The following is a 115,343-nucleotide window of genomic DNA, read 5'->3' as shown; positions in this document are numbered from 1 at the left end:
GTCGCCAAGCAGCTAGAGGATCCGATCGCGCAGTGGCGCGTCGCCAAGACCGCCGCGGGCGACGCCATCGTGGCGGCCGGTGCCACCATCACCCACCATCACGCCGTCGGCGCCGACCACCGTCCGTGGATGGGCGCCGAGGTCGGTGACCTGGGCGTACAGGTGCTGCGGGCGGTGAAACACGAACTCGACCCCGCAGGCGTGCTGAATCCTGGAAAGCTGGTGCCGTGAAACAGCATTCGGTACAGCGATTATTGCTCGTCACCAACCCGCACTCCGGTGCCGGTCGCGGTGACGGTGTCGCCGAGGCGGTCCTGGCGGTAGCCCTGGCCGGTGGCGTGGAGGTCGCACAGGTGCGGGCGCCGAGCGCGGCGGAATCGGTGGAGCAGGTGGCCGCCGCGATCGCCGACCCGGCCAGGCGGCCCGGCGCGGTCGTCTGCGTGGGCGGTGACGGTCTGATGAACGTGCTGCTCGCCGCCGTCGCCCACACCGGTGTGCCGCTCGGGCTGGTTCCCGCGGGCACGGGCAACGACCTCGCCCGCGAACTCGGCATCCCCACCGGCGACCCGCGCGCCGCCGCCGAGATCGTGCTGCGCGGCCGCACGAAGACCATCGATCTGGGCCGTATCGAATCCGCAGGCGCCACGCCCACCTGGTTCGCCACCATCGTCGGCGCCGGTTTCGACGCGCGAGTCACGTTGCGCGCCAACGCGATGCGCCGCCCGCGCGGAGCGCTGCGCTACACCTTCGCCGCCGCCGCCGAACTCATGCGCGGCTACACGCTGCCGTTCCAGATCGAGATGTCCGGTCTGGCGCCCGGCGCACTCGACAACCCCGACGACGCGCACGCGGTGATCTACACCGACGCCGTGATGACGCCCATCGGCAACACCCGCACCTACGGCGGCGGCATGCTGGTGTGCCCCGACGCCCTGCCCGACGACGGCTACCTCGACATCACGGTGGTCGGTGCGGTCTCGCGACTGGAGATGGCGCGCCTGCTGCCCGCCCTGTCGGCGGGCAAGCGCATCGATCACCCCGCGACCAAGCGATACCGCGCCCGCCGCATCACCGTCACAGCGTCGGGTGGATACGCCACCGCCGACGGTGAACCGGCGGGCACCCTTCCCGTCACGGTCCAGGCGATGCCGGGTGCACTGACAGTGCTGGTGCCCTGACCCGGACGAGTGGCGAGTCGGCACCCGGTGACCGGTGTCGCCATCAGGCACGACGGGTCCGGGCTGTGCCGTCGACGATGCCTGTGGTCGGCACCGTCGACCCGGCGAGCACGATCAGGCGGGCGGCGCGAAGGTGATCCGGGAGATCTCGGTGAGGGTGGGACGGTCGACTACGACGACCGACGACGCGGGTAGCGGCCGGGCGCCGAGGTCGCGCATCAGCCGTTCCCAGCGGCGGCAGTGCGCGCCGAAGGCGACGGTGTTCACCCGCCTGCCACGGGTGATCTGACCACGCCTGGCCTGGGTGGCGGGCACATCGATCAGCACCATGTGCACCTCTCGCCCACCCGAGCGCGCCCACCGCGCGATCAGGCGACGGCTCCAGGCGAACGTCGCGCAGTCGTGGATGGCGACCGGTCCGTCGGCGACCAGCAGCACCGCGCGGATCGCCCGGTAGTGCGCCAGGTGCACCAGCGGACGCCACAGGGGATAGGGGACCCGGCCCAGCCGGTGCCGCAATCGGTTGCGGGCGTGGTTGGAATCGAGCACCAGCGCACCCGCTGCCGTCCGCACCGGCAGCTCCGCGTTCGGTTCGGCGCCGAAAAGGCGATGCAGCGCAGTGGATTTCCCCGCGCCGGGCACCCCGGCGAAAATCAGCACCGCCGTGGCGGGGTAGCGCAATTCGTCGACGTGGTCCGCGCGTAAGTCCAGCAGTGCGACGGGAATGACGGTCCGGGACGGCACGGATCGATCGGCGGGAGGGGAGCTGGCATCGAGCGGAGGCGTCACCCTCTCCAGAATCCGGGAAAACAGACAATTCGGCAATCGGTGAACACCCTGAGTTCGCGTCGACCGGCCTGTCGGACAACAGTTTCCGCGTGTCGATGGAGACACTCACAAACCTCGCCGACCACCGCTTGGAAGAATCTGAGAATTGGCTATGTATTCGAGGGGCGGCCGAAAATCGCCGGTAGAGTCGACCACGAGAGGCGAAGTCTTCGGTGTCCCTCATCCACCGAAGACCTCGCCTCTGTTTTGTTGGAGCGCTGGCGCGCTCGAGGTTCGCGGCGGACCCTCCTCGAGGCCGGGTCGTACGTGGCTGGGACTGCGGGGTGAGGCGGGGGGAAACCCGGTTGTCTGTTCCCCTTAGGATTGGGGCGTGACCAGCGCAGCCCCAGACAACTCGCGTAATCGTGCCGATGCCCTGCCCAAGAGCTGGAATCCCAGCGAGGTAGAGGCCGACCTGTACGAGGGCTGGGTAAACGCCGGGTACTTCACCGCCGACGCCACCTCGGCCAAGCCCGCGTACTCCATCGTGCTGCCGCCACCGAACGTCACCGGCACCCTGCACATGGGGCACGCGCTCGACCACACCCTCATGGACCTGCTCACCCGCCGCAAGCGGATGCAGGGGTACGAGGTGCTGTGGCTGCCGGGCATGGACCACGCGGGCATCGCGACCCAGACCGTGGTGGAGAAGCAGCTCGCCGTCGACGGCAAGAACAAAGAGGACTTCGGTCGCGAGCTGTTCATCGACAAGGTGTGGGACTGGAAGCGCGAGTCCGGCGGCCAGATCCAGGGGCAGATGCGCCGCCTCGGTGACGGTGTCGACTGGAGCCGCGACCGGTTCACCATGGACGACGGGCTCTCGCGCGCCGTGCAGACCATCTTCAAACGGCTCTACGACGCGGGCCTGATCTACCGCGCCGAGCGCCTGGTGAACTGGTCGCCCGTGCTGCAGACCGGCATCTCCGACCTCGAGGTCGACCACAAGGAGGTCGACGGCGAGCTCGTGAGCATGCGCTTCGGCTCCCTGAACGACGACGAACCGCACGTCATCGTGGCCACCACCCGGGTGGAGACGATGCTCGGTGACACCGCCGTCGCCGTCCACCCGGACGACGAGCGCTACCAGGCGCTGATCGGCACCACGCTGTACCACCCGATCACCGGCCGCCAGATCCCGATCGTCGCCGACGACTACGTCGACCCGGAGTTCGGTTCCGGCGCGGTGAAGATCACCCCCGCCCACGACCCCAACGACTTCGAACTCGGCCTGCGCCACGGCCTGCCGATGCCGACGATCATGGACAAGGCGGGCCGGATCGCCGACACCGGAACGGAATTCGACGGCATGGACCGTTTCGAGGCGCGCGTGAAGATCCGCGAACGCCTCGAGGCCGAGGGCCGCATCGTCGGGCGCAAGTACCCCTACAAGCATCAGGTGGGTCACTCGGAGCGCTCCGGCGAGCCGATCGAGCCGCGCCTGTCGATGCAGTGGTGGGTCAAGGTCGACACCCTGGCCAAGGCTGCGGGCGACGCGGTGCGCGACGGTGACGTGAAGATCCATCCGGCCAGTCAGGAACCCCGCTGGTTCGACTGGGTCGACAACATGCACGACTGGTGCATCTCGCGTCAGCTGTGGTGGGGCCACCGCATCCCGATCTGGTACGGGCCCGAGGGCGAGATCGTCTGTCTCGGCCCGGACGAGCAGGCCCCCGAGGGCTGGGTGCAGGACCCCGACGTGCTCGACACCTGGTTCTCCTCGGGTCTGTGGCCGTTCTCCACGATGGGCTGGCCCGACGCGACCCCCGAGCTGGCGAAGTTCTATCCGACCAGCGTGCTCGTCACCGGTTACGACATCCTGTTCTTCTGGGTGGCCCGGATGATGATGTTCGGTATGTACGTCAGCGACGATCCGGTGCTGACGGCAGGCAAGGGCGGGCAGAAGCAGGTCCCGTTCGAAGACGTGTTCCTGCACGGCCTGATCCGCGACCAGCACGGCAAGAAGATGTCGAAGTCGCGCGGTAACGGCATCGACCCGCTGGACTGGATCAACTCCTACGGCGCCGACGCGCTGCGCTTCACCCTGGCCCGCGGCGCCCAGCCCGGCGGCGACCTCTCGGTCGGTGAGTCGCACGCGCTCGCCTCGCGCAGCTTCGTCACCAAGCTGTTCAACGCCACCAAGTTCGCGCTGATGAACGGTGCACGCACCGGCGACCTGCCCGCGCGCGAGACGCTCACCGACGCCGACCGCTGGATCCTCGACCGGCTCGACCAGGTCCGCGCCGATGTCGATTCCGCGTTCGATTCCTACGAATTCGGCAAAGCCTGCGAGGCGCTGTACCACTTCGCCTGGGACGAACTGTGCGACTGGTATCTGGAACTGTCGAAGGTGCAGTTCGCCGAGTCCGATGCGCGCGCCGAGAGCACCTCGGTGATCCTCGGCAACGTGCTCGACGCGGTGCTTCGCCTGCTGCATCCGGTGATCCCGTTCGTCACCGAGACCCTCTGGAAGGCGCTCACCGGCGGTGAATCGGTGGTGGTCGCGCCGTGGCCGCAGGCCAGTGGCGTCGCCGCCGACGAGCGGGCCGCCCAGCGGGTCGCCGACGCGCAGCGGCTCATCACCGAGATCCGCCGCTTCCGTGGCGATCAAGGCCTGGCGGACAAGCAGAAGGTGAAGGCCACGCTGGTCGGCATCGAGGAAGCCGGACTCGCCGGCTTCGCGGCGTCGGTGGCGAACCTGGCCCGTCTCACCGAACCCGGTGACGACTTCGCGACCACCGCCGAGGTGGAGGTCCGCCTGTCCACCGGCACGGTGACCGTCCAGCTCGACACCTCCGGCGCCATCGACCTCGACGCCGAACGGCGCAGGCTGGAAAAGGATCTCGCGGTCGCGCAGAAGGACCTCGACCAGACCACCGCCAAACTGGCCAACGAGGCGTTCCTGGCCAAGGCGCCGCAGCAGGTGGTCGACAAGATCACCGCTCGCCGCGACGTGGCCACCGCGGAGGTCGCCCGGATCAGCGCGCGCCTGGCGGAGCTGAGCGCCAAGTGAGCGACATCGGCCCCGACGACGGCGATCTCGGCCCCGAGGAGGCGGGCTTCGGCGGTGACGACTACCGCCCGGCCCAGCTCGGCACCGGTCCGTCGCCGGTCGAGCTGGCCGAAATGGCGCTCGTGGAAGCCGAACTCGACAAACGCTGGCCTGAAACCAAGATCGAGCCGTCGCTCACGCGCATCAGCACGCTGATGGATCTGCTCGGCAACCCGCAGCACAACTACCCGGCCATCCACATCGCCGGCACCAACGGCAAGACCTCGGTGACCAGGATGATCGACGCGCTGCTCACCGCCCTGCACCGGCGCACCGGCCGGATCACCAGCCCACACCTGCAGCTGGCGACCGAGCGGATCAGCATCGACAACGCGCCGATCAGCCCCGCCCGGTACGTGGAGACCTACCACGAGCTCGCGCCGTACATCGACATGATCGACCAGCGCTCCGCCGAGGCGGGCGGCCCGGCGATGAGCAAGTTCGAGGTGCTCACCGGCATGGCCTACGCCGCGTTCGCCGAGGCACCCGTCGACGTGGCCGTCGTCGAGACCGGCATGGGCGGTACCTGGGACGCCACCAACGTGATCGACGGCCAGGTCGCCGTCATCACCCCGATCGGCCTGGACCACACCGAGTACCTCGGCCCCGACCTCGAGTCGATCGCCAAGGAAAAAGCGGGAATCATCAAGCGCGCCAAGGAAGCCCTGGTTCCGGTCGACACCGTCGCGGTGATCGCCGAACAGGCCCCCGAGGTGATGGACGTGCTGCTGCGCCGGGCAGTGGAGGCCGACGCGGCGGTCGCGCGCGAAGGCGCGGAATTCCGGCTGCTGGAACGGGCCGTCGCGATCGGCGGCCAACTGCTGACCCTGCAGGGTCTCGGCGGCGTCTACGACGAGATCTTTCTGCCGCTGCACGGCGAACACCAGGCCCGCAATGCCGCGCTCGCGCTGGCCGCCGTCGAGGCGTTCTTCGGGGCGGGTGCCGAGCGTCAGCTCGACATCGAAGCCGTGCGCGCCGGATTCGCGGCCGTCACCAGTCCCGGCCGGATGGAACGGATGCGCAACGCGCCGACGATCTTCGTCGACGCCGCCCACAACCCGGCGGGCGCGCAGGCGCTGGCGAACACGCTCACCGGCGAATTCGACTTCCGCAAGCTGGTCGGGGTGGTCGCGGTCCTCGGCGACAAGGACGCGGCGGGCATCCTCGACGCCCTGGAACCGGTGTTCGACGAGATCGTCGTCACCAGCAACGGGTCGCCGCGCGCCATGGATGTGGACACCCTCGCCGACCTGGCCGTCCAGCGTTTCGGCGACGAACGCGTGATCACCGCCGACACCCTGCCCGACGCCCTGGAATCGGCCATCGCCCTGGCCGAACAGGCCGGCGACGACGGCGACGTGATCTCGGGTGCGGGCGTGATCGTCACCGGATCGGTGGTCACCGCCGGCGCCGCCCGCGCGCTGTTCGGGAAGGGGCCGGCGTGAGTGGTCAGCCGGAAAACGACGCGAGCACGCCGAACGGATCGAGCATGAGTGAGGTACCCCCGCCCGCTACCGACCCCTGGAAGGGATTCCGGGGGGTGATGGCCGGGACGCTGATCCTCGAGGCGATCGTGGTGTTGCTGGCACTGCCGGTTGTCGGTTCGGTGGGCGGCGGGGTGACCTGGTTCTCGGGCACCTATCTGGTGGTCCTGGCGCTGCTGATGATTCTCGGCGCCGGATTGCAGCGCAAGCCGTGGGCCATCCCGTTCAACCTCGGGCTGCAGGTCCTGGTGCTGGCGGGAACGTTCATCCACCTGTCGATCGGGATCATCGGGCTGGTGTTCGCGGCCGTGTGGGCATTCATCCTGCTGCTGCGCGCCGACGTGCAGCGACGCATGGACGCCGGGTTGTTGCCGAGCCAGCGGATGCGGCGAACCCAGTCCTGAACGGGGTCGTTCGGCGTGGACGTCTACCCGACGCTAGGGTTAGCGCGTGACTGAGCAGACGTTGGTACTCATCAAGCCGGACGGTGTCTCCCGTGGCCTCGTCGGCGAGGTCCTGGCGCGCATCGAGCGCAAGGGCCTCACCATCAAGGCGCTGGAGCTGAAGAACGTGTCCGCCGAACTGGCGGGCGAGCACTACGCCGAACACGCCGAGCGGCCGTTCTTCGGTTCGCTGATCGAATTCATCACCTCCGGCCCGGTCGTCGCGGCCGTGCTCGAGGGCCCGCGCGCGATCGCGGCGTTCCGTCAGCTCGCCGGTGGCACCGACCCGGTCGAGAAGGCCGTCCCCGGAACCATCCGCGGCGACTTCGGTCTCGAGACCCAGTACAACCTCGTTCACGGCTCCGACTCGCCCGAGTCCGCCAAGCGTGAGATCGCGCTCTGGTTCCCCGAATCCCCTGCTTGACCGTGCTGTCCTCGCTCGTCGCGTCCGGTTCGGACGCGACGGGCTCGAGTGACGGTTCCGCGCGCGAGTTGCGCCGATGGCGATCACCGCGCGAACCATATGGGATACTGAAGACGGATGTGTTCGATACCGATGTCATCGAAGCCCCACCAGGGCGGTCGGTGACAGCCTGACGCGCAGGTACGCGGCAGCGGCGACGGACATGACCGGATGACACCGCAGTTGGATGCCGATCATCGCTGCCATGGACACCCTGTTGCTGGGGTTGCCGGGCACGCTGGATGAGCGCCTCAGCGCGCGGCGTCACGCCGTACAGCCAGGCGCCGCGTGACCGGTTGGCCCGCCAGATGATCGATTCCAGGCGCGACCGGATACGCGGGGCGAGACCAGATGACCCTCGTACCATCGGGTACGAGGTGCACGGACGATGCCCCCGCGCCGGCCGCGTCACTCCCGTACCGGGGATGGACGCGCCCGGGGGCCCGAGGAGACTTCGTGGCCGAACAAGAGCCGCTGGACACAACACAACAGGATGCCGATCAATTGCCGGAGCGAATTCGAGTTCATGCACTGGCCAAACGACTGGGAGTGACCAGCAAGCGCATCCTGGCCAAGTTGGCCGAGCTGGGCGCCGAGGCGCGCAGCGTGCAATCCAATGTCGACCGGGCGGTCGCCGAGACCGTGCGCGACGCGATCGCCGCCGCCGACGCCGAGACCGGCGAACCGCCGGCACCCGCCCCGACCACCAGGGGTAGGAAGAAAGCCACCGCACCCGTCGCCGAGCAGCCGGCCGACCCGACCACCACCTTGTTCTCCGCACCCGAGGTCGCGCGCCCCGACGAGGTGTTCGCCCCGATGGCCGACGACGCCCACACCGGGCTGTTCACGCACCGGGCGACCGAGGAACCGGCCCCCGAACCGGTGACCTTCGAGGCGCCCTCGGTCGGCATGCCGCTGTTCCTGCCGCCCGACGCGAGCGCCGCCGAAGAGGCGCGCAAGCGCCGTCGCGCCGAACGCGCGCCCAAGAAGGTGGAAGAGCCCGTCGAGGAGCCCGAGGCGCTCGACGAGACCGAGGCCACCGACCAGTCCGGTGATACCGATACCGATACCGATTCCGACAGCGACAACGACGCCGACGGGCAGCCGCGCCGTCGTCGTCGCGGGCGCCGTGGTCGCGGTCGCGGCCGTGGCGAGCAGTCCGCCGACGGCGAGGACAACGACTCCGACGATCACGACACCGAGGACGAGCCCGCCGCCGAGCAGCCCGCCCCGGCCGAGGCCGAGCAGTCCGACGACTCCGACGAAGACGACGACAACCAGCCCGAGGGCGCGAGCCGCCGCCGTCGGCGCCGCCGCCGTCGCAAGGTCGGCGGGGAGTCCGCCGACACCGACGCCGCCGCCGAGGACGACCCGCCGAACACGGTCGTGCACGAGCGCGAGCCGCGCAACAAGAGCCGCAGCCGGGCCGGTGCCTCCGACGAGGTGCAGGGCATCTCCGGTTCCACCCGCCTGGAAGCCAAGCGTCAGCGCCGCCGCGACGGCCGCGACGCGGGCCGCCGCCGTCCGCCGATCCTCACCGAATCGGAGTTTCTCGCCCGTCGCGAGGCCGTCGACCGGGTGATGGTCGTGCGCGAGAAGGCGTTCGATCCGGCCGAGCACGCACCGGGCCACCAGACCACCACGCAGGTGGCGGTGCTCGAGGACAACATCCTCGTCGAGCACTTCGTGACCAGCTCCGGTCAGGCATCGATGGTCGGCAACGTGTACCTGGGCAAGGTGCAGAACGTGCTGCCGAGCATGGAGGCCGCGTTCATCGACATCGGCCGCGGCCGCAACGGTGTGCTCTACGCCGGTGAGGTGAACTGGGAGGCCGCCGGTCTGGGCGGCAAGGAACGCAAGATCGAGCAGGCGCTCAAGCCCGGCGACACCGTGCTGGTCCAGGTCTCCAAGGACCCGGTCGGCCACAAGGGTGCCCGCCTGACGACCCAGATCTCCCTCGCGGGTCGCTTCCTGGTGTACGTGCCGGGTGGCACCTCCACCGGGATCAGCCGCAAGCTGCCCGACACCGAGCGCAAGCGGCTCAAGGAGATCCTGCGCGAGATCGTGCCCGCCGACGCGGGCGTCATCATCCGCACCGCCTCCGAAGGCGTGAGCGAGCCCGAGCTGGCGCGCGACGTGGAACGGCTGCAGGCCACCTGGCGCACCATCGAAGAGGCCTCGAAGAACGCGGCCAAGGACGCGCCCAAGGCTCTCTACGAAGAGCCGGACATGCTGGTGAAGGTCATCCGCGACCTGTTCAACGAGGACTTCGCCAAGCTGGTCATCGAGGGCGAGCGCGCGTGGAGCACCGTCGAGAACTACGTGCGAACCGTCGCCCCCGACCTGCTGCCGCGGGTGAACCGGCACGAGAACAACGGTGTCGACGTGTTCGACGCCTACCGCATCGACGAGCAGCTGGCCAAGGCGCTCGACCGCAAGGTGTGGCTGCCCTCGGGCGGCACCCTGGTGATCGACCGCACCGAGGCGATGACCGTCGTCGACGTCAACACCGGCAAGTTCACCGGTTCCGGCTCCTCGAACCTCGAGGAGACCGTCACCAAGAACAACCTGGAAGCGGCCGAGGAGATCGTGCGCCAGATGCGGCTGCGCGACATCGGCGGCATGATCGTCGTCGACTTCATCGACATGGTGCTCGAGTCCAACCGCGATCTGGTGCTGCGCCGCCTCACCGAGGCGCTCGGCCGCGACCGCACCCGCCACCAGGTGTCGGAAGTCACCTCGCTGGGCCTGGTCCAGATGACGCGCAAGAAGCTGGGGACCGGCCTGGTCGAGGCGTTCTCCACCACCTGTGAGCACTGCCACGGCCGTGGCATCCTCGTGCACTCCTACCCGGTCGATTCCGGGTCGGGCATCGAGGAACCGCGCGGCAAGGAGAGCGGTTCGCGGCGTCGTCGCGGCAAGGACAAGGACCGCGACGCCAAGCCCGCCCAGGCGGCCGCTCCGGCCACCAACGGCACCGCGCCGGTCGCCGAGCACGACGAGGAGGACATCGCCGTCAAGCGGGCCCACCCGGTCGCGCTGGCGATGGCCGCCCACCACGGCGACGAGGACGGCGAGACAGTGCAGGCCGAGGTCGAGACCGAGCAGCCGGCTCCCGAGCCGACCCGCTCGCGCTCCCGGTCCCGGTCGCGGCGGTCCAACCGCGCCGCGCAGACCGAGACCGCGATCGACAGCCCCGCACTGACCGGGGTCGTCCCGGCCGAGGACGAGGTGGTCGAGGAGGTCGTCGTCACGCCCGCCCCGGCCGACGAGGCGCCGACGGTCGAGCCCGTCGAATCGTCTTCGCTCGCCCAGGAACCCGTCGAGGAGCCCGCCGCTCCCGTCGCCGGGGAACCCGCACCGGTGGCCGAGGAACCGGCCGCCCGGGCGCCGCGTAGGCGTCGCGTAGCCCGTTCGACGGCGGCTCCGGCCGCCGACAGCGCGGGCGCGGTGTTCGTCGTCTCGGCGAACGAGCAGCCGCCCGCGGCAGCCGTCGTGGACTTCGACGCCGAACCCGTCGTCGTCCCGCAGCGCAAGCCGCGCAGGCGTGCGGTGGCCCGTCCGGCGGGCGCGCCTGCGCCGGAATCGAACTGAGGTGACGTCCCCCGATTCGGCCCTGACCGGCCGAATTGGGGGACGGCATACCGTTCTGGTAACCTAGGTCGGTCGCTGCCCAGCGATTGGGCATCTGGCCGGACGGCCGGGTGATACCGCAGGCAGGCAGCTAACGTTCTTCCCCCGCACGTGCGGGGATGAGCCCAGGAATACGCGTCGCAGCTGCGGCGTGGACATGTGCAGGACCAACGTGAGTGGAGGAAGCCGACCGATGGCAGCGTACGCAATCGTCAAGACCGGCGGAAAGCAGTACAAGGTCGCGGTCGGTGACCTGGTGAAGGTCGAGAAGATCGAGGGCAAGCCCGGCGACGCCGTGGCCCTGACCCCGGTTCTCGTCGTCGACGGCGCCGATCTGACCACCGATGCCGACAAGCTGGCCAAGATCTCCGTGGCCGCCGAGGTCGTCGATCAGACCAAGGGTCCGAAGATCCGGATTCACAAGTTCAAGAACAAGACCGGCTACCACAAGCGCCAGGGTCACCGTCAGCCGCTGACGGTCATCAAGGTCACCGGCATCAAGTAAGAATTCCCGAGGAGACGAAGCAATGGCACATAAGAAGGGTGCATCCAGCTCCCGGAACGGTCGTGATTCGAACGCCCAGCGCCTCGGCGTGAAGCGCTTCGGCGGCCAGAAGGTCAGCGCGGGCGAGATCCTCGTCCGTCAGCGCGGAACCCACTTCCACCCCGGCGTGAACGTCGGCCGTGGTGGCGACGACACCCTGTTCGCCCTCGCGGCGGGCGCGGTCGAGTTCGGCACCAAGCGTGGCCGCAAGACCGTCAACATCGTTGTCCCGGAGCCGGTCCAGGCCTGACCGCCTGGAGCGTCAGCTCCCCACGGATACCAGAGCGGGTCAGGGTTTCCCTGACCCGCTCTGTCGTGTTCGTAGACTTTCACTACAAAACCGGACACCTTACCGAAAACGACAAGTCAGAAGGAGGAGGATCAACCCATGTCCAAATTCATCGACCGCGTCGTGCTGCATGTTCGTGCCGGTAGAGGTGGACACGGTTGTGCCTCGGTGCACCGTGAGAAGTTCAAGCCGCTCGGCGGTCCCGACGGGGGCAACGGCGGCAACGGTGGCGATGTGATCCTCGAGGTCGACGCCAACGTGCACACCCTGCTCGATTTCCACTTCCATCCCCACGCCAAGGCGGGCAACGGCAAGCCGGGCGAGGGCGGTAACCGCGATGGCAAGCAGGGCACCGACCTGGTATTGCAGGTGCCCGACGGCACCGTGGTCGTGGACAGCGACGGCAAGGTCGTTGTCGACCTCGTCGGTGTCGGCAACCGGTTCATCATCGCCCGTGGTGGTCGTGGTGGGCTCGGTAACGCCTCGCTGGCGTCCAAGGCGCGCAAGGCGCCCGGTTTCGCGCTGCTCGGCGAGGAGGGCGAGGAACTCGATCTCGTTCTCGAGCTGAAGTCGGTCGCCGACGTCGGTCTGGTCGGGTTCCCGTCGGCCGGTAAGTCGTCGCTGGTCTCGGTGCTCTCTGCCGCCAAGCCGAAGATCGCCGACTACCCGTTCACGACGCTCGTGCCGAATCTCGGCGTGGTGCAGTCCGGCGACACCACCTTCACCGTCGCCGACGTGCCCGGCCTGATCCCGGGCGCCAGCCAGGGGCGCGGCCTCGGCCTCGACTTCCTGCGGCACTTGGAACGGTGCGCGGTGCTCGCCCACGTCGTCGACTGCGCGACCCTCGAACCCGGCCGCGACCCCGTCTCCGATGTCGACGCGCTCGAGGCGGAGCTCGCCGCGTACAAGCCCGCGCTCTCCGGTGACGAGAGCCTGGGCGACCTGGCCGACCGCCCGCGCGTGGTCATCCTGAACAAGACCGACGTCCCCGACGGCAAAGAGCTCGCCGAGATGGTGACACCCGAATTCACCGCCCGCGGCTGGCCGGTCTTCGAGATCTCGGCCGTGAGCCGCGCCGGTCTGCGTCCACTGACCTTCGCACTGGCCGACATGGTCCGCCAGTACCGCGAAGACCATCCCAAGGCGGCGCCCAAGCGGCCGATCATCCGCCCGATCGCGACCGACGAGTCCGGTTTCAGTGTGATCGCCGATCCGCAGGAACCCGGCGGTTTCATCGTGCGCGGCACCCGGCCGGAACGCTGGATCCGCCAGACCGATTTCAACAACGACGAGGCCGTGGGCTACCTGGCCGACCGGTTGGCTCGTCTCGGTGTCGAAGCGGAGCTGGTGAAGCAGGGTGCCGAACCCGGCTGCCCGGTGACCATCGGCGAGGTGACCTTCGAGTGGGAGCCGCAGATCTCGGCCGGTGTCGACATGCAGCCGACCGGGCGCGGCACCGACCTGCGGCTCGAGAACAACGACCGCATCGGCGCGGCCGAGCGCAAGCTCGCCTCGCAGGCGCGGCGTGGTCTGCTCGACGAGAACGGTGAACGGAAGAGTTGACGGTGGTGTCGCGCCCGGCGAAATTCGCTGTCGGGCGCGACGAGTCGGTCGGCATACTGCGGTAGGGCTCCTGCGAGCCCGTCGACGACGATTCGTGCAGGGAGTTGGGCGATGCAGGTGGGTTCGGAGCTGAGTCAGGGGCGGGCCGCGATCGTGTCGGCGCGCACCGTGGTGGTGAAGATCGGTTCGTCGGCTCTCACCAGCCTCGAAGGCGGTCTCGACACCGGTCGGCTCGATCTGCTCGCCGATGCCGTCGAAGCGCGGATGCGCGCCGGGTCCGATGTGGTCGTCGTGTCCTCGGGTGCCATCGGCGCCGGGCTCGCACCGCTGGGCCTGTCGAAGCGGCCCAAAGACCTGGCGACCAAACAGGCCGCGGCCAGTGTCGGCCAGCTCGCCCTGGCACACGCCTGGGGAACCTCGTTCGCCCGCTACGGCCGCACCGTCGGCCAGATACTGCTCTCCGCCGATGATTTCGCGCGTCGTGAGCATCATCGCAACGCGCAGCGCACCCTCGATCGGTTGCGTTCCCTCGGTGCGGTCGCGGTGGTCAACGAGAACGACACCGTCGCCACCGAGGAGATCCGTTTCGGTGACAACGACCGCCTCGCCGCCCTCGTCGCCCACCTCGTCGGCGCCGACGCCCTGATCCTGCTCTCCGATGTGGCCGGGCTCTACGACGGCGACCCGCGCAAGGGGCCCGCCAATTTCATTCCCGAGGTGCGCGGCAGTGCCGATCTCGACGGCGTCATCGCGGGCAGCGGTGGTGCGCTCGGCACCGGCGGCATGGCCTCCAAACTGTCGGCCGCCCGCCTCGCCGCCGACGCGGGCATCCCCGTCCTGCTCGCCTCGGCCGCCGAAGCCGCGACCGCCCTCTCCGCAAGCACCGTCGGCACCGCCTTCGCCGCCCGCCCCGTCCGCCTGTCGGGCCGCAAGTTCTGGGTCCGCCACGCCGCCGACACCCGCGGCGCCGTCCTGCTCGACGACGGCGCCGTCGCCGCCGTAGCCGAACGCCGCTCCCTGCTCGCCGCGGGCATCACCGGCCTGCGCGGCCGCTTCTTCGGCGGCGACGTGGTCGACCTCGTCAGCCCCACCGACGAGGTCATCGCCCGAGGCGTCGTCGAATACGACAGCACCGAACTGTCCACCATGCTCGGCCGCTCCACCACCGACCTCCCCGAAACCATGCAGCGCCCGGTCATCCACGCCGACGACCTCGTCAAGGTGTGAGCGTTCCGACTCCATCGGCAGGTAGGCCGCGATGCTCTCGAGCGCAGCTCGATATCAGCCTCGGCCGCTCCTCTTCGCTGAGCTCGGTCTGCTCGTGATCGTCGTCGCCTGGGCATAGCAGCACTGCCCGTGCTGTGGTCCTCGACCGATCGAGTTGATCCTGAAGTCGAGCCGGGATGACATCGGGTCGGTCCACGGCGGCTGTGGGATGGGATCGGCGTGAGCGTTCCCGGCCGAATGCGTCGGCTTCTTATCGCTGCGGCGGGATAACGCCCGGTTGGTCCAGGCCGCCTGGGGGTTGAGGTGGTGGTGTGGGTTGGGGTGGTTCGGCGCCGGGGACGGGGCCGGTGACGCCGGGTTGGCCGCCTGGGTCGGACATGTCGGGGGCGTTCTGGGGTGGTGCGGGGGCGATCGGCGGAGTGTTGGTGTCCGGGGCGGTCGGGTTGGAGTCCTGTTGAGTTGGCGGTGCGGGCGGGTCGCTCGGCGGTGAAGGGTTCGCGCTCGGTGGCGCGGGTGGCTCGCTCGGCGGCGCCGGGCTTTCCACCTGCGGCGGAGCAGGATTCGTCGGCGGCGGTGCCGGTGGCTCGCTGGGCGGGACGGGATTCTCGCTGGGCGGTGCCGGAAGTTCGCTGGTCGGGCTGGGGGCTTCGCTGGGCGGCGCCGGGAGTTCGGTTGTCGGGCTGGGAGCTTCGCTGGGTGGCGCCGGCTCGCTCGTTGGGGCGGGGCCTTCGCTGGGCGGTGCCGGGAGTTCCGTGGTGGGGGAGGGACTTTCGCTCGGTGGGGCTGGTGGCTCGCTGGACGGGGCCGGAATCTCGCTCGACGGTGCCGGGAGTTCGGTGGTGGGGGAGGGGCCTTCGCTCGGCGGGGCCGGTGGCTCGCTCGTCGGCGTAGAGCTTTCGCTGGGCGGTGCCGGAATTTCCGTGGTCGGCGCAGGGCTTTCGCTGGGGGTAGCGGGGTTGGGGCTCGGCGGTGTGCGCTCGCCAGGCGGCGCCGGGTTTTCGGTCGGCGCAGGCGCTTCGGTGGACGGTGCTGGGGGCGCGGGGTTTTCGGTGGTGGGGGCGGAGTTGTTCGGGTTGGCGGGTGCCGGGGTTTCGGGGTTCTGGGGGGTGGCCTCGGCAGGGGGAGCGCCGTTGGTTCGGGGCGGGTTGTCCAGTGGGACAGGGGAATCCGTAGCGGGGACGGGAAGGGCGGGTACGCCGGTTCCGGCCAGGGTGTAGGCGGGCTTGTAGATCATGTTCATGGCCAGGAGCGCTTCCTGGCGCAATGCTTCGGCCGCCATCTGCGCGTCGATGACATCCGCGGCTGCCAGCAACCGGGCGATGGTGCCGATCGGGCCGGAGTCGCCGGGGGCGACCACCGCCAGCTTCACCGCTTCGGCGGCGGCCGCCACCCCACCGAGGCGGGTGCCGACTTCCGCCATCACGGCGGCCAATTCGTCGATGGCGGCGGCGAAGCTGCGGGTGCTCGCGGCGGCGGCTTCGGCGGCCGCGCCTTCCCACCCCGCCTCCTCCATCACCTGATCGGCGTTGGATTTGGCGACAGGGAGGGTGACGAGGGCAGCGGCGGTTTCCAGCCAGGCCATCGAGGCGCTGAGGATCTCCCCGGCGTCGATCTGCTGGGTGCGAGCGTAGATCTGCTCGTGCGGCATGGATTCGAAATGTTCCATCGCACTGATGTAGGTGGGATCAGTACTCATCAGTGCACCCGCGTATCGATGGCACGCAGCGCGGCGGCCGCGGCGGCGTCGGCTTCCTCGTAGAGGCCCGCGCTGAGCAGGAACGCCTCACGCATCCGGTAGGCCGCTTCGATGTAGCGATCGAGCAGATCGGCGGCGTCGCGCGCCTTGTGCGCGAAGCCGGCCTGTAATTGCTGTGCGGAGACGAAACCACCGAATCCGCCTGCCTCGGCAGCGTTTTCGAGGTCGTGGCGTAATTCGGCGAGCCGGTCGGCCTGCTGTGCGTAGAGATCGGCACACCGGCGCGCGGCCTCGGGATCGAATTTCACCGTCCCCGCCGCGGCGGCGCTGCGGAACCGGGAGATCTCGGCTCGGCTGCTCTCGATCGTCATCGCGTCTCCCCTCCAGATCAAGCGTCGGTGTCCAGGCTAGCCGGACCTACGATTGTGCGAACTGTGCGCCGGTGCCACCCGGCGCTGCAGTTGCGCGGCGAGCTGACCGGACGAAGCGGGAACCACGTGCACCGTTTCTCCCACGCGCAGCAGGTAGCGCCCGTCGCCCGCGACGTCGATCCAGCTGTAATGCAGCGGCGGGGAGGGGGTTTCACGGTCGAGTCCGGTTTCGATGCGGATATGCCCCTCGGCGGTGTGCGGTCGGCGCAGCAAACGCTGGATCCGGGGCACCGCGGGATGGGCCGCGATCACGGTCTCCTCGTCGCGCACCGCGTCGGCCGCCGCCTCACGCGCGGGTTCACGTCCGGGCGGTGTGTCGGGCAGGCAGGCGGTGACGCGCGCCCCGATTCCGGCACTGTGCCCGATCGAAACCCGCACCTGCCCACCGTAATCGGGTCGGGTGCCGGGTTCCTGCACCACGAGAACCGCGTGATCGTAGACAGCGCAGGCCAGTAACCGGATCTCGCTGCCCGGCGTGTGCCCGCCGCCGACGAGCACGATCCTGGCGTGTGGTTCGGCGACGATCCGCAGGCACGCGGTGAGGTCGGGATCGGTGCCGGGCGTCAGTCGCTGGTCGAGCGTCGAACGTAATCGGCGCGCTTCGTCCTCGGTGCGCGGCGTTTCGAGCAGCCGCAGCGGAAACGGCACCCGGTCGCGACCGGTCTCCCGCCAGACGTGCGCGAACTCGTCCGCGGTGAAGGTCCATCCCATTGCCGATCCCATCCTTACCGAACCAGGACGAGCTCAGCCTAACCGCAGTGTCCGATTCCGGCGCACCGTTCATCCGCCCGAATGGAAACTCCGGCGCAATGAGTACCCGGATGAGTATTTCGGCGGACGTCTGTCACCGCTGTGACTCCTACCGTCAGGACAGATCCGTTGACTGGAGGAGCTATGACCTACGTGTTCGAGGCGGCCGTCCGACTCGCGGAACTGGGGTGAGGACCATGCGTACTCGCGGCATCACCACGGCACTGGCCGCCGTTCTCGTGCTCGCCTTCGGCGCGGCCTGCGGTGACGACAGTGACGCGAAGACCTACTACGGCGACGAACTCGCCCTCGGCAACGGACAGATCCGCACCTACGTGACCACCGACGACTCGGGCAAGCCGACCGAGGTCGGCCTGCGAATCCAGGAGGCGGCACTGGAGGGGCTGCCCATGCCGGCCGGTGAGCCGGAGGGCCCACCCCCCGCCGGTAGACCGCTGGCGCTGCCGAAGGAAGCGGCGGGCGCGGTGATCGACCACCTCACCTTCGACTGGGTGCCGCACGGCCATCCACCGGCGGGCATGTTCGACAAGCCGCACTTCGACTCCCACTTCTATTTCATCGACCCGGCGGCGGTGACGGCGATCAGCCCACAGGACCCGCAGTTCCTGGCGAAAGCGGCCGTGAACCCGGACGCGAAATACATGCCTGCCGGCTATGTGACGGCGCCCGAGCCGATCGAGATGCAGGCGGTCCCCGCGATGGGCGTGCACTGGCTCGACATGAGCAATCCGGTCGCGCCGGGGCAATTCACGCAAACCCTGATCAACGGCTCCTGGGACGGCCAGTACATCTTCACCGAGCCGATGTTCACCCTGGAATGGTTGCTCACCAAGCCGTCGTTCACCGGCGACATTCCGCAGCCGCAGGCCTACCAGCGCACCGCGCGGTATCCGACCACCTATTCGATCAGCTTCGACGATACGGCCGACGAGTATGTGGTGACCGTCGGTGGGCTCACCGATCGCACCGCTTCCTGACCCTTCTGTAAGCCCCTCACCTGCGAGTAGGCTCGTCTACTCGGAGGTGAGGTGTGATCACCGAGCTGATCGGGCGCGAGTGGGAGCTGGCGGACCTGCTGGCCCGGCTCGACGATGCGGTCCACGCGGTTCCGCAGCAGGTGATCTGTACCGGCGAGGCCGGGGTCGGCAAGACCAGGCTGGTCGCCGAGCTGGCGGCGCGCGCCCGTGAACGCGGGGTGCGCACGCTCTGGGCGCGGGCGCTCGAGCTGCCCGATCCGCCGCCGTTCTGGTTGTGGCGCCAGGCGCTGGGTCCGGGGATCGCCGCGCCCGACGGCGACCGCGTCGCGCTGTTCGAGGCGTTCGCGGCGAGCTTGGACGACGGCGCGGCAACCGGCACGCTGCTGGTGATCGACGACATCCACTGGGCCGACGAGCCCTCGCTGCAGGCCCTGCTCTATGTCGTGCGCGGGCTGCGGGATCGCCGGGTGATGGTGTGCGCCACCGAGCGCACCGGCGCCGAGGACGGCGGCTGGACCGCCATCAAGCCCGAACTCCTGCGTGAACCGGTCACCGCCTCGCTGCCCGTACGTGGCCTCTCGCCTGCGGACTCGGCGCGTTGCCTGCAGCTCGAAGCCGGGCGCGCGCTGCCCGCCGAACTGGCCGACCGTGCGTTCGACATGACCGGCGGAAACCCTTTCTACCTGCGTGAACTAGGCCGGTCGATGCGCGGAAGCACCGACGACGCGCTACACCTGCCGACCAGTCTGCGTGAGGTGGTGCGCGCGCGGATGGCGCCGCGATCGCACCGGGCCGCGGAGCTGCTGCGGGCGGCCTCGATTCTGGGTGAGCGGTTCTCGATCGCGGTCGCCGCGCGGCTGGTCGAGCGCTCGGCGGCGGACTGTCTGGCCGCGGTGGACGAAGCGGTCGATGCGGGCCTGCTGGCGCCCGACGATGATCCGGGCACCGTGCGGTTCGCGCATGCGCTGGTGCGGGCCGCCCTGCTCGACGATCTGTCGCTGCATCAGCGTGTGGTGCTGCATCAGCGCGCGGCCCTGGCCATCGAGGGGTTGTATCCCGATGCGGTGGAGGCGAATTCGGCCGCGTTGGCCTGGCACTGGGCGAACGCGGCGGTGACCGGAGCACACGAACCCGCCGTGCGCTGGGCCCGCCGTGCCGCGCAGGTGGCATTGCGGGAGCTGGCTTTCGAGGACGCTGTGCGGTTCTACGGGCTGGCGGTGACCCATGCCGCCGAGCTGGATTCGCTCGAGCGGGGCAGGTTGCTGCTGGGGCGGGCCGCCGCCCAGGTCCGCGCGGGTCATCTCGCCGCCGCCCGCGCCGACTGCGCCGCCGCCGAGGCGCTGGCCCGCAAGACCGGGGAGCCGGTCCTGCAGGCCGAGGCTGCCCTGGTGCTCGAGCCGATCGGCGAGCGCGGCTGGGACCGCGATATCGCCGACGCGTGCGCCGAAGCGCTCGCCGCCGCCGACCTGCCGGTGTCGCTGCGAGCCCGGCTGCTGGCCCGGTCCACCGAAACCGCGATCTACCTGGGCCGCTCACACGGTGTCGACGCGTCGAGTCGGGTCGCGCTCGCGGTGGCCGAGCGCAGCGACGACCCGGCGGTCCTCGCCGCCGCGCTGCGGGCCCGCCAGCTCGCCTGCAGCGGACCCGACCATCGGGACGAACATCTCGAACTCGCCACCAGAATGATCGCCGCGGGCGAAGACGCACGCGACCCGGCCATGGAGATGTGGGGCCGGTTGTGGCGCATCGATGCGCTGTGGGAGCAGGGTGATCTCGGCGCGATCACCGGGGAGCTGTCGTGCCTGTCCTGGTGCACCGAACACACCGGCGGGCCGATGGCGCGGTGGCACCGGCTGGTCGCGGAAGCCGCGCTGGCGCAGGCGCGCGCCGAGTTCGACGACGCTCTCGACCGGGCCCGGCGGGCACACGAGCTGGCCACCACACTCGGCCATCCCGCCGCGTTCGGCGCCTACCGATCACTACTGGTCGTGGTCGGGCACCACCGCGGCCATCCGCCGGAGGCACTGGCAATGCCGCAGGCACCCGTGCGCGGCGAGGTGCGCAATCTGCTGTTCGCCGCGCTCGGCACCGCGTTCCCGATGGTGGACAGCGGCATGACCGCAGCGGCCGAGTCCCTCTACCGTGGCCTCGGCCGTCCCGGAACCTGGGTGGTCCCAGCGTATTTCGCGCTCGATGTGCTCGCCGTCGGTGGTGCGGTCGCGGCCGGCCTCGGCATCGTCGACGACGTGGCCTACTTCCGTGAGCGGCTGAGCCGCTACCGCAACGGCCACGTCACCGGCGGTGGTGGCAACGCGCACTATCTGGGACCCGTCGAGTTGTGGCTGGGGAAATTCGCTGCCGCACTGGACGACCCGGATACCGCCGAAAAGGATCTGCGCGCGGCGGCGCGAACCGCACGCACGATCGGCGCTCCCGGGTTCGCCGTCGAGGCCGACTGCGAACTGGCCGAACTCCTGCTTGCCCGCGGTGCCATCGCCGAAGCCGTTACCGTGGCCGAGGGTGCGTTGCCGGTGGCCGAATCGGCCGGGATGACACCGTGGATCGAGCGTTTGCGGATGGTCGTGGCGCGCGAAAACGGTGGCACCACATTGACTCCGCGCGAACGCGAGGTCGCCCGCCTGGTGGCACGTGGCCTCACGAACCGGGAGATCGCTACCGCGCTCGTCCTGTCCGAACGCACGGCACAGAACCACGTGCAGCACATTCTCACCAAACTCGGCTTCACCAGCCGCAGCCGCATCGCGTCCTGGGTCGGCAGCGGCCGGATCGATCAGTAACCGCGCTGCGGATCCACGATCGCGCGCAAGGGTTCGCCCGCCACGAACCGGGCCACGTTGGCGCCGACATGATCGGCGAAAGCGGCGAGGCGCAGTTGCGGCGGATTGGAATCGTGTGGGGTGATGATCGCGTTCGGCAGGTCCCACAGCGGATGCCCGTCGTGCAGCGGTTCCGGGTCGGTGACATCGAGTCCGGCACCGCCGATGAGGCCGCGCCGCAGTGCGTCGACCAGCGCGTCGGTGTCGATCAGGCTGCCGCGCGCCACATTCACCACCCACGACGACGGCTTGAGCCTGGCCAGCTCGTCGGCACCGATCAGATGACGGGTCTGCGCGGTCGCCGGGGCCGCGACGACCACGTGGTCGGTGTGCGACCAGACCCGTCCGAGCTGATCGGCGGGCACCGTCTCCACGTCGGCGCCGATTCCGGGGCCGGTGACGCGGTTGCCCGACCGGTTCACCGCGATCACGTGCGCACCGAGCGGGGCGAGCATCGGGATCAGCGCGCGGCCGATACCGCCCGCGCCGACGATCGTCACGGTCTTGCCGCGCAACGACCCCACGTGCGGGAAGAACTCGCGCTGCCGCCACGAGGTCGCGCGCAACTGCTCGGGCAGATATCGCACGCCCGCCAGCAACAGCATCAGCGCGTGCTCGGCGACGCTGTGCGCGAAGGCGCCCGCCGCGGAGGTGAACGTCGGGCCGGGGTGGGCGGCGAACACGCCCGCGTCGAAGAAGTCCTCGATCCCCGCGGCGGGCAACTGCACCCAGCGCACCGACGCGGGCAATTCGGCCGGGAAATCAGCGGGCGTCCCGGTCCAGATCAGGGCGTCGGCGTCGGCGAGCGGACCGACCCGGGCACCCGCGCCGACAACCGCCTTCTCGAGCAGTCGCGGAGCGTTCGGGTCCGGACCGATCGCGACGGTGATCGCGGATTCCTGCACAAAGTCCTCCTGGTTGATGCCGGGGCGGGCAGAGTTCCGATTCTCCCGGACCGCCGGGACCGCGTCGAGTCAGGACCTCACGATTCGTCGAGATCGACGGGTTCGTCCACGCCGTGGCGGTCGGCGAGTTCCAGCAGTGGCGTGATGTCGAAGACGGCGTCGTCCATGTCGGCCTGGATGTCACCGAGTTCGGCGTAGCGGGCGGGGACCGTCCGGATCGTGAAATCACGAGGATGGATGGAGTCGATCTCGTCCCAGCGCACCGGTGTCGACACGGTGGCCTCGGGGACACCACGCACCGAATAGGCGGCGGCGATGGTGTGGTCGCGCGCGTTCTGGTTGTAGTCGACGAACAGGGCGCTCGGGTCGCGATCGCGCCGCCACCACGCGGTCGTCACGTCGTCGGGCGCGCGTCGCTCGACTTCCTGGGCGAAGGCCAGCGCCGCCCGGCGCACCTGCTGGAAGCCGTGGTCCGGCGCGATCCGCACGTAGACGTGCAGGCCGTGACCGCCGGAGGTCTTCGGCCAGCCGACGGCACCGAACTCGTCGAGGACCTCGCGCACCACCCCGGCGACGCGCTGCACCCGCGACCACGGGCAATCGGGCATGGGATCCAGGTCGATGCGCCACTCGTCGGGTGACTCGGTGTCGGTCGAGCGGGAATTCCAGGGATGGAACTCCACGGTGGACATCTGCACCGCCCACGCGACGTCGGCGAGCTTCTCCACACAGAGTTCGTCGGCGTGCCTGCCGTAGCGCGGGAAGTACACCCGCACGGTCGGAATCCAGTCGGGCGCACCGGCGGGCAACCGTTTCTGATGGACCTTGTCACCGGCCAGCCCTTTGGGGAAGCGGTGCAGCATGCACGGCCGGTCGCGTAGCGCGTTGACGATGCCGTCGCCGACGCCGAGGTAGTAGTTCACCAGGTCGAGCTTGGTCACGCCGAGCTCGGGGAAGTACACCCGATCGGGATTGCTGACCCGTACCGTGTACTCACCCACCGGCAGTTCGACCGCCGGAGCCGCAGACTTGGCCACACGCGCAACGATAGACGAGCGGGCCCGCCCCGTGGCCGGGTAGCGGACCCGCGTGGCGCGCGACTACAGCTCGTACACCCCGAAGGCCCGGTGCTGGATGCACATCGGCATCACATGCACCTGCTCGGTCCATTCGAATTTGGCCGCCGCCTCGACGGTTTCGCGTTCGGCGACGCACACGGTGTTGGTGCCGGGCATCGTCAACGGGTTGAGCACGGCCAGCGGGATGCCCGCGTGGATGCCGCTGTAGAGACCGCCGCTGAAGCACAGCGGGGTGATGGCGATGCCGCGCCGTGCGCTTTCGCGGTCGGCGGCGGCCTGGGCGCCCGGCACGCCGGAGCAGTCGAGCGGGTTCTCGTTCGTCGCCTGGGCAGGGGCGGTGAAAAGGGTGAAGCCGGCCGCACAGCCCGTGGCGACGGCCATCAGGGTTCGAGCAAATGTGGTCCTGGTCATAGCCGCATTGAAACACTGCTCACCGGCGGTACACACAATCGGCGACGGCGTGTCGGGCCCGATCAGCGCGCGACGGCCTCGAGTACACAGACCGGCGCCACGGTCTCCACCGTGCGCGTCAGCGTGAAACCGCTGCGGTCGAGCAGGGCGCGGAACTCGGCTTCGGTGCGTTCGTGGCCGCCCTCGGTGTTGACCAGCATCTCCAGATCGACGAATTTGCCCGGGTGCGGCCGATGATGCTCGGGCAGCACCAGTTCGATCACCAGCAGCGTCGCGGCCGGGCCCATGGCGGCGCGGACGGTGCGCAGGATGCGTTCGGCGTGCTCGTCGGACCAGTCGTGGACGATGTTCTTGAGCAGATAGGCGTCGGCGCCCGCGGGCACGGCCTCGAAGAACGAGCCCGCTTCCACCGTGCAGCGTCGGCCGAGTCCGGCTGCCGCGAGATCGGTGCTCAGATCCTCGACCACGCCGGGCAGATCGAACACCACCCCGGTGGTCGAGGGATGCCGGCGGAGGATCTCGACGAGCAGGCTGCCGCGACCGCCACCGACGTCGACGACGGTGTCGAACCGGCCGAAGTCGTAGGCGGCGAGCAGCGGTTCGATCGACAGCGTGCCGATGCTGGTCATCGCGCGGTCGAACAGGTCGCCCACCGCACGATTGCGCGCGGCGTATTCGAAGAAGCTCGCGCCCTCCAGCGCCTGGCCGACCGCCTCGCCGGTGCGGACGGCATCACCGAGATGGGTCCAGTGGTTGCGGTGGTAGGGGGAGCCGAAGAACCGGGCCACCTCACGCATGGTCACCGCCGCGTCGCCGCGCAACGCCTCACCGATGCGGGTCAGGGCGTATCTGCCGTCGCGGCGCTGGGCGAAGACCTCGTAGCTCACGAGCAGCCGCAGGAGCCTGCGCAGTCCGTCCTCGTCCACCTCGAGCGCGCTCGCCAGTTGCGCCGAGGTGCGCGGGCCGTCGGCGAGCTGGTCGGCGATGCCGAGCTCGGCGGCGGTGCTGATGGCCTGGGAGAGGAATCCCGCGAACTGCAGTTCCAGCAGCGCGATATGACCGGGGACGAGCCGCCGGTGAAGTCTGGCCAGCGCGTCGCGCACCCGGTCGAACGCGTGGACCACGGGAATCGGGGGCAGCTTCTTCGACGTCATCACGACTCCATCGTCGGCCGTTCGACCTGCGCGTACGTGCTGAGAGTACGGGATCGGATGCGCTGCGCGGGAGTGGATCAGGTCGGCGTGGCCAGTGCGAACGGCAGCACCGCGTCCGCACCGCTCGCTCGGAGGGCATGGGCGGCGACGGTCATGGTCCAGCCGGTGTCGGTGAGGGTGTCGACCAGCAGAATCGGTCCGTCCACCTGCGACAGGTCGGGCACCTCCCAGTAGTCGAACAACCCCGCGACGCGGTGGGCCGAGTTCGCCGCCGAGACCGGGGGCCGGTCGGGGCGCGCGTGCAGGGTGCCCAGGTCGGTGAGTCGCCCGATCTGGGCGAGTCGCTGCGCGAGACTGGTGGTGAGCTGGGGGTAGCGCGGCGATTCAAGGGCCAGGACCGAGGTGGGGCGGGCCGCCCAGTCCCAGTCGCGCAGTACGGCGATGCAGGCGTCGAACACCGCGTCGGGTACCGGGGCGTCGGGCCCGTCGAGCAGGGCCCGCAGGCGCTGGCCCCAGCCCAGATCGGTGAGCCTGCCGAGCACGCGACCGGTCTCGGCGCCGCCGGTGATCTTGCCCGACAACGGGATTCCGAGTTTCGCCATGCCGGTCGGCCACTGCTTGCGCGGGGCGAGGTCGAGGCCGGGGCGGTCGAGCCGGGCCCGGGTCGCGGCGATCGCGGCGTCATCGATGCTGGTGTCGGGACGGGTGCCGGTGCAGTTGTCGCAGCGGCCGCAGTCGAGCTCGGCGGTGGCCAAGCCGTCGAGGCCCGGGTCGTCGAGCTGGCGGCGCAAGAACGTCATCCGGCAGGTCGTGGTCGACTGGTAGTCGATCATCGCCTGCTGTTCGGCGTCGCGGGCGGCGGCGAGACGTTCGTAGCGTTCGGTGTCGTAGGTCCAGTTCTGACCGGTGGACAGCCAGCCGCCGCGCACCCGGCGAACCGCGCCGTCGACGTCGAGCACTTTCAGCACCATCTCGAGCCGCGAACGGTTCAGCTCCACGAGCGGTTCGAGCGCCGCCGTCGACATCGCCCGATCGGTGTCGAGGGCCGCGAGCACCGAGCGCACGATGTGTTCGCGGGGGAAGGCGACGGAAGCGAAGTAACTCCAGATGCGCGCGTCCTCCGGGCCGGGGAGCAGCACCACCTCGGCGCGGTCGGTGCCGCGCCCCGCGCGGCCGACCTGCTGGTAGTAGGCGATGGGCGAGGACGGCGCCCCGACGTGCACCACGAAACCGAGATCGGGCTTGTCGAAGCCCATCCCGAGCGCCGAAGTCGCGATCAAGGCCTTGACCTCGTTGTTCAGCAGCGCAGCCTCGAGCGCTTCGCGTTCGGCCGGGTCCGTTTGGCCGGTGTAGGCGGCGACGGTGTGGCCGTGGGTGGCGAGCACGTCGGCCAGGTCGTTCGCTGCGGCGACGGTGAGGCAGTAGATGATGCCGGAACCGGGCATCCGATCGAGGTGGGCGCCGAGCCATGCCGTGCGTTGCACCGCGTCGTCGAACCGGACCACCGACAAGTGCAGTGACTCGCGATCCAGGGTGCCGCGCAACACGAGGGTGTCGTCACCGATCTGCCCGGCCACATCGGTGACGACCCGGTCGTTGGCGGTCGCCGTGGTGGCCAGCACCGGCACGTCGGTGCCGAGGTCGGCGATGAGGGTGCGGATGCGGCGGTAATCGGGACGGAAGTCGTGACCCCAATCCGACACACAGTGCGCCTCGTCGATCACGACCAGCCCCGCATCGGTCGCGAGTTTCGGCAGCACCTGATCACGGAAGTCGGGATTGTTCAAGCGTTCCGGACTCACCAGCAGCACATCGACCGCACCGTCGGCGACCCGCTGATGGATCTCGTCCCACTCGGTGACATTGCCCGAGTTGATGGTGGCCGCCACCACCCCCGCCCGTTCGGCGGCGGCCACCTGGTTGCGCATGAGGGCGAGCAGCGGCGACACGATCACCGTCGGCCCCCGACCCGCCCAGCGCAGCAGTTTGGCCGCGATGAAATACACCGCGGACTTACCCCAGCCGGTGCGCTGGACGACCAGCGCCCGGCTGCGCCGCACGACGAGCGCCTCGATCGCCGTCCACTGGTCCTCGCGTAGCCGGGCCTGCGGCCCGGCGAGGTCGCGGAGCAGCTCCTCGGCGCGTTCGCGCAGGTCGGGAGCCATCAGGTCGAGCACGTCGTTACCTGCCGCTGTGGTCATGGGCCCTATGCTGCCCCACCCCACCGACAGGTTTGATCGGCGATACAGACCGCCCGCCGAGTCACCCCTTCACGCACAGGACCTGACGCAAGGTCGCGACCACGTCGACCAGATCGGTCTGGGCCGCGATCACCTCGTCGATGTCCTTGTACGCGGCCGGGATCTCGTCGACCACGCCCGCGTCCTTGCGCGACTCCACGCCCTCGGTCTGGGCGATCAGGTCCGCGACGGTGAACTGCCGCTTGGCCGCGTTGCGGCTCATCCGCCGTCCGGCGCCGTGCGAGGCCGACTGGAACGACAGCGGGTTGCCCTTGCCGCGCACCACATAGGAGCGCGTGCCCATCGACCCCGGAATGAGCGCCAGCTCGCCGGCACCCGCCCGCACCGCACCCTTGCGGGTCACCAGCATCGGCACATCGTCGATGATCTCCTCGGCCACGTAGTTGTGATGGCAGCTGATCGGCTCCTCGAACCGCACCGGCCGCTCACCGAATTCGTCCCGCACCGCCCGGCACACCAGCGACAGCATCACCGCGCGATTGCGCGCCGCGTACTCCTGGGCCCAGGTGAGGTCCCGGCGATAGGCGTCCATCTCCGGTGTCCCGGAAAGGAAAACGGCCAGATCCCGATCGGGCAGCGACTGGTTGTGCGACAGCGCCCGCGCGATCGCCATGTGCCGCTCCGCCAGCTCCTTGCCGATATTGCGCGAGCCGGAGTGCAGCAGGATCCACACGGCGTCGTCCTGGTCGAGGCAGATCTCGATGAAGTGATTGCCGCCGCCGAGCGATCCGATCTGCTTGTGCGCCTTGGACTCCAACGACGACACACCCGGGTGCAGCTGCCCGAACGCGCGCCAGAACCGGTCCCAGCTGTTGGCACGCAATGCCGCCTGGCCGTGCGACTTCGCGAACCCGGCATCCAGTTTGGTGACGTTCACGGGGTCCTTGTGCGCCTGGAACCCGACCGGCACCGCCTGCTCGATCCGCGAACGCAACGAACGCAGGTCGTCGGGCAGATCCGCCGCCGTCAGGTCCGTCTTCACGCTCTCCATACCGCACCCGATGTCGACGCCAACGGCGGCGGGCGCCACCGCGTCACGCATGGCGATGACCGAACCGACCGTCGCGCCTTTGCCCAGGTGCACATCCGGCATCACGCGCAGCCCGTGCACCCAGGGCAGTTCCGCGATATTGCGGAGCTGCTTCAGTGCGGCCTGCTCGATCTGGTGCTCGTCTGCCCACATGAGCGTCTGCGCTCGGGTACCGCGCAGCTCGACGGGAAACATGGTCGGTCCTTTCCTTGGTGTAATACCAACGGTAGGGGCCGTGTCGTGGGCAGCGCACCTCATTAAAACGCGGGTGCGGCTCGTGATCCGGCGGCTCTTTGTGGATGCCGGCCTTGCCACGGTGGATCAGCGGGTGGGGTCCTCGGCGAGCGCGGCCGCGATCTGTTCCCGTCCGGGAATGGCCGCGCTGGCGCCGAGGCGGGTGGTCGCCAGCGCGCCGGCGGTGTTTGCCCAGTTCAAGGCGGCGACCGCGCCCTGTGACCACGTCGCGACGAGGGCGCCGGTGAAGGCATCGCCCGCGCCGGTCGTGTCGACCACGTCGACGCTGCGCCCACCTGCCATCAGGTCCGTGCCGCTGCCACGGTAGACCGCACCGTCGGCGCCCAGGGTTCGCACCACGTGCGCAACCGGCCTCAACGTCGACGAGAATTGTTCGTACTCCAGCGAGTTCACGATCGCCAGGTCCACATCGGCCCACAGTCGCGCGGGCAGCGGCTGGACGGGGGAGGGGTTCAGGGCGACGAGGGTGCTTGCGGAGCCGGCGTGGTGTGCGGCCGCTGTGACTGTTTCGAGGGGGATCTCGAGCTGGCACAGCAGGATGTCGGCGGCCGCGATCGCCGCGAGCTCCGCTTCGGTCAGGTCGGTCATCCGGCCGTTCGCGCCGGCCACGACGATGATGCTGTTCTCGCCGTCGCCGTCGACCACGATCGTCGCTACCCCACTGGGGCCGGGGACCGTGCGCAGCAGTGTGGTGTCGATGCCCGCGCCGTCGAGGGTCGCACGCAGGGTGGCGCCGAAGGCGTCGTCGCCGACCGCGCCGAGGAAACGCACGCGCGCACCGGAGCGGGCGGCCGCGATCGCCTGGTTGGCGCCTTTCCCGCCCGGAACCGTGGCGAAGCCGGAGCCGAGCACGGTTTCTCCGGGGGCGGGCCGATGCGTGGTAGTGGTGACCAGGTCGATATTGACGCTGCCCAACACCACGACGGTCGGTGCGGCGGAGTGGTTCATAAACCTCGAATCTAGCGGCGACGGCGTTGTGCGGTGCCCGCTTGCGACTCGGCGTCAGTGGTCGAGTGACGGGGCACCCGCTCGCAAGACCCTGTGGATAACTCGGTCCCGCTGCCGGTCGGAGCCACATTCCGGGTCCCGGGTGGCGTCGTGCGGAGCAGGCGCACTGCGTACGCTGATACCCATGACGGTAGAAGTGACCCCCGAGCTCGACATCCGCGCAGCGGTGCACGACGCCGCCCGCAGGGCTCGCGTCGCGTCCCGTGCGCTCGCTCAGCTCACCACGGCGCAGAAGAACGACGCACTGCACGCCGCGGCCGATGCGCTGCTCGCCGCGGCCGACCGCGTGCTCGCGGCCAACGACGCCGATATCGAGACCGCTCGCGCGGCGGGCACCCAGGAGAACCTGCTCGACCGGCTGCGGCTCACCAAGGCCCGCATCGACGGGATCGCCTCGGGCCTGCGTCAGGTCGCCGGCCTGCCCGATCCGGTCGGTGTGGTCGTGCGCGGCAGCACCCTGCCCAACGGGCTCGAGATCCGGCAGACCAGGGTGCCGCTCGGCGTGGTCGGCATGGTGTACGAGGCGCGGCCCAATGTCACCGTCGACGCCTTCGGCCTGGCACTGAAATCGGGCAACGCGGCGCTGCTGCGCGGCTCGTCCTCGGCGGCGAACTCCAATGCCGCGCTCGTGGAGATCCTGCGCGAAGCGCTCACCGCCCAGGGCATTCCGGCCGACTCGGTGCAGCTGCTGCCCAGCAACGACCGGTCAAGCGTCACCCACCTGATCCAGGCGCGCGGCCTGGTCGACGTGGTCATCCCGCGCGGCGGGGCCGGCCTCATCAACGCCGTCGTCCGCGACGCGCAGGTGCCGACCATCGAGACCGGCACCGGCAACTGCCACGTCTACGTACACAGCGCCGCCGACCTCGACATGGCCGAGGCGATCGTGCTCAATGCCAAGACCCGCCGTCCCAGCGTGTGCAACGCCGCCGAGACGCTCCTCATCGATGCCGCCGTCGCCGAGACCGCGCTGCCGCGGCTGAGCAAGGCACTCGAGGACGCGGGCGTCACCATTCACGGTGACCTGCCCGGTCAGGTGCCCGCCACCGATGCCGACTGGGGCGAGGAGTACCTCACCATGGATATCGCCGTGAAGGTCGTCGACGACCTCGACGCCGCGGTCGAGCACATCAACACCTGGGGCACCGGCCACACCGAGGCCATCGTCACCGCCGACCTGGCCTCCGCGCGTGAGTTCACCGCCCGCGTCGACGCCGCCGCCGTGATGGTCAACGCCTCCACCGCGTTCACCGACGGGGAGCAGTTCGGCTTCGGTGCCGAGATCGGCATCTCCACCCAGAAGCTGCACGCCCGCGGCCCGATGGCCCTGCCCGAACTCACCTCCACCAAGTGGATCGTGTGGGGCGACGGCCAGACTCGGCCGGTGTGACCGTGACCCTGGTACAGGAACCGATCTTCACCTCGGTCGACGACGTCATCGCCCGGCTGGCCACCACCGGCTACCTGGCCGACAAAGCCACGGCCACTTCGGTGTTCCTCGCCGACCGGCTGGGCAAACCGCTGCTCATCGAGGGCCCGGCGGGCGTCGGCAAGACCGAACTCTCGCGCGCGGTGGCCCAGGTCGCCGACGCCGAACTGGTGCGATTGCAGTGCTACGAGGGTGTCGACGAGGCGCGCGCCCTCTACGAGTGGAACCACGCCAAGCAGATCCTGCGGATCCAGGCATCGAGCGAAAACGATTGGGCCGAAACCAAAGCCGACGTCTTCACCGAGGAGTTCCTGCTCTCGCGTCCGCTGCTCACCGCGATCCGGCGCACCGATCCCACGGTGCTGCTGATCGACGAGACCGACAAGGCCGACGTCGAGATCGAGGGTCTGCTGCTCGAGGTCCTCAGCGATTTCGCGGTCACCGTTCCGGAGCTCGGCACGATCACCGCCACCCGTAAGCCGTTCGTGGTGCTCACCTCCAACGCCACCCGCGAACTGTCCGAGGCGCTCAAGCGCCGCTGCCTGTACCTGCACCTGGACTTCCCCGACGAAGACCTCGAACGCCGCATCCTGGCCAGCCGGGTACCCGAGCTGTCGGCGGTGGTGTCCGAGCAGCTGGTGCGCATCGTGCATGTGCTGCGCGGCATGCAGCTCAAGAAGCTGCCGTCGGTGGCCGAGACGATCGACTGGGGCAACACCCTGCTCGCGCTGGGTTCCCAGGATCTCGACGACGCCACCGTGCGGGCCACGCTCGGTGTGGTGCTCAAGCACCGCAGCGACCACCAGCGCGCATTGTCCGAGCTGAAACTGGCCTGAGGTATGACCGCGCCCGCGCCCCACGGCATCAGTGGTCATGTCGCGGGTTTCGTCGCGGCGTTGCGCTCGCGTGGGGTGCCGGTCGGTCCGTCGGAAACCGTCGACGCGGGCCAGGTACTCACCGTGCTCGACCTGCTCGACCGGGAGGCGGTGCGGGAGGGCCTGGCCTGCGCTCTGCTGCGTCGGCCCACCCACCGCGCCACCTTCGACAGCCTCTTCGACCTGTGGTTCCCGGTCGCCGTCGGCCAGCGTAGTGCCGAGGCGCCCGAATTGCCCCGCACTCCCGACGGACGCGTCGACCTGCCCGCCCTGCGCGAACAGCTCGCCGAATTGCTCGCCACCCCCGACAGCGGCAACCAGCTCGAGTTGCTCGCCGCCCAGGTGGTGGAGCAGCTCGGGCGGTACCAATCGGCGCGTGGGCCGTCGTTCTCCGCCTACCAGGCGCTCAAAGACCTTGCGCCGCAGACCTTGCTGGCGCGTGCGCTGGCCGGTCTCGCCCTTCCGCCCGACGCGAGCGAACGCGACGCCGAGATCGCGCAGCGCCTGCTGCGGATGCGCATCGCCGGGTTCCGCGCCACCGTGGAGGAGGAGACGAACCGCCGCGTCGCCGAGCAGATCGGGCGGGAACGGGTCGCCACCTACGGGGTCGCCCGGCAAGCGGAGGACGCCGATTTCCTGCGCGCCTCCGAACGTGAACTCGCCGATTTGCGCCGGGGAACCCATCGGCTGGCGCGGATTCTCGCCTCGCGTCTGGCGGTGCGGCGCAAGCGTTCCCGTCGCGGCGAGATCGACCTGCGCAAGACCCTGCGGGCATCGATGTCAACCGGCGGCGTGCCCATCGACCTGGTGCAGCGCAAACCGCGCCCCGGGCGCCCTGATCTGGTTCTGCTGTGCGACATCTCGGGCTCGGTGGCCGGCTTCAGCGGCTTCACCCTGCTGCTGGTGAGCGCCCTGCGCGAACAGTTCTCCCGGGTGCGGATCTTCGCGTTCGTCGACCGCACCGACGAGGTCACCGACTACTTCGGCCCGCAGACCGGTCTCGACGACGTGCTCACCAGAATCTTCACCGAGTCCACCGTCATCGACTCCGACGGCCACTCCGACTACGGTCAGGCCTTCACCAGTTTCGCCGACAACTTCGGCGATGCCGTCACCAGCCGCACCTCGCTGCTTGTCCTCGGCGACGGCCGGACCAATTACCGCAACCCGCAGGTCGATACGCTGCGCGGTCTGGTCGAAACCGCCAAACACGCGCACTGGCTCAACCCGGAGCCGCACAATCTCTGGGGCACAGGCGATTCGGCCGCACCCGACTACGGTGCGGTGATCGAGATGCACGAATGCCGGTCGGCCCGCCAGCTCACCGACGTCGTGTCGAAACTGCTGCCCGTCTGAGGAGCCGCGAGATGGATGTATTGGCGTACTGCCTGGCCAAACCCGGTGCGTGGGAAGACGAACCATGGGAGGGCGACACCGTGGCCAAGGTGGGCGACAAGGTGTTCGCGTTTCTCGGCGCGGGCACCTCGATCGGTCTCAAATGCGGGCGAGACCGCGCCGAAGCCGACGAACTGGTCACCATCTACCCCGACGATGTCACCGCCTCGGCCTACATCGGCCGCTACGGCTGGAACAGCATTCGCGTCGGCGGCGCCGTTCCCGACGACGAACTACGCGAACTCATCGACGCGTCCTACGACGCGATCGTCGCCAAACTCCCGAAGTCCAAACGGCCGCAGCGCTGAAACGTTGAGCGGACGTTAAGCCACTTGTAGGGGCGAACCACCAAGATCACCGCCATGCTGGCAGGGGCGTCGCGCGACGACGGGCGAACTGAACATCGGGGATCGGACCGCGAGATCGGATTCGTCGCCCGCGTCTGTGTCGTGCGGATGTGGTTCGCCCGGTGAGCGACCGGTTCGCCGCCGAGAACGATGACGCTCGAGCCGAATTCGCCGCCCCAACCGAACCCGCCGCCCAGGCCGCACTCGTCGGGCCTGCCGTCCACGCCGCGCGGATCGGCGGGACGATCGACGAGGGCACCGGCCGCGATGCCGAGCTCCGGGTCGGTGCTCCCGCCGGTCAGATGAATGCCTCCGGTTCGGCTGCCGCCGAGGCGGCCCGCCTTCTCGAGCCCGGTTCGCTGGCCCGCGCCGCGCGAAAGCTCGCGACGATCGCGGCGGCGCGCCTCATCGATGCACCCGACGCGGCGGAGGCGCAGTTGCGGCGTGCCCTGGTCGTCGGCGCGGCGGAGCTCGGGGCACGGGAGCGGGCGGAGCTACGGACACGGCTGGTCACCGCTGTCGCCGCCCAACCCGGTCGCGCTCGCGATGTCGCCCGCGCGGCTGCCGCGGCCGCCGCCGACTGGGCGCCGATCTCACCGGCCGACTCGACACATCTGTGGATCGTCGCGGGCCGCTCGTGGCATCGGGCGCGATCGCATACCGAGGCGGTGCGGGCGTTCGACCAGGCGCTGCTCGGCGGGGCATCAGTCGGCTACCCACCCGGCGAGCTCGCGCGTGTCCGTGCGGTCTTCGCCGAATCGCTCAACCACCTCGGCCGATACCGTGAGGCAGCCTGGCAGTTCACCGAGGCCGCGCGGCTGATCGCCGCCTCGCCCACCGAGCGGCACCGGCACGCCGATCTGCTGTGGTCGGCGGCGGTGGCCAGGGAATGTTGCGGGCAGGAATCGGAGGCGCTCGGCGGCTACCTGCGCGCGGCCGGACTCTGGGGCGAACAGGACAAGATCGTGCCCCGCGCGCGCTGCCTGCGCGCGGCGGCCTGGCTGCAACTACGCGGCCCCGGCGGGACACCGCGAGGCCCGTGGTGGGTGACCCTGGACGTACTGCTCACCGAACTGAACCGCCTCGTCGCCGCCGACCCGGCCGCCCACCACGTCGAGGAGTTGCGTCGCACCCGCAGTCAGTTCGCCCAGATGTGCGCCCAGGCCTCGGGCACGGTCCAGCACCGGCCGGCCGAAGCGGGCCCGCGACCACGGCGAGCCGATCGGCCACTGTTCCCGGAGCCCTCCGATCCGTACGAATGGTGGCGGTCCTATTAAGCTCGGACCTCATGCACGAGACAGCCCGGCCGCGCCGCAAGCTCGGCGTGATGGGTGGCACGTTCGATCCCGTTCACCACGGTCACCTCGTCGCCGCCAGCGAGGTCGCGCACCTGTTCGACCTGGACGAGGTGATCTTCGTCCCGACCGGTCAGCCCTGGCAGAAAGCGGGCAAACAGGTCAGTCCCGCCGAGGACCGCTACCTGATGACTGTGATCGCCACCGCGTCCAATCCGAGGTTCTCGGTGAGCCGGGCCGACATCGAACGCAACAAGGTCACCTACACCGTCGACACCCTGCGCGAGATGCAGAGCGCCCATCCCGACGCCGAGCTGTACTTCATCACCGGTGCGGACGCGCTGGCCAACATCCTGACATGGCAGGATTGGGCCGAACTGTTCGAACTGGCGAAGTTCGTCGGGGTGAGCCGTCCGGGGTACGAGCTGAACACCGACCATCTCGAGGAACATCTGCGGGACCTTCCCGCCGATGCCGTGACGATGATCGAGATCCCCGCGCTGGCCATCTCGTCGAGCGAATGCCGGCGCCGCGCCGCCCAGGGTCGGCCGGTCTGGTACCTCGTCCCCGATGGCGTGGTGCAGTACATATCGAAGCGGCACCTCTATGTGCCCGCAGGAACGGAAGGTAAGGCATGAGCGCCACCGCCGAAGCGGTCGAGATGGCCAGAGTCGCCGCACTCGCGGCCGACGACAAGCTCGCCACCGATGTCGTTGTCCTCGACGTCTCCGAACAGCTGGTGATCACCGACTGCTTCGTGATCGCGTCGGCGCCCAACGAGCGTCAGGTCAATGCGATCGTCGACAACGTCGAGGAGAAGCTGCGCGAGGCCGGGCACAAGCCGGTTCGTCGCGAAGGCACCCGCGAGGGACGCTGGGCGCTGCTCGACTACGTCGACGTGGTCGTGCACATCCAGCACAACGACGAGCGCAACTTCTACGCCCTCGAACGCCTGTGGCGTGACTGCCCGACGGTTCCCGTCGACGGTATCGCCGCACCCAAGGCCCCGGCCGCCGACGACGACGCGCAGGCAGAGGCAGACAGCGAGTGAGCAAGTACGCCCATGTGCGCACGCTGATCCTGCTGCGGCACGGGCAGACCGAATGGAACGCCGCCGACCGGATGCAGGGCCAGATCGACACCGATCTCACCGAGCTCGGTCGTCAGCAGGCCAAAGAGGCTGCCCGAGAACTGGTTTCACGCAACGCCATCGCCATCCACGCCTCCGATCTGCGTCGTGCCAAGGAAACCGCCCAGGCTCTCGGTGACCTCAGCGATCTGCCGGTGATCACCGATACCCGCTTGCGCGAGACAAACCTGGGCGACTGGGAAGGCCTGACCCACCTCGAGGTGGACGCCGACTACCCCGGGGCCCGGGTGCAGTGGCGGCTCGACGCCACCTACCGTCCGCCCGGTGGCGAGAGCAAACTCGAGGTCGGCGCCCGGTCGCTGCCCGTGGTGCGCGAACTGTACAACGAGCGGCAGGATTGGCCCGGTCGGACTATCATCCTGGTTGCGCACGGCGGGCTGATCGCTGCCCTGACGGCCGCGTTGCTGGATCTGCCACCGGAGAACTGGCCTGCCCTCGGTGGGCTGGCCAATACGAGCTGGGTGCAGCTGTCCAGTCACGGCCCGGATGTCGACCGACCCGGCTGGCGCCTCGATGTTTGGAACGCAGCGGCGAAGGTAGCTCCCGATGTCCTCTGAAGAGCCCGTCCGATCGGTACCGGACGAATTGTTCCAGCAGGTGACGGCCAAGCCCGGACGGCAATTGCCGGACGCGCTGTTCGGCCCGCCACCGGCGCGGCCCGCACGCCCCGAGCGTGAGGAGCCGATCCGTTCGGTACCCGACGAACTCTTCAAGCAGGTCACCGCGCGCAGTACGCGGTCGCTGCCCGACGCGCTGTTCGGGCCACCGCCTTCCCCGGTCGCCGAACCCGAGGCCGATTCGTCGTCCGAGGGCGAGTCCGGTTCGAGTGCACAGGGTTCCGGGGAGGAGTCGTCCGACGGCGAGGGTTCCGTAGCGGCGAATGTTGTCGACGATGTCGGGAAGGTCGGCGCCGGTTCGTCCGAGAGCGCCGACGTACTGACAGACGGCTCGGATTCCTCTGCAGCTCAGGCTGATACCGGCACGTCGGTGTCTTCTGCCGGCGACACCGACTCCGTGTCGCACGCGCGGAACGACCACGCGCGGAACGACTCGGACACCAAGGCTGGTCCGGGTGGCCCGCATGCTGCGGATCAGGCCGACTCGACTCTGCGGCCGGCGGGTGAATCGGTTGCTGCCGAGTCGGAATCCAGTCCCGCGCAGACAGAAGCAGCTCAGCCGCAGGCGGACGCTTCGGTTGTCGCTCCGATCGAAACTGCTCCTGCGCGGGACGACGCTTCCGGTATCGCTCACGCGGAATCGGTTTCGGTGCACGCTGATGCGGCCGCTGGAGCGCGGCTCGGAGCTGAGACGGCGGAATCCGGGTCCACGGGCGAAGGGGAGCCCACTGCGCAGTCTTTGCTCGCCCCTTCGCCGGTCCAGCCGGCCGATGGTGTGAGTGTGGCGCCGAGTGTTCTCGCGGAACCTGCTGCCCCGCAGGATCAGTCGATCAGCCCTGTCGATGCCGAGGCGCCCGCGGTTCGGCAGGAGGCCTCGACCGAGGTGGTGGAGCAGGCGTCGCCTCGGCCGGTGCTGTTGGTGATCGCCGATTCGCTCGCCTACTTCGGGCCCAAGGGCGGGTTGCCTGCCGATGACCCGAGGATCTGGCCGAATCTCGTGGCGGCCGAACTGGATTGGGATGTCGAGCTGGTCGCCCGGATCGGGTGGACCTGTCGTGACGCCTACTGGGCACTGATCGGTGATCCCCGGGTGTGGGCCGCCGTGCCGCGCGCGGGGGCTGTCGTATTCGCCGTCGGCGGCATGGACACCCTGCCGTCGCCGCTGCCCACCGCCCTGCGGGAGACGATCCGCTACATCCGTCCGCCCCGGCTGCGTCGCGGGGTGCGGGCCACCTACAACTGGCTGCAGCCGAAGCTGTCGAAACTCGGTCGTCCCGTTGCTCTTCCACCGAGGGTGAGCGTGGACTATCTGGAGCAGTCGCGTGAGGCGCTGACCCAGTTGCGTCCGGAGCTGCCGGTGGTCGCGGTGTTGCCGTCGGTGCATCGTTGCGATGCCTACGGTCGCGTGCACCGTGGTCGGCCGCGCGCGGTGAAGGCGTTGCGGGCGTGGTCGGCGCGTACCTCGGTGCCGCTGGTCGACCTCGGCGAAGCCGTGCGCGACGACATCGAATCGGGATCGGCCAACCCCGACGGTATCCACTGGGGCTGGGCCGGGCATCAGGCGGTCGCCACCGCCATGACCAAGGCGCTGCAGGAGGTCCGGTAGTCCGTGGCCGTTGTGGTGGTCACCGATTCGGCGGCCGGGTTGTCCGCCGACCTCGTCGCCGAGCTCGGTATCGAAGTGGTGCCCCTGCACGTGCTGGTCGGTGACCGGCAGCTGCGCGAGGGCGTCGAGCCGGTCGAGATCGACTACAGCGCCGACTCGGTCACCACGTCGGCGGCCTCGCCGGGTGAGTTGCGCGAGGCCTACGAACGCGCCATGGAGCACAGCGGCGGCGACGGAGTGGTCGCCGTGCATCTGTCGCGGATGTTGTCGGCGACCTGGGAGGCCGGGCGACAGGCGGTGAGCGAGATGGGCGCCGACGGCCGTGTGCGCCTGGTGGATTCGCTCGGCGCGGGCTTGGCCACGGGATTGCCCGTCCTCGGCGCCGCCCGTCGCGCCCGGGCCGGTGACACCCTCGACGCGGTCTACGAGTGTGCGGTCGCCGCCGCCAACCGTGCCCGCACCTTCATTCTGGTGAACCGCACCGAACAGTTGCGTAAGGGCGGCAGGCTCAGCAGCGCGGCTGCCTTCTTCGGTAGCGAACTCGTCACCAAACCGCTGCTGCAGTTGGTCGAGGGCAAACTGGAGCTGCGGGAAAAAGTGCGCACACGGTCGCGCGCCGTGACCAAGCTCGTCGCCGCCGCGACGTCCGCCGCGGGCACCGACGGCGTAGCCCTCGGTATCCAGCACCTCGGTGCCGCCGAGGCCGCCGAGTCCCTGGCCACCCAACTGCGCGAACAGAATCCCACCCTCACCGAACTCCACATCGCGGAATTCGGCCCCACGCTCGGTGTTCACCTCGGTGTGGGCGCCCTCGGCGTCGCGGTGCTGCCCGGCGGATGCGCCTAGGCCGAGAATCTTGGTGATGACAACCGGCGCGCCCGGATCGGTCCTCTGCCTACGGTGGAGAACATGACCGCCTCCACCACGCGACCGACCCCACCCGCCGTCGAAGTGCTGACCGTCGACTGGGAGCATCCGGACGCGGACGTGCTGCGCGCGGAGATGTCGGCAGAGGTGGGCCCGCGCTACGCGTATATCGAATTCGTCGGGCCGCCACCGACAGTCGTCGACCCGCGCACCGTCCACAAGACCTTCGTGGCCTACGCGGGCCGGACACCCGCAGGCCATGCCGCGGTGCGCTGGAACGCCGGGGAGCTGGAGCTCAAGCGGATGTTCGTCCGGCCGGCCTTTCGTGGCACGGGCACTGCGACGGCCTTGCTCGCGGCCGCCGAAGCAGCGGCGCGGGAGGCGGGGCAACCGCGGCTCATTCTGCAGACCGGGCATCTGCAACCCGATGCGGTGCGGTTCTACGAACGCAGCGGATATCACCGGATCCCGCTGTTCGCGCCGTATCACGAGCTGCCGCTGTCGAATTGCTTCGCCAAGAACCTGGCCTGAAAGGGTGCGCTGGCCGGGCTCTACGATGCCAGCGTGACCGCATTCGACGAGTTCGACTTTCCCGATACCTCGAACATGCCGCCGCGCAGGCAACACATCCTCGCGGTGATCCGGGATTCGGTGCTCGCGCACGGTTATCCGCCGAGTGCGCGCGAGATCGCCGACGCGGTGGGGCTGCGATCCACCTCGACGGTCTCCAAACATCTGAGGGCGCTGGAGGAGGACGGTTTTCTGCGTCGCGGCGCGGCGATGACCCGGCCCATCGACGTGCGCCTTTTCCTGCGTGGCGCACCCGGTGCGGGCTCCGATTCGGCCGTCAGCGTGCCGGTTGTCGGTGACATCGCGGCGGGCACACCGATCACCGCCGAACAGCATGCCGACGACGTCTTGACGCTGCCACGTGAGCTGGTCGGACGCGGTGAGGTCTTCGGCCTCCGGGTGCGCGGCGACTCCATGATCGACGCCGCCATCTGCGACGGCGATCTCGTCGTCGTCCGCAGCCAGCGTGAGGCCAACTCCGGCGACATCGTCGCGGCCATGATCGGCGAGGAGGCGACCGTGAAGGTGTACCGCCGCCGCAACGGCCACATCCACCTCGAACCGTGCAACCCCGCCTATTCGACGATCGACGGCGACGACGCCGTCGTCCTCGGCAAAGTGGTCTCGGTGATGCGCCGGCTCTGAGCCCGCCGCTACGCCGGACCGAACCAGTCCAGCGACCTGCCGTGCGGGTCGGCGAAGGCCGACGCGACCTCGTCCAGCGCGACCACCATGCGCGCCGCCTCGGACGCCCGCGGCGGGAGCCGGCCGGACAGCCAGGGCAGCACGCCTGTGCCTTCCTGGGAAATCCAGTGGCAGGGCAGCGATCGCACTGTCGTGCGGAACCGTTCCCTGGCTTCCGGCGGCAGGTAGGTGAGGACGGCGCTGTGGAACACCACCACGGTGCTGTCGGTCGGCGCGGCGCGCACGAGTTCGGTGATCCGATCGTTCAGATCGCCCGTGACGAGGATCGGTGGGTCGGCCGCGACGATCTCGCAGGCCGCGCGCAGTCGCGTCTTCCGGTCCTCCTGGCCGGGCCAGACGAGTGCCTCCAACCATTCGCGGCTGTGCCGGTCGGTGACGTCGAGTGGGTTCAGATCGACGCCTGCGCGATAGACGACCTCCGGCAGGGCGGTCGGCACGGGGACCGGGCCGGTCACGGTGCAGGGCAACACCACCGGTGACTCGCCGTCCGGTGGGTTCAGCACTGTTGTGCCGTATCGGTAGCTGAAACGGTCCGGGTAGAGACACAAACCCGCGGAGGCGCCGACCTCGATGAGTGCGAGTGGGCCCGGTAGCCCGGCCAGCACCGGAAGCAGTGTCGCCGCGCGGCCGACCTCGTTGGTCTGCGTGCGGTGGGACAACGCCGTTGTCGCGATCGCCTCCCACCGTTCGATCAGCTGCGTGCGGAACTCGCTGTAGGGCACCGCGTTCACGCCGTTCACCGTCGCGGCGGCGAGCACGAGGTTGGGTTGCTGCTTCTCGACGGGCAGCCGCGCCAGCAGGGCCAGGACCGCCGGGTCCTCGGCGATGTCGAGGGCACGGCGGTAGTACAGCGGGGAGTTTGTCTGGACTTCCCGCACCGCGAAGTCGCGGAAGCGTTGTGCCAGGTGCATATGTACCTGCGTACTGCGAATCGGCCATGAGCGCACGGTATTCGGCGAGCACCGCCGGTGGTCGGTGGGAAAGCGCCGCTGACCGAGAGTTGTCCACAGGGTGCGAGTTATCCACAGGCCCGTTGAAAGCCCAGGTGGGCGGCGGGTTTCGAGGAGATCCGAGGGCTAGCGTCGCCGCCATGCCACGACACGAAGAGCACGAGCGAGTTCGGCAGCGGTTGGGTGGGCTCGCGGTGCAGGACAAACCACGACCACATACGACGGCTCGGTGGGAGGCGGACGACGAGCCCCTCGGCTACCGGCGGGGCGGCGTCGCCGATCCGCCGCGTACCGGTCACTGGGACGACGACGAGCTGGCTCCCGCGGACGGGGTGCCGGGCGAGGTGGGGACGCCCGGCTGGCTGGACGAGGAAGGCCGGCGCGGCCGGAACCGGTTGGTGCCGGAACGTTTTCGTCAGGCTCGAATTGATCCGGGACGGCGCGGTGCGCTGGCGCTCGGGATCATCGGCCTGGTCGCGGTGGTGCTTACCGGGGTGATGGTGATGCGCGATCGCCCGGTATCGCAGGCGGTGCCACCGGTGCCGGCACTGCGCGCCGAGCACATTACTCCGCGCGCTGAACAGACCGCTGTGGTAGCGGCGGCCAGCGGTGCGGCAACCGATGATCCGGGAGCCGGACCCGGGGGCGGGAGTGGGGAACTCGTCGTCAGCGTGGTGGGTTTGGTGCAGCGTGCCGGACTGCATCGTCTGCCCGGCGGGGCACGCGTCGCCGACGCTATCGAGATGGCGGGCGGTGCCCGCGAGGGTGCCGACCTCGCGGGACTGAACCTCGCCCAGCGGCTCTCCGATGGCGATCAGGTGGTTGTCGGTGCCGCCGGGCCCCAGGCGGATCAACCCGCGCAGGGCAGCGCGATGATCAGTGCCGCCGGTGGGCCACCGGGTTCGAGCTCCGCGGGGGCGATCGCGGGTCCCGGCTCCGGTGCGGCCGGCGGCAATTCGCGAGTCGACCTCAATTCGGCGACGGAGGCCGAACTCGATGCGCTGCCCGGCGTCGGACCGGTCACCGCGAAGGCGATCATCACGTGGCGGACGACCAATGGGCCGTTCACCGATGTGGCGCAACTCGGTGAGGTGAACGGTATCGGTCCGGCCCGACTGGCTCGCCTGCGCGATCTGGTCACGACATGACCCGTGTGCGAGACGCGATCGGCACCGGCCTGCGTGATCAGGTTGTGCAGGCCGCCGGTGCGGCGGGTCGATGAGGATCGGGGCAGACAGGGCGAGAGCGGAGATGTCGAGTCGAGCTGTCGACCGGCCGTTGGCAACCAGTTCCGCGTCGGTCGGCAGGTCGTCGTCCAGATCGCCGGGGTCGAGTCGTCGTCCCTCGGTGACACCGGAGAACACGGCGGCCGACGAGGACCAGGAGGAGCCCCCGGTCCTCGATATGCGGCTGGTGCCCGCCGCACTCGGATGCTGGGCGGCCACGCTCATCGCCCTGACCCTCGGCTGGCGAGCGGGGGTGGTGCTGGCCGTTCTGGCGGTGCTGGGAGCGATCGGCGCGTGGGTCGGCTTGTTGTGGGCGATGGCGCATCGCCGGGAACGGTGGCGGGTCGTCGCTGTGGTGGGGACAGCGACGATGCTGCTCGGCGCCGGATTCGGGGCGGCGGCCGCATGGCGGGAACATCACGTACAGGTGCATCCGTTGCGCGAATCGGTCGGGCGAAACGTGACGGTGGTAGCGGAGATCTCGGACGACGCCAAACAGATTCGGGCAGGCTCGTTCGGCGGTGAACGGCGATGGATCCTCCGGGCAGGACTGCGCGAGTTCGGCAACGGTGCGCACCGCATACACGCCGGTGGCGCGCTGGTGGTTCTCGCCGCCGGGGAGGAGTGGGCGGAACTCGCGCCGGGACAGGTGGTTCGGTTCCGGGGAACGGTGAGCGAACCGTTGCGGGCCGACCTCACCGTTGCCACGTTGCGGGCGAGCACCGAGCCGGAACGCATCGGTGCTCCGCCCTGGTGGCAACGACTCGCGACGGGCGTACGCGCCGACCTGGCCGAGGCGGCCGCGCGCGCCCTCCCGGCCGATGCGGCGGGTCTGCTGCCTGCACTGGTCGTCGGCGACACCGCCGCCCTGTCGACTGAGGTCAGAGATGCCTTCGAAATAGCCGGCTTGCAGCACTTGTGCGTAGTCAGCGGAGCCAATTTCACAATCTTGTTGACCGCTCTGCTCGGCTTGAGCCGTATCCTCACCGCCGGACCAAGAACCAGGGCAGCGACCGCCGCGGGGGCAGTGGTGGTGTTCGTGATCCTCGCCCGGCCGGATCCCAGTGTGTTGCGCGCGGCCGCGATGGGTTCGGTGACGGTCTTGGCCCTGCTGACCGGTCGACGCAAACAGGCACTACCCGCCCTGTGCGGTGCGGTGATCGGATTGCTCGCCGTCGCACCGGAATTGGCGGTGAGCGCGGGATTCGCGCTGTCGGTGCTCGCCACCGCCGGGCTGATCCTGCTCGCACCGAGCTGGGCGGACTGGTTGCGCGAGCGCGGGTGGTGGCGTGTACCCGCCGAGATTCTCGCGGTGTCGGCGGCGGCCTTCGTCGTGACACTGCCGCTGATGGTCGCCCTGTCCGGGCGGGTGAGTCTGGTAGCCGTCGCCGCCAATGCCCTCGTCGCACCCGTGGTCGGAGTGATCACGGTGATCGGAGCGGTCGGTGCCGTAGTCGCGTGCCTGTGGGTGGACGCGGCCGTGTGGGTGCTGTGGTGTGCGCGCCCGCCACTGTGGTGGTTGCTCGGGGTCGCCGAATATGCCGCCGCCCTTCCTGGCGCCGCCGTCACGGTGCAGTCGGGCACTGCGGCGGGCCTGATCGCGGCCGCTCTCATGGTCGTCCTGGTGGCGGCATTGCGCTGGTCGCGGACCCGTCGAATCCTTGCCGTTGTCTGCCTCGGTATCGCGGTCGTCCTGGTCCCCGTCCGGCTCTGGCACCCCGGGTGGCCGCCTGCCGGCTGGGTCCTCGCCATGTGTGATGTGGGCCAGGGAGACGCCCTCGCCCTCGCTGTCGCCCCCGGTGCCGCCGTAGTCGTCGACGTCGGCCCCGACCCCCGCCCCATCCGCCGCTGCCTCGACCGCCTCCGGGTCGCCCGGGTCCCCCTCCTCGTCCTCACCCACCCGCACGCGGACCACATCGACGGCCTCGCGGGTGCCCTCCACGGCCGCACAGTAGACGCCATAGCCACCGCCCCCGGCGAAACCCGCCGACCCACCTGCCCCACGCCAACCCTTGGATCGCAGCCGAGGCCTGCGGAGACGCTGCCGAGAGTTACTTCGAGACTGCCGACAGCCTGCGTCCGGTCTGCGTCGACTGAGACGACCACAACGGAGAGCGTTGGCACTCATGACCATTCAGGCGACGGAGTGCGCAGGGTCGTGGATCTTGCCGAGGGCGCGGGGATTCCGCTGATCGAGCTGCATCAGGGACACGTGTTGCGATTCGGGGCGACAGAACTCGACGTTCTCGCGCCGGGGGAGCGGGCCCCCGGTTCGCTGGAACTAGATGATGCCAATGATCGGTCGCTGGTGGTGCGGGCGCGCACGGCACTCGGGACAGTTCTGCTGACAGGCGACATCGAGGACGAGTCTCAGCGGAAGATGATGCGCGGCAACGACATCAGAGCCGACGTGCTCAAAGTTCCACACCACGGTTCGCGGACGACCACCGCGGAATTCCTGCGCGCGGTCCGGCCGCGCCTGGCATTGATCAGCTCCGGCACCGACAACACCTTCGGTCATCCACATCCGGATGTGATCGGGGTGCTCACCGCCCTGGGCGCGACAATCGCCCGAACCGACCTCGACGGCGATGTCATCGTGCTCGGGAGTGCGACAGAACAACGAATGGTCAAGTCCCGCCGACTACCGCCACCGACACCTCGTTCACGTCGAGCACTGCGATGCCGAGGACGACGTGATCCCATGCGTGAGGCGCTACAGGAAGGCGCCGACACAGCGCTACCGCACCTGTGCGCGGCGGACGAGCCGCGGTTTCGCGGCCCTCGCCGATCCCGTCGGTCCCCCTACGTAGGATCGCCTCGTGAGCGAACTCCCTGCGGTGCATCTGGTTCTCGGTGACGAGGAGCTGCTGGTCGAGCGCGCTGTCGCGCGGGTGATGAGCGAGGTACGGGCGGGGGCGCCCGACCCGGATTCGGTACCGGTGGACAGGATGCGCGCCGGTGACGCCAGCACCGCCGAGCTGGCCGAACTGCTCAGCCCCTCGCTGTTCGCCGAAGACCGCGTGATCGTGCTCGAATCGGCGGCCGAGGCGGGCAAGGACGCGGTGGCGGTGATCACCGACGCGGCCGCCGACCCGCCGCCCGGCGTGGTCCTGATGGTGCTGCACTCCGGAGGCGGCCGCGCCAAGGCACTGGTCCCGGCGCTGCAGAAGCAGGGCGCCGTGGTGCACGAATGCGCCAAGCTCACCAAACCGGCGGAGCGGGTCGAATTCGTGCGCAACGAGTTCCGGGCCGCAGGTGTGAAGGTCGGTGCCGAAGCGGTACAGGTGCTGATCGAATGCGTCGGATTCGAGCTGCGTGAACTGGCCGCGGCCTGTTCGCAGCTGGTGTCCGACACCGGCGGCAAGATCGATGTGAACGCCGTGCGCCGGTACTACTCGGGCCGTGCCGAGGTGACCGGATTCGATGTCGCCGAACTCGCTGTCGCCGGCGACCGGTCCGCCGCCATGGAGGCGCTGCGCTGGGCAACCGACCGGGGCGTGCCGCACGTGTTGCTGGCCGACGCGCTGGCCGACTCGGTCCACACCATCGCCAAGGTGGGATCGGCCGGCCGCGGCGACCCGTTCAAACTGGCTCAGCAGCTCGGTATGCCGCCGTGGAAGGTGAAGAAGGCCCAAGCGCAGGCGCGTGGCTGGAACCCGGCCTCGATCGGCACCGCCCTGCAGGTGGTTGCCGCCCTCAACGCCGACGTCAAGGGCGGCGCCGCCGATGCCACCTTCGCCGTGGAGCACGCGCTCGCGCGCATCCTCGACCTGCGTGCCACCGGCTGAGGGTCAGTCGCCGATGACGGCGAGGGCTTCCTCGTCTTCTTCGAGGTCCTCGTACCGGCCCTCCCACTCCTCGTAGAGCGGGATCTCGTCCTCACGGGTGACGACCCAGCCGACGCTGTAGCCGCCGTCCTCGTCGGGCACCATCACGTTCTCGATCTTGAGACCGAGCCCGAGGATCTCCGCCGCGCGGATCACCTCGGCCAGGTCGTCGCCTCGTACCACCGTCTGATTCGCGTACACCGTCAACATGCGCGGAATGGTAGCCGACGACAAAAGCCGCCGTGGTCATCGAGGCCACGGCGGCTGCGTCTTGCGAACCGGGTACTAGCGACCCGGGCAGATCAGATCTTGTTCAGAGCCAGCGCGAGCGCGGACTTCTTGTTGGCGGCCTGGTTGGCGTGGATGACGCCCTTGGAGGCAGCCTTGTCGAGCTTGCGGCTCGCGAACTGCAGCTGCTCGGCAGCCTTTTCCTTGTCACCGCTGGCGGCGGCTTCGCGGAAGTTGCGGATCGCGGTGCGCAGCGCGGACTTGACCGACTGGTTGCGCTTGCGCGCTTCCTCGTTGGTACGGATCCGCTTCATCTGGGACTTGATGTTGGCCACGCCTGTATCCTCTGGTTTCCTGTCGCTGGGTGGTATGTCTTGAAAGCTCGTCGGGCGCGCGCCCACGATGCAGCAGATGGTGCTGAACTACGGGTAACACCGCGCCGAAGATCGAGGTTACCAGCTCGGCACCGCCCGGCGAAATCGACCCCGCCCGTCCACATCGGTGCGGACGGCGAGTTCACCCGTTTCAGGTGATGCGAGAAATTTACGTGTGGCTCACACGGCGTTGTCACCGGGTAGTGGACAGTTTTCTCCCATGACCTCCACCACAACGCCGGGTACGGCACGATCCGCCTCACCGGCGTTGGTGAGCACGAACGGTCATCCGGCGGTCGCACACACCGGTTTGTTCCACGGCTACGGCCCCGGCCGCTTCGCCGACGCCTTCGACGAGATGTTCGACGCCACCGGCAAGGTCCGCGCGCCCTATCGCGGCATTCATTCCGCGATGGCCGCCAATGACGTCCACGATCTGGCCAAACGCTCCGCCGCCCTGGATCGCGCGTTCATCGACCAGGGCATCACCTTCTCGCTGTCGGGAAAGGAACGCCCCTTCCCCCTCGACCTGGTGCCGCGCGTGATCGCCGCGGCCGAGTGGGCGCATCTGGAGCGGGGCATCACCCAGCGGGTCCGCGCCCTCGAGCTGTTCCTGGCCGACGTGTACGGCGAGCAGAACATCCTGCGCGACGGGGTGATCCCGAAGCGCCTGGTCACCTCCTGTGCGCACTTCCACCGCGAGGCCGCGGGCATCGTGCCGCCCAACGGTGTGCGCATCCATGTGTCGGGCATCGACCTGGTGCGTGACGAACACGGCGATTTCCGGGTGCTCGAGGACAATCTGCGCTCGCCGTCGGGGGTCTCCTATGTGATGGAGAACCGGCGGACCATGGCGCGCGTCTTCCCCGACCTGTTCTCCTCACATCTGGTTCGCGCGGTCGGCGACTATCCGGCGCACCTGCTGCGGGCATTGCGTGCCTCGGCGGCACCCAACGAGGCCGACCCGACGGTGGTCGTCCTCACACCCGGGGTGCACAACGCGGCGTATTTCGAGCATTCGCTGCTGGCCAGGCAGATGGGGGTGGAGCTGGTCGAGGGTCGTGACCTGTTCTGCCGCGACAATGTCGTCTACCTGCGGACCACCGAGGGGGAACGGCAGGTCGACGTGATCTACCGCCGCATCGACGACATCTACCTCGACCCGATGCACTTCCGCCCGGACTCGGTGCTCGGCGTCGCCGGTGTGCTCAACGCCGCCCGCGCGGGCAATGTGGTGATCTCCAGTGCCGTCGGCAACGGCGTGGGCGACGACAAACTCGTCTACACCTACGTCCCGGCGATCATCGAGTACTACCTGCGCGAGAAACCGATCCTGCCCAATGTCGACACCTTCCGCTGCTGGCTCGACGACGAACGCGCGGAGGTGCTCGACCGGCTCGACGAACTGGTGGTCAAACCGGTGGAGGGCTCGGGCGGCTACGGCATCGTGATCGGCCCCGATGCCGACCGCGCCGAACTCGATGCCGTCCGCCGCAAGGTCTGCGCGGATCCGAGGGGCTGGATCGCGCAACCGGTGGTGCAGCTCTCGACGGTGCCGACCAAGATCGGCGACGACCTGGTCCCACGGCACGTCGACCTACGCCCGTTCGCGGTGAACGACGGCGACAGCATCTGGGTGCTGCCCGGCGGCCTCACCCGCGTCGCGCTGCCCGAAGGGTCGCTGGTGGTGAACTCGAGCCAAGGCGGGGGCAGCAAGGACACCTGGGTGCTGGCAGGCCGCTCCGACGACAGCGAGCTGGCCGGCCCGCAGCTGGTGAGTGATCCGCTCCGCGCCGATCCGTTCGAGCAGGGCCGCGACCTCACCACCTCCCAGGCTCATCAGCAACAGCAGCAGCAACAACAGACCCAGCGGCTGATCGGGGGTTGACCACATGCTCGCCCGCAATGCCGAATCCCTGTACTGGATCGGCCGCTACGTCGAGCGCGCCGACGACACCGCCCGCATTCTCGACGTGGCCGTGCACCAACTCCTCGAGGACGCCACCGTCGACGCCGACCGCACGTCGCGGGTACTGCTCGAGGTGCTGGGCATCGAACCGCCCGGCGGTTTGCGCCTGGACGTCTGGTCGGTCACCGATCTGGTCGCGTTCAGCCACGAGCACGGCGTGTCCATCAGCGAGTCCATCGCGAAGGCGCGCGAAAACGCCCGTGGTGCACGGGAAGTCACCTCCAGCGAGATGTGGGAGTGCCTCAACACCACCTACAACGGGCTGGCGGCCGCCGAGCAGGCCGCCCGTGGGCTGGGTCCGCATGAATTCTTCGCCTATGTCAAGGACCGCGCGGCGATGTTCACGGGTCTGACCGACTCGACGCTGAGCCGCGACGACGGGTACCGCTTCCTGCTGCTCGGCCGTTCCATCGAGCGCATCGACATGATGGTCCGCTTGCTGCTGTCCCGGGCCGGTGATCGCACCTCCTCACCCGCCTGGGTGACGGTGCTGCGCTCGGCGGGCGCCCACGACACCTACCTACGCACCCACCGTGGCGCGCTCGACGCGGCACGGGTGGCCGAATTCATCCTGCTCGACCGGCTTTTCCCGCGTTCGGTGTTCCATGCGTTGCTGGTTGCCGAGGCCTGTCTGACCGAGCTGGATCAGCGGCCGGGCAGCCGCGTCGGTGCCCGCCACGAAGCGCAACGCGTCCTCGGCCGGGCGCGCAGCGAACTGGAGTTCCTGCCGCCCGGCGTGCTGCTGGAAAACCTGCAGACCCGGTTGCTCGCCTTGCAGAAGGCGTGTCGCGATGTCGGGGAAGCCGTGTCGCGGCAGTACTTCCACGCCGCACCGTGGGTGGCGTGGACCGATGTGCGGCGCGGCACCGACGCCACCGTGACCGTGGAGGGGGAGCTGTGAGCTGGCGGATGCGGGTGGTGCACACCACCGGATACCTCTACGACGCGCCGGTGACGCGCTCGTTCAACGAGGCAAGACTCACCCCGAGGGCGGACAGCAGGCAGAACGTGATCCTCAACCGGGTCGAAACCGTGCCCGCCACCCGGTCCTACCGCTACACCGACTATTGGGGAACGGCCGTCACCGCGTTCGATCTGCACGCCCCGCACACCGAACTGGAGGTGAGCGGGTCGTCGGTGGTGGAAACCGAACCGTTCACCGAACCGGCGACGGAACTGACCTGGGACGAGTTGCGTGGCGAACGCACCGTCGACCGGTTCGACGAAATGCTCGGTCCCACCGCCTACGTGCCCCGCGACGAGCCCCTCGACGCCGTGGCCAAACAGCTGGCGCACGGTGTGACGCCCGCCGAAGCGGTGATCCGGGCGGCCGAATGGGTGCACCGGGAAATGGACTACAGCGCGGGCACCACCTCGGTGCACACCTCGGCCCCGCAGGCCTTCGCCGAACGGCGCGGCGTGTGCCAGGACTTCGCGCACCTGACACTGGTGTTGTTGCGTGCCATGGGAATTCCCAGCCGCTATGTGTCGGGATATCTGCATCCGAACCCGGCCGCGCCGATCGGGGAGGCGGTGGCGGGGGAGTCGCACGCCTGGGTGGAGGCCTGGACGGGACAGTGGTGGGGTTACGACCCGACCAACAATCTGGCGGTCAACGAGCAGCACGTGTCGGTGGGTGTCGGGCGGGACTACGCGGATGTACCGCCACTGAAAGGGGTGTTCTCCGGCGGCGGCTCGACAGACCTCGCGGTCGTTGTAGAGGTCACTCGCCTGGCGTAATGTCCGAAACGCTCGTGCGGACCCCGCTCGTCGCGGGGATCATTCTCCCGGAGAGGTGGTCGCAGATGTCGCTCACAGCACAAGAACTCAGTGAACCCGAAGTCATCCCCGAGCCCAAGAAATGGGCGGCGGAAGCGCTCGGCACGTTCCTGCTCGTCATGGGCGGTGTCGGCACCGCGGTGATCGCCGGTGATCGGGTGGGTGCGCTCGGTGTGGCGCTGGCCTTCGGTCTCACCCTGCTGTTCCTCGTGTACTCCATCGGGCCGATCTCGGGCTGCCACGTCAACCCCGCGGTCACGCTCGGCCAGCTGTTACTCGGGCGGGTCACGGTGGTCTCGGCGGTCGGCTACTGGGTCGCCCAGCTCATCGGTGGCCTCCTGGCCGGATTGGTGCTGTTCGCGGTGGCCAAGAACCTGCCGAGCTACGACCGCCCGGTCGACGGCCTCGGTGCCAACGGCTGGGGCAAGCACAGTCCGTCTGCGGCCACCGGCCCGCTCGGCGAGGTCGTGGTGCAGAACGGGTACGGCATGGCGGCCATGATCATCATCGAGGTGATGCTCACCGCGGTGCTGGTCTTCGTCGTGCTCGCTTCGACCGACCGCCTCTCGGATGTGCCACTGGCCGGTATGTCGATCGGTTTCACGCTCGCCGTGATCCACCTGATCTCGATCCCGGTCGACAACACCTCGGTCAACCCGGCGCGCAGCCTCGCGGTCGCTCCGTACCAGGACGGCGCGATGGGTCAGGTGTGGGCGTTCTTCGTGTTCCCGCTGATCGGTGGCGTGCTCGGGGCGTTGGTGTACGGCATGATCTTCGGCCGTTCCCGGGATGTACTGAGCTGAGCCGGGCTTTCACGACCCCCGATCCGGTGTGTCCGGATCGGGGGTCGTCGCGTCAGCTCCAGCTGTATTCGGCGACCAGCCGGTGCGCGACCAAGTCGAAGGTCTTACGTTCGACGATCGCGCCTTCGCGCCGGATGCCGTCCTCTGGCACATCGAGCACCCGGTCCAGCCGCACCCAGCTCGCCCGGCCCGCGTGGTCCCAGGGACCCGAGCCGATGCCCACCCAGTTGCGGTCGTGCGCGCGTTCGGGTTTCGACGACAGCATCAGCCCGAGCAGCGTCTTGCGGTCGCGACCGACCACCAGGACCGGGCGGTCCTTGCCGTTGGTCGGGTCCTCCTCGAACGGCACCCAGGTCCACACCACCTCACCCGGATCGGCGCGCCCGTCCAATTGCGGGCAGTAGACGATCTGGCGGGCCCGATGCGCGGTCGGCACGGGGGTGGAGGCGGTCGGGCGCACCGGCACGACGGGGCCGGGCTTGGTGCCGCCCAACGCACCCGCCAGCTTCTCGAGCAGCCGAGGTCCCTGCTTGCGCACGATCTTCGGCCCCTGCTCCTTGGCGATCACGCCGAGCTGCTTGCCGAGAGTGTTCCAACTGCTGGCCATGCTTGGAAATATAACGACTGACCCGGCTCCGGTGCACCGGTGACAGAGCCGCGCGTGTGGTCATGGGACGATGGACCCAGTTCGCCGATACCCCTCGAGGAGTGGAGTGGCTTCCAGCTTTGCCGATACGACGTTCACCGATCCGTCGCGGATCAGGAACTTCTGCATCATCGCCCACATCGACCACGGCAAGTCGACCCTGGCCGATCGGATGTTGCAGCTGACCGGTGTGGTCGAGGAGCGGGCGATGCGCGCCCAGTACCTGGACCGGATGGACATCGAGCGCGAGCGCGGGATCACCATCAAGGCGCAGAACGTCCGGCTGCCGTGGCAGGTCGACGGCACCGACTACGTGCTGCACCTGATCGACACCCCGGGCCACGTCGACTTCACCTACGAGGTGTCGCGCGCGCTGGAGGCCTGTGAGGGTGCGATCCTGCTGGTCGACGCCGCGCAGGGGATCGAGGCACAGACCCTCGCCAATCTCTATCTGGCGATGGACAAGGACCTCACCATCATCCCGGTCCTGAACAAGATCGACCTGCCCGCCGCCGACCCGGACCGCTACGCCGCCGAGATCGCCCACATCGTCGGGTGTGAACCCGACGACGTGCTCCGGGTCTCCGGCAAGACCGGTGTCGGTGTGCCCGCGCTGCTCGACGAGGCGGTCCGGCTGGTCCCGCCGCCGGTCGGCGACGCCGACGCGCCTGCCCGCGCCATGATCTTCGACTCCGTCTACGACACCTACCGCGGCGTGGTCACCTACATCCGTGTGGTCGACGGCAAGCTGACCCCGCGCCAGAAGATCAAGATGATGTCGACCGGCGCGACCCACGAGCTGCTCGAGATCGGCATCGTCTCGCCCGAACCCAAGCCCACCCAGGGCCTGGGCGTCGGTGAGGTGGGATACCTCATCACCGGCGTGAAGGACGTTCGTCAGTCCAAGGTCGGTGACACCATCACCAGCGCCCGCGACGGCGCGACGCAGGCCCTCACCGGGTACCGCGAACCCCAGCCGATGGTCTACTCCGGCCTCTACCCGGTGGACGGTTCGGACTACCCGAACCTGCGCGACGCCCTGGACAAGCTCCAGCTCAACGACGCCGCGCTCACCTACGTGCCGGAAACCTCGGTGGCGCTCGGTTTCGGCTTCCGCTGCGGCTTCCTCGGTCTGCTGCACATGGAGATCACCCGTGAACGCCTGGAGCGCGAGTTCGGCCTCGATCTCATCTCCACCGCGCCCAACGTGATCTACCGCGTGGTCATGGAAGACGGCAAGGAACACATCGTCACCAACCCCTCGTTCTGGCCGGAGGGCAAGGTGCGCCAGGCGTTCGAGCCGGTCACCAAGTGCACCGTGATCGCGCCGAGCGAGTTCATCGGCTCGATCATGGAGCTGTGCCAGTCGCGCCGCGGCGAGCTGCTCGGCATGGACTACCTCTCCGAGACCCGCGTCGAGATGCGGTACACGCTGCCGATGGCCGAGATCATCTTCGACTTCTTCGATTCGCTGAAGTCGCGCACGCGCGGCTACGCCAGCCTCGATTACGAAGAGGCGGGCGAGCAGGAAGCCGCGCTGGTGAAGGTCGACATCCTGTTGCAGGGTGAGGCCGTCGACGCGTTCAGCGCCATCGTGCACAAGGACGCGGCCCAGCCCTACGGCAACAAGATGACGACCAAGCTGCGCGAACTCATCCCGCGTCAGCAGTTCGAGGTGCCCATCCAGGCGGCGATCGGCTCGAAGATCATCGCGCGCGAGAACATCCGCGCCATCCGCAAGGACGTGCTCGCCAAGTGCTACGGCGGTGACATCAGCCGTAAGCGCAAGCTGCTCGAGAAGCAGAAGGAAGGCAAGAAGCGTATGAAGACCATCGGCCGGGTCGACGTGCCGCAGGAGGCCTTCGTGGCCGCGCTGTCCTCGGACGCGGCCTCGGACAAGCCGAAGGGCAAGTAACTCAGCCGGGTTCGGTGGGCACACGCACGGTGAGGCGTGTGCCGCCGAGCGGGCTGCCGCTCAATTCGGCTGTACCGCCGTGTAATTCGGCCTGTTGACGAACCAGCGCCAGTCCGAGTCCCGATCCGGGTGAACCGGGACGTTTGACGAAGCGGTCGAAAGCGTTGGCGCCCAGGTGCTCCGGGATGCCGGTGCCGTTGTCGTCGATGGTGATCGAGCCTTGCTCCGCCCGGACCCGCACCACGCTCGCCTGCCCGTGGTGTACCGCGTTGGCGACGGCGTTCGTCACGATCAGCATGATCCCGCCGGGCAGCCCTGTCATCGGGACCGGATCGCAGGCGGTGAGCGTGATCTCGGTGCCGGGGTGGGCGCGGCGCGCGTTCTGCACCGCGCGGTCGAGGGTTTCGCACAGTTCGAACGGTTCGAACGCGGCGCGGTCGGTGAGTTCGCCGACGGCCAGGCGCTCGAGATCGGTGAGGGTGTGCTCGATCTGGCGTTCGGCCGCGAGCACGTCGGCCAGGACGGTGCCGCGCTGCTCGGCGGGCAGTTCGGTACCGGCGAGCACCTGCAGGTCGGTGCGCATGGCGGTGAGCGGGGTGCGCAGTTCGTGCGCGCAGACGGCGGCGAAATCGCGGGCGCTCGCCAGGGCCTGATTGGTTTGTCCGTGGGCGGTTTCCAGGCGTTCGAGCATGCGGTTGATGGCGTCGGACAGTTCCTCGGCCTCTCTCACCCCGCGCCCCGGCAACGGCGGCAGGCGGTCGAGGGTATCGATCTCGTGTGTGGCCGAGGCGAGCCTGCGCAGCGGCCGGGCCGCGAAACCGGCCAGCACCCAACCCAATCCGGCCGCGACGAGCACTCCGCCCACGCCGATGCCGAGCCCGATCAGCTGGCTGCGGGTGATGGCGGCGTCGATCAGGTCGCGGTCGGGATTCAGCCGCACCACCATGCCCGGCGCGCCCTGCACGAGCGCCAGCCCGACATCCGGCGGCGCGGGGCGAGTGAGCGGTCGACCGTCGGGCGGCGGACCGGCCGAGCCGTCCGGTGCGACCTCGTCCGGTGCGGGTACAGGTGACGTTTCGAAGGGAGTCGCAGGCTCGGGCGGAACCGGTGGTGCGGAAGGGATTCGATGGGCGGGATGGGCGACGATCACCCGCATCGTCGACACCGTCTCGTCGAGCTGACGAGCACCCGCCGCTTTCAACAGTGCCGCGTAGGTGAGCCCGAGGGTCACCGCGACGACCGCGGCGACCACCGCCGACACCACCGCGACCCGGGTACGCAACGACCACGAGCGCGTTCTCACGGCTGCTCCCGCATGACGAACCCGACCCCGCGCACGGTGTGCACCACTCGCTCCACCCCGTCTGCCTCCAATTTCCGGCGTAGATACGACACGAACACATCAACCACATTCGTGTCGGTACTGAAGTCGTAGCCCCACACGGTGGACAGGATCTGTTCTCGACCCAGCACGATGCCCGCATTGCGGGCCAGCATCGCCAGCAGTTCGAACTCGCGTTTGGTCAGGTCGACCGGCCGTCCGGCCGCGTGCACCCGGTGCCCGGCCAGGTCGATCTCCACCGCACCGACCCGGATCGTCTCGCCGTTGGACCCGCCGGTGACCGGCCTGCGCCGCAGCAACGCCCGCAGCCGGGCCACGAGTTCGCCGAGGTCGAATGGTTTGGTGAGGTAGTCGTCGGCACCCTTTTCCAGGGCGGCGATGCGGTCGGTCACCGCGCTGCGGGCGCTGAGCACGCAGATGGGGATGTCGTTGCCCAACGCCCGCAACGCCGTGACCACGCCCACGCCGTCGAGCTCGGGCATGTTCACATCGAGCACCATCGCGTCGAGTGCGGCCGAGCGCACCAGGGTGAGGGCAGCGGCGCCGTCGCTCGCGGTGAGCACCTCGAACCCCGACAGTTCCAGCCCGCGCCGCAGCGACGCGAGCACGCGGACCTCGTCGTCGACGACCAAGATCTGCTGTCCGGTCATCTGCTCACCCTAGTGCGATCGATTGTCACAGCAGGTCAGCGCGGGAAAGCCGGACGCGCGGGGCGTGCGCCGTCGGGCAGCTCGATGACGGTCCGCTCCCCGCCCGGTGCGATCCGCACACACTCGACGCCCTCGGGAAGCTCGCCGGGTGCGCCCGGGCCGATGTGGATCGTGCGGTCGTGACCGGGATGTGCGGGGAAACGCTCGAGGTCGATGCGCGGTTCGTGCGGGGGTTCGGGCGGCACGGGCAGGTCGCCACCGGGAGCGGTACAGATGATCCGGACGTGTTCGCGGTCGGGGGCGCCGGGGTCGGCGAGCGCGGCGCCGCTGAGGGTCGCGGTGAGCAGCGCCACGCCGCCGACGGTCGCGGTGACGACGCCGATGCGGCGGCGCAGGGAGGAAGTGGTCATGATCGGTCTCCTGACTGTGTGGTCGCCGACTCGTCTCGGTCGGCGAAACCGACGCTAGGCAGGCGATCTTCACGCTTCGTTGAGCGATCGTTAGAGTTCTCTTGGGATCTGCGCCCCCCTGGTTCCGACGGCTCGCCGAAAGGCGTTGCTCGCCATAAGGTGGGACCGGTCGTCCTGGTGGAAATGACAGTACAGATCCGGGCAATTAGTGTTGGATGATCTTCACTTCGCCTCGTTCGTGGGTGGGGAGAGTCAGCGATGCGAGTGGTGGAGCAAGAATGACGCGGGAACTGCCTTTCGACGACGATGACGCGCGCGCCGACGGCACCGACACGGCCTACCTGGTGGCCAACGGTGTTGCTCGAGTGGCGCGGGCGGGCGCGTACGTCACCGGTGGCGCGTTGGTCGCCGCCAACGGGACGAGCCCGGAACAGGGCAGCAGCAATGCCGACAGCCGCTACGCCGGCTGGTCGTCGCAGGTGCCGAGCGACCCGGAGCCCGACGCACCGAGCCCGGTCCTCACCTTCCCCGACCTGCCCGCGGAACCGGCGCCGAACCCGTTGCCCTACAGCCCCTTCGGTACGCAGCGCCCCATGGACGGCGATGTCACGCTGACCTCGCAGCCACGCGAAAGCGGTTGGCGCCCCGAGATTCCGGGTTCCGACGGCGACCAGGGCATGCGGATTCCCGGCACCGACGACGACGATTCGTCGAACGGCATCGGCATCCCCTCCTACGGGCCCAAACCGGGCTACGGCGACAGCGGCTTCGGCATCCCGGGCACCGACAAGCCGAGCGCCGGCCAGCCCGGCGCCGGGCAGCCGGGCGCCGGGCAGCCGGGCGCCGGATTCCCCGAACTCGACGGCATTCCCGGCATCGGGATCCCGGGATACGACGGCATCCCCGGTGGTATCCCCGGTTACGACGGCATCCCCGGTGGCGGCATCGGCATCCCCGGTTACGACGGTCTGCCCGGTGCGGGTATCCCCGGATACGATGGTGGCGCCCCCGGCTTCGGCGGTGGGATCCCCGGCTACGACCACGGCCTGCCCGGCTTCGGTGGCCTGCCCGGCTCCGACGGGGCACACCAGGTCGCGAACCCCGGCGGCGCCTTCGACGGAATCGGTGACCTGTTCGACGGCTTCGGTGCGATGGTGACCTCCGACTGGCAGATCGACATGCACGCCGGGCTCGACGGTGTGTGGTTCACCTCCCAGATGAAGGTCGACGTGCAGGTCGGCAATGTCGGCGACGCGCTCGACGACTACAGCCAGTGGCTCGGCGACGGAATTCGCATCCCCGGCGAGACCGCACCGCTCGACGGTGCGGCGAATGGGGTACCCGGCGCCCCGACCGGCCCGGCGCTGCCCGGTTCGGCACTGCCTGGCTCGGACGTACCCGGTGGATCGACGGGTCCGGCGCTGCCCGGCTCCGAGGCCCCTGCGGCGAGCCCTGGTCTCCCAGGATCCGCGACGGGTGCCGACCTGCCCGCAGCGACTGTTCCCGGCTCGACCGGTGCGCCCCTCGCACCCGGACAGAGCGCACCCGGCCAGCCCGCGCCAGGCGCGCCCGGTCAGACCGATTCCGTCACACCCGGCCCCGGCGGATCGGCCGTGCCCGGCGCCACCGCGCCCGGCCCCGGCGGGTCGGCCATGCCCGGCGCCACCGCGCCCGGTCACACCGGACCGGGTCAGACCGGACCGACGCAAGGCGCGGTCGTGCCGGGTCAGTCCGCGCCGGCCCCCGGCCATGCGGCCCCGGGCGGCGTAGCGCCGGTAACCGGTGTGCCCGCGCCCACCGCCATGGCGCCCGTCGCCCCCGCACCGGTGGCCCCGGCGCCGATCGCTCCGGCCCCCGCCGCCATCGCACCCGCGCCGATCGCCGCGGCACCCGCTCCGGCACCCGTCGCCCCGGTCCCGGCTCCGGTTCCGGTCGTCGCCGCGCCGATCGCACCGAGCCCGGTGGTCAGCACACCCCTGCAGACCACCATCCAGCCCGACGCGGCGACCACCCCCATCGCCAATGTGCTCGGTGGTCCGGCGGGCGCGTCCCCGCTCACCGCGCCCGCGGCGGCTGTGCCGGGCCTGCTCGCTCCGGCACCGGTCACCAAACCCGTTGTGGTTCCCGAGCCTTCGACCAGCACGCCGACAACCCTGCCCACCGTCACCCCGCCGTCGACGCCGACGACCGTCGACCTCAGCACGCCCTCGACGGTGAAGCTGCCCGAGGTGCCGACCGTGACCGTCCCGACAACACGTCCCGACGTGACGGTGCCGACGGTCACCGTGCCGACCACCGGAGTCACCGTCCCGGTGACGCCGACCTACCCCGACGACGACCTCACCACCGGCCCCGGTACGGGCGCGACGACGCCGAGCACCCCCAGCGTCGATACGCCCGCCGACCCCACCGGCCCGACCGCGTCGGTGCCGACGGCGACCGTACCCTCACAGCAGCCGACCGCGCCGACCAAGCAACCGACCGTCGACGTCGACCCGCCCGCGGTGGTCACCCCGCCCGCCACGGTGGCGCCGACCGTCGCACCGGTGAAACCGCCGGTCATCGAGACCAAGCCCATCGCCGCCGAGTTCGATCAGCACGACGGCGGCTACTATGGCGCCTCGGCCGGTCTGTTCGAGCCGGGTGTCGGTGCCGCCGACTTGTCGTCGGCGTTTCCCACCGCGCACGCTGGGTACGACTTCGTCTAGTCCCAGAACGAGGACCGGGCCCATGCAACGAGAGTGAGGAACAGGTTGTCTGCCGCGACCGGACTGCAGACCGCGACGGTAAAGCACCCGGACGCGATGGCACCGGTGGTCTCGCTCGTCGACGAATTGCGGGACCTGGTCCGCTCCGGCGGGCGCGACGACCTCGATGCCCGCCTCGGCATGGTGCGGGCACGGCTCACCGATCCCCGGGTGCGCATGGTCGTCGTCGGCGAGCCGGGCGCCGGGATGAGCACCCTGGTCAACAGCATGGTCGGCACCCCGGTCAGCGCCACCGACGGCAAGCCGAGCGTGCCGGTGATCGTCGAATACGGCCGGACACCGACCGCGACGCTGGTGAAGTCGGACCCACGCGGCCGGATCGAGCGCGTGCCGGTGGACCCGCTCGACCCCGGCCCGGCGCTGATCTCGCTCGGCGTCGTGCGCGCCGAATTCGCCGAGCCGAGCCCCCTGCTCGCCGACGGCCTCGTGGTGATGGACGCACCGGGCGCGACCACCCACGACAAAGCGGCCTGGTCGATGATCGCCGCCGCCGACGTGGTCCTCTACGCCACCGACTCGGCCGCCGAACTCACCCCGGCTCAGCTGGACTACCTGCGCCGCGTCGAACGGGTCTGCCCATCGGTGGTGTGTGTGCTCACCAAGATCGACCGCAACCCGCACTGGTCGCTCACCCAGCGCCGCAACCGGGTCCTGCTCGACGAAGCGGGCCTGAACTTCGCTGTCGCCCCCGTGTCGGCGGTGTTGCACCGCCAGGCGGGCGAGACCCGTGACCCGCAGCGCGATATCGAGTCCGGGGTGCCCCAGCTCATCGATCATCTACGCGAATTCGTGGTCGCCCGCGCCGATTCGGTCGCGGTGACCGCGGCGGTGCGCGATATCGCGCTGGTCACCGACCAGCTCACCGTCACCCTGCGCGCCGAGGCCGACACCCTGCGCGATCCGCGCCGCCGCGCCGAGATCACGCAGCGGCTGGCCGCCGCCCGCACCGAGGCCGATCAGCTGCGTCAGCGCACCGCCACCTGGCAGGTCACCCTGGTCGACGGCAGCGCCGAACTGGGCGCCGATATCGAACACGACCTGCGCCACCGGCTGCGCAGCCTGGTCCGGGAGGCCGAGGCCGAGATCTCGCGGATCGACCCCGCTCGCAAGTGGGCCGATTTCGCCACCGAACTCGACGCGCGGATCTGTGAGGCGGTCGAGGAGAACTTCGTGATGGCGCACTACCGTGCCGTCGAGCTGTCCGAGCAGGTGGCCGCGAAGTTCCCACCCGACAACCGCACCCCGCCGCTGCCGGAACTGCGCCTCACCAATCCGGGCGAGGTGCTCGAACCGGTGCAACCGCTGGAACCGTTGGAGAGCGCCAAAGCCGGTGTGGGACAGCAGTTCCTGTCGGCCCTGCGCGGCTCCTACGGCGGCATCCTGATGGTGGGTCTCGCCACCAGCCTGCTCGGTATGTCGCTGGTGAACTGGTACTCGGCGGGCGCGGGCGTGCTGCTCGGTGTTAACGCACTGTGGGACGACCGGCGAAACCGCAAACAGCGCAGACAGGCCGAGGCCAAGGTGGCCGTCGCCCGGCTCGCCGACGACGTGATCTTCCAGGTGGGCAAGGAGTCCCGCAACCGGCTGCGCACGCTGCAGCGGGTGCTGCGCGACCACTACACCGAGATCGCCGCCGAGGTGTCGCGCACCGCCGAGGAGGCACTGCGCGCCGCCGAGGAGACCGGGCTGCGCTACGGCGACCACCGCGAGCTGCGCCTCACCGAGATCGACGCCGGACTGCGCACGGTGGCCGCGCTGCGCGCACGGGCCGAGAAACTCGCCTACTGACTCGACTGGTGTACCGGGGCGTGGGCGGGCTGGAACTGACCGGCCTGACGCGAGTCCTCGGCCCGGATCACATGGGTCACCGCATTGATGAGAGCCAGGTGGGTGAACGCCTGCGGGTAGTTGCCCAGGTGCCTGCCCGTGCGCGGATCGATCTCCTCGGCGTAGAGCCGTAGCGGACTCGCCAGCCCGAGCAGCCGTTCGCACAGGTGGGTGGCGCGTTCGAGCTCGCCGATCTCCACCAGCGCCGACACCAGCCAGAACGAGCAGATCGTGAAAGTGCCCTCCTCGCCGGACAACCCGTCGTCGGTGGTGTCGGTGTCGTAGCGCAGGACAAGCCCGGACACGGTGAGCCGGTCGGCGATGGCGAGCACCGTGGCCCGCACGCGCGGGTCGTCGGCGGGCAGGAACCGGGTGAGCACGATCAGCAGCAGCGAGGCGTCGAGGGTGGTGCCGCCATAGGTCTGGGTGAACACCCCGTCGGCATCGACACCGTTGGCCAGGACGTCCTCGCGGATCTCCTCGGCGATCTCGAACCAGCGCGTCGCGTGGGTGTGCTTGCCGTGCAGCTGTGCCAGCCGGGCGCCACGGTCGAGCGCCACCCAGCACATCACCTTCGACGCGGTGAAGTGCTGCGGTTCGCCGCGTACCTCCCAGATGCCGCGATCGGGTTCACGCCAGTGGTCGATCGCCGCGTTCACCGTGCGTTCGAGCATGGGCCACAACGAATCCGGCACCTGCTGGCGCGATTTCATGTGCAGGTACACCGCGTCGAGCATGGTGCCCCAGATGTCGTGCTGGTCCTGGTCGTAGGCGGCGTTGCCGATCCGGACCGGCTGGGAGTAGTCGTAGCCCGACAGCTCGGGCAACGTTTCCTCGGTGAGGTGGCGTTCGCCGCCGATACCGTAGAGCACCTGCAGAGGGACGGCGTCGCCGTTGTCTCCGGTGGTCACGTCGTTGAGGAAGTTGAAGAAGTCGTCGGCCTCGTGGTCGAGACCGAGGGTGTACAAGCCCCACAGCGCGAAACTGGAGTCCCGCACCCAGGTGTAGCGGTAGTCCCAATTGCGTTCGCCACCAGGGGTTTCCGGTAGCGATGTGGTCGGCGCGGCGAGCAGGGCGCCGGTCGGGGCGTAGGTGAGACCCTTGAGGGTGAGGGCGCTGCGCTGCAGATAGTTGCGCCACGGGTGGTCGGGGAAATCGCCGAGGGTGATCCAGCGCCGCCAGCATTCGGCCGTGGTCCACATCTTGTCGGCCGCCTCGTCGAAGGTGGCGGGCGCGGGCAGTTCCGACCAGGTGAGCGCGACGAATCTGTTGTCGCCCTCGCTCAGCCTGGTCCGCGCCCGCGCCTCGCGGCCCTCCAACCCGAGCCGCAGATCGGTGGTGAGTGTCAGGCTCGGGCAGGAGTCGTCGGCGGCGCACGACGCGGTGGCCTGCTCGTACACCTTGCCGGTGTACTCCCAGCGCGCACCGTCGCGGTGGTAGTCGAACGACGGCTCGCAGCTCATCTCCAGTTCCACCGTGCCGCTCACACACTTCACCGTCCGCAGCAGGATGTGCTCGGCGTCCCAGTCCATGGGGGTACGGCGGAAGCTGCGCGAGCGGGAGGTGGTGTTGTGCCACGGGCCCAAGACCAGCGCGTCGCGCACGATCATCCAGCCGGTCTCGGTCTGCCAGGTCGTCTCCAGGATCATCCCGCCCGGCAGATAACGCCGCGCGGCGGGCACGTGCACGCCGTACGGGCCGATCCGGAAATGGCCGGCCGCCCGATCGAGGACGGCGCCGAACACGCTCGGCGAGTCCGGCCGCGGCACACACATCCACTCCACCGAGCCGCTGCTGGCGATCAGGCAGTTGGTCTCACAGTCGGACAGAAAGGCGTAGTCGTCGATCGGTGGGAAGGCGCCTCGTCGACCACTCGAGAGCACCGGCGTCAGAATCGGCAGGCTGTCTTCGTGAGAAGAGGGCATACCCCATGATCTGTGCGATGTCGGCCCGCGTCCACCGCACCGGATAAACCGCCCGGTCGTGAGGGGTGTTCACGACGACCGACTAGGGTGGTCGTCGTGCAACGGATCGCAGGATGGTGGGACGGCTTCGAACTGTGGGTGGCCGGGCTGCCGTTCATTCCCCAATTCCTCGTCGTCCTGGTCGGCATGGTCCCGATCAGCTTCGCCATCGCCTACGGCCTCGACCGCGCCCTGCGCGCGATCTTCCGGGCGCTCGGCCGCGACGACCGCCCCGAGCTCGCACCCGTCCCGGCGCCCGCTCCGGCACGCCCCACCGTCGGCAGCGGTGCCCGCTGATGCCACGTTCGCGCGTTCAGCTCGCTCTCGTCGCCCTGCTCGTCCTGGTCGTCATCGCCTGGTTCTTCACCAGGTGACCGGCGTGCGCGGCTAGCGCACACCGGTCGGCCGGATCAGTTCTTACGCCAGTCGTCGAAACGTTTGCCCAGGTCGGCGACGGTACGGCCGACTTCCTGGCCGACGGTGTTCACCGCCGATCCCACATCGCGCCCCAGATCGCGCACGGTGCGCACCAGCATGTCCTCGGACTGGTCGAACGACTCGCGGTAGTGGCGGGCCGCCTCCTTCACCTCGTCGCTGATGCGCGCGTTGCGATCCTGCTCGCGTCGCGGATAGGTACCAGAAAGGACCCGGTCGTATTCGCCGGACTGGATCCAGCGGCGCAGTTCGGCGGCGCGCAGCACCGAGAACGGATGCGACTGCAACTCCAGGTTGAGCAGTTTGAGCACGCCGTCGCGCAGGTCGCCCGACCGCAGGTAGTCGTCGGCCTGGTCGAGGAAGGCGCCGTGGTTCATCTCCTTCAGCCAGGCGCCGCCCGCCGTCTTCATGTGCACGCGCACCGAGGCGTCCACGTCCTGGCAGCACAGCAGCCCCGCGCGGTCACCGGACAGTTCGGACTTGCGGCTCCACTCCATCAGCGCCGCGACGATCGCGCGCAGCGCCCAGCCACCCACCGGCATCCAGCCCACCGAGGCCGACAACCGCATCAGATGCATCAGCATCGTGCGGTACACGGCGTGCCCGGACAGTGCGTGCCCGAGTTCGTGCCCGACGACGAACCGCAGCTCCTCGGTGTCCATCAGCTCGAGCAGGCCGGTGGTGAGCACGATGAACGGCTTGTCCATCCCGATGGTGAAGGCGTTCACCGACGGATCCTGCAGCACGAACATCTCCGGCGTGACCTGCGCGTCGAGCACGCCGACACAGTCGGCGCGCAACTGGTGCAGGGTGCGGAACTGGCGATCGTCGACCCGTACCGCGGTGGCCAGGTAGAGCAACCGGTGCTGACGTTCCCGCAGCAGGCTCGACAGCGCGCGCAGCACGGTGTCGAACCCGCTCAGCGACCGCAGGGTCACCAGTGCGGTGCGGTCGGCCGGGTGCTCCCAGGTGCGCGTGCTGATCTCCGGAAAACTGGTCCGGACCCGGTCAGGAGCCATGGTCATGGCTGAAATCCCCCCTCGTTGTTGAACTCTCGTCGATTCGAACCATCATGCACAAATCTGCTACAGTTCGCCTGTGTCATCGAGTGTCGCTCCGCAGATCCGCCATGAACTGGCGTTGATCGCTGTCGGCAACCTCGCTGTCGCCGATATCCTCTGTCGTTGATCGGCCACCGGACACTCCTGCGCGTTTCCTCCCAGTAGACTGGCGCGCGCTTTCCTTTCGCAGGTGTCGTCCGTTACTCCGGGGGCCTGGAGCCCGAGTCGCGCCAACTGCCCGGCACTGTTCGCCCGGTAGGTCTACCGATCGACAAGCATCAACCCGCGCCAACGAAAACCGTTGTCCGGCCGGCTTTTTCCGAAAGGTTCACCCCGATGTCTCGCATCACCCGATTCGGCTCGCGCCGTCGCGTCGCCGCTGTCGCCCTCACCGCTGTGGCTGCCCTCACCCTGTCGGCCTGCGGCGGTGGCGCCAGCGACTCCACCGGCGGCGATTCGGCCGCCGACGGCAGCGCGGGCACCATCAACCTCTACGCCTACGCCGTGCCCAAGCCGGGCTTCGACAAGGTCGTTCCCGAGTTCAACAAGACCGAGGCGGGCAAGGGCGTCCAGGTCCAGGCCTCCTACGGCGCCTCGGGCGACCAGTCGCGCAAGGTCAAGGACGGCGCCGAGGCCGACATCGTGAACTTCTCCGTCGAACCCGACATCACCCGCCTGGTCGACGCGGGCCTGGTCGAGTCGAACTGGAACGCCGACGCGAGCAAGGGCATCCCGTTCGGTTCGGTGGTGACCCTGGTGGTGCGCAAGGGCAACCCCAAGGGCATCAAGGACTGGGACGACCTGGTGAAGCCGGGCGTCGAGGTGGTCACCCCCAACCCGTTCAGCTCCGGTTCGGCGAAGTGGAACCTGCTCGCCCCCTACGCGGCCAAGAGCGACGGTGGCAAGAACCCGCAGGCCGGCCTGGACTACCTGACGCAGCTGATCTCGCCCGAACACGTGAAGGTGCAGCCCAAGTCGGGCCGCGAAGCCACCGAGACCTTCCTGCAGGGCACCGGTGACGTACTGCTGAGCTACGAGAACGAGGCCATCTTCTCCGAGCGCAACGGCGACCCGATCGAGCACGTCAACCCGCCGGTCACCTTCAAGATCGAGAACCCGGTCGCGGTGCTCAAGAACGCCAAGAACCAGGCCAAGGCGCTGGCCTTCCGCGACTTCCTGTTCACCCCGGCCGGTCAGAAGGCCTGGGCCGAGGCCGGCTTCCGTCCGGTCGACCCGAAGGTCGCGGCCGAGTTCGCCGACGACTTCCCGCAGCCGACCAAGCTCTGGACCATTGACGACCTCGGCGGCTGGAAGACGGTCGACAAGGAGCTGTTCGCCCAGGGCACCGGCAAGGTCGCGGTCATCTACGACCAGGCCACCAAGTAGGCCGTGACCCAGCGCACACGCGATACTGGACAACTGTGACTGACAGCAGTGGGCACGCCGGGACCGGGGCCACCCCCGATCCCGGCGGTGCCGCGAAACTCGAAAAACGCCCGGCAGGCCGCCGCTTGTCGTGGCTGCGCGTGACCGGCTCGGTCGGCCCGGTCGGCATCGGTGTCGCCGTGCTGTGGCTCAGCGTCATCGTGCTGCTGCCGCTCGCGGCGCTCACGGTCAGCTCGTTCGAGGACGGCTGGGCCGGATTCTGGGACGCGGTCACCGCGCCCGCCGCGCTCGACTCGCTGAAGGTGACCATCGGCGTCTCGGTGATCGTCGCCGTCATCAACGTGCTGATGGGCACCCTCATCGCCTGGGTGCTGGTGCGCGACGAATTCCCCGGCAAGGGGATCGTCAACGCGCTGATCGATCTGCCGTTCGCGCTGCCCACGATCGTCGCCTCGATCGTGCTGCTCTCGCTCTACGGCCCGAACAGCCCGATCGACATCCATCTCAACGCCTCCCAGCCGGGCCTCGTTGTCGCGCTCGCCTTCGTGACGCTGCCGTTCGTGGTGCGTTCGGTGCAGCCGGTGCTCATCGAGGTCGACAAGGAGGTCGAGCAGGCGGCGCTCTCGCTCGGCGCGAGCAACTGGATCACCTTCCGCCGGATCGTGCTGCCCACCCTCGCGCCCGCGATCATCTCCGGTGGCGGCCTCGCCTTCGCCAGGGCGATCGGCGAGTACGGGTCGGTGGTGCTGATCGGTGGCAACATCCCGCGCGAGACCCAGATGACCTCGCAGTACATCCAGCAGCAGATCGAGGTCGACCGGCCGATCAACGCGGCGGCTGTGTCGGTGGCGCTGCTGGCGATCTCGTTCGTCAGCCTGCTCGTGCTGCGGCTGCTGGCCGAACGGTCCGCGCGCAAGGAAGAGGCGGCCCGATGAGACTGTCCGCGTTCACCCGGCTGTCGTTGCGTACCGTCGCGCTCGGCTACCTGGCCGTGCTGCTGGTGCTGCCGCTGGTCATCATTCTGTGGCGCACGTTCGAGCGGGGGATCGGGGCGTTCCTCGAGTCGATCACCACGCCCGCCGCGCAGTCGGCGTTCCAGCTGTCGATGATCATCGTCGCCATCGTCGTTCCGCTGAACGTGGTGTTCGGTGTGGTCACCGCGCTGGCGCTGGTGCGCAGCAAGTTCCCCGGGCGCAGCCTGGTGCAGGGCATCGTCGACCTGCCGTTCGCGGTGTCGCCGGTGGTCGTCGGTGTGTCGCTGATCCTGCTCTGGGGTGCCGGTGGCTGGTTCGGTGGGCTGGAGACGCTCGGTTTCAAGGTCATCTTCAGCCTGCCGGGCATGGTCATCGCCACCATCTTCGTGACGCTGCCGTTCGTGGTGCGCGAGGTGGAGCCGGTGCTGCACGAGATCGGCGACGATCAAGAACAGGCGGCCGCCACGCTCGGCGCGTCGCGCTGGCAGACGTTCTGGCGCATCACGCTGCCCGCCATCCGCTGGGGCCTGACCTACGGTGTCGTGCTCACCGTCGCCCGCGCGCTCGGCGAATTCGGTGCGGTCATCATGGTCTCCACCGCGCTGCCCGGCGAATCCCAGACGCTCACCCTGCTGGTGCACGGCCGCTACATCAACGACCACAACACCTTCGGCGCCTACAGCGCGGCCACCCTGCTCATGGGAATGGCCCTGGTCGTACTCCTCCTGATGACTCTTCTCGAACGCAAGCGGGGCACCGAATGATCACCGTGACCAACGCGCGCAAGAACTACGGTTCCTTCGCCGCTCTCGACGACGTCAGCATCGACATCCCCTCCGGCGAGCTGACCGCCCTGCTCGGCCCGTCCGGTTCGGGCAAGTCCACCCTGCTGCGCTCGATCGCCGGCCTGGAGAATCTGGATTCCGGCGTCGTGGTCATCGCGGGCAACGACGTCACCCACGTGCCGCCGCAGAAGCGCGACATCGGCTTCGTGTTCCAGCACTACGCCGCGTTCAAGCACATGACCGTGCGCGACAACGTCGCCTTCGGGCTCACCATCCGCAAGCGGCCCAAGAAGGAGATCGACAAGCGCGTCGACGAGCTGCTCGGCATCGTCGGCCTCGACGGTTTCCAGCACCGGTACCCGGCGCAGCTCTCGGGTGGTCAGCGTCAGCGCATGGCACTGGCCCGCGCGCTCGCCGTCGACCCGCAGGTGCTGTTGCTCGACGAGCCGTTCGGCGCGCTCGACGCCAAGGTGCGCACCGATCTGCGTCAGTGGCTGCGCAGGCTGCACGACGAGGTGCACGTGACCACCGTGCTGGTCACCCACGACCAGGAGGAAGCCCTGGACGTGGCCGACCGGATCGCGGTGATGAACAAGGGCCGCATCGAGCAGGTCGGTTCGCCCGAGGAGGTCTACGACCGGCCGGCCAACGAGTTCGTGATGTCGTTCCTCGGCGCGGTCGCCCGGCTCAACGGTCACCTGGTCCGCCCGCACGACATCCGCATCGGCCGCGATCCGAGCATGGCGCTGGCCGAGCACGAGGGCACCGCCGAGTCGGCCGGGGTCACCCGGGCCACCGTGGAACGCATCGTCCGGCTGGGTTTCGAGGTCCGTCTCGAGCTGCGCAACGCCGCGACCGGCGATCAGTTCGCCGCGCAGGTGACGCGCGGTGACGCCGCCGCCCTGCGGCTCAACGAGGGCGAGACCGTCTATGCCCGCGCCACCCGGATTCCGGACCTGCCGCAATCCTGAGATCACCCGGCAAAGGCCCCGCGGCAGTCGTCGCGGGGCCTTTGTTCTTGTGCGGATCACCGCAGGTAGTCGGTACCGCCGGTCCCGCGACACGCCCTCCGCGAAGAATTTTCCCGATCTCACCGCGTGGGCTCACGGACTGTGCATGACACGGTGTCACAGGTAGGAGCGTTTTTACTGGTGAGTAGCTTGTCCGGCCGCCGCGTCGACGCGCGCGCCGGCCGGATTCCAGGGGTTCGCGGAGTTGACGTGACCACTCGTAGGTGTAACTATTGGAAACAGTAAACGTCCCTTGAGGAGAGGCAGTGACGACGATGTCTGCGCCCACCAACCCTGACGTCGATCCTGTAGTCGCGGAGGCTCAGGCGTACGCCGAGAAGTTGCTGATGCTGTCCGAGGCTTCGGTGAATCGCCACTTCGACCCGTTCGAGGACATCGACTGGGACAACCCCGAATTCGATCCGGACTACAAGCCGGAGCGCTGGGTGCTTGTCACCTCCGCCGACCCGATCGGTCGCCACCCCTGGTACCAGGCCCTGCCGCTGGACGAGAAGATCGCCATCGGCAAGGTTCGCCAGGCCAATGTCGCCAAGGTCGGCCTGCAGTTCGAGGCCATCCTGATCATCGGCATGATGCAGCACATCTTCAACCTGAAGAACAACGATCCGGAATTCCGGTACTGCTCGCACGAGATGATCGAAGAGCACAACCACACCCTGATGTTCCAGGAGATGGTGAACCGCGTCGCCGACGTGCCGGGCATGAACCCGCTCGTGCGTCAGCTGCGCCACCTGGCCGCGCCGGCCGGTGCGCTGTTCCCGAACTTCTTCTTCATGGCCGTGCTCGCCGGCGAAGAGCCGATCGACCACATCCAGAAGGACATCCTGCGCTCGGGTGACGACATCCACCCGATCATGCGCGGCGTGATGGCGATCCACGTGGCCGAGGAAGCTCGCCACATCTCCTTCGCCCACGAGTTCCTGAAGAAGAACGTGCCCGCGCAGCCCGCGGTCAACAAGTTCGTGCTGTCGATCGCCATGCCGATCGTCATGTTCGTGCTCGGCCGCGCCATCGCGACCCCGCCGAAGACCTTCTTCAAGCAGTTCGAGATGCCCAAGGCGGTCCGCAAGGAACTGTTCTACGGCTCCAAGGAGGCCAAGCAGGTCTTCGCGGACTACTTCATCGACGTGCGCGCCCTGGCCGAGGAGATCGGTCTGATGAACCCGGTCGCCAAGAAGGTCTGGAAGCTGCTCGGCATCGATGGTCCGTCGAGCCGCTACCGGTCCGAGCCCAAGCGCTCCGCGAAGCACGCTGCCTGAGACGATAAATAGATGCCCTACGTTGTAACCCAGTCGTGCTGTAGCGACGCCTCGTGCGTCTACGCATGCCCGGTGAACTGCATTCATCCAACTCCGGATGAGCCGGACTTCCGTACGGCGGAGATGCTCTACGTCGACCCGGCCGCGTGTGTGGACTGCGGCGCCTGTGCCACCGCGTGCCCGGTCGACGCGATCACCTCCTCGAAGAAACTCACCGAAGAGCAGAAGCCCTTCATCGAGATCAACGCCGACTTCTACCGGGTGCAGCGCTCGCGTCCCACGCTGGCCGCACCGGTGATGCCGCCCGCCATCGACACCGAGCGCTCGCCGCTGCGGGTGGCGATCGTCGGGTCGGGTCCGTCGGCGATGTACGCCGCCGACGAGCTGCTCACCCAGCCCCGGGTGGCGGTGACCATGTTCGACCGGTTGCCGCAGGCCTACGGCCTGGCCCGCCTCGGTGTCGCGCCCGACCACAAGCGCACCCGCAAGGTCGCCGACCTGTTCGACGTGATGTCGAAGCAGGACGACTTCGGCACCTACCTCGATGTCGAGATCGGCACGCACATCAGCCACGCCGAACTGCTCGAGCACTTCCACGCGGTGATCTACGCGGTCGGCGCGTCGGCGGATCGCAAGCTGAACATCCCCGGTGAGGGGCTGCCCGGCAACGTGTCGGCCACCGACTTCGTCGCCTGGTACAACGGTCATCCCGACCACGCCGAGGATCGGTTCGATCTGAACCAGAAGCGCGTCGTGATCGTCGGCAACGGCAACGTCGCACTCGACGTGGCCCGCATCCTGACCGTCGACCCGGCCACCCTCGCCGATACCGACATCGCGCCCTACGCCCTGAAGGCGTTGCGCGAGAGCAAGATCGAAGAGGTGGTCGTGCTCGGCCGCCGCGGTCCGGCCGAGTCGGCGTTCACGGTGCCCGAGTTCGTCGGCCTGCTGGCCGCCGATATCGACATCGCGATCGAGGGCGAGCTGCCCCCGGTGACCCCGGATCTGCCCTACAAGGTGGAGCAGAAGCTGCGTCTGCTGCACAGCGTGGCGCAGCGCCCGTTCGGTGACCGCAAGCGCATCGTGTTCCGGTACCTGTCCTCGCCCGTGGAGATCCTCGGCGCCGAGACGGTGACCGGCGTGCGGGTCGAGCGCAACGAGCTGGTCACCGATGCCGAAGGTCGCACCAGCGCGGTGCCGACCGGCGACACCGAACTCCTGGAAGCGGGCGTCGTGCTCACCTCGGTGGGCTACCGGGGCGTGCCGACCAAGGACCTGCCGTTCGACGACGCGCGCGGCGTGATCCCGAACGAGGCGGGCCGGGTGCTCGACGCTCCCGGTGGCGATGTCGTGCCGGGAACGTATGTGACCGGCTGGATCAAGCGTGGTCCCACCGGGTTCATCGGCACCAACAAGTCCTGTGCACAGGAAACCGTGCAGCAGCTCGCGGACGACTTCAACCGGGGCGCGCTGCGCGACCCGGCGCGTGCTGCGGGCGAGTTCGACAAGCTGGTGCGTTCGCGTCGTCCGCAGGCGGTGGCCGGTGGGGCCGCCGCACCGCGCGCGGCGAGTGGCGGCATCAAGCGCCTGCTCGCTCGCGGCTGATCGACCAGCCGAAGGCCCGTTACACCGACTGCGCGGTGTAGCGGGCCTTCGTCGTTCTCACCGAGCGGTGCTCACTGTGCGGTGAAGCCGCCGTCGACGGTCACCGCGGCGCCCGTGACGAACGATGCCTCGGCACTGAGCAGGAACGCGCACAGCGCCGCGATCTCGGTGGGCTGTGCGATACGCCCGATCGGGTGCAATGCCGCGATCGCCGCCTCTCCCTCGGGAGTGGCGCCCATCGACGCGCGGAACGCCGGGGTGTCGACCGCGCCGGAGACCAGCGCGTTCACCCGCACACCGGCAGCCGCGGTTTCCAGTGCCACCGACTTCGTCAGCCCGACCACGCCGTGCTTGGCCGCCACATAGGGCGCCACCGAGGCCATCCCGACCACGCCGAGGTTGGAGGCGTTGTTCAGGATGGCGCCGCCACCGGAGGCGATGATCGCGGGCACTTGGTGCCGCAAGCCGTAGAACACGCCGGTGAGGTTCAGTTCCAGGTCGGCGCGCCAGGCGTCGTCGCCGATCTCGGCGACGGGCCCGAAGGCGTTCACCGCGCCCGCGTTGTTGAACGCGGCGTCGAGCCTGCCGTACTCGGTGAGCGCGGCCTGGGTGAGCCGCTCGACATCGGCGTCGACGGTGACGTCGGTCGGCACGAACAGCGCCCGCCCGCCCTCGGCCCGGATCTGCTCGGCGACCTGCTCGCCCTGGTCCTTGCCGCGGGCGCCGAGTACGACGGCCGCACCCTCGGCCGCGACCCGCAGCGCCACCGCCTTGCCGACGCCGGAGCTGGCGCCGGTGACGAGGACGACCTGGTCGGCGAAACGAGTGGACATGCGTAGTACCTTCTCTCCCTTGATGTTTCGGAGTCCGTGTGGATCGGTCTCCCGGTCTTCGAGTCAACCGTCGGTGAGCCGTGCGCGCTGGCGGATTTCAGCCGTTGCGTTGACATGTCACGCTTTCCGGGGGTTATACAAATCGAGCTTTTGGTTTTTCCGGCACGTGTATGCGAACCCGCACTAAATCAATTGATTACCGGTCGGTAATTACTGTCGTAGCCGTGATAACAAACCGAAAGAATGTATTTTCGATCAACTTCGGGCGATTACTCCTGGGTAGCTGCTTCTCGGAGTCTGTAAGCGCTCGCGCGGACGTTCAGGGGACTGGACGGTCGACCTTATGGGTCCCTACCTGCGAATATGCGCCCTCTTGCATCCGAGGTGGAGTGTCGGGTATCAATCTCACAGCAATTCGGCCATGTTGCCGTTAATCTAGGCGAGCTGTTTGGAAGACGACCGCGGCCACATGAGTGCGCTCGCGTGCTGGACGTGGTCACGGTGCGTTGACGGGATAGCAAAACAATGACCAGAGGTCTGGGTTTGAGCATCGGCACGGTCAATGCGATTTCGGCGGTTGTCGCCGAGGATCCGGCCAAGCCGACGGTACGCACACGCCGTACCGCCCTCACATTCGACGAAGCGGGCCGCCCCCGCATCGGCGCGATCAACGAATTCGCCTCGGCGATCACGGATTTCGCGGACCTGAGCCGCGAACCGGAGCCGATGGTGATCGCGGGGCGTTTCTACTCCGCCACCAACCTGATCGCCGCGGTTGCCACGGGGCTCATCGAACTGGCCGAGCCGGCCGCCGGGGTGGTGCTCACCTACCCGGCCACCTACACCGAGAAGCAGGTCGCCCTGCTCGGTCAGGCATTACACCTGGCGGGTGCCGGTCAGGTGCTGCTCGCGCCCGAACCGGTGGCCGCCGCCGAATGGCTCGAAGTCGAACACGGTCCGCTCGCACCGGGTTTCGTACTCGTCTACGACCTGGGCGCCAACAGCCTCGACCTGACCGTGCTGCGCGTCGGTCCCGACTGGCCGCACCACCCGATGGTCGGCACACCCGTGCGGTCCACCGACTTCGGCGGAAAGCCGCTGGGCGAGATGGTCGCCCGGTACGCCGTCGAGTCACGCAACGGCCGCGCCACGGCGACACTCACCTCGATGGTGAACACCGACAGCCTGCGCGCCGAACACATCCGCGACACCTTCCCGCTGGTCAGCAAAACCGTTGCCGCCGCAGGCCTACGGCTGGCCGACATCTCACGCATCCTGCTCGTCGGCGGGGCCACGCGGCCGCCGGAGGTGGCGCGCACCCTCGCTGAGCTCGGCGTCCCGCTGGTGACCGTGGCCGATCCCGGTCAGGTCGTCGCGGCGGGCGCGGCCGCCCTGGCCGCCCGCACCTTCGCACCGGCACAGCAGAGCGGCAACTCGGCGCCGCACGTGGCCGTCTTCTCCAGCGCCGCGGTGGTTTCCGCGCTCGCGATGTCGGCGATGACGGTGTTCGGCAGCCCGTTCGATCCCGGCCTGACACCCGTCCTCGAACGGTTCCCCGCCCTCGGCGCCCCCGCCGACGCCCTGCTCTACGACATGAGCGCCGACCTGCTCGCCGCCCAGACCACGGGACTGGTCAACACGATCGACCCGGTCACCGGCAAGGTGCGCGTCGTCAGCGCGGCCGCGCGCACCGCGTACGAGATGATCGTCGGCGCGGCGTCGGAGGCACCCGAACGTGGGGCATCGCAGGTGGATTCCGAGGGTGGCGAACGGTTCCGGGCCGGCGGCGGCGACTGCCGTTCCCCGGTCCTGGCTCGCACGTCCTACGGCGACCCCGCCCACTTCGTCAACCCGCTGCCGTTCGACAAGCCTTCCGCCGAGTCGCCCACCAACCCCGGCCCCATCACCAACCCCGGCCCCGGCCCCATCACCGACCCCGGCCCGATCGCCGGTGTCCCCTCGGCGGGATCGCCCAACTCCGGAATTCCCTCCGCCGGGGCACCGACCATTCCCGGTGACACCTCCCTCCCGGCTCCTGGCGCCGGTGCTCCCGACATCTCGCCTCCCGCCACGGGTGGCATCGATATCGGCGTGTCCGACGGAATCGGCACCGGCGCGGGGCCTTCCGACAACCCGTACAACCCCGGTGGTACCGGCGGCATCCCATCCGGCGGCACGTCCGGCGGTTATCCGGGTGGCGCCGGCGGCACCGATTCGGGTGCGTCGACCGGCGGCACATCGGGCGGCGTCTCCGGCGGGACATCCGGTGGCGCGTCGGGTGGGACTGCCGGCGGAACATCGGGTGGGACCTCCGGCGGTTCGGACGCAGGCGGTTCCACGGGCGGCGCCTCGGGTGGTGACTCCGGCGGCGCCGGCTCCGGCGGCACGTCCGGCGACAGCAGCTCCGGCGGGTCCACCTCTGGCGGAACGTCCGGTGGCTCCACATCCGATGGCTCGACCTCGGGTGGCACGTCGGGCGGCTCGGCTTCGGGTGGCACGTCGGGCGGTTCGACTTCGGGTGGCACGTCGGGCGGTTCGACTTCGGGTGGCACGTCGGGCGGCTCGACTTCGGGTGGCACCTCCGGCGGCAGCGACTCCGGTGGCTCGTCCGGCGGTGACGGCGGTGGTGGCGGCGGCGGTTCGCGCCGCTGAGGTCGAAGACAGTACGTCGGGTGGCGGCAGACAACACGTCGAGCGGCCGCAGATGCTAAGCGGCGATAGGCATTTCGTCGGTTGGGGGCGAGCATTTCGTCGGCCGGCGGCAGATGCCGAGCGGCGGAGCGCATTTTGTCGGGTGGCGGCAGACGCCGAGCGGTGGCGGAGCTTTTCGTTGGGCGGCGGCAGGTGCCGAGCGGCGGAGCGCATTTTGTCGGGTGGCGGCAGACGCCGAGCGGCGGCAGGCATTTCGTCGTGGTGGCGGCAGGCATCGACCGGCGGCGGAGTGTCCTCGGCCTGGGTGGCCACCGGTTGAAAGTCCTTGGGCTGCAGAGTGGTGCGCTCGGAGGCCATTCACACCTGTCGCCGCACATCGACACCTGCAGCCCTATCGGAAATCTGCTGGGCGAGCATCCAGGTGATCCGACGCGGCACGGATCTGCGTCCGGGTTCCGCTAGGTGCTACCGGATCCAACGTTGGTCGCGCACCCCGGCCGCTGAGAGGCCCAGGGGTAGACAGGATTCGGTTGCGCTGGCTGGAGCACGGGTGCGTCAAGGGCAGTGAATTTCAGGGTGATCAGGGTGGCGGCGGGGCAGAATGGGTGGATGGCTGCACTCGGGGGAGCGCCGAAACTGATCGCGCTCGATATCGACGGGACTTTGCTGGAGTCCGGTTGCCCCATCAGCGGGCGGGTGGTCGCGGCAGTGCGGGCGGCGGTGGCCGCGGGGTCGCATGTGGTGGTGACGACCGGGCGGACCGTGCTCACCACCCGGCCGGTGTTGCGCGAACTCGGGCTCATCGAGGGGCACGCGCTGTGTTCCAACGGTGCGGTGCAGATCGACGTGGCACGTGGTGAACCCGTCGCGGTGGAACTGTTCGACCCGGCACCCGCCGTCGGCGCGTTGCGCGCGCTGTTTCCCGAGATGATCTTCGCCGCCGAGCGGGTCGGCGTCGGCATCTGGGCAACGGGCCACAGCCCGGGGGAGTACTCGATCGGCGATTTCCAGCTCGTCGACCACCACGTGCTCAGCAGCGAACCCACACCCCGACTCAACGGATGGTGGCCCGGTGGCGACGTCGCGGAGATGGTGCGCCAGCTCGAAAGCCTCGTGGTGCCCGAGACCTCCTGGGTCCACGGTGAATTCGGGCCGTGGCTCACCGTCTCACGTCGTGGCGTGTCGAAGGGCTGGGCGCTGGAACGCCTCCGGTGCGCACTCGGCGTGGACTCCTCGGCGACTCTCGCCATCGGCGACGGCTTCAACGATCGCGAAATGCTGCGCTGGGCGGCACATTCGGTCGCCATGACGGGCTCACCCGACGACGTGCTAGCCATGGCCGACGAGGTCACCGGTCACGTCACCGAGGACGGTGTCGCCACCGTCCTCGAGCGCTGGTTCTGAGCTCAGGAGCTCAGCGCTGCCTCCCGCGCGGCCGTCATCGCCACGAAATGCGGGTTGTACATGATGCCGAGGACGTTGCCGAAGGGATCGAGGACCGACGCCGTCACGAAACCCGCTCCGTCGCCGTGTTCGGTGATCGGTTCGTATTCGGTGGCGCCGAGTTCGAGCAGCCGGGTGAGGGTGGCGGCGAGATCGTCGACGTGCCAGTACACGATTCCGCCGCCACCGGGTGCATTGCGGGCACCGGCCGGCGCGTAGGCACGGTTGATGATGCCGAGTTCGTCCTGCCCCGGGCCGAGCCGGAACTCGTAGTAGCCGCCCGGAACCTCGTAATACGGTGCGAGGCCGAGGAATTCGGTGTACCAGTCCTTGGCGGCGGTGAGGTCGTCGGCGTAGTAGGTGGTAGTGGCCATTCCGCGCAACATGTCTGCTCCTGGGTCGGTGTGCTGGTGTTTCCCTGAACTCTGCCAGGCAAAGTGCTCACCGAATGAGCACTTTCTCCGGCAGAATCGTGGGTATGCGAGCGGACCGATTGGTAGCGACCCTGTTGTTCATGCAGGCGCGCGGCCGGGTGACGGCGGCCGAGGTGGCCGCCGAACTCGAGGTGTCGGTGGCGACGGCTCGCCGCGACCTCGAGGCGCTCTCGGCGGCGGGCATTCCGGTGTATCCGCAAGCCGGACGGGGAGGTGGGTGGTCGCTGATCGGTGGCGCGCGCACCGATCTGTCCGGACTCACGGCGGGGGAGACCAGGGCGCTGTTCCTGCTCGCGGGCCCGGCGGCCGCGGCGGCTCCCGAGGTGAAGTCCGCCTTGCGCAAACTGGTCAGGGCCTTGCCGCAGACCTTCCGTGCCGACGCCGCGGCAGCCGCCGACGCGGTGGTGGTCGACCCGGCGCGCTGGGGAAGGCCCGACCCGCAACCACCTGCCGTCCTCGACACATTGCAGCGTGCCGTCGTCGATCGACGACGTGTCCGCATCGAATACGCGCGGGCGGGGCAGGCCACGATGCGCACCGTCGACCCGTGGGGCCTGGTCGAGAAGGAAACGATCTGGTACCTGCTCGCGGGGACCGAGCGAGGTCAGCGCACCTTCCGTCTCGACCGGATCGGCGCGGTGACCGTTCTCGACGAGCTCGCCGAGCGACCGGCCGACTTCGACCTGCACGCCGAGTGGTCCCGGGTGGTCGACCGGATGGAGCAACGCCGCTCGGCCGTCGCCGCCCGGGTCGCGGTGTCCGAGCGCCTGGCTCCCATCCTCGCCGATCAGCAGGGCCGCAACTGCACTCTGGTCGGCAGCACCGGCGACGGCCGGGTGCTGGCCGAGATCACCGCCGACACCCCCCAGATGGTCGCCCGCCAGCTCGCGGGCTGGGCGGGCGACATGGAGGTGCTCGGCCCCGCCGAGGTGAAAGCCGAATTGGTGGCTATCGGCGCGGAACTGGTGCGCGCCAACAGTTCACAACCTGGTGAACCCGGTCAATAGCGGTCGCACGGTCACCGCACCGACCGGCCCCGACCGCAATCCCTCGAGCACCGCGTCCGACATCTCCCCGAAGGTCTCGAACGACTCGATGGTGCAGTGCGCCATCACGTCCTGGATGTAGGGGTCCGACATCTGCCAGTGCGCGAGAACCGCTTCCGAGTCCGGATAGAGCTGGAAGCTGTGCGCCAGCCCGGCTTCGGCATCGAGAAAGACCTGCACCATCAGCTGCGGTCCGTGCTCTCGGACGAAGGCCACGGCGCGCCGCACCGCCTCGCCGAACTCCTCGGTGTGCCCCTCGGTGATCCGCATGGTGTTGTGAAACAGGATGCTCATGAGGTCATCGTGAAACCTCGAGCGTGGTTGATGTCAAGGCTGTCGTCCGATGGTGCGCCCGACGCGGCATGTCGCGCGCCGGGCGTTGAAGCAGCTCTCAGTGGTGCTGAGTGGTGAGGGTGAAAGCTGCGGTCCGCACCGTGTCGTCGTGCTTGAAATCGAGGAACAGGCGGTAGGTGCCCGGCCCGGGAACGGCGGTGTGGAAGGAGACTTCGGGCCCGGAAGGCGTGATGCCGTCGCCGGGTTCGCCGTTGGGATGTACGTGGACGTAGGCGAGGTCGCCCGCCCGCAGGATCACCAGGTGACCGAAAGCCGCCAGGTAGGGCTGTAGATCGGTGACCGGGACACCATCCTCGTGCACCGTGAGGGTGAGCAGATCGCCCTCGGCGCGCAATTCGCCGTCGACGGTCACGGTGTACCCGTCGACCTCCGTGCTGCGATTGACCGCCGGAACCTGCTGCGGCGCATAGTGACCGGCGATGGCCAGGTCCGCTCCGAGAGTGATGGTGCGGCCGAGAGCGCGCGGCGCGATATCGGTGAACACCCGGTAGGCGCCCGCCTCCGGCAGTTCCAGCTGGATCGTCCAGGTGCCATCGGCCTCCCGACGCGGATGCACATGCCAGAACCCGGTCAGCTCACGCCGCGCCACGATCAGGTGCAGTTCGCGATCGTGGATGGGGTCGAACTCGGTCACCGCCGACCCGTCGGGCCCGAGAATCCGGAACCGGAAGTCGATGGCGCCCGGCTGAGCCACGGTGGTTTCCAGATCGAGGGTGTACCCGTCCTGGGTGATCTGCAGCCCGCCGGGGAGTCCGGCAGCGTGCGCGCCGTGGTCACCGTGACCGGCATGGTTCCCCTGCGGTGCTGCGACTGCGTCGCCGGTGCCATGACCACCATGGCCGGAATGCGCACCGTGCGCGGCGTGGTCCCCGTGCGCGGCCTGGCTGTCGCGGCCGCCGTGTGCTGCGTGGTCGATGTGATCCGCATGGGTTGCCTGCGCCGTGCGTGCGCTGTGCCCGTGTCCTGCGTGCGATTCCTGCTGCGCCTGAGCGTGGTGTTCGGCATGGCCGTGGGCGCTGTGGGCGGCGTGTTCGCCGTGCGCACCAAGGTATGAGGTGTGTTGTGCCGCAGCGCGTTCGGGAGTGGTGTCGAGAGTATTCGTGTTGTGGGCGGTGTGGGAGTTGATGGTCATTGTCTTGCCTCTCTGATCCCCTAGTGCGTTGACACGAATTTATACCCCCTGGGGGTATGCAGTAAAGGGATCAGAGTGTGATCTGGCGCACTAGCGCAGCTGGCTTCGGAAGCAATTCGGGAGATGCGGGCGAGGCGTCAAGGGCGCGAGCTATGCGCAGGAAAGGCGCCCGGAGGCGGCTGCGGATGCTGTGCGCCGAAGATCGGCGCGGAGAGCGGCGCGACCAGATCCTCGGCGGTGTGCCGGCGGGATTCGTCAGGCGGAGAGTTCGAGATCTGTCGCGATCGCCGCGTCGTAGCGGGACCAGATCACCTCGGTGAGCGCGGGGTGCGGGCCGATGACATCGGCGTGTACGAGGCGCGGCGCGTGGTGGAGCAGGCGGTCGGTGAGCAGCCCCGGTGCGAGGAACCACGGCGCGACGATGACCTGTTCGACTCCGCGCGCATGTAACCGGTCGACCGCGACATTGATGCTGGGTTCGACTGTGGCAAAGCACATTTCGGTGCGAAGACCGGTCGTCACCGCAAGCCGTCGAGCAACGGCGGCAGTCCGGCGATTCGCCGATTCGTCGCGAGATCCGACGGCGGCAACCGCGACCCCCACGGTGGCACGGCCGCTTTCGTGCGGAAGAACTGCCGGTGTCGTCCGGAGGTGCATCGAAACAGGCTCTGGTGCAGGGAAACCCACCGACACCCCGGCGATCCGGTCGGCAAGCGCCGCGATCAATCGCGAATCCGCCCCGAGCACCTCGGTCTGGGTCATGCGCACCAGCGGATGCCTGTTCGCGGACTCCGCCAGGAGGGCGGGCAGATCGACTCGCGCGTGAAAAGCGTTGCCGAGCAACAACGGAACAACGATCACCTCGCGATGCCCGAGCGCGGCGAGCTCGTCGACGACCTGGTCGAGCGAGGGCGCGCTGAGGTCGAGAAAAGCCAACCGGACCGTCAGATCCGGTCGGGATGCGGCGACCGAGGCGACCACCGCCGCCATCGTCGTCGCCGAACGCGGATCACGGCTGCCGTGGGCCACCGCGATCAGTGCGGGCCCGCCTCCGCCGCGCGGCACCGGAACGGCACCGCGCGGCGGGACGAGCGAGCGTGTCATCAGACGGTGGTACCGACCTCGACCGAGGTCAGCACGTCGCCGACCAGGCCGGCCGCGAGGGTGTTGCCACCGGCGGGATCGATCAGCAGGAACGATCCGGTGTGCCGGTTGGTGCGGTAGTCGTCGGCCGGGATCGGCTCGGCCAGCCGCAGCGACACCCGTCCGATGTCGTTGAGCTCCAACGTCTCCGGGCTCGGCTGGGCGGTGAGCGTCTGCTCGTCGAACCGTTCCACCAGCGCGCCGACGATCGCCTGCGTGGTCTTGGCGCCGTGCTTGAGCAGCAGTCGCGCGCCGGGACGCAGCGGCTTGTCGCCGAGCCAGCAGACGGTCGCGTCGAAGGTGTCGATCGCCTCCGGGGCGTCGGCGACCGAGGCGATGATGTCGCCACGCGAGATGTCGACCTCGTCGGCCAGGATCAGCGTCACACTGCGCCCCACCTGGGCGACCGCCAGCTCACCGTCGGGGGTGTCGATCCGCTCGACGGTGGTGCGGATGCCCGAGGGCAGCACCACGATCTCGTCGCCGGGCGACACCGAACCGGCCGCGATCTGACCGGCGTACCCGCGGTAATCGGGGTACTCGGCGGTGCGCGGACGGATCACGTACTGCACCGGGAACCGCAGCCCCAGCGCGTGCGTGCCCGTCGAATCCGCGTCCACCGGAACCGATTCCAGGTGCTCGATCAGCGAGGGACCGTCGTAGTACGGGGTGTTCTCGGAGCGGCTGGCGATATTGTCGCCGTGCAGCGCCGACACCGGGATCTCGAGGACGTCCTCGTCGGCCCAGCCCAGCTTCGAGGTCAGCGAGTTGAACTCCGCGGAGATCTCGGCGAACACCTCGGCCGGATTGTCCACCAGGTCGATCTTGTTCACCGCGAGCACCAGCTTCGGCACCCCGAGCAGTGCCAGCACCGCGGCATGGCGACGGGTCTGCTCGATGACGCCCTTGCGCGCGTCGGTCAACAGGATCACCAGCTGCGCGGTGGACGCGCCCGACACGGTGTTGCGGGTGTACTGCACGTGGCCGGGGGTGTCGGCGAGCACGAACGAGCGCTTGGGCGTGGCGAAGTAGCGGTAGGCCACGTCGATGGTGATGCCCTGCTCACGCTCGGCACGCAGACCGTCGACCAGCAGCGACAGGTCGGGGGTCGACAGACCTTTGTCGACGGAGGCGCGGGTGACGGCGTCGATCTGATCGGCCAGCACGGACTTCGTGTCGTAGAGCAGCCGTCCGACCAAAGTGGACTTGCCGTCGTCGACAGAACCGGCGGTGGCCAGGCGAAGTAGGTCGCTCACTGTTCTGCCCCCGTCCGACCAAGGTGGCTCTGCCCATGGTCGTTGACAGAACCGGCGGTGGCCAGCCTCAATAGGTCGGACATATCAGAAATAACCCTCTCGCTTGCGGTCTTCCATGGCGGCTTCGGAAACGCGGTCGTCGCCACGGGTGGCGCCACGTTCGGTGAGCCGGGACGCGGCGACCTCGGCCAGGATGGCCTCGTTGTCGGCGGCGTCGGAGATGATGGCGCCGGTGGTCGAACCGTCACCGACGGTGCGGTAGCGCACGGAACGGGTCTCGAGGACCTCGTTCTCGTTCGGGCCGCCCCACACGCCGGGGGTCATCCACATGCCGTCGCGCTGGTACACCGGGCGCTCGTGGGCGTAGTAGATCGAGGCCAGGTCGATGTCCTCGCGGGCGATGTAGCGCCAGATGTCGAGCTCGGTCCAGTTGCTCAGCGGGAACACCCGCACGTGCTCACCCGGCGCGTGCTTGCCGTTGTAGAGGTTCCACAGCTCGGGCCGCTGACGCTTCGGATCCCACTGGCCGAAGGCATTGCGCAGCGAGAAGATCCGCTCCTTGGCGCGCGAACGCTCCTCGTCGCGACGGCCACCGCCGAACACCGCGTCGAAGCGGTGTTCGGTGATGGCGTCGAGCAGCGGAACGGTCTGCAGCGGGTTGCGGATGCCGTCGGGGCGCTCGGTGAGGCGACCGTCGGCCAGGTACTCCTCGACCGAGGCCACGTGCAGGCGCAGGCCGTACTTCTCCACCACCTTGTCGCGGAACTCGAGCACCTCGTCGAGGTTGTGCCCGGTGTCGACGTGCAGCAGCGCGAACGGCAGCGGCGCGGGCCAGAAGGCCTTGAGCGCCAGGTGCAGCAGCACCGTGGAGTCCTTGCCGCCGGAGAACAGGATCACCGGCCGCTCGAACTCGCCCGCGACCTCACGGAAAATGTGGATCGCCTCGGATTCCAGCGCCGCGAGGGTGTCGAACTCGGTCAGGCCGAGGTCGCGTTCGGTGGTGTGGGTACTCACAGGCTCACTCCCAGAGGTGGTGACGGTCATGATTGGTGCAATCCGCATTCGGTCTTGGCCAGGCCGGCCCAGCGGCCGCTGCGCGGATCGGATCCCGGCTCGGGCTTGCGCGTGCACGGTGCGCAGCCGATGGACGGGTAACCCTCCTCCACCAGGGGATTGACGAGGATGCCGTTGGCCTCGATGTAGGCCTGCATCTCGTCGTCGGACCACGGCGCGATCGGGTTGATCTTCACCAGGCCGAAGGCTTCGTCGAAGGAGATCAGCGGTGCGTTGGCGCGGGTGGGCGCCTCCACGCGGCGAATGCCGGTGACCCACGCGTTGTAGCCCGCGAGGGACTTCTTCAGCGGCACGACCTTGCGCAACCGGCAGCATTCGGCGGCGTCGCGGGCGAACAGGTCCTTGCCGAGCAGCTCGTCCTGTTCGGCGACGCTGTGCTCGGGGCGCACGTTGATCACGTTCACCCCGTACACGGCCTCGACCGCGTCACGGGTGCCGATGGTCTCGGCGAAGTGGTAGCCGGTGTCGAGGAACAGCACGTCGACGCCGGGGCGGGTCTGCGCGGCCAGGTGCACCAGCACGCCGTCCTGCATGTTGGAGGCGACGATGTAGTTGTTGCCGAAAGTGCGGTCGGTCCAGGCGATCAGGTCGGCGGCCGAGGCGTCGGGGCCCAGTTCGGCCGCGCCCTGCTCGGCGAGCGCGCGCAGTTCGTCTTCGGACAGCTTGGCGGCGAGATTCGTTGTCACAGTTGAGATCTCCTCATCCACTAACGGAGGTCGGCCTCGTCGGCGCGAACCGCCCACACCGCGAAGCGTTCACCGTCTTCGCGGTTCTTGACGAAGTTGCGCACGACTCGCTCGATGTAGTCGCCGAGCTCGACACTGGTCACCTTGTGCTGGCGCAGCTTGCGGCCGAACCCGCTGTCCAGGCCGAGGCTGCCACCCAGGTGAACCTGGAAGCCCTCGACCTGATTCCCGTTGCCGTCGTCGACGAGCTGGCCCTTGAAGCCGATATCGGCGATCTGGGACCGGCCGCAGGAGTTCGGGCAGCCGTTGATGTTGATGGTGATCGGCACGTCGAGCTGCGCGTTGATGTCGGCCAGGCGCTGCTCGAGCTCGGGGGCGAGCACCTGCGAACGCTTGCGGGTCTCGACGAACGACAGCTTGCAGAACTCGATGCCACTGCACGCGAGCAGGTTTCGCCGCCAGACCGACGGACGTGCCTGCAGGCCGAGCGGTTCCAGCTCGTCGATCAGGGCGTCGACCTGGTCGTCGGCGATGTCGAGGACGATCAGCTTCTGGTACGGGGTGAACCGGATGCGGTCCGAGCCGTACTTCTCGGCAGCGTCGGCGACCTTGCTCAGGATGGTGCCCGAGACGCGACCGGCGATGGGGGAGAAGCCGACGGCATTGAGGCCGTTGCGCAGCTTCTGCACGCCCACGTGGTCGATCGGCTTGGCGGGCTGCTCCGGGGCGGGCCCGTCGATCAGCTTGCGCTTCAGGTACTCGTCCTCGAGGACCTGGCGGAACTTCTCGATGCCCCAGTCCTTGATGAGGAACTTCAGGCGCGCCTTGGTGCGCAGGCGACGGTAACCGTAGTCGCGGAACAGCGAAACCACGGCTTCCCAGACGTCGGGAACCTCGTCGAGCGGCACCCACGCGCCGACCCGCTTGGCCAGCATCGGGTTGGTCGACAGGCCGCCACCGACCCACAGATCCAGGCCCGGCCCGTGCTCGGGATGGTTCACGCCGACGAACGCGACATCGTTGATCTCGTGCACCACGTCCTGCTGACCCGAGATCGCGGTCTTGAACTTGCGGGGAAGGTTGGAGTACTCCTTCTTCCCGATGTAGCGCTTGACGATCTCGTCGATCGCGGGCGTGGGGTCGATGATCTCGTCGAGCGACTCACCGGCCAGCGGCGAACCGAGGATCACGCGCGGGCAGTCGCCGCACGCCTCGGTGGTGTGCAGGCCGACCGACTCCAGCCGACGCCAGATCTCCGGGACGTTCTCGACCTCGATCCAGTGGTACTGGACGTTCTCGCGGTCCGACAGGTCGGCGGTGTCGCGACCGAACTCGGTGGAGATCTGGCCGATGGTGCGCAGCTGGGCGGCATTGAGCGCGCCACCGTCGCAGCGCACCCGCATCATGAAGTACTTGGCTTCGAGCAGGTCGATGTTGTCGTCGTCGGTCCAGGTGCCGTCGTAGCCCTCTTCACGCTGGGTGTAGAGACCCCACCAGCGGAAACGGCCACGCAGGTCGGCTTTGTCGATCGAGTCGAAGCCGCCCTTGGCATAGATGTTCTCGATCCTGGCCCGCACATTGAGCGGGTTGTCGTCCTTCTTGGACTGCTCGTTCGGGTTGAGCGGTTCGCGGTAACCGAGGGCCCACTGGCCTTCGGAGCGGCGGCGGACCGGCTTGCCGGTGCGCTCGCGCGGCGCGACCGCGCCTTCGGGGCGCGGGCGGTCGGGCCGGACACGGCGCTCGGTGACCGGGCGCTCGGGACGGGCCTGCGCCGTCGACTGTTCGGTCGAACCGGCGTCGGTGCTCGACGTCATGTGGGGTCGCTCCTGCGGGGGTGGGTGAACATCCGTGCTGAAGGCGCGAGGGGCTGGCTCGCGTCAGGTGGTCAGCGGGCCGATGAAAGTCGAAGGCACCGGGAGATTCCCGGGCGGACGCCGCTGCGCTACCGGTGGAAACCGGGCCGACAACAGGCGCTGCAGACACGCTGGAAGTCGACGTGGCGACGAGCCACGAGTCGTACTCCAGTTGCGTGCATGCGCCTATTGTGCCATGTCAGGGGGGTCGTTCCGACCGCAAGGAGATATTTCCCGCACTTTCGAGGGAAATCCCCTGGACGACCGTACCGTTCTGTGACAGGGGTCATAGTTCCGGCGCGGGAAGTTACCGACGATTCGCCCGATGACATAGCTGTGTCGGGCGCCACAACGGTTGACCTCAACCGCCGTTGAGGGCGCACAGTGTCCGCATGAGCAACGACGTCACCGTGGCGGGCCGGATCCCCGCCGATCTCGACACCGAACTCGCGGCGATTCGCGCCGTCGTCGGGACCATCGCGCACGCGCAGGACAACGAACTGATCGAGGAGTTCGTCTCCGTCTTCCGCGAGGACGCGATCTGGACCACGGGGCACGGCAAGCGGCTGTTCGGCCGTGCTGCCATCGCCGAGTTCACCGCCCAGGTGCTGCCCGGCGCGACCACCCACGGCAAGGCGACCTACGAGATCGAGCACGTGCTGTTCCTGCGACCCGACGTGGCCGCGGTGAAGATCCGGCAGAGCTACTTCACGCTGGACGGCGAGCTGTCGGGGCAGGGCACGCCCATGTACGTGATGACCAAGGAAGACGGGGTCTGGGTGCTCACGGCCAACCAGAACACCCCCGTGGTGGACTGACCGCCCGGCGTCCGGGCGGGGTTCGGGCTTTCCGGCGACAGGCGCACAGCTGGGCCACGGGTCGCTCGCTCGGTCGGTCGAGCGGCCCGCGCGGTGCCGAGTCCGGTCGGGTCCCGCGTGGCGAAGCGCGGGCGCGATGACCGGTGCCGGGGCCGGACGCGGCAGTTCGCCGAGGCCCGGCAGACTGTAGGGGTGACTACCAGCGCAACTCCCGTGGCTCCCGGGGCGACACCGGCCGACGCCGAGCGGCCGGTGCTGCGCGATTTCGGGGGCGGCGCGTTCGGCGTGTACGTGCATGTGCCCTTCTGCGCCACACGCTGCGGATATTGCGACTTCAACACCTACACGGCGGGGGAGCTCGGCACGTCGGCGTCGCCGCAATCGTGGCTCGAGGCATTGCGCGGCGAGCTCGCCACCGCGGCGACCGAGTTCGGTGCGTTGCCGAGCGCGACCCCCGAGGTCTCGACGATCTTCGTCGGCGGGGGAACACCGTCGCTGCTCGGCGGCGACGGGCTCGCCTCGGTGCTCGACGCGGTGCGCGCGAACTTCACCCTCGCCACCGATGCCGAAGTGACGACCGAATCCAACCCGGAATCGACTTCGCCGGAGTTCTTCGATCGCCTCCGCGCGGCGGGATACACCCGGATCTCGCTCGGCATGCAGTCGGCCGCGGCGCACGTCCTGAAGGTGCTCGACCGCACCCATACGCCGGGCCGGGCGGTGGCCGCGGCGAAGGAAGCGCGAGCCGCCGGATTCGAGCACGTGAACCTCGACCTCATCTACGGCACACCCGGCGAGACCGACGCCGATCTGGACGCGAGCCTGGACGCGGTGCTGGCCGCCGGTGTGGATCATGTCTCCGCCTACTCCCTGATCGTGGAAGACGGAACCGCGCTGGCGCGCAAGGTCCGCCGTGGTGAACTGCCCGCACCCGACGACGATGTGCTCGCCGCCCGCTACGAGCGCATCGATGCCCGCCTGGCCGAGGCCGGTCTCGGCTGGTACGAGGTATCCAATTGGGCCGCGAACGATTCCGCGCGCTGCAGGCACAACCTCGGCTACTGGGCCGGTGGTGACTGGCTCGGAGCGGGCCCCGGCGCGCACAGCCACGTGGGTGGTGTGCGCTGGTGGAACGTGAAGCACCCCGCCCGCTACGCCGACCGCGTCGCCCTCGGCGGTCTGCCCGCCGCGGGCTGGGAAGCCCTCACCGACGACGAGCGCTACACCGAACACCTCATGCTCACCGTTCGCCTGCGTACCGGCCTTCCCCTCGCCGACCTCGCCCCCTCCGCCAAGCCCGCCCTCGATCGTGTTCTCGCCGACGGGTTGGCCCAGGTCGTCGACGACCACCTCGTCCTCACCGATCGTGGACGGCTGCTGGCCGACGGCATCGTCCGCGATCTCCTCGGCTGAGCGCCACCAACGTTTCTTTCGCCGAGAATTCGTTCGCTCCTTCGCGGGTGTCGTGGCACGATCCCGCCCGTGTCCACGTCACGAAGTGAGTTGCTGCGCTGGCAGTTCGATCTCGTCTGGTCGTTGTTCGAGTACCACCTCGAGCGGCTGCACGAGGAGGACTTCCTGTGGGAGCCGAGCGCGCTGTGCTGGACGATGCGCGAAGATCCCGCGGGCGGGTGGGTCGCGGACTGGGCGGATATCGAACCGGATCCGATTCCGGTGCCGACGATCGGCTGGCTCACCTGGCACATCGGGTGGTGGTGGAGCGTGGCCATCGATCATCTGCGGCAGCGAGCACCACGTGATCGGACGGATATCGCCTGGCCGGGACCCGGCGACAGCACCATCGAGTGGCTCCGCCGCCTACGGCAGGAGTGGCTAGACACGCTGAGCGAACTCGACGACGCCGACTTCGACCTCCCCTCCGGTTATCCATGGCCTGCCGACGCCGGCCTGACCGTCGCGCATCTGGTCGGCTGGGTCGATGCCGAACTGATGAAAAACGTGGCCGAGATCGGACAGCTGCGGTTGCAACGCGCGGCACGCGATGCCGTTTCGTGACGTCTTTTTCGCGGCGTGGTCGAGCTCACCGCGGCTTCGATGATCCCCCGGTCATCGGGATGATGTGGCCTGATGCACACCCTCCGGCGAGGGTCGGCCACCGGGGTATCCGAACCGATTCTTCGGTGGGTTCGGGGCCGAAGATAACGATTGGGGGCGTAGGCTTCGGGTCGAAACCTAGGGAGCTATATGTCCACCGAACGGCACATCACCCTCGTCCACGAGCAGAGCGAGTTCGCTGAGGCGCGCTCTGCTGAGAAAGCGGAGAACGCTCGTCAGTGCGCGGTCGCCGCGCGGACGGTCGCTTCGCATTCCAACGATGCCGAAGATTGCGTGTCACTGCTGGCCATGCTCGGCCTGGATGCCCTCGCGGGCAAAGAAGTGGGCGCCGCCCACTCACCCGCCCGCGTCGGCGCCGCCCGCCGCATCTGATCGGCTCACGGTCGCCCACCCCGGGCGACCGTGACCCGACCCCTCCACCCGCGGACATCAACACCCCCGCGCCGTGGACTCGTGCCCGCCACCCCGCACCCCACCGATCACCCCATCGGTAATGGTCGGCGCCGGTCGACCGAGCAACTCCTCGGTATTGGCCGAGGTAGTCAAATACTCCGGGACCCCACGAGCGCGCTCCTCCCGCTCTGCGCCAGGCACACCCGGCGCCAGTGCAACGCAGTGGAACCACCGCGCGGCCACCTGCCCCTGCCCCGTGCCGGACGCCCTCGTCTCGACTCCCGCATCGCCCGCCGTCGGCGCATTTCCTGCCGGAGCCTTATCCGCCGCTAGTACGTTGCCCGTTGAGGCGTTGTTCGCCCGGAGTGCGTTGTCTGCCGGGGCTTTGCCTGCGGCGACTGGGTTGCCAGACAGAGCATCGTTTGCGGACAACGCCGAATTTGCGAGCGCGATGCGGTCTGCGAATGTGTTGCGTACCGCCGCACCGGGGCTGTCAGCCTCTGTCTTCGCCTGGCCTGCCCCGCGTTGCCCGCTGTTCGGGTTCGGGCCACCGCCCTCGTGGTGACCGCCGCTTTTCATAGGCCCGCCATCATCCGGCCGAGTTGCTACTGCACTGTCGACCTGTGGCGCGACACCTTCACCGGCGCGCGTACTCGCTCCCGCGCCCGAAATTGTTGCGCGCCCAATCCTCGCCTCGCCGCGAGGTCCCGCACCTGACGCTGCTGGACCTCTCGACGGCCAAGCCGTCTCCGCACCGCGAGTACTCGCCGAACCGCCCTCGCTGGGGGTGCGTCCCCGGTCGGCATCGCCGGATCGTTGTGGCCCATCAGCATTCGGCCCCGGTGAATCACCGACGCGCATCACATCGACTCTCGCCGCGCCGACGTCCACTGCGCCTGCTGTTCCTCCGCCAACAGCTCCGATGCGGGTAGCCGTCGCTGCTCCGCTCGCGTCGGCCAGGTTCGCGTCGAATTGCCTTGTGTCAGTGCCCGGCAGGTCAGTGAGGGAGCTGGGCACCGCGCCGAAAACGGCAGACCGATCCACATCGTGACCCGAAGACGCTGCGAGCCCGCATGATTCGTCGCACGTTCTCAGCGCGTTCGCGTCCATGGCGGTCCCGATGGGTCGGTAATGCTCGGCGGCCGGGACTTCAGCGACCAGCAAGGGTGTGGACAGGTCGTTGCCGAGAGGATCGCCGCTACCAGTAGCCGCGTAGGAATGAATTGGCCGGGGTATCAACGGGATCCGGCTGAGGATCTCGCCGAATGGTCGGACGTAGCGATCACGCATGGCAGCTCTCGCCTCTTCTTCCCGGATGCCGGCCTCCCGCATCCCACCCGGATCGGTGGACCACACCGGCACAGCGGACTCCTCGACGATTTCGGGAATCGCGTACTTGGTCGCGACTACCGCATCGGCCGCCGCTTGGACCAAAGCGGGGATGGAATGGACAGCGGAGAGGAGTTCTCGTGCCTGATCGAGGTATCGCCGGATAGAAGACATCGCAGCCTCCGCTCCGGCACCCGACCAGGCCGCCGGCAGCCCCACGCTGATCGCACGATCGAAGGCATCCAGCCCCTCTTCCCAATACCGCGCCAACCGCTGGAACGCGTCCGCCTGTGCGACAGCATCGGTGACATCGAGGGATGAGAACGCCTCGGTGATCTCTCGATGCCGCCAGTGGTGGACGTTCTCACCACCGCCCGGCATCATCGGGCACCGACCGCGAACGGATCACGCGTTGCCAGTGCGGCTTCCGCGTCGGCCAGACGCAGCGCCCACTCTTCGTCGACCGCCACCAGCCGGTCCCGCGCGAGCCGATGCGCCTCGCGGATATCACCGACGATCCGGCGGTGCGTCTCCATCGCGGCACCCACCGCCTCTGCCGTCTCCCGGAACCGGCCAACCAGCGCGGGCCCCGAGATCAGCCGCCCGTCACCTTCCCCCAGACCCCAGTGCGTCTGCGAGGAGATCTGCCCGGCGAGCAGCGAGACACTCTCGACTACCTCGAGAAACATCACACACGCCCGATCGATCCTGGCGAATTCCTCCGGGCGTACCACGACCGCGGAGTCACCCGCGCCCCACTCGGCACCGAATCGCATCGCAAACCCCTCCCGCCCCGGAAAAGCGCTGGTAAAGCGCCTGATTCACGACCGAACGTACGCTGGGTGCGATAACGCGACAAGCCCTGATCCGCGCCCTGTGGATAACTCCGCCCTGTGGAGAACTCACCGGAGAACGAGACAATTTAGACTGGACTGCAAGACGCCCCGAGCGCCCGCGTGCGAGTCTGTGCCCCAGCACTACAACAACGCGGGCCGACGACGTACCCGGCACGAGCGAGGAGGTGGGGTCGATGGCTTCGAGCACCGAAGATCGGCGATTCGAGGTCCTGCGAGCGATTGTCGCGGACTACGTCGCCACCAAGGAACCGATCGGCTCGAAGTCGCTGGTCGAACGGCACAATCTCGGAGTGTCCAGCGCCACGGTCCGCAACGACATGGCCGTGCTGGAGGCGGAGGGTTACATCACCCAGCCGCACACGAGTTCCGGGCGCGTGCCGACCGACAAGGGCTACCGCGAATTCGTCGACCGGATCGCCGAGGTGAAGCCGCTCTCGGGCGCCGAACGCCGCGCGATCATGGAGTTCCTCGAATCCGGTGTCGACCTCGACGACGTGTTGCGCCGAGGGGTGCGGCTGCTGGCCCAGCTCACCCGCCAGGTCGCGGTGGTGCAGTACCCGACGGTGTCGGCATCGACCGTGCGCCACATCGAGGTCGTCGCGCTCAATCCCGCCCGCCTCTTACTGGTCGTCATCACCGACACCGGCCGCGTCGATCAGCGCATCGTCGACCTGGGCGCGGTGATCTCCGAAGACGACCTCGCCGCCGTGCGCGGCCTGCTCGGCGGCGCGATGGACGGCAAACTGCTCTCGGTCGCCAGTGCGTCGGTGGCCGGACTGCCCGAACGCGCGCCGGCCAAGATCCGCGATGTGCTGGTCCGGGTGTCGACCGTGCTGGTGGAAACCCTGGTCGAGCATCCGGAGGAGCGTTTGGTGCTCGGCGGCACCGCCAACCTCACCCGCAATGTCGCCGACTTCGGTTTCCCCGGCTCGCTGCGCACCGTGCTCGAGGCGCTCGAGGAACAGGTCATCGTGCTGAAGCTGCTGGCCGCCGCCCAGCAGCCGGGTCAGGTGACCGTGCAGATCGGCGAGGAGACCCAGGTCGAGCAGATGCGCGGCACCTCCGTGGTGTCCACCGGATACGGCGCGGCGGGCGCGGTGCTCGGCGGTATGGGCGTGCTCGGCCCGACCCGGATGGACTATCCCGGCACCATGGCGTCGGTGGCGACCGTTGCCCGCTATATCGGCGAGGTCCTGGCCGAAAGGTGACCGCCGGGTCGGCGGCAACCGTGCGGGCACTGTTATGGTCGGTACTTCGACCGGGGTAAAGTTGAGTCGAACAGACTAAAGGATGCGCCCGGCGTTCGGCTGGACCACAGCGACCAAGGACTAGAGAACTCAAGTGGCACGGGATTACTACGGACTGCTCGGCGTCGGCAAGAATGCCACCGACCAGGAGCTCAAGCGCGCGTACCGCAAACTGGCCCGCGAACTGCACCCCGACGTGAACCCGGACGAGGCCGCGCAGGCCAAGTTCAAGGAAGTCTCCACCGCCTACGAGGTGCTGACCGACCCGGAGAAGCGCCGGATCGTCGACCTCGGCGGTGACCCGCTCGAAAACGGCGGCGGCGGTGCGGGATTCAGCGGTGCCGGGTTCGGCGGTCTCGGTGATGTGTTCGAGGCGTTCTTCGGCGGGATGAGCGGCCAGGGCGGCGGTGCGCGCAAGCCGCGCGGCCGCGTGCAGCCCGGTGCCGACTCGCTGATCCGCACCAGGCTGAGCCTGGCCGAGTGCGCGGTGGGCGTCACCAAGCACCTCACCGTCGACACCGCCATCCTCTGCGACCTCTGCCACGGCGCGGGCACCAACGGCAACTCCAAGCCGGTGCGCTGCGAAACCTGTGGCGGCGCGGGCGAAGTGCAGTCGGTGCAGCGCTCGTTCCTCGGCCAGGTACTCACCTCCCGCCCCTGCCCGACCTGTCGCGGCGCGGGCGAGGTCATCCCCGACCCCTGCACCAAGTGTGGTGGCGACGGCCGCGTGCGTGCGCGCCGCGAGATCGCCGCGCCGATCCCGGCCGGTGTCGCCAACGGCATGCGGGTGCGCCTGGCCGCCCAGGGTGAGGTCGGCCCCGGCGGTGGCCATGCGGGCGACCTGTACGTCGAGGTCGTCGAGCAGCCGCACGACACGTTCGTCCGCGACGGCGACGACCTGCACTGCACCGTCCGGGTTCCGATGGTCGACGCGATCCTCGGCACCACCGTGGTCGTAGACACGATCCTCGACGGGCCGACCGAGCTCACCATCGCCCCGGGCACCCAGCCGGGCGAGGTCATCCACCTGCGCGGACACGGCATGCCCCGATTGCGTTCCGGTGCGCGCGGCGACCTGCTGGCCCACCTCGACATCGTGGTGCCGACCAAACTCGACGGCAAGCAGACCGAACTGCTGCGCAAGTTCAAGGGCATGCGTGACAAGGATCGCGCCGAGGTGATGTCGTCGCAGTCCGAGCACAACAGCGGCCTGTTCGCCCGGCTGCGCGCGTCGTTCAGCGGTCGTTGACCGGCGATGGCCGCCACGGTCTTCTACCTCGACGACATCCCGGAGCCGGGCGCTGTCGCGGTGCTCGACGGCCCGGAGGGTCGCCATGCCGCGACGGTGCGCCGGACCCGGGTGGGCGAGCTGATCACCCTGTCCGACGGACACGGTGTGCTCGCCGACTCCGAGGTGATCGCGGCGGCCAAGGACCGCCTCGAACTCGCGGTACGCAACCGCAGGCTGGCCGAACCGGTCATCCCGCAGGTCACCGTGGTGCAGGCACTGCCGAAATCGGATCGTTCCGAGCTGGCCGTCGAGCTGATGACCGAGGCGGGCGCCGACCTGATCGTGCCCTGGCAGGCCGCGCGCTGCGTCGCCAACTGGGAGGCCAAGGCCGCCAAGGCCATCGAGAAGTGGCGGGCGGCGGCGAAATCCGCGGCCAGGCAGTCGCGCCGTGCCTACATTCCCGAGGTCGCCGGCCTGCACCGCACGCGCGACCTGCTCGAACTGGTGCGCGCGGCGAAGGCCGACGGCGCGGTGGTCGCCGCCCTGCACGAGTCGGGCACCGGCAAGTTCACCGAGCTTCCGCTCGCGCGGAGCAAGGAAGTGATTCTCATCGTCGGCCCGGAAGGCGGCCTCGACGACGCCGAGCTGACCGCGCTCGCCGACGCGGGCGCCGACATCGTGCTGCTCGGCCCGACCGTCCTGCGCACATCCACCGCCGCCGCGGTCGCGCTCGGCGCCCTCGGAGCGCTGACGAAGCGCTGGTGAGAGGGCGTGAAATCGCCCCGGAGGGGTACCCCGATCGGGTAGTGATGGGTCCTCTACCACGTCCCGGTTTTTAACCGCTGTGCGGTGTCGGTGGGCGGCGGTAAACTGGTCTCATCGAACACCAGGTCGAGACCGGAAGCAGGCTATAGCCACTTTTGAAGAACACAGGCGAGATCGGCGATCCCACCCTCCCCGTCCCAGGCGTCGGCACCGACGGCAACGGAGCATCCCCGGCGGCGCGAACCGTGCGTTCCAGCATCGAACTCGCCCCCGAATCCGTTTTCCCCTTCCTCGGCTCGGCCGACCAGAACCTCCGTCAGCTCGAGCAGTTGCTTCCGGCCGACATCCATGTGCGCGGTAGCACCGTCACCATCACGGGCAAGGCCGCCGATGTGGCCCTGGCCGAGCGTGTCGTCGAGCAGTTGGTCGCGTTGACCGGCCGCAACCGGGTGATCACCCCTGAGGCGGTCCGGCACACCGTGTCCATGCTCACCGACTCCGGTGTGTCCGAGTCGCCGGCCGAGGTGCTGAGCCTGGACATCCTGTCGCGGCGCGGCAAGACCATCCGGCCCAAGACGCTGAACCAGAAGCGCTACGTCGACGCGATCGACGTGAACACCATCGTGTTCGGCATCGGCCCGGCCGGTACCGGCAAGACGTATCTGGCGATGGCCAAGGCGGTGCAGGCCCTGCAGACCAAGCAGGTCACCCGCATCATCCTGACCAGGCCCGCGGTCGAGGCCGGTGAGCGCCTCGGCTTCCTGCCCGGCACGCTCAACGACAAGATCGACCCGTATCTGCGTCCGCTCTACGACGCCCTGCACGACATGATGGATCCGGAAGCCATCCCGAAGCTGCTGGCCTCCGGTGTCATCGAGGTCGCGCCGCTGGCGTACATGCGTGGCCGCAGCCTCAACGATTCGTTCATCATTCTCGACGAGGCGCAGAACACCACGGCCGAGCAGATGAAGATGTTCCTCACCCGTCTCGGCTTCGGCTCGAAGATGGTGGTCACCGGCGACATCTCGCAGGTCGACCTGCCCAACGGACAGCGTTCGGGTCTGCGGGCGGCCTCGGAGATCCTCACCGATATCGACGACATCCACTTCTCGGAGCTCACCAGCTCCGACGTGGTGCGGCATCGGCTGGTCTCCGACATCGTCGACGCCTACGACCGCTTCGAATCCGAGACCCGCGCGGTTCCGGCCCCGCACTACCCGGGCAACCGGGCCCAGCGCCGGGCGGCGGGCCGGGCGGATCGCCGGTAGTCACCAGCCACACGCTGCGACGATGCCCATCGATACGACGCGGCGTACTCGTTACGTCGCGTCGTAGGGCGGTGCACAGGACTCGGTCCATCGGCCCGTACCCTGAACACGTGAGCATCGAGATCGCCAACGAATCGGGTATGGACATTCCCGAAGAAGACCTGGTCAGCGTCGCGCGTTTCGTGATCGGACGGATGGACGTGCATCCGGCCGCCGAACTGTCGATGGTGCTCGTGGATCTCGACACCATGGCCGACTTGCACGTGCGCTGGATGGACCTGCCCGGCCCGACCGATGTGATGTCGTTCCCGATGGACGAACTCGAGCCGGGCGGCCGCCCCGACAGCCCCGAGCCCGGCCCGTCCATGCTCGGCGACATCGTGCTGTGCCCGGAATTCGCCATGGGCCAGGCGCAGAAGGCCGGTCACTCCCTCGACCACGAGCTGGCCCTGCTCACCGTGCACGGCGTGCTCCACCTGCTCGGCTACGACCACGCCGAGCCGGAGGAGGAGAAGGAGATGTTCGCGCTGCAGGCCCAGCTGCTCGAGGAGTGGTACCAGAGCCTGCGCGAAGAACAGCTGCGCGCCGAACTGGCCGAACGTGACGCCCGCCTGCTCGGTAAGGCAGGGTTCACCGCACCGGGTGACGCACTGGGCCCCGCGTGACCTCGATGGTGCAGATCCTGCTCGCCATCGGGCTGATCGGCCTCGGTGGTGTGTTCGCGGGTGTCGACTCGGCCCTCAATACCGTCTCGCGCGCACGGCTCGACGACATGGTCCGCGAGGAACGGCCCGGCGCCGCGCGCTTGCGCCAGATCGTCGACGACCGTCCCCGCTACGTGAATCTGATGGTGCTGCTGCGCATTCTGTGCGAGATCAGCGCCACCGTACTGCTGGCCGCCGCGACGCTGGAGCTGTGGAGCCCGACGACGGCGCTGCTGGTCACCGCCGCCTCGATGGTCGTCGTCTCGTATGTGGTGATCGGGGTCGGCCCGCGCACCCTCGGCCGCCAGCACGCCTATTCGATCGCGCTGGCCGCGGCCGTCCCGATGCAGATCATCGGTGCGGTGCTGAGCCCGGTGAGCAGGCTGCTCATCCTGCTCGGTAATGCCATCACTCCTGGTAAGGGATTCCGCAACGGCCCGTTCGCGTCGGAGATCGAGCTGCGCGAGGTGGTCGACATGGCCCGCGAGCGTGGCGTGGTCGCCGACGACGAGCGCCGCATGATCCAGTCGGTCTTCGAACTGGGCGACACCGCCGCCCGCGCGGTGATGGTGCCGCGCACCGAGATGGTGTGGATCGAAAACGACAAGACCGCCGCCCAGGCGATGTCGCTCGCGGTGCGTTCCGGGCATTCGCGAATCCCGGTGATCGGCGAGAACGTCGACGACGTGCTCGGTGTGGTCTACCTGAAAGATCTTGTGCCCTATGCCGATCGCGCCCGCAAGGTGACGGTGCGCGAGGTGATGCGACCGGCCGTGTTCATTCCCGATTCCAAACCGCTCGACGCGCTGCTCGACGAGATGCAGCGCCGCCGCAACCACATGGCCCTGCTGGTCGACGAATACGGCGGCATCGCCGGGCTGGTCACGATCGAGGACGTGCTCGAGGAGATCGTCGGTGAGATCGCCGACGAGTACGACACCGACGAGACCCCGCCGGTGGAGGATCTCGGCGAGGGCCGCTACCGCGTGTCGGCCCGCTTGTCGGTGGAGGACCTCGGCGAGCTGTACGGCCTCGACATCGAGGACGAGGACGTGGACACCGTCGGTGGCCTGCTCGCCCATGAACTGGGCCGCGTCCCGCTGCCGGGTTCCAAGGTGACCGTGCACGGCCTGGTGCTACGCGGCGAGGGTGGTGCCGACGCGCGTGGGCGGATGCGGGTGAACACCGTGCTGGTGCGCCGCGCGGCCGACAAAGAGAAGAAGACAGACAAGGCCCGCAACGGCAAGCCCGACGAGGCGCAGGCCGAGACCGACCCGGTGACAGTGCCCGCAGACAATGGAGAGACCGATGAGTGAACTCGACGCAGAGGACAACAAACTGCTGGTGCTGGCACGGGGCGCACTCGGCCGTACCGGTGGCGCGAGCGGCGCGGCGGTGCGTGACACCGACGGCCGCACCTACGCCGCGGGTGAGGTGACCCTCGCCGCCCTTCGCCTGACCGCGTTGCAGGCCGCGGTGGCCGCCGCGATCTCCAGTGGCGCCGAGGGTTTCGAGGCGGCCGTGGTGGTCGGTGCGAGCGGGGAGGACGCGGGTATCGCGGCGATGCACGAGGTGTCGCCCGGTGCGACGGTGATCCACACCGATCGTTCGGGTGCCGTGCTGAGCGAGGTGCGCGGTGGCTGACACCGAATTCCGTTCCGGCTTCGTCTGTTTCGTCGGCCGCCCCAATACCGGCAAGTCGACGCTGACCAATGCCATGGTCGGGTCGAAGATCGCGATCACCTCCTCGCGTCCGCAGACCACCCGGCACACCATTCGCGGCATCGTGCACCGTGAGCACGCCCAGCTCATCCTGGTCGACACCCCCGGTCTGCACCGCCCGCGCACCCTGCTCGGGCAGCGCCTCAACGATCTCGTGCGCGACACCTACTCCGAGGTCGACGTGATCGCGCTGTGCATCCCGGCCGACGAGAAGATCGGTCCCGGCGACCGCTGGATCGTCGAGCAGATCAAGCAGATGGCGCCCAAGACCACCGTGATCGGGGTGGTCACCAAGATCGACAAGGTGGGTCGCGACGAGATCGCCCACCAGCTGATGGCGCTGTCGAAGCTGCTCGGGCCCGAGGCCGAGGTGGTTCCGGTCTCGGCGGTGAAGGGCGAACAGGTCGAGGTGCTCGTCGACGTGATCGCGTCGAAGATGCCCGAGGGACCGGCGTTCTACCCCGACGGCGAGATCACCGACGAGCCCGAGGAAACCCTCATGGCCGAGCTGATCCGCGAGGCTGCCCTCGAGGGTGTGCGCGACGAACTGCCCCACTCGCTGGCCGTGGTGATCGAGGAGATCGAGCCCTACGAGGTCAACGAGGACATGCTCGAGGTGCATGCCCTGCTGTATGTGGAACGGCCGAGCCAGAAGGCGATCGTCATCGGCAAGAACGGTTCTCGCCTCAAGGAGGTGGGTACCAATGCCCGCAAGCAGATCGAGCACATCCTCGGCACACGGATCTACCTGAATCTGCACGTGAAGGTGGCCAAGGACTGGCAGCGCGACCCCAAACAGCTGGGGAAGCTGGGCTTTTGACCGTTTGTGTGTCGGCGGTTCGGGGTATCGTTCGGCGAACACGCCGATTGTGATCGGCGTTGTTCGCTGATCACCCGGGGAGGCTGTGCACGTGCCCGATGCCAACGATGTCGGCAAGCTGCTGGAACTGCTGCGGGCACTGGAGATCCCCGACACCCGCCCCCGGGTGTGGCGCACGTTGGTGCACGGCAGGCGAACGCTGCCGCGCCCGATCGTCGAGATGGTCGGCTTACAAGGCCATACCGCGTTGGTCAACGATCTCTACAGCTGGCTGGGGGAGTCCGGCGGCAGGCGGGCCACCCCGCGCGCCAGGATCGACCTGCACGCTCCCGATCTGCCGCCCACCCGGCTGAGCCCGGATGTCAACGCGTTCAACGCCGGCCCGCACGCCGACGACCAGGAGATCCCGGACCACTGTCTGCCGATCATCCAGCAGCTGGTCGCCGGTTTCGCGACCGACGACACCGCGATGGGCGCCATCAAGTTCCCGCGCTACCGCACGGCCGACTGGCTGACCAGACAGCGCGTCACCTCCGACGAATCCGAGGCGCCCGACGAACTGCGCAGGCGCCTGCCCAAGCTGCTGCGTAGTGGTTCGTCCGCCAACCGCGCCGACGCCACCGAAGGCGCAGCGGGCGGCATGATTTCGAGCGTGGTCTTCGCTGTGCTGGCCCTGTGGCCGGTGCTGCGACTGTGGTTGTGGGTGTCGGGGCGTATTCCCGGCATGTCGAAGGTGACCCGCTGGTTCCTGCATCAACGCTACCTCGCGCCCGAATTGTCCGGCAGTTTCCTGGGTTTCGCTGCCCGGCTCACCGCCTCGCACCGCGTGGACGAGAACGAGGAACAGGTCGCCAAGCTCCTGATCCACGCGTTCCTGGAAGACCTGCGCGACGCGTATCGCCGCCGCATCTGGCGGCCGTCGAGCTGGCGGCGCACCGCCTACCCGGTTGCCCTGCTCGGTGGTCTCACCGAGGGCGGTGACGGTGCGCGCATCCTCACCTGGATCAACGAGATCCGCAACGAGACCGGCCTTTTCGATCCGCTGGTTGTCGTCGCCTTCCGCGACGAAGGGCCGACGCGTGAGGTGGGTGAGCTATCGAACATCAGCGATCTGCGCACCCTGCGCACGCTGGAAAGCCTCGCCGATCAGCCGACCGCGCAGCCGCCCGACCCGCTGCAGACCTGGATCAGGGAGATCGACAGCAGGCGCACACACCGCCAGGCCGACGCCTGGTTCCTGCCGCTGCGCGCGCTGATACCGCCGGATTCCACACCGCGCGTGGGCGATCCGCGTTTCCGCGGGCAGTCGTTGCCGCCCGCCCCGCCGATGGCCTCGCGCAGCTGGTTCGTCGGTTTGTGCGTGCTGATCCCGATCGTGCTGGCGGTGGCCGCCGCGCTGGTGTACTTCCCACCACTGCGCGGCGCCTCGTGCTCGCACTGGCCGTGGACGGGTGGGGTGAGCGTCAGCCTGGTCGACGGCGAATGCGTCGGCTACAGCGACAACGCCGCCCAGACCTTCGCCGACGATCCGGAACTGTCGGCCATGCAGCGCGAGGTGTTCCGCCTGAACGAGGCGGCCGTCGATGCGCGCGAGAGCAATCCGAACCGGCCGCTGATCTCGCTGGTGTATTTCGCGGGGCTCAGCTACGTCGACACCAATGTGCGCTACCCGCACGCGCAGGTCGAGGAACTGGCCGGGCTCGCGGTGCAGCAGCGCCGTGCCTTGCTCGCCTCCGACGAGTCGGAACCGTTGCTGCGGATCATCATCGCCAACGGCGGTTCGGATATGCGCCATGCCCGGTGGGTGGTGGAGAACCGGCTGCGTCCGCTCGTCGCCGACGACCCGAGCGTGCTCGGCGTGGTCGGCATCGACCGCAGCACCGACGAAACCCGCAAGGCCATCACGCGATTGGGTGAGCTGGGCGTGCCCGCGGTGGCGACCACCCTGTCGGCCGACGGGCTGGAGCAGGCGTCGCCGCTGTATTTCCAAGCAGCGCCGAGCAATTCGGTTCAGGCTCGGTTGGTCGCCGACTACATGCAGGGCGCGCGCGCCGCCGACGGCACCCCGCGCTACGACAAAGTCACCATCTACCACCCCGAGGCGCCCGACGACCTGTACGTGACGACCCTGGTCGAGGACCTTCAGCGGGAGCTCACCGAACGCGGTGTGACGCACCGGAGTACGAGCTGGCGCGCACAGCAGGAGCTCTACGGTCTGCCCGCACCGTGCGAGGCGGAGTCCTTCGACCGGCGTGAACTGCTCTTCTTCGCGGGCCGCAACGACGACTTCCCGACCTTCGCCAAGGCCCTCAGTCGCGGTTGTATCAGCGGTGACGGACCGGCGCTGCTCGGCAACGACGCGGTGACGAGGCTGATCACCGATCCGCGTGCGACCATCGCCCTGCCGGCCAACCTGACGGTGCGCTACGTGGCCAAGGCGGCACCGGTGATGCTCGGCGGAGCCGACTGTGTGAAGGGCGTCGGCAAACTCGGTGACCGACCGGTGCCTTTCGAACACGAACAGTTGTGCGCCGAGCTCGCCGGTCTCATCGAGGACCTGCGCGCCTATCCGGACATGGCCGAATACCAGCCGACGTGGGCGGGGGACAGGACCGGGCTCGCCTTCGACGTGAGCGGGCTGTTCCTGCAGGCGGTGCGCGCCAGCCGCGGCGTGCTCGGCGACCAGCCGCCGAATCGGACGGCGATCGCGGTGCAGTTGCGCGAGGCCGACTATCGCGGTGTCACCGGCACATTGGGCTTCTCCACCAAGCGGGTCGCCGACGGGTCGTCGATCGCGGTGCTCGTCACCACCGCGGTGGGCGGGGGCGGACCGCAGCGCTGCCTGATGATGTTCCCCCGCCAACCCGGCCAAGACGGGTGCCCGCCCGGAACCAAGAGCGATCTCGAAAGCTGGCGCGAACCGGGTCGGTAGCCCGTTCGCACCCGGAATTGCTGGACCGCGCAGCCTGATCCGTGCTGTTATAGTCGCTCGGGCATGGTCGGGAACCGTTGATTTCCGGGGGCTGACCTGGTGCGGGCCGACCATTCCGGTCCTCGCGCCTGTTCTCTGCCGGAAGGGTCCCGGCAGTGTGGTGAACGTGGGAGACCGGGCGGGTGAGTATTGCCGAGGGCGCGGAGTTCGCCGGCTACCTGATCGAGCGGAAGTTGGGCTCCGGTGGCATGGGCACCGTGTACCTGGCGCGGCACCCGCGTCTGCCCCGCCACGACGCGATCAAGATCCTCGCCGACGACCACGCCGACGACGCGGAGTACCGGGCGCGGTTCCTGCGCGAAGCCGAATTCGCCGCCGGACTGCAGCATCCGAATCTGGTCGCGGTGCGCGATCGCGGCGAAACCGAGGGCAAGCTCTGGATCGCCACCCAGTACGTCGCGGGTTCCGACGCCGCCGACCTGATCCGGCGCGCCCCCGGCGGGCTCGACCCGGCGCGCGCGGTGCACATCATCGGTGAAACGGCCCGCGGCCTCGACGAGGTGCATCGTGCGGGACTGCTGCACCGCGACGTGAAACCGGCCAACATCCTCGTCGCCGAACAGTCGGGCCTGCCCGACCGGGTGCTGATCACCGACTTCGGCATCGCCCGGCACGCCGAGGACACCGCGACGCTGTCGGCCGGTGGTGGCTTCACCGCGACGCTGTCCTATGTCGCGCCCGAACGGCTGGGCGGTGACCCCGTCGATCGCCGCGCCGATGTCTATGCCCTCGGCTGCTCGCTGTTCCAATTGCTCACCGGTACAGTCCCGTTCCCCCGGCAGACGCCCGCCGCGGTGATGTATGCCCACCTGCACGAACCGCCGCCGCGGCCGTCCGCGTTGCGCCCCGGGCTCCCGGCGGGCTTCGACGCGGTGATCGCGCGGGCCCTGGCCAAAGACCCGGCGCAGCGGTTCGATTCGTGTGGTGCGCTGGCCGCCGCCGCCCGCGAGGCGATGAACGGGTCCGCACCCGCACCGTCGGCACCACAGGTGCGCAGCCCTGCGGCACCCGCCTCCGCCGCTGTCCCGAACTCGGTGCATCCGTCCACCCCGTCTCCGCAGTACGTCGCGGGAGTCGCTGCGGCAGTGCCGGATCCACGAGCGCGCTTCATCCCCGAAGACCCGTTCACGGCGGTGCTGCTACCACGGCGCACCCCGTTCGCCCGGCTCGTCCGCCGCCGTGGTTTCCTCATCGCGGCAGCGGCGGTGCTCGTGGTCTGCGTCGTCACCGCCGCGATGCTCGGGACCGGTGGCGGCACCGAGTCGCCGAGCGCACAGGCCACCACCTCGCCGCCGCCCCTACCTCCGGCGAACGCGTGGGGCGCCTACAGCTTCATCGCCGACCTGTTTCCCGACCTGCTGCCCGCCTTTCAGCTCGGCGTCGGATACCAGGAGTTGACGGCCTGCTACATGATCAACGACAACGGCGACCATGTTCCGACCGACACACTCGCGCCGTTCGCGCGAATGCGCTGTGAAGGCAACCGTGACCCGGCGGTGTCGGTCACCATCGAATGCAAGACCGACCGCTCGCTGATGTCACCGCCGCCGAGCACGGACACGGTGGAGGGCAGCGAACAGTGGCGGCGGGCGTCCGGGACCGGAAATCTGCACTGGGGCAGGAACACCGATGTGGACGGGAATCTCCTCGGCAACCTGTCGATCTACTTCGACGAACCCGCCCGGTCGTTCTGCCGGATCAGGGTCGTCGGCGGCGCCAACGGCGCCGAACTGCGCGAGAGGTGGTGGGCCGATGCGCCGCTGTGATTCCCGCGCGGCCCGCGGCCTGCTGGGTGTTGTCCTGTTGACCGCCGCGGTGACCGGCTGCCGGGTATCCGGGACGGCGGAGCCGGTCCGGGTCGACCTCGCCACCTTGGATTATGGGCACTACCAGCATGTTCCGCTGCAGGCGCCGCCGGGAACCGAATACTCGGGCCGGGTGATCGAGTCGCTGCGGATCGGCGAGGTCATGGTCAATCCGGTCGAAGCCGATTCCCCGCTGTCGGTCCGGCCCTCCAGATGGGATGCCGTTCCGCTGCCGACTCCGGCGAAGGTGTCGGGTGTGCTGTCCGACCAGGCACGTGCCGTGCTCGCCGAGCACGGCATGCTCGCCGGTTTCGTCGTCGGCGGGACCGACACGGCTCGGGTCCGGCAACTGACCGTGCTGGCCCTGCGTATGCCGAGCGCAGCGGCGGCGACCGCGGCGGCGGCGGGACTCGACGCCACCGACGCCGCGGTCAACGCCGACAACATCGCGGTATCGATCCCGAAATACCCTGCGGCCAAAGCGCATTGGCGTCCCACGGTGGCGAGCATGGCGGCCACCGTCGCGCACGGCGCGTTCGTGGTCAGCGTGTACGCCGTGCACACCACCCCCGATGCCGCAGCGCTGACCACTCTGATCGGCGCAGCGTTGGATGCGCAATTGCCCGAACTCGACCGCTTCGTACCGACGCAGCCCGAGCGGTTCGCCGACCTGCCGATCGACGGTGAGGGCATGCTGGCCCGGATGGTGCCGGAGAAGGTGGGTCGCTGGTCGTCGCCCGCGGTGTTGCTGGTCGACGCGGACAACATCGCCGGCGGGAAGGGCATGCTGCACGCCCGGGGCGTGGTGTACGGCCCCAACGCGACCTTTCTGATGAGTTCACGCCAGCATCGGAGCGCCGCGAATGCCCTGGCGTTGATGGGCTTCGACGGACTCAAACGCTACTTCGACGCCACCGAGGCGCGCCAGGCCTACGAGCGCGGCGCCACGGATTGGGCGGCGGACCTGCGACCGCTGCCCGGTCCCGCGGGTATCGAGGACATCCGGTGCGGCGACTCCGGCGCGTCCGATAGCGAGCCGGAGGTTCGCTATGTGTGCGCACTGCTGCACGGCCGCTATATCGCCACGATCTTCGCGCCGACCGAACAGCAGATCCGGCAGAAGGCGGCCGCCCAGTACAGCCTGCTGGAACTGGCCGAATGACCGCGCAGCTGCGCCCGGGTGCGGTCTTCGCCGGGTATGTGATCGAGCGAGTGCTCGGCAGTGGTGGCATGGGCACCGTCTACGCCGCGCGTCATCCGCGACTCCCGCGCTGGGATGCGCTCAAAGTGCTCGGTGACGCGCACAGCGCCTCCGCCGAATTCCGGGCCAGGTTCATCAGGGAGGCCGAACTGGCAGCTCGGATCGACCACCCGAATGTGGTTGCGGTCCACGATCGTGGGATGGACCAGGGTGCGCTGTGGATCGCGATGCAGTACGTGGCGGGCACCGATGCCGCCTCCGTGCTGCGTCATGGTCTGCCCGATGCGCGGTTGGCGCTGCACATCGTCACCGAAGCCGCCGCCGGGCTGGACGCGGCCCACCGCGCCGGACTGTTGCACCGCGACGTCAAGCCCGCCAACTTGATGCTGGAATCGCGCGCGGGGGAGCCGGACCGGGTGCTGGTCGCCGATTTCGGCATCGCCAAATCCGGCACCGACGGCACCGCGCTGACCGAGTCCGGCGTTTTCCTGGCCACCCTCGCCTACGCCGCGCCGGAACTGATCCGGCTCGACGCCGTCGATCATCGCGCCGACCAGTACTCGTTGGGCTGCACGCTTTTCGAGCTGCTCACCGGCCGCAAGCCGTTCCCCCGCGATACGCCCGCCGCCGTCATCAACGCTCACCTGACCGCGCCGCCACCCCGGCCCACCCAGCTGAACCCGCGTCTTCCATCCGCCATCGACGCGGTGATCGCCCGCGCGCTGGCCAAGAATCCCGATGACCGCTACGCAAGCTGTGGCGCCTTGGCCGCGGCCGCGTCTGCGGCATTCGGCACGCCGGTGCCTCCGGAGGCTCACCTCGGGCAGCCCGAGGCGTTGCTGCCGCGGAACTCACCGATCGGACAACTCGGCGCGTCACCGGGGGTCGGCGTGTCCAGTGGTGCGCCAGGAGCTTCGAGCGGCGTGCCGGCGATGCCGGGCGGAGCGCCGGGTACACAGGGCGCTTTGCACGGCGCACGCAGCGTGCAGGGTCGTGCGCCGGAGGCTCCGGGAGGGGTGCACACACAGGCTATATCGCACGGTGCACAGCAGGGGTGGGTCGCCGGTGGCGGCTCGACCGTCGACCGACCGCGCAGGCGGCGGTGGCTGGTTGCCGGAGCAGCCGTCGTGGTCACCGTCGCCGCGCTCGCCGTGGGGATCGTCGCGCTGAACAGGGACGACGCGAGGACCCCAGAGATCGTTGCGACATCGGCAGCCCCGACGACGGCCGCCGAATCACCGTGGAAGGCCCACGAATACATTGTGCGGGCGTTTCCCGAGCTGCTCCCGAAGTCTCCGTTCGCCAGTGGCTACCAGGGCACCCGGTGCGCCGCGATCGACAAGAACTACGACCCCGTACCGCTGGACCAACTCGGTGACATGGGCACCCTCAGCTGCAACGGCGATCGCGCTCCGGTCGAGCGGATGACGGTGGCCTGCAAGGGCAATCGCGCACCGGGCACCGCCGGCAAGTTCGACGACGCCTTCGCCACCAGGGAAGAGTTGTGGGAGCGGCCGTCGGGCCGGGGGCGGATCGTCATCCAGGACATTCCCGGCCGCGTTCCCGGTACCGTCGCCGGTGCGCTGAGCATCCAATTCGACGACACCGCCCGCAACTTCTGCCTGATCGTCGTCCTCGGCGGGACGGACGGCACCGACCTCTACAACCGCTGGTGGGTGAACGCCCCGCTCTGACTCACCACCACGCCGCCGGCCGCTGACGCTCCCAGTGCAGCACCGATTCGAGCTGCGCCGCAACAGAGATGAGCAGCGGCTCGGTGTTCGCCGTGCCCATCAGTTGCGCGCCGATCGGTAGCCCGGTCTCGGTGAAGCCCGCCGGCACGTTCACACTCGGCCAGCCGAGGACGTTCCACGGCCACGTATACGGGCAGGCGCCGGTGATGAGCGCATTGGTCGAGCCCACACCGATGCCGTCGATGTCCTCGGCGCGCGGTGCGGGAGTAGCGGTGGTGGGCGCGAGGACGAGGTCGTAGTCGTCGAAGAAGCCGCCGATCCGCTTGTGCAGCAATGGTTCCAGGCGGCGAGCGGCGAACAGGGCAGGGCCGTCGAGTAGTCGTCCGATGCGCGCGTTGGCGGTGGTCCGTGGGTCGACGACGGCGCCGGGCATCGTGCGGTGCACCCGGCTGATCCCGGCCAGCGAACGCGGCAGGAACGACGCTCCGATCAGCAGACCGTAGTGCAGATCGGCCACGGTCACCGTGTGTCCGAGCCCGCGCAGGGTGCCCGCCATCGCGTGCACGGCGGCCGCGATCTCGGGATCGAGTGCGGTCTTGGTCGCGGTGAACGGAATGTTCAGCGACACAGCGATTCTCAGCTTGCCAGGGTCGCGGCCGACGGCGGCGCGCGCGTCGATCGGGGCGGGGGTGTGCAGGTCGCCGTCGTGCGCACCGGCGGCCACGTCGAGCAGCAGGGCCGCGTCGGCCACCGTGCGCGCCAGCGGTCCGTTGACGGTGAGCCCGTGGAACGCCTCCGGCAGCGGCCAGGTGGAGATCCGGCCGCGCTGCGGTTTGATGCCGACCAGATTGGTCCACGCCGCCGGGATTCGCACCGAACCCGCGCCGTCGGAACCCAATGCGGCAGGGACAATTCCGGCCGCGACCGCCGCCGCCGAACCGCCCGAGGAACCACCCGGCGTACGGGTGCGGTCCCATGGATTACGGGTGTGGCCGAAGGCCGCGCCGCTGGTGAACGGCAGCTGGCCGAGTTCGCAGGTGTTGGCCTTGCCGACGATCACCGCGCCCGCCGCGCGCAACCGGCGCACCGATTCGGCGTCCTCGGTGGCGGGCGGGAACTCACCGCCACAGCCGAAGGCGGTGGGTTCACCGGCCACATCGGTGTCGTCCTTGACCACGACGGGCACCCCGAGCAGCGGCAACCGGACACCGGCGGCCAGCCGCGCGTCGGCCTCGGCCGCCTCGCGCAGGGCGACCGCCCGGCGTATCACCCGGAAGGCGTTGAGCGTCGGCTGCGACGCCTCGATGCGGTCGAGTGCGTCGGTGACGGCGGCGACCGAACTGGTCGTGCCGCCGGTCAGGGCCGAGGCGAGTTCGGCGAGGCCGAGGTCGGCCGGTGGCGGCGCGATGCGGTCGGGCGCGGACATCTGAACTCCGTCTCTGCAGGTAGTCGCCTCGACGCTATCCCTCAACTGGTCACTCGTCCACATACCCTAGGTGGATATTCCGGCCTAGACATACATACGGTATGTATGTAACAGTGGTGAGGCCAAGCTTTCGATCAGGGGAGGACCCCATGGGAATCAGCTCATCACTCGGCCCGGCACACGACCTCACGCTGTCGTCGGGTCGCATCCGCTATCACGACACCGGAACAGGATCACCGGTCGTTTTCGTCCACGGTCTGCTCGTCAACGCCGATCTGTGGCGCGGTGTCGTTCCCGGCCTCGTCGCGGCCGGACACCGCTGCCTCACACCCGACTGGCCGCTCGGCTCGCATTCGATTCCGATGCCCGACGCCGACCTCACGCCCGTCGGCCTGGCCGACCTGATCGCGGAGTTCCTCGACGCGCTCGACCTCACCGACGTCACGATCGTCGCCAACGACACCGGCGGCGCGCTCACCCAGATCCTGATGACCCGCCACCCGGAGCGGATCGGCCGCGTCGTCCTCGCCGCCGTCGACTGCTACGAGGTCTTCCCGCCGCAGCCCTTCACGACCCTGGTCCGCCTGACGAAGATCCCGGGTGCCATCGCCGCGTTGCTCGCCCCGTTGCGCTGGCGGCCCGCGCAGCGACTACCGCTCGCTTTCGGCTGGGTGACCAAACACGCACTGCCCCGACCGATCGCGGAGTCCTACCTCGGTCCCGCCCGGCGTGATGCCGGGATCAGGGCGGACCTGCGCCGTTTCGCCGCGGGCGTGGAAGCACGGCACACCCTGGCCGCCGCCGAACGGTTCGCCGAGGTCGACCTGCCGGTCCTCGTCGTCTGGTCCACCGAGGACAAGCTGTTCCCGATGTCGCTGGCCCGTCGGCTGGTCGCCGACCTGCCGCGGGCGAGCCTGCGTACCGTCGACGATTCCTACACCTTCCTGCCCGAGGACCAGCCGGAGTTGCTCGCCGAACTGATCGTGGAGTTCACTCGGCTGCATGCAGCGCCGTAGTCAGGAGGACCGCTCCCGCACCACCCGCGCCGCGCTCGAGCAGGCAGGCCGTGACCTGTTCGCCGAGCGCGGCTTCGCCGGTACCTCCGCCGAGCAACTGGTGGCGGCCGCCGGCGTCACCCGCGGTGCCCTGCACCACCACTACGGCGACAAGCGGGGGCTGTTCCTCGCGGTGCTCGAACAGATCGAGACCGAGGCGACGGCCGAGATCGCGCGCGCGATCGACGCGGTCGACCCCGGCGACGTCGTCGCGGGCATGACGGCCGGTCTGGCCTGTTTCCTCGATATCTGCGGCCGCCCGGAGATGGTGCGCATCGTCCTGATGGATGCCCCGACGGTCCTGGGCTGGCCCGACTTTCGCGAGTTCGAATCCCGGCACGGGCTCGGCCTGATCACCGCCGAACTCCAGCGCGCCGTCGATTCCGGCATCGTCCCCGCTGTCCCGGTCCCGGTGCTCGCGCAGCTGCTGCTCAGCGCGATCACCGAAGCCTCGCTCATCGTCGCGCACGCCGAGGACCCCGACCGTGCCCGCGCCGAGACCCAGCAGTCGCTGCTGCTGCTCATCACCGGTCTGCTCAGACCGAGCTGACCGCTGGGAGGGGAGTCCGCCGTGTCCGTGGACGCGGTGTCGGGGCGACGTGGAAGACTGGGCGCGTGCGGTTGTATCGGGACGAGGCGGTGGTGGTCCGTCAGCACAAGCTGGGCGAGGCCGATCGCATCGTCACGCTGCTGACCAGGCAACACGGGCTGGTGCGCGCCGTCGCCAAGGGTGTGCGGCGGACCAAGTCGAAGTTCGGTGCCCGGCTCGAGCCGTTCGCCTACATCGACGTGCAGTTGCACCCCGGCCGCACCCTCGACATCGTCACCCAGGTCACCACCGTCGAAGCGTTCGCCGCCGACATCATCGACGACTACGGCCGCTACACCACCGCCTGCGCGATCCTCGAGACCGCCGAGCGTCTCGCCGGTGAGGAACGCGCCCCCGCCCCGAAACTGCACGCGCTCACCGCGAGCGCTTTGCGTGCCATCGCCGCGAAACAGCGCCCCCACGAGCTGATCCTCGACGCATATCTGTTGCGCGCCATGGGTTTCGCCGGTTGGGCACCCGCGCTCGACGAATGCGCCCGCTGCGCGACGCCCGGCCCGCACCGCGCCTTCCACGTCGCCGCCGGTGGCGCGGTGTGCGTGCACTGCCGCCCACCCGGCGCGAGCACGCCCGCCGCGGGCGTGCTCGACCTGCTCGTCGCGCTGCTCAAGGGGGAGTGGGCCTACATCGCGGAGGTTCCCGACAATGTGCGCCGCCAGGCCAGCGGTCTGGTCGCCGCCCATCTGCAGTGGCATCTGGAACGCCAGCTGCGCACCCTGCCGCTGATCGAGCGCAGTCGCGTCGAACCCGGCGCCGCGACGGCCGGCCGCGCGGCTGAGAGTCGGAGCGCGTGCGGGGCTCGGTGAGGGATCGGGCATCGACGGGGGAGCTCGTGTTGTCGTGTGGTCCGGCCGCGATGTCGGAGCCCGTGCGGAGTGCGGCGGAGGATCAGGCAGGATGGAGGCCGTGATCCTCCGTCGTGACCCCGCCGCTGGGAGCAGCTCGACCCGCACTGTCCGTCCGCCGTCGCAGCACCCCTCCGGTGCCCGCCCCCCCGCGATTCCGCCGGAGCTGGTGCCCAACCACGTCGCGTTGGTGATGGACGGCAACGGACGCTGGGCTCAAGAGCGTGGTCTGCCGCGCACCGCGGGCCACGAACGTGGTGAGGCCGTGCTCATGGACGCGGTCGAGGGCTCCATCGAGATCGGTGTGAAGTGGCTGTCGGCCTACGCCTTCTCCACCGAGAACTGGCGCCGCAGCCCCGACGAGGTCCGCTTCCTCATGGGCTTCAACCGCGACGTGATCCGCCGCCGCCGCGACGAGATGCACGAGATGGGTGTGCGGGTCCGCTGGGCCGGGCGCCGACCGCGCCTGTGGCGCAGCGTCATCAAGGAACTCGAGGTGGCCGAGGAGCTCACCAAGGACAACGACGTGATGACGCTGACCATGTGCGTCAACTACGGTGGCCGCGCCGAAATCGCCGACGCCGCACGCGAAATCGCGCGTCGGGTGGCGGCGGGGGAGATCGACCCCGAGAAGGTCGACGAGTCGACCGTCGCCCGCTACCTCGACGAGCCGGACATGCCCGATGTGGACCTGTTCCTTCGTCCCTCGGGTGAGTTCCGCAGCTCCAACTTCCTCATCTGGCAGGCCGCCTACGCCGAATTCGTTTACCAGGACACACTTTTCCCCGACTTCGACCGGCGTAACCTGTGGGCCGCGTGCCTGGAATACGCCAAGCGCGACCGCCGTTTCGGTGGAACCAAATGAGCGACGGAGCCGACATGGACGCCACGGTCACCCCCGAACTGGACCTGCAGGCGCGCACCGGCGCCTGCCTGCAGATGCAGGACATCGACGTGCGCGTGGACGCCGACGGTTCGCTCGGTTTCGAGTACGACGGCGCGCTGTCGTCGATCCGCGCCGTCACCCTGGCGCCGGGACTCACGGTCCTGTCGATGACGTGCGTGCTGGCCTGGGACCGACCGCTGAAACCGCAATTGCACAAGCGGGTCGCCGAACGCAACGCCGAGATCCAGTTCGGTTCGGTCACCCTGATCTCGCGCGGCAAACTGGCCGACATCATCCTGCGCTACACGTTCCCGGCTGAGGGCCTCGACGATCAGGCCCTCACCACCATGCTCCTGCTCACGCTGTCCGGCGCGAGCAAGGCCAGGCAGGGCTTGCTCGCGCCGTAGCCGCTAGCTGCTCGGCTTCCAGGTGATCTTGCCGCCCTGGAAGTCCTGGGCCTTGCCGCCCTGGTAGTCGTATTCGTCGCTGGTCGGGTAGCCGTAGCGGCCGTTCTCGGCGCCCGCGCGGATCCAGTCGGCCTGGATGCTGCCCCATACCGCGTGCGCGCCGGTGGTCGAGGACCAGTAGATGGCGCCGGTGGGGAACATCGTGAACTGGCCGTCGGCCTTGCCCGCCTTGGCCACATCGGTGAGCGGGAAGCCGAGCGGGCTCGACTCCCAGCCCAGCGCCGCCCACTTGTCCTTGATCGGGCCGCTGATCTGGTGCGCGCCGGTGCCGACGGACCAGTAGATCGAGCCGCGCTGGAAGTGGTTGAACCGGCCGTTGCCCGCCGGGGTGGACAGTTCGCGGGTGACGGGGTAGCCGAGCGTCCCCGACTCGTTGCCCAGGGCCGCGTACTTGTCGCGGATCTGCCCCGCGACGGTGTTGGCGTTGGTGTCGGGGTGCCAGTAGATCGCCGCGTTGTTGGCGAAGGTCTGGTACTTGCCGCCCGCCGCCGCGTCGGCCTCCGGGCCGGTGGGGTCGCCCAGTGCGGCGCCGCCCACCTGGTCGTATTCGGTTTCGATCGCACCGCCCACCTCGAATGCGCCGATCATCCTCGCCTGTGCCGTCCCGGCGGCGGCAGCGGCTGCCACGGTGACGGCGGCCAGGACGGTCAGGCCGCGTGTGCGAAGCGTTCGTCGGTGAAGTGCCACAGGAAACTCCCTGGTCGGATCGATATCGGCGATGTCCGGCGCACGGGACCCCCTCCGGTGCCGCCCCCGAACCTACCCCGAACGCGCCGGTCTCAACAGTGAGGTTCGCGACAACAGCTACGGCCGCGGCCCGGGAAGCATCACGTCGACGCCGCGCGCGAAATCCTCCGGCGTCACGTCGTCGAGCAGCAGATGCTGGAGGATGAAACCCGGTAGGAGGCCGATCAGTGTCTTGGCGAGTGCGTCGACATCGGTGTCGGCCGGGACCCAGCCGAGCTCACGCATCCTGGTCGCGTACTCGACCCACAATTCCCGCATCCCCGCGATCGACTCGCGCACCGGGATCGCGGCGGCATCGGGCTGGACCATCGCCAGCGCCCACACCTGCGGTGCGAGCCGCAGCGGTCCGTCCGGGCCGCTGCGCGCGACGATCTCGCCGGTGAGCATGTGAACCACCTCGGCCGGGGTCGGCGGTTCCTCTGCCCTGATCTTGTTGGCCAGCAGCTCGCGCAAGGGCCCGAGGGTGCGTGCGACGAGCGCCCAGATGATCTGGTCCTTGCTCGCGAAATACCGGTACACAGCGCCCGCCGACATGCCCGATTCGGTGAAGACGTCCTGCATGGATGTCTCGTGGAAGCCCTTGCGGGCGAAGCACAGTTGCGCGGCGTCGAGGATCTGCTGCCTGCGGCGTTCCAGGTGTTCTTCGCTGACTCTGGGCATGCCTAAAAGTAAAACGAATACTCGTTCTTGACAAGCGAGCGTGGGCGGTGTCATCGTTGAGGCAACAAAAAGAACGAACATTCGCTTTTAGGGAGAAATGCCATGACGATCACCCGCCGAGCAGTCGGTATCGGGCTCGCGGCCACCCTGCTGCAGGCTCTGATGCTGATCGCGTTCGCCTGGCCTGCGGTCAACCTCGCCCCGCGCGACCTCCCGATCGCCGTCGCCGGCCCACAGGCCGCACAGGTCGGCCAGCAGTTGCAGCAGCGCAGCCCCGACGCGTTCGAGATCACCACCCTCGCCGACGCGGACGCCGCCCGCGCCGCCCTCGCCGACCGTGAGGTCTACGGCGCGATCGTCACCGGTGGCGGCGCACCCCAGGTGCTCGTGGCCTCCGCCGCGTCACCGGCTGTCGCCCAGCAGCTCACCGCGCTCGCCCAGCAGTTCGGCGGCGCCACTTCCGTCCCGGTCGAAGACGTGATCGCCTCGGACCCCGACGACCCACGCGGCGCGGGCTTCGGCGCGATGGTGCTCCCGCTGGTCATGTCCGGCATCGCCGCGGGCGTCCTGCTCACCCTGGCGGTCTCCACCCTCGGCGCCCGCCTGGCAGGCCTGGCCACCTTCGGCATCGTCGGCGGCCTCCTCAGCGCCCTGATCTTCCACACCTGGCTCTCGATCGTCCCCGGCTCCTACCTGGCCCTCGCCGCCATCGCCGCCCTCGCCTCCTTCGCGGTAGCCGCGACCATCGTCGGCCTGGCCGCCACCATCGGCCGTGCGGGCATCGGCATCGGCGCCCTCCTCATGCTCCTCATCGGCAACCCCTTCTCCGCCGCCACCTCCGCACCCGAACTCCTCCCGCAGCCCTGGGGCACCCTCGGCCAGCTCTTCCCACCCGGCGCCGCCGCCACCCTGATGCGCTCGACCGCCTACTTCGACGGTGCGGGAGCCACCTTCCCCCTCACCATCCTCCTCACCTGGGCCATCGCCGGAATCGCCCTCCTGGGCCTGGGCGCCCTCCGCACCCGCCAGCCCCACCCCACCGAAGCCCGCCAACCCGTCCCCGCCTGACCATCACCAAAGATCCCCCACGCGACCAACTTTCGCGTGGGGGATCTTTGCGTCATTCGGAAGCCCACCACACACACTGCGTTCAGCGGACATCGACGTCGAGTGGATTCGCTTCACATTGTGCAGCGAATAGCGGGCGTAATCGCTGCACGCCGAGTCGATCTCCGGGCTCGCAACGAGCGCGCTGCTCGCGAAGCGCTTGAACCTCATGCGACCGACTTACGGAGCGGGCCGCTTGTCGTCAACGGTCGCGTAGCCGACGGAGTCATAGGTCTGGTCACTATCGGCTCTCAGCCGGCAGGGACTGGATCCAGTCGAATAGGACAGGGAAATCATTGTGGCGCAGTCCTATCTGCGGTTCGACGCGGTAGAGCAGCGCCCATCCATGGTGGTGAGCAGATACCCATTCCCGGTCGCCGTCGCCGATTTCGTCGTCGATCCAGATGAACGAGCGACCCGACGCCCAGGCGAGCAATGCGCGTGTCTTCCAATGCAATCCGAACCATTCGTCGACGCGATCGTTGTGCGACTCGGGCCACTCCACAACGGCCAGTGTCGGCAACCCGAGGGCCGGGCTCACCACGCGGTTCGCCTCATGCATCCAGGTTGTTGCCCACACCGGCTCGCACGGCAACGCCGTCAGCAGTGGGCCGAGCGCGGAATCCAGACGTGCCAGGAGCGGATTGGTGCCTGGCTGAGGTTCGCGGCGTGGCGCTGGAACCGAGTCGCGCTCAGGTATTTCACCGAAAGGGAGCAGTGGTCCATCGACATCGAGGAAGAGCAGTGGACGAGGCAGCTCGTTCGGCATCTTCGCAGGCTAGTGGATTGTGCCGCGATCTAGGGTGTTACTCCGTAGGCCACGATCTGATGATTTCATCGCGACATGGTGACCAGTCGAAGATGGTCTGCGTCAATGCCTTTCGGGAATCGAGGGTGTCCCGCTCGGGTGTGAGAGGATGCGGATATGTTCGAAGCATTGGGTAGTTTGATTGCGTTCGCGCTGGTTTTCGGGGGGATCATTCTTGTGATCGTGAAGGTGTCGTCGGGGTCTCGGCGGCCGCCTGTCCGTGGTGGGGTGCCGCCGTATTACCCGGGGCAGGTTCCGCCGATGGGGCAGCAGTTTCCGCAGCAGGGGGCGTACCCGCAGCAGGGGATGTATCAGCCT

104 protein-coding genes (2 of these 104 only partly in view) are annotated in these 115,343 nt (G+C 69.0%); 70 read left to right on the top strand and 34 right to left on the bottom strand.

Annotated features, from left to right (window positions below; all coding sequences use genetic code 11):
• Both ACSVDM_RS06635 and ACSVDM_RS06630 read left to right on the top strand, forming a co-directional pair.
• A protein-coding gene (locus tag ACSVDM_RS06635) for an FAD-binding oxidoreductase (protein WP_439263758.1) crosses the window boundary here: on the top strand, window positions 1-231 show its final stretch. The gene continues 1,347 nt to the left of window position 1, outside the view; only the last 231 of its 1,578 coding nucleotides appear in the window; the start codon falls outside the window, past its left edge; it ends in the stop codon at window positions 229-231.
• Window positions 228-1,178: a diacylglycerol kinase family protein gene (locus ACSVDM_RS06630; protein ID WP_439263611.1), complete on the top strand. Its 951-nt coding sequence runs from the start codon at window positions 228-230 to the stop codon at window positions 1,176-1,178. Before ACSVDM_RS06635 ends, ACSVDM_RS06630 begins: the two co-directional genes overlap by 4 nt.
• A 114-nt stretch (window positions 1,179-1,292) precedes the next feature.
• Here ACSVDM_RS06630 and ACSVDM_RS06625 read toward each other — a convergent pair whose 3' ends face one another.
• Entirely contained in the window at window positions 1,293-1,922 is a 630-nt protein-coding gene (locus ACSVDM_RS06625) for an AAA family ATPase (protein WP_439263609.1), read from the bottom strand.
• A 415-nt stretch (window positions 1,923-2,337) separates the two neighbouring features.
• Here ACSVDM_RS06625 and ACSVDM_RS06620 point away from each other — a divergent pair, with 415 nt between their 5' ends.
• The 9 genes from ACSVDM_RS06620 to proB all read left to right on the top strand — a co-directional run bounded on the left by ACSVDM_RS06620 (window position 2,338) and on the right by proB (window position 14,701).
• Window positions 2,338-5,016 carry a valine--tRNA ligase gene (locus ACSVDM_RS06620; RefSeq protein WP_439263608.1) on the top strand — a complete coding sequence of 893 codons (2,679 nt, stop codon included), beginning with the start codon at window positions 2,338-2,340 and terminating at the stop codon, window positions 5,014-5,016.
• Window positions 5,013-6,500: a bifunctional tetrahydrofolate synthase/dihydrofolate synthase gene (folC, locus tag ACSVDM_RS06615; protein ID WP_439263606.1), complete on the top strand. Its 1,488-nt coding sequence runs from the start codon at window positions 5,013-5,015 to the stop codon at window positions 6,498-6,500. Before ACSVDM_RS06620 ends, folC begins: the two co-directional genes overlap by 4 nt.
• 44 nt (window positions 6,501-6,544) lie before the next feature.
• Entirely contained in the window at window positions 6,545-6,943 is a 399-nt protein-coding gene (locus ACSVDM_RS06610) for a DUF4233 domain-containing protein (RefSeq protein ID WP_067642365.1), read from the top strand.
• Window positions 6,944-6,989: 46 nt separating this feature from the next.
• On the top strand, window positions 6,990-7,406 hold the full coding sequence (gene ndk, locus ACSVDM_RS06605; RefSeq protein WP_439263604.1) for a nucleoside-diphosphate kinase: 417 nt from the start codon (window positions 6,990-6,992) through the stop codon (window positions 7,404-7,406).
• Between the two features lie 495 nt (window positions 7,407-7,901).
• Window positions 7,902-11,039 carry a translation initiation factor IF-2 N-terminal domain-containing protein gene (locus ACSVDM_RS06600; protein ID WP_439263601.1) on the top strand — a complete coding sequence of 1,046 codons (3,138 nt, stop codon included), beginning with the start codon at window positions 7,902-7,904 and terminating at the stop codon, window positions 11,037-11,039.
• A gap of 232 nt (window positions 11,040-11,271) precedes the next feature.
• A complete protein-coding gene (gene rplU, locus ACSVDM_RS06595; protein ID WP_067486230.1) occupies window positions 11,272-11,583 on the top strand; it encodes a 50S ribosomal protein L21 in 312 nt (103 codons plus the stop codon).
• A gap of 22 nt (window positions 11,584-11,605) precedes the next feature.
• Window positions 11,606-11,872 carry a 50S ribosomal protein L27 gene (rpmA, locus tag ACSVDM_RS06590; RefSeq protein ID WP_067486232.1) on the top strand — a complete coding sequence of 89 codons (267 nt, stop codon included), beginning with the start codon at window positions 11,606-11,608 and terminating at the stop codon, window positions 11,870-11,872.
• 138 nt (window positions 11,873-12,010) lie between these two features.
• Entirely contained in the window at window positions 12,011-13,474 is a 1,464-nt protein-coding gene (gene obgE / locus ACSVDM_RS06585; RefSeq protein WP_067642363.1) for a GTPase ObgE, read from the top strand.
• Between the two features lie 111 nt (window positions 13,475-13,585).
• Window positions 13,586-14,701 carry a glutamate 5-kinase gene (gene proB / locus ACSVDM_RS06580; protein ID WP_439263597.1) on the top strand — a complete coding sequence of 372 codons (1,116 nt, stop codon included), beginning with the start codon at window positions 13,586-13,588 and terminating at the stop codon, window positions 14,699-14,701.
• A 250-nt stretch (window positions 14,702-14,951) separates the two neighbouring features.
• Here proB and ACSVDM_RS06575 read toward each other — a convergent pair whose 3' ends face one another.
• From ACSVDM_RS06575 to ACSVDM_RS06565, 3 genes are read right to left on the bottom strand one after another with little or no spacing between them, the layout of a single operon-like run.
• Window positions 14,952-16,397, bottom strand: coding sequence for a hypothetical protein (locus ACSVDM_RS06575; protein ID WP_439263595.1), 1,446 nt, complete (start codon window positions 16,395-16,397; stop codon window positions 14,952-14,954).
• Window positions 16,397-16,768, bottom strand: coding sequence for a hypothetical protein (locus ACSVDM_RS06570; protein ID WP_067642360.1), 372 nt, complete (start codon window positions 16,766-16,768; stop codon window positions 16,397-16,399). The genes ACSVDM_RS06575 and ACSVDM_RS06570 overlap by 1 nt, the downstream gene beginning before the upstream one ends.
• Before the next feature lie 36 nt (window positions 16,769-16,804).
• Complete coding sequence (locus ACSVDM_RS06565) at window positions 16,805-17,539, bottom strand: ESX secretion-associated protein EspG (RefSeq protein WP_067642359.1); 735 nt, start codon at window positions 17,537-17,539, stop codon at window positions 16,805-16,807.
• 236 nt (window positions 17,540-17,775) lie between these two features.
• Between ACSVDM_RS06565 and ACSVDM_RS06560 the strand changes: the two genes are divergently transcribed.
• Together ACSVDM_RS06560 and ACSVDM_RS06555 are read left to right on the top strand one after the other, a co-directional pair.
• On the top strand, window positions 17,776-18,576 hold the full coding sequence (locus tag ACSVDM_RS06560; protein WP_439263591.1) for a DUF5602 domain-containing protein: 801 nt from the start codon (window positions 17,776-17,778) through the stop codon (window positions 18,574-18,576).
• A gap of 53 nt (window positions 18,577-18,629) precedes the next feature.
• Complete coding sequence (locus ACSVDM_RS06555; protein ID WP_439263588.1) at window positions 18,630-21,374, top strand: ATP-binding protein; 2,745 nt, start codon at window positions 18,630-18,632, stop codon at window positions 21,372-21,374.
• Here the strand turns inward: ACSVDM_RS06555 and ACSVDM_RS06550 are convergent.
• The 7 genes from ACSVDM_RS06550 to ACSVDM_RS06520 form a co-directional block, all read right to left on the bottom strand.
• Window positions 21,368-22,318 carry a D-isomer specific 2-hydroxyacid dehydrogenase family protein gene (locus ACSVDM_RS06550; protein WP_439263586.1) on the bottom strand — a complete coding sequence of 317 codons (951 nt, stop codon included), beginning with the start codon at window positions 22,316-22,318 and terminating at the stop codon, window positions 21,368-21,370. The two genes, ACSVDM_RS06555 and ACSVDM_RS06550, sit on opposite strands and share 7 nt — an antisense overlap.
• 77 nt (window positions 22,319-22,395) lie before the next feature.
• Entirely contained in the window at window positions 22,396-23,355 is a 960-nt protein-coding gene (gene ligD / locus ACSVDM_RS06545; protein ID WP_439263584.1) for a non-homologous end-joining DNA ligase, read from the bottom strand.
• Between the two features lie 63 nt (window positions 23,356-23,418).
• On the bottom strand, window positions 23,419-23,808 hold the full coding sequence (locus ACSVDM_RS06540) for a hypothetical protein (protein WP_225281022.1): 390 nt from the start codon (window positions 23,806-23,808) through the stop codon (window positions 23,419-23,421).
• A 62-nt stretch (window positions 23,809-23,870) separates the two neighbouring features.
• Window positions 23,871-24,962 (bottom strand): methyltransferase, encoded by a 1,092-nt coding sequence (locus tag ACSVDM_RS06535; protein WP_439263581.1) that lies wholly within the window; start codon window positions 24,960-24,962, stop codon window positions 23,871-23,873.
• A 77-nt stretch (window positions 24,963-25,039) separates the two neighbouring features.
• Complete coding sequence (locus ACSVDM_RS06530; protein ID WP_439263579.1) at window positions 25,040-27,163, bottom strand: RecQ family ATP-dependent DNA helicase; 2,124 nt, start codon at window positions 27,161-27,163, stop codon at window positions 25,040-25,042.
• A gap of 61 nt (window positions 27,164-27,224) precedes the next feature.
• Window positions 27,225-28,448 carry an RtcB family protein gene (locus ACSVDM_RS06525; RefSeq protein WP_439263577.1) on the bottom strand — a complete coding sequence of 408 codons (1,224 nt, stop codon included), beginning with the start codon at window positions 28,446-28,448 and terminating at the stop codon, window positions 27,225-27,227.
• Between the two features lie 126 nt (window positions 28,449-28,574).
• Window positions 28,575-29,456, bottom strand: a complete 882-nt coding sequence (locus ACSVDM_RS06520; RefSeq protein ID WP_439263575.1) for a ribokinase — start codon at window positions 29,454-29,456, stop codon at window positions 28,575-28,577.
• A gap of 184 nt (window positions 29,457-29,640) precedes the next feature.
• On the opposite strand from ACSVDM_RS06520, the gene ACSVDM_RS06515 reads away from it, so the two are divergent.
• The 12 genes from ACSVDM_RS06515 to lexA all read left to right on the top strand — a co-directional run bounded on the left by ACSVDM_RS06515 (window position 29,641) and on the right by lexA (window position 40,312).
• A complete protein-coding gene (locus ACSVDM_RS06515) occupies window positions 29,641-30,906 on the top strand; it encodes a glutamate-5-semialdehyde dehydrogenase (protein ID WP_439263573.1) in 1,266 nt (421 codons plus the stop codon).
• Window positions 30,903-31,781 (top strand): AAA family ATPase, encoded by an 879-nt coding sequence (locus ACSVDM_RS06510; RefSeq protein ID WP_157105062.1) that lies wholly within the window; start codon window positions 30,903-30,905, stop codon window positions 31,779-31,781. Before ACSVDM_RS06515 ends, ACSVDM_RS06510 begins: the two co-directional genes overlap by 4 nt.
• A 3-nt stretch (window positions 31,782-31,784) precedes the next feature.
• Entirely contained in the window at window positions 31,785-33,176 is a 1,392-nt protein-coding gene (locus tag ACSVDM_RS06505; RefSeq protein ID WP_357149914.1) for a vWA domain-containing protein, read from the top strand.
• An 11-nt stretch (window positions 33,177-33,187) separates the two neighbouring features.
• The gene (locus ACSVDM_RS06500) at window positions 33,188-33,523 is read left to right on the top strand and encodes an MmcQ/YjbR family DNA-binding protein (RefSeq protein WP_067642348.1); all 336 of its coding nucleotides are present in this window, start codon (window positions 33,188-33,190) and stop codon (window positions 33,521-33,523) included.
• Window positions 33,524-33,684: 161 nt separating this feature from the next.
• Window positions 33,685-34,839, top strand: a complete 1,155-nt coding sequence (locus tag ACSVDM_RS06495; RefSeq protein ID WP_439263571.1) for a hypothetical protein — start codon at window positions 33,685-33,687, stop codon at window positions 34,837-34,839.
• 11 nt (window positions 34,840-34,850) lie between these two features.
• A complete protein-coding gene (gene nadD / locus ACSVDM_RS06490; RefSeq protein WP_067486262.1) occupies window positions 34,851-35,495 on the top strand; it encodes a nicotinate-nucleotide adenylyltransferase in 645 nt (214 codons plus the stop codon).
• A complete protein-coding gene (gene rsfS, locus ACSVDM_RS06485; protein ID WP_067486264.1) occupies window positions 35,492-35,908 on the top strand; it encodes a ribosome silencing factor in 417 nt (138 codons plus the stop codon). The genes nadD and rsfS overlap by 4 nt, the downstream gene beginning before the upstream one ends.
• A complete protein-coding gene (locus ACSVDM_RS06480; RefSeq protein WP_067486266.1) occupies window positions 35,905-36,564 on the top strand; it encodes a histidine phosphatase family protein in 660 nt (219 codons plus the stop codon). The genes rsfS and ACSVDM_RS06480 overlap by 4 nt, the downstream gene beginning before the upstream one ends.
• 943 nt (window positions 36,565-37,507) lie before the next feature.
• Entirely contained in the window at window positions 37,508-38,230 is a 723-nt protein-coding gene (gene octT, locus ACSVDM_RS06475) for a diglucosylglycerate octanoyltransferase (protein WP_067487006.1), read from the top strand.
• Window positions 38,231-38,233: 3 nt separating this feature from the next.
• Window positions 38,234-39,076 (top strand): DegV family protein, encoded by an 843-nt coding sequence (locus ACSVDM_RS06470; RefSeq protein ID WP_439263567.1) that lies wholly within the window; start codon window positions 38,234-38,236, stop codon window positions 39,074-39,076.
• 63 nt (window positions 39,077-39,139) lie between these two features.
• Complete coding sequence (locus tag ACSVDM_RS06465; RefSeq protein ID WP_439263565.1) at window positions 39,140-39,628, top strand: GNAT family N-acetyltransferase; 489 nt, start codon at window positions 39,140-39,142, stop codon at window positions 39,626-39,628.
• Window positions 39,629-39,703: 75 nt separating this feature from the next.
• Window positions 39,704-40,312, top strand: coding sequence for a transcriptional repressor LexA (lexA, locus tag ACSVDM_RS06460; RefSeq protein ID WP_439263757.1), 609 nt, complete (start codon window positions 39,704-39,706; stop codon window positions 40,310-40,312).
• 8 nt (window positions 40,313-40,320) lie between these two features.
• On the opposite strand, the gene ACSVDM_RS06455 is transcribed toward lexA, so the two are convergent.
• A complete protein-coding gene (locus ACSVDM_RS06455) occupies window positions 40,321-41,283 on the bottom strand; it encodes a DUF2332 domain-containing protein (protein WP_439263563.1) in 963 nt (320 codons plus the stop codon).
• A 179-nt stretch (window positions 41,284-41,462) separates the two neighbouring features.
• On the opposite strand from ACSVDM_RS06455, the gene ACSVDM_RS06450 reads away from it, so the two are divergent.
• From ACSVDM_RS06450 to holA, 3 genes are all read left to right on the top strand, one after another.
• Entirely contained in the window at window positions 41,463-42,470 is a 1,008-nt protein-coding gene (locus ACSVDM_RS06450; protein WP_439263561.1) for a helix-hairpin-helix domain-containing protein, read from the top strand.
• Window positions 42,471-42,669: 199 nt separating this feature from the next.
• The gene (locus ACSVDM_RS06445; RefSeq protein ID WP_439263559.1) at window positions 42,670-45,408 is read left to right on the top strand and encodes a ComEC/Rec2 family competence protein; all 2,739 of its coding nucleotides are present in this window, start codon (window positions 42,670-42,672) and stop codon (window positions 45,406-45,408) included.
• Window positions 45,371-46,339 carry a DNA polymerase III subunit delta gene (holA, locus tag ACSVDM_RS06440; RefSeq protein ID WP_439263557.1) on the top strand — a complete coding sequence of 323 codons (969 nt, stop codon included), beginning with the start codon at window positions 45,371-45,373 and terminating at the stop codon, window positions 46,337-46,339. The genes ACSVDM_RS06445 and holA overlap by 38 nt, the downstream gene beginning before the upstream one ends.
• A 3-nt stretch (window positions 46,340-46,342) precedes the next feature.
• Here holA and ACSVDM_RS06435 read toward each other — a convergent pair whose 3' ends face one another.
• Together ACSVDM_RS06435 and rpsT are read right to left on the bottom strand one after the other, a co-directional pair.
• Complete coding sequence (locus tag ACSVDM_RS06435; RefSeq protein WP_439263555.1) at window positions 46,343-46,588, bottom strand: hypothetical protein; 246 nt, start codon at window positions 46,586-46,588, stop codon at window positions 46,343-46,345.
• A gap of 92 nt (window positions 46,589-46,680) precedes the next feature.
• A complete protein-coding gene (gene rpsT / locus ACSVDM_RS06430) occupies window positions 46,681-46,941 on the bottom strand; it encodes a 30S ribosomal protein S20 (RefSeq protein ID WP_067486282.1) in 261 nt (86 codons plus the stop codon).
• 397 nt (window positions 46,942-47,338) lie between these two features.
• On the opposite strand from rpsT, the gene ACSVDM_RS06425 reads away from it, so the two are divergent.
• From ACSVDM_RS06425 to ACSVDM_RS06410, 4 genes are all read left to right on the top strand, one after another.
• Window positions 47,339-48,868, top strand: a complete 1,530-nt coding sequence (locus ACSVDM_RS06425) for a circularly permuted type 2 ATP-grasp protein (protein ID WP_439263756.1) — start codon at window positions 47,339-47,341, stop codon at window positions 48,866-48,868.
• Between the two features lie 4 nt (window positions 48,869-48,872).
• On the top strand, window positions 48,873-49,850 hold the full coding sequence (locus ACSVDM_RS06420; RefSeq protein WP_439263552.1) for an alpha-E domain-containing protein: 978 nt from the start codon (window positions 48,873-48,875) through the stop codon (window positions 49,848-49,850).
• Between the two features lie 8 nt (window positions 49,851-49,858).
• On the top strand, window positions 49,859-50,689 hold the full coding sequence (locus ACSVDM_RS06415; RefSeq protein ID WP_439263755.1) for a transglutaminase family protein: 831 nt from the start codon (window positions 49,859-49,861) through the stop codon (window positions 50,687-50,689).
• A 65-nt stretch (window positions 50,690-50,754) separates the two neighbouring features.
• On the top strand, window positions 50,755-51,531 hold the full coding sequence (locus ACSVDM_RS06410; protein ID WP_181698353.1) for an aquaporin: 777 nt from the start codon (window positions 50,755-50,757) through the stop codon (window positions 51,529-51,531).
• A 52-nt stretch (window positions 51,532-51,583) separates the two neighbouring features.
• Here the strand turns inward: ACSVDM_RS06410 and ACSVDM_RS06405 are convergent, their stop codons facing one another.
• Complete coding sequence (locus ACSVDM_RS06405) at window positions 51,584-52,138, bottom strand: type II toxin-antitoxin system PemK/MazF family toxin (RefSeq protein WP_439263550.1); 555 nt, start codon at window positions 52,136-52,138, stop codon at window positions 51,584-51,586.
• A 70-nt stretch (window positions 52,139-52,208) separates the two neighbouring features.
• Here ACSVDM_RS06405 and lepA point away from each other — a divergent pair, with 70 nt between their 5' ends.
• On the top strand, window positions 52,209-54,092 hold the full coding sequence (gene lepA / locus ACSVDM_RS06400; RefSeq protein ID WP_067642339.1) for a translation elongation factor 4: 1,884 nt from the start codon (window positions 52,209-52,211) through the stop codon (window positions 54,090-54,092).
• A gap of 1 nt (window position 54,093) precedes the next feature.
• Here lepA and ACSVDM_RS06395 read toward each other — a convergent pair whose 3' ends face one another.
• Genes ACSVDM_RS06395 through ACSVDM_RS06385 form a run of 3 tightly spaced genes read right to left on the bottom strand, consistent with a single transcriptional unit; the run spans window position 54,094 to window position 56,494 of the window.
• A complete protein-coding gene (locus ACSVDM_RS06395; RefSeq protein WP_439263548.1) occupies window positions 54,094-55,395 on the bottom strand; it encodes a sensor histidine kinase in 1,302 nt (433 codons plus the stop codon).
• A complete protein-coding gene (locus ACSVDM_RS06390) occupies window positions 55,392-56,084 on the bottom strand; it encodes a response regulator transcription factor (protein WP_439263546.1) in 693 nt (230 codons plus the stop codon). Before ACSVDM_RS06390 ends, ACSVDM_RS06395 begins: the two co-directional genes overlap by 4 nt.
• 35 nt (window positions 56,085-56,119) lie before the next feature.
• Window positions 56,120-56,494, bottom strand: coding sequence for a hypothetical protein (locus ACSVDM_RS06385; RefSeq protein WP_439263544.1), 375 nt, complete (start codon window positions 56,492-56,494; stop codon window positions 56,120-56,122).
• A 278-nt stretch (window positions 56,495-56,772) separates the two neighbouring features.
• Between ACSVDM_RS06385 and ACSVDM_RS06380 the strand changes: the two genes are divergently transcribed.
• The gene (locus ACSVDM_RS06380; protein WP_439263542.1) at window positions 56,773-59,202 is read left to right on the top strand and encodes a hypothetical protein; all 2,430 of its coding nucleotides are present in this window, start codon (window positions 56,773-56,775) and stop codon (window positions 59,200-59,202) included.
• A gap of 45 nt (window positions 59,203-59,247) precedes the next feature.
• The gene (locus ACSVDM_RS06375; RefSeq protein WP_439263540.1) at window positions 59,248-61,050 is read left to right on the top strand and encodes a hypothetical protein; all 1,803 of its coding nucleotides are present in this window, start codon (window positions 59,248-59,250) and stop codon (window positions 61,048-61,050) included.
• On the opposite strand, the gene ACSVDM_RS06370 is transcribed toward ACSVDM_RS06375, so the two are convergent.
• On the bottom strand, window positions 61,044-63,014 hold the full coding sequence (locus ACSVDM_RS06370) for a glycoside hydrolase family 15 protein (protein WP_439263538.1): 1,971 nt from the start codon (window positions 63,012-63,014) through the stop codon (window positions 61,044-61,046). The two genes, ACSVDM_RS06375 and ACSVDM_RS06370, sit on opposite strands and share 7 nt — an antisense overlap.
• 96 nt (window positions 63,015-63,110) lie before the next feature.
• Between ACSVDM_RS06370 and ACSVDM_RS06365 the strand changes: the two genes are divergently transcribed.
• Entirely contained in the window at window positions 63,111-63,350 is a 240-nt protein-coding gene (locus ACSVDM_RS06365) for a hypothetical protein (protein WP_067642389.1), read from the top strand.
• A gap of 113 nt (window positions 63,351-63,463) precedes the next feature.
• Here ACSVDM_RS06365 and ACSVDM_RS06360 read toward each other — a convergent pair whose 3' ends face one another.
• The gene (locus ACSVDM_RS06360) at window positions 63,464-64,513 is read right to left on the bottom strand and encodes a M48 family metallopeptidase (protein ID WP_439263536.1); all 1,050 of its coding nucleotides are present in this window, start codon (window positions 64,511-64,513) and stop codon (window positions 63,464-63,466) included.
• A 73-nt stretch (window positions 64,514-64,586) separates the two neighbouring features.
• Here ACSVDM_RS06360 and ACSVDM_RS06355 point away from each other — a divergent pair, with 73 nt between their 5' ends.
• The 7 genes from ACSVDM_RS06355 (at window position 64,587) to ACSVDM_RS06325 (ending at window position 71,589) form a co-directional block, all read left to right on the top strand.
• Window positions 64,587-64,676, top strand: a complete 90-nt coding sequence (locus tag ACSVDM_RS06355) for an Ms4533A family Cys-rich leader peptide (RefSeq protein ID WP_019045829.1) — start codon at window positions 64,587-64,589, stop codon at window positions 64,674-64,676.
• 209 nt (window positions 64,677-64,885) lie between these two features.
• A complete protein-coding gene (locus ACSVDM_RS06350) occupies window positions 64,886-65,935 on the top strand; it encodes a sulfate ABC transporter substrate-binding protein (protein WP_439263534.1) in 1,050 nt (349 codons plus the stop codon).
• 35 nt (window positions 65,936-65,970) lie between these two features.
• Window positions 65,971-66,870, top strand: a complete 900-nt coding sequence (gene cysT, locus ACSVDM_RS06345; RefSeq protein ID WP_439263532.1) for a sulfate ABC transporter permease subunit CysT — start codon at window positions 65,971-65,973, stop codon at window positions 66,868-66,870.
• Complete coding sequence (cysW, locus tag ACSVDM_RS06340; RefSeq protein WP_067642329.1) at window positions 66,867-67,673, top strand: sulfate ABC transporter permease subunit CysW; 807 nt, start codon at window positions 66,867-66,869, stop codon at window positions 67,671-67,673. Before cysT ends, cysW begins: the two co-directional genes overlap by 4 nt.
• The gene (locus ACSVDM_RS06335; RefSeq protein WP_067642328.1) at window positions 67,670-68,665 is read left to right on the top strand and encodes a sulfate/molybdate ABC transporter ATP-binding protein; all 996 of its coding nucleotides are present in this window, start codon (window positions 67,670-67,672) and stop codon (window positions 68,663-68,665) included. The genes cysW and ACSVDM_RS06335 overlap by 4 nt, the downstream gene beginning before the upstream one ends.
• Window positions 68,666-68,970: 305 nt before the next feature.
• On the top strand, window positions 68,971-69,984 hold the full coding sequence (locus tag ACSVDM_RS06330) for an AurF N-oxygenase family protein (RefSeq protein ID WP_370465790.1): 1,014 nt from the start codon (window positions 68,971-68,973) through the stop codon (window positions 69,982-69,984).
• Window positions 69,985-69,996: 12 nt separating this feature from the next.
• Window positions 69,997-71,589 carry an FAD-dependent oxidoreductase gene (locus tag ACSVDM_RS06325; protein WP_439263529.1) on the top strand — a complete coding sequence of 531 codons (1,593 nt, stop codon included), beginning with the start codon at window positions 69,997-69,999 and terminating at the stop codon, window positions 71,587-71,589.
• Window positions 71,590-71,660: 71 nt separating this feature from the next.
• Here the strand turns inward: ACSVDM_RS06325 and ACSVDM_RS06320 are convergent, their stop codons facing one another.
• Window positions 71,661-72,422, bottom strand: coding sequence for an SDR family NAD(P)-dependent oxidoreductase (locus ACSVDM_RS06320; RefSeq protein WP_439263527.1), 762 nt, complete (start codon window positions 72,420-72,422; stop codon window positions 71,661-71,663).
• A gap of 525 nt (window positions 72,423-72,947) precedes the next feature.
• Here ACSVDM_RS06320 and ACSVDM_RS06315 point away from each other — a divergent pair.
• Together ACSVDM_RS06315 and ACSVDM_RS06310 are read left to right on the top strand one after the other, a co-directional pair.
• Window positions 72,948-75,074, top strand: a complete 2,127-nt coding sequence (locus tag ACSVDM_RS06315) for an Hsp70 family protein (protein WP_439263525.1) — start codon at window positions 72,948-72,950, stop codon at window positions 75,072-75,074.
• Between the two features lie 609 nt (window positions 75,075-75,683).
• A complete protein-coding gene (locus tag ACSVDM_RS06310) occupies window positions 75,684-76,478 on the top strand; it encodes an HAD family hydrolase (protein ID WP_439263523.1) in 795 nt (264 codons plus the stop codon).
• Between the two features lie 2 nt (window positions 76,479-76,480).
• Here ACSVDM_RS06310 and ACSVDM_RS06305 read toward each other — a convergent pair whose 3' ends face one another.
• Entirely contained in the window at window positions 76,481-76,903 is a 423-nt protein-coding gene (locus tag ACSVDM_RS06305) for a VOC family protein (protein ID WP_067642323.1), read from the bottom strand.
• A 92-nt stretch (window positions 76,904-76,995) separates the two neighbouring features.
• Here ACSVDM_RS06305 and ACSVDM_RS06300 point away from each other — a divergent pair, with 92 nt between their 5' ends.
• Window positions 76,996-77,958 (top strand): helix-turn-helix transcriptional regulator, encoded by a 963-nt coding sequence (locus ACSVDM_RS06300; protein WP_439263521.1) that lies wholly within the window; start codon window positions 76,996-76,998, stop codon window positions 77,956-77,958.
• Here the strand turns inward: ACSVDM_RS06300 and ACSVDM_RS06295 are convergent.
• Together ACSVDM_RS06295 and ACSVDM_RS06290 are read right to left on the bottom strand one after the other, a co-directional pair.
• Window positions 77,932-78,291 carry a hypothetical protein gene (locus tag ACSVDM_RS06295; protein ID WP_439263519.1) on the bottom strand — a complete coding sequence of 120 codons (360 nt, stop codon included), beginning with the start codon at window positions 78,289-78,291 and terminating at the stop codon, window positions 77,932-77,934. The two genes, ACSVDM_RS06300 and ACSVDM_RS06295, sit on opposite strands and share 27 nt — an antisense overlap.
• A 97-nt stretch (window positions 78,292-78,388) precedes the next feature.
• Complete coding sequence (locus ACSVDM_RS06290; RefSeq protein ID WP_439263517.1) at window positions 78,389-79,045, bottom strand: hypothetical protein; 657 nt, start codon at window positions 79,043-79,045, stop codon at window positions 78,389-78,391.
• 75 nt (window positions 79,046-79,120) lie between these two features.
• Between ACSVDM_RS06290 and ACSVDM_RS06285 the strand changes: the two genes are divergently transcribed.
• Window positions 79,121-79,405: a hypothetical protein gene (locus ACSVDM_RS06285; protein ID WP_439263515.1), complete on the top strand. Its 285-nt coding sequence runs from the start codon at window positions 79,121-79,123 to the stop codon at window positions 79,403-79,405.
• A gap of 333 nt (window positions 79,406-79,738) precedes the next feature.
• Here the strand turns inward: ACSVDM_RS06285 and ACSVDM_RS06280 are convergent, their stop codons facing one another.
• The 5 genes from ACSVDM_RS06280 to ACSVDM_RS06260 form a co-directional block, all read right to left on the bottom strand.
• Window positions 79,739-80,587: a sirohydrochlorin chelatase gene (locus tag ACSVDM_RS06280; RefSeq protein ID WP_439263513.1), complete on the bottom strand. Its 849-nt coding sequence runs from the start codon at window positions 80,585-80,587 to the stop codon at window positions 79,739-79,741.
• Window positions 80,587-81,882 carry a sulfate adenylyltransferase subunit 1 gene (locus ACSVDM_RS06275; protein ID WP_067642321.1) on the bottom strand — a complete coding sequence of 432 codons (1,296 nt, stop codon included), beginning with the start codon at window positions 81,880-81,882 and terminating at the stop codon, window positions 80,587-80,589. The genes ACSVDM_RS06280 and ACSVDM_RS06275 overlap by 1 nt, the downstream gene beginning before the upstream one ends.
• Before the next feature lie 84 nt (window positions 81,883-81,966).
• Complete coding sequence (cysD, locus tag ACSVDM_RS06270; protein WP_424991830.1) at window positions 81,967-82,926, bottom strand: sulfate adenylyltransferase subunit CysD; 960 nt, start codon at window positions 82,924-82,926, stop codon at window positions 81,967-81,969.
• A complete protein-coding gene (locus ACSVDM_RS06265) occupies window positions 82,923-83,642 on the bottom strand; it encodes a phosphoadenylyl-sulfate reductase (RefSeq protein ID WP_067642387.1) in 720 nt (239 codons plus the stop codon). The genes cysD and ACSVDM_RS06265 overlap by 4 nt, the downstream gene beginning before the upstream one ends.
• 20 nt (window positions 83,643-83,662) lie before the next feature.
• Window positions 83,663-85,456 carry a nitrite/sulfite reductase gene (locus tag ACSVDM_RS06260; RefSeq protein WP_357150011.1) on the bottom strand — a complete coding sequence of 598 codons (1,794 nt, stop codon included), beginning with the start codon at window positions 85,454-85,456 and terminating at the stop codon, window positions 83,663-83,665.
• Window positions 85,457-85,887: 431 nt separating this feature from the next.
• Between ACSVDM_RS06260 and ACSVDM_RS06255 the strand changes: the two genes are divergently transcribed.
• The 4 genes from ACSVDM_RS06255 to ACSVDM_RS06240 all read left to right on the top strand — a co-directional run bounded on the left by ACSVDM_RS06255 (window position 85,888) and on the right by ACSVDM_RS06240 (window position 88,761).
• Entirely contained in the window at window positions 85,888-86,313 is a 426-nt protein-coding gene (locus ACSVDM_RS06255; RefSeq protein ID WP_067642320.1) for an SgcJ/EcaC family oxidoreductase, read from the top strand.
• A gap of 192 nt (window positions 86,314-86,505) precedes the next feature.
• Entirely contained in the window at window positions 86,506-87,726 is a 1,221-nt protein-coding gene (hemW, locus tag ACSVDM_RS06250) for a radical SAM family heme chaperone HemW (RefSeq protein WP_439263509.1), read from the top strand.
• 69 nt (window positions 87,727-87,795) lie between these two features.
• A complete protein-coding gene (locus ACSVDM_RS06245; RefSeq protein WP_439263508.1) occupies window positions 87,796-88,329 on the top strand; it encodes a DinB family protein in 534 nt (177 codons plus the stop codon).
• A 189-nt stretch (window positions 88,330-88,518) separates the two neighbouring features.
• Window positions 88,519-88,761, top strand: coding sequence for a hypothetical protein (locus ACSVDM_RS06240; protein WP_067486687.1), 243 nt, complete (start codon window positions 88,519-88,521; stop codon window positions 88,759-88,761).
• Between the two features lie 1,730 nt (window positions 88,762-90,491).
• Here ACSVDM_RS06240 and ACSVDM_RS06235 read toward each other — a convergent pair.
• Window positions 90,492-90,887 carry a hypothetical protein gene (locus ACSVDM_RS06235; protein WP_439263506.1) on the bottom strand — a complete coding sequence of 132 codons (396 nt, stop codon included), beginning with the start codon at window positions 90,885-90,887 and terminating at the stop codon, window positions 90,492-90,494.
• Between the two features lie 254 nt (window positions 90,888-91,141).
• Between ACSVDM_RS06235 and hrcA the strand changes: the two genes are divergently transcribed.
• The 12 genes from hrcA (at window position 91,142) to ACSVDM_RS06175 (ending at window position 106,417) form a co-directional block, all read left to right on the top strand.
• Window positions 91,142-92,176, top strand: coding sequence for a heat-inducible transcriptional repressor HrcA (gene hrcA, locus ACSVDM_RS06230; RefSeq protein ID WP_067486696.1), 1,035 nt, complete (start codon window positions 91,142-91,144; stop codon window positions 92,174-92,176).
• Between the two features lie 133 nt (window positions 92,177-92,309).
• The gene (gene dnaJ / locus ACSVDM_RS06225) at window positions 92,310-93,464 is read left to right on the top strand and encodes a molecular chaperone DnaJ (RefSeq protein ID WP_067486699.1); all 1,155 of its coding nucleotides are present in this window, start codon (window positions 92,310-92,312) and stop codon (window positions 93,462-93,464) included.
• Window positions 93,465-93,470: 6 nt separating this feature from the next.
• Window positions 93,471-94,211 carry a 16S rRNA (uracil(1498)-N(3))-methyltransferase gene (locus ACSVDM_RS06220; RefSeq protein WP_439263503.1) on the top strand — a complete coding sequence of 247 codons (741 nt, stop codon included), beginning with the start codon at window positions 93,471-93,473 and terminating at the stop codon, window positions 94,209-94,211.
• 173 nt (window positions 94,212-94,384) lie between these two features.
• Complete coding sequence (locus ACSVDM_RS06215; protein ID WP_439263754.1) at window positions 94,385-95,479, top strand: PhoH family protein; 1,095 nt, start codon at window positions 94,385-94,387, stop codon at window positions 95,477-95,479.
• A gap of 110 nt (window positions 95,480-95,589) precedes the next feature.
• The gene (gene ybeY / locus ACSVDM_RS06210) at window positions 95,590-96,144 is read left to right on the top strand and encodes an rRNA maturation RNase YbeY (RefSeq protein ID WP_067486705.1); all 555 of its coding nucleotides are present in this window, start codon (window positions 95,590-95,592) and stop codon (window positions 96,142-96,144) included.
• A 5-nt stretch (window positions 96,145-96,149) separates the two neighbouring features.
• Window positions 96,150-97,499, top strand: coding sequence for a hemolysin family protein (locus ACSVDM_RS06205; RefSeq protein ID WP_439263753.1), 1,350 nt, complete (start codon window positions 96,150-96,152; stop codon window positions 97,497-97,499).
• Window positions 97,492-97,827, top strand: coding sequence for a cytidine deaminase (locus ACSVDM_RS06200; protein WP_067486711.1), 336 nt, complete (start codon window positions 97,492-97,494; stop codon window positions 97,825-97,827). Before ACSVDM_RS06205 ends, ACSVDM_RS06200 begins: the two co-directional genes overlap by 8 nt.
• Window positions 97,820-98,725 carry a GTPase Era gene (gene era, locus ACSVDM_RS06195; RefSeq protein WP_439263500.1) on the top strand — a complete coding sequence of 302 codons (906 nt, stop codon included), beginning with the start codon at window positions 97,820-97,822 and terminating at the stop codon, window positions 98,723-98,725. Before ACSVDM_RS06200 ends, era begins: the two co-directional genes overlap by 8 nt.
• A 91-nt stretch (window positions 98,726-98,816) precedes the next feature.
• Entirely contained in the window at window positions 98,817-101,657 is a 2,841-nt protein-coding gene (locus ACSVDM_RS06190; protein WP_439263498.1) for an ABC transporter substrate-binding protein, read from the top strand.
• Window positions 101,658-101,839: 182 nt separating this feature from the next.
• Entirely contained in the window at window positions 101,840-103,483 is a 1,644-nt protein-coding gene (locus ACSVDM_RS06185) for a serine/threonine-protein kinase (RefSeq protein ID WP_439263496.1), read from the top strand.
• On the top strand, window positions 103,470-104,684 hold the full coding sequence (locus ACSVDM_RS06180) for a DUF7373 family lipoprotein (protein WP_439263494.1): 1,215 nt from the start codon (window positions 103,470-103,472) through the stop codon (window positions 104,682-104,684). Before ACSVDM_RS06185 ends, ACSVDM_RS06180 begins: the two co-directional genes overlap by 14 nt.
• Entirely contained in the window at window positions 104,681-106,417 is a 1,737-nt protein-coding gene (locus ACSVDM_RS06175; RefSeq protein ID WP_439263492.1) for a serine/threonine-protein kinase, read from the top strand. The genes ACSVDM_RS06180 and ACSVDM_RS06175 overlap by 4 nt, the downstream gene beginning before the upstream one ends.
• A gap of 1 nt (window position 106,418) precedes the next feature.
• On the opposite strand, the gene ACSVDM_RS06170 is transcribed toward ACSVDM_RS06175, so the two are convergent.
• Window positions 106,419-107,843, bottom strand: a complete 1,425-nt coding sequence (locus ACSVDM_RS06170) for an amidase (RefSeq protein ID WP_439263490.1) — start codon at window positions 107,841-107,843, stop codon at window positions 106,419-106,421.
• Window positions 107,844-107,992: 149 nt separating this feature from the next.
• On the opposite strand from ACSVDM_RS06170, the gene ACSVDM_RS06165 reads away from it, so the two are divergent.
• The 5 genes from ACSVDM_RS06165 to ACSVDM_RS06145 all read left to right on the top strand — a co-directional run bounded on the left by ACSVDM_RS06165 (window position 107,993) and on the right by ACSVDM_RS06145 (window position 111,643).
• Window positions 107,993-108,859 (top strand): alpha/beta fold hydrolase, encoded by an 867-nt coding sequence (locus ACSVDM_RS06165; RefSeq protein ID WP_439263489.1) that lies wholly within the window; start codon window positions 107,993-107,995, stop codon window positions 108,857-108,859.
• Entirely contained in the window at window positions 108,846-109,448 is a 603-nt protein-coding gene (locus tag ACSVDM_RS06160; RefSeq protein ID WP_067486732.1) for a TetR/AcrR family transcriptional regulator, read from the top strand. The genes ACSVDM_RS06165 and ACSVDM_RS06160 overlap by 14 nt, the downstream gene beginning before the upstream one ends.
• 65 nt (window positions 109,449-109,513) lie before the next feature.
• Window positions 109,514-110,311: a DNA repair protein RecO gene (gene recO, locus ACSVDM_RS06155; protein ID WP_439263488.1), complete on the top strand. Its 798-nt coding sequence runs from the start codon at window positions 109,514-109,516 to the stop codon at window positions 110,309-110,311.
• Between the two features lie 91 nt (window positions 110,312-110,402).
• Window positions 110,403-111,215, top strand: a complete 813-nt coding sequence (locus ACSVDM_RS06150) for an isoprenyl transferase (RefSeq protein WP_067486738.1) — start codon at window positions 110,403-110,405, stop codon at window positions 111,213-111,215.
• Window positions 111,216-111,289: 74 nt separating this feature from the next.
• Window positions 111,290-111,643, top strand: a complete 354-nt coding sequence (locus tag ACSVDM_RS06145; protein WP_243749936.1) for a hypothetical protein — start codon at window positions 111,290-111,292, stop codon at window positions 111,641-111,643.
• A gap of 3 nt (window positions 111,644-111,646) precedes the next feature.
• Here the strand turns inward: ACSVDM_RS06145 and ACSVDM_RS06140 are convergent, their stop codons facing one another.
• Both ACSVDM_RS06140 and ACSVDM_RS06135 read right to left on the bottom strand, forming a co-directional pair.
• Window positions 111,647-112,390, bottom strand: coding sequence for an LGFP repeat-containing protein (locus ACSVDM_RS06140; RefSeq protein WP_067486744.1), 744 nt, complete (start codon window positions 112,388-112,390; stop codon window positions 111,647-111,649).
• Between the two features lie 117 nt (window positions 112,391-112,507).
• Complete coding sequence (locus ACSVDM_RS06135; protein ID WP_439263485.1) at window positions 112,508-113,110, bottom strand: TetR/AcrR family transcriptional regulator; 603 nt, start codon at window positions 113,108-113,110, stop codon at window positions 112,508-112,510.
• A gap of 102 nt (window positions 113,111-113,212) precedes the next feature.
• On the opposite strand from ACSVDM_RS06135, the gene ACSVDM_RS06130 reads away from it, so the two are divergent.
• Window positions 113,213-114,178 carry a hypothetical protein gene (locus ACSVDM_RS06130; protein WP_439263483.1) on the top strand — a complete coding sequence of 322 codons (966 nt, stop codon included), beginning with the start codon at window positions 113,213-113,215 and terminating at the stop codon, window positions 114,176-114,178.
• A gap of 280 nt (window positions 114,179-114,458) precedes the next feature.
• Here ACSVDM_RS06130 and ACSVDM_RS06125 read toward each other — a convergent pair whose 3' ends face one another.
• The gene (locus tag ACSVDM_RS06125) at window positions 114,459-114,986 is read right to left on the bottom strand and encodes an HAD domain-containing protein (protein ID WP_439263481.1); all 528 of its coding nucleotides are present in this window, start codon (window positions 114,984-114,986) and stop codon (window positions 114,459-114,461) included.
• 156 nt (window positions 114,987-115,142) lie between these two features.
• Here ACSVDM_RS06125 and ACSVDM_RS06120 point away from each other — a divergent pair, with 156 nt between their 5' ends.
• A protein-coding gene (locus tag ACSVDM_RS06120) for a hypothetical protein (RefSeq protein ID WP_439263479.1) crosses the window boundary here: on the top strand, window positions 115,143-115,343 show its 5' portion. 102 nt of this gene lie beyond the right edge of the window; 201 of the gene's 303 nt are visible here — the first part of the coding sequence; the start codon lies at window positions 115,143-115,145; its stop codon lies off the right edge, out of view.

The sequence above is a fragment of the Nocardia sp. JW2 genome, from assembly GCF_051843015.1.
Classification (GTDB): domain Bacteria; phylum Actinomycetota; class Actinomycetes; order Mycobacteriales; family Mycobacteriaceae; genus Nocardia; species Nocardia coubleae.
Note: the sequence above shows the minus strand (reverse complement) of the source record. Positions and strands in the feature narration are given on the sequence as shown.

Excerpts from the sequence above, each read along its gene's own strand:
- ACSVDM_RS06610 (WP_067642365.1), top strand. The coding sequence starts at position 6,545 with ATGAGTGAGGTACCCCCGCCCGCTACCGACCCCTGGAAGGGATTCCGG.
- rplU (WP_067486230.1), top strand. The coding sequence starts at position 11,272 with ATGGCAGCGTACGCAATCGTCAAGACCGGCGGAAAGCAGTACAAGGTC.
- rpmA (WP_067486232.1), top strand. The coding sequence starts at position 11,606 with ATGGCACATAAGAAGGGTGCATCCAGCTCCCGGAACGGTCGTGATTCG.
- obgE (WP_067642363.1), top strand. The coding sequence starts at position 12,011 with ATGTCCAAATTCATCGACCGCGTCGTGCTGCATGTTCGTGCCGGTAGA.
- proB (WP_439263597.1), top strand. The coding sequence starts at position 13,586 with ATGCAGGTGGGTTCGGAGCTGAGTCAGGGGCGGGCCGCGATCGTGTCG.
- ACSVDM_RS06575 (WP_439263595.1), bottom strand. The coding sequence starts at position 16,397 with ATGAGTACTGATCCCACCTACATCAGTGCGATGGAACATTTCGAATCC.
- ACSVDM_RS06570 (WP_067642360.1), bottom strand. The coding sequence starts at position 16,768 with ATGACGATCGAGAGCAGCCGAGCCGAGATCTCCCGGTTCCGCAGCGCC.
- ACSVDM_RS06565 (WP_067642359.1), bottom strand. The coding sequence starts at position 17,539 with ATGGGATGGACCTTCACCGCGGACGAGTTCGCGCACGTCTGGCGGGAG.
- ACSVDM_RS06560 (WP_439263591.1), top strand. The coding sequence starts at position 17,776 with ATGCGTACTCGCGGCATCACCACGGCACTGGCCGCCGTTCTCGTGCTC.
- ACSVDM_RS06540 (WP_225281022.1), bottom strand. The coding sequence starts at position 23,808 with ATGACCAGGACCACATTTGCTCGAACCCTGATGGCCGTCGCCACGGGC.
- ACSVDM_RS06535 (WP_439263581.1), bottom strand. The coding sequence starts at position 24,962 with ATGACGTCGAAGAAGCTGCCCCCGATTCCCGTGGTCCACGCGTTCGAC.
- ACSVDM_RS06530 (WP_439263579.1), bottom strand. The coding sequence starts at position 27,163 with ATGACCACAGCGGCAGGTAACGACGTGCTCGACCTGATGGCTCCCGAC.
- ACSVDM_RS06525 (WP_439263577.1), bottom strand. The coding sequence starts at position 28,448 with ATGTTTCCCGTCGAGCTGCGCGGTACCCGAGCGCAGACGCTCATGTGG.
- ACSVDM_RS06520 (WP_439263575.1), bottom strand. The coding sequence starts at position 29,456 with ATGAACCACTCCGCCGCACCGACCGTCGTGGTGTTGGGCAGCGTCAAT.
- ACSVDM_RS06515 (WP_439263573.1), top strand. The coding sequence starts at position 29,641 with ATGACGGTAGAAGTGACCCCCGAGCTCGACATCCGCGCAGCGGTGCAC.
- ACSVDM_RS06505 (WP_357149914.1), top strand. The coding sequence starts at position 31,785 with ATGACCGCGCCCGCGCCCCACGGCATCAGTGGTCATGTCGCGGGTTTC.
- ACSVDM_RS06500 (WP_067642348.1), top strand. The coding sequence starts at position 33,188 with ATGGATGTATTGGCGTACTGCCTGGCCAAACCCGGTGCGTGGGAAGAC.
- nadD (WP_067486262.1), top strand. The coding sequence starts at position 34,851 with ATGCACGAGACAGCCCGGCCGCGCCGCAAGCTCGGCGTGATGGGTGGC.
- rsfS (WP_067486264.1), top strand. The coding sequence starts at position 35,492 with ATGAGCGCCACCGCCGAAGCGGTCGAGATGGCCAGAGTCGCCGCACTC.
- ACSVDM_RS06465 (WP_439263565.1), top strand. The coding sequence starts at position 39,140 with ATGACCGCCTCCACCACGCGACCGACCCCACCCGCCGTCGAAGTGCTG.
- lexA (WP_439263757.1), top strand. The coding sequence starts at position 39,704 with ATGCCGCCGCGCAGGCAACACATCCTCGCGGTGATCCGGGATTCGGTG.
- ACSVDM_RS06455 (WP_439263563.1), bottom strand. The coding sequence starts at position 41,283 with ATGCACCTGGCACAACGCTTCCGCGACTTCGCGGTGCGGGAAGTCCAG.
- ACSVDM_RS06450 (WP_439263561.1), top strand. The coding sequence starts at position 41,463 with ATGCCACGACACGAAGAGCACGAGCGAGTTCGGCAGCGGTTGGGTGGG.
- ACSVDM_RS06435 (WP_439263555.1), bottom strand. The coding sequence starts at position 46,588 with ATGTTGACGGTGTACGCGAATCAGACGGTGGTACGAGGCGACGACCTG.
- ACSVDM_RS06425 (WP_439263756.1), top strand. The coding sequence starts at position 47,339 with ATGTTCGACGCCACCGGCAAGGTCCGCGCGCCCTATCGCGGCATTCAT.
- ACSVDM_RS06420 (WP_439263552.1), top strand. The coding sequence starts at position 48,873 with ATGCTCGCCCGCAATGCCGAATCCCTGTACTGGATCGGCCGCTACGTC.
- ACSVDM_RS06415 (WP_439263755.1), top strand. The coding sequence starts at position 49,859 with ATGCGGGTGGTGCACACCACCGGATACCTCTACGACGCGCCGGTGACG.
- ACSVDM_RS06410 (WP_181698353.1), top strand. The coding sequence starts at position 50,755 with ATGTCGCTCACAGCACAAGAACTCAGTGAACCCGAAGTCATCCCCGAG.
- ACSVDM_RS06405 (WP_439263550.1), bottom strand. The coding sequence starts at position 52,138 with ATGGCCAGCAGTTGGAACACTCTCGGCAAGCAGCTCGGCGTGATCGCC.
- lepA (WP_067642339.1), top strand. The coding sequence starts at position 52,209 with ATGGACCCAGTTCGCCGATACCCCTCGAGGAGTGGAGTGGCTTCCAGC.
- ACSVDM_RS06390 (WP_439263546.1), bottom strand. The coding sequence starts at position 56,084 with ATGACCGGACAGCAGATCTTGGTCGTCGACGACGAGGTCCGCGTGCTC.
- ACSVDM_RS06385 (WP_439263544.1), bottom strand. The coding sequence starts at position 56,494 with ATGACCACTTCCTCCCTGCGCCGCCGCATCGGCGTCGTCACCGCGACC.
- ACSVDM_RS06380 (WP_439263542.1), top strand. The coding sequence starts at position 56,773 with ATGACGCGGGAACTGCCTTTCGACGACGATGACGCGCGCGCCGACGGC.
- ACSVDM_RS06370 (WP_439263538.1), bottom strand. The coding sequence starts at position 63,014 with ATGCCCTCTTCTCACGAAGACAGCCTGCCGATTCTGACGCCGGTGCTC.
- ACSVDM_RS06360 (WP_439263536.1), bottom strand. The coding sequence starts at position 64,513 with ATGACCATGGCTCCTGACCGGGTCCGGACCAGTTTTCCGGAGATCAGC.
- ACSVDM_RS06350 (WP_439263534.1), top strand. The coding sequence starts at position 64,886 with ATGTCTCGCATCACCCGATTCGGCTCGCGCCGTCGCGTCGCCGCTGTC.
- cysW (WP_067642329.1), top strand. The coding sequence starts at position 66,867 with ATGAGACTGTCCGCGTTCACCCGGCTGTCGTTGCGTACCGTCGCGCTC.
- ACSVDM_RS06335 (WP_067642328.1), top strand. The coding sequence starts at position 67,670 with ATGATCACCGTGACCAACGCGCGCAAGAACTACGGTTCCTTCGCCGCT.
- ACSVDM_RS06325 (WP_439263529.1), top strand. The coding sequence starts at position 69,997 with ATGCCCTACGTTGTAACCCAGTCGTGCTGTAGCGACGCCTCGTGCGTC.
- ACSVDM_RS06320 (WP_439263527.1), bottom strand. The coding sequence starts at position 72,422 with ATGTCCACTCGTTTCGCCGACCAGGTCGTCCTCGTCACCGGCGCCAGC.
- ACSVDM_RS06315 (WP_439263525.1), top strand. The coding sequence starts at position 72,948 with ATGACCAGAGGTCTGGGTTTGAGCATCGGCACGGTCAATGCGATTTCG.
- ACSVDM_RS06310 (WP_439263523.1), top strand. The coding sequence starts at position 75,684 with ATGGCTGCACTCGGGGGAGCGCCGAAACTGATCGCGCTCGATATCGAC.
- ACSVDM_RS06305 (WP_067642323.1), bottom strand. The coding sequence starts at position 76,903 with ATGTTGCGCGGAATGGCCACTACCACCTACTACGCCGACGACCTCACC.
- ACSVDM_RS06300 (WP_439263521.1), top strand. The coding sequence starts at position 76,996 with ATGCGAGCGGACCGATTGGTAGCGACCCTGTTGTTCATGCAGGCGCGC.
- ACSVDM_RS06295 (WP_439263519.1), bottom strand. The coding sequence starts at position 78,291 with ATGAGCATCCTGTTTCACAACACCATGCGGATCACCGAGGGGCACACC.
- ACSVDM_RS06280 (WP_439263513.1), bottom strand. The coding sequence starts at position 80,587 with ATGACACGCTCGCTCGTCCCGCCGCGCGGTGCCGTTCCGGTGCCGCGC.
- cysD (WP_424991830.1), bottom strand. The coding sequence starts at position 82,926 with ATGACCGTCACCACCTCTGGGAGTGAGCCTGTGAGTACCCACACCACC.
- ACSVDM_RS06260 (WP_357150011.1), bottom strand. The coding sequence starts at position 85,456 with ATGACGTCGAGCACCGACGCCGGTTCGACCGAACAGTCGACGGCGCAG.
- ACSVDM_RS06255 (WP_067642320.1), top strand. The coding sequence starts at position 85,888 with ATGAGCAACGACGTCACCGTGGCGGGCCGGATCCCCGCCGATCTCGAC.
- ACSVDM_RS06240 (WP_067486687.1), top strand. The coding sequence starts at position 88,519 with ATGTCCACCGAACGGCACATCACCCTCGTCCACGAGCAGAGCGAGTTC.
- ACSVDM_RS06235 (WP_439263506.1), bottom strand. The coding sequence starts at position 90,887 with ATGCGATTCGGTGCCGAGTGGGGCGCGGGTGACTCCGCGGTCGTGGTA.
- hrcA (WP_067486696.1), top strand. The coding sequence starts at position 91,142 with ATGGCTTCGAGCACCGAAGATCGGCGATTCGAGGTCCTGCGAGCGATT.
- ACSVDM_RS06220 (WP_439263503.1), top strand. The coding sequence starts at position 93,471 with ATGGCCGCCACGGTCTTCTACCTCGACGACATCCCGGAGCCGGGCGCT.
- ACSVDM_RS06205 (WP_439263753.1), top strand. The coding sequence starts at position 96,150 with ATGGTGCAGATCCTGCTCGCCATCGGGCTGATCGGCCTCGGTGGTGTG.
- ACSVDM_RS06200 (WP_067486711.1), top strand. The coding sequence starts at position 97,492 with ATGAGTGAACTCGACGCAGAGGACAACAAACTGCTGGTGCTGGCACGG.
- ACSVDM_RS06180 (WP_439263494.1), top strand. The coding sequence starts at position 103,470 with ATGCGCCGCTGTGATTCCCGCGCGGCCCGCGGCCTGCTGGGTGTTGTC.
- ACSVDM_RS06175 (WP_439263492.1), top strand. The coding sequence starts at position 104,681 with ATGACCGCGCAGCTGCGCCCGGGTGCGGTCTTCGCCGGGTATGTGATC.
- ACSVDM_RS06170 (WP_439263490.1), bottom strand. The coding sequence starts at position 107,843 with ATGTCCGCGCCCGACCGCATCGCGCCGCCACCGGCCGACCTCGGCCTC.
- ACSVDM_RS06165 (WP_439263489.1), top strand. The coding sequence starts at position 107,993 with ATGGGAATCAGCTCATCACTCGGCCCGGCACACGACCTCACGCTGTCG.
- ACSVDM_RS06160 (WP_067486732.1), top strand. The coding sequence starts at position 108,846 with ATGCAGCGCCGTAGTCAGGAGGACCGCTCCCGCACCACCCGCGCCGCG.
- ACSVDM_RS06150 (WP_067486738.1), top strand. The coding sequence starts at position 110,403 with ATGGAGGCCGTGATCCTCCGTCGTGACCCCGCCGCTGGGAGCAGCTCG.
- ACSVDM_RS06145 (WP_243749936.1), top strand. The coding sequence starts at position 111,290 with ATGCAGGACATCGACGTGCGCGTGGACGCCGACGGTTCGCTCGGTTTC.
- ACSVDM_RS06135 (WP_439263485.1), bottom strand. The coding sequence starts at position 113,110 with ATGCCCAGAGTCAGCGAAGAACACCTGGAACGCCGCAGGCAGCAGATC.
- ACSVDM_RS06130 (WP_439263483.1), top strand. The coding sequence starts at position 113,213 with ATGACGATCACCCGCCGAGCAGTCGGTATCGGGCTCGCGGCCACCCTG.
- ACSVDM_RS06125 (WP_439263481.1), bottom strand. The coding sequence starts at position 114,986 with ATGCCGAACGAGCTGCCTCGTCCACTGCTCTTCCTCGATGTCGATGGA.